The sequence below is a fragment of the Streptomyces sp. NPDC055815 genome, assembly GCF_053616475.1.
Genome location: NZ_JBSHDU010000027.1, coordinates 1 through 101,839, shown reverse-complemented (window position 1 = coordinate 101,839; position 101,839 = coordinate 1). Strand labels below are relative to the sequence as shown.

General features: G+C 73.3%; 90 protein-coding genes and 1 pseudogene. 46 read left to right on the top strand and 45 right to left on the bottom strand.

All coding sequences use genetic code 11. The features are described 5' to 3' along the window. Positions 1 to 52: 52 nt before the first annotated feature. Both ACWGN5_RS19145 and ACWGN5_RS19140 read right to left on the bottom strand, forming a co-directional pair. Positions 53 to 373: a hypothetical protein gene (locus ACWGN5_RS19145; protein ID WP_453516496.1), complete on the bottom strand. Its 321-nt coding sequence runs from the start codon at positions 371 to 373 to the stop codon at positions 53 to 55. 146 nt (positions 374 to 519) lie between these two features. Further along, entirely contained in the window at positions 520 to 1,302 is a 783-nt protein-coding gene (locus tag ACWGN5_RS19140; RefSeq protein ID WP_453516495.1) for a hypothetical protein, read from the bottom strand. A gap of 217 nt (positions 1,303 to 1,519) precedes the next feature. On the opposite strand from ACWGN5_RS19140, the gene ACWGN5_RS19135 reads away from it, so the two are divergent. Next, positions 1,520 to 2,158, top strand: a complete 639-nt coding sequence (locus tag ACWGN5_RS19135) for a LysM peptidoglycan-binding domain-containing protein (RefSeq protein ID WP_453516493.1) — start codon at positions 1,520 to 1,522, stop codon at positions 2,156 to 2,158. Positions 2,159 to 2,218: 60 nt separating this feature from the next. On the opposite strand, the gene ACWGN5_RS19130 is transcribed toward ACWGN5_RS19135, so the two are convergent. The 3 genes from ACWGN5_RS19130 to ACWGN5_RS19120 are packed head-to-tail and all read right to left on the bottom strand — an operon-like array spanning position 2,219 to position 6,014. After that, positions 2,219 to 2,875, bottom strand: coding sequence for an ABC transporter ATP-binding protein (locus ACWGN5_RS19130; RefSeq protein WP_453516491.1), 657 nt, complete (start codon positions 2,873 to 2,875; stop codon positions 2,219 to 2,221). After that, positions 2,872 to 5,628 (bottom strand): ABC transporter permease subunit, encoded by a 2,757-nt coding sequence (locus tag ACWGN5_RS19125; protein WP_453516489.1) that lies wholly within the window; start codon positions 5,626 to 5,628, stop codon positions 2,872 to 2,874. The genes ACWGN5_RS19130 and ACWGN5_RS19125 overlap by 4 nt, the downstream gene beginning before the upstream one ends. Continuing rightward, a complete protein-coding gene (locus ACWGN5_RS19120) occupies positions 5,616 to 6,014 on the bottom strand; it encodes a hypothetical protein (RefSeq protein ID WP_453516487.1) in 399 nt (132 codons plus the stop codon). Before ACWGN5_RS19120 ends, ACWGN5_RS19125 begins: the two co-directional genes overlap by 13 nt. 137 nt (positions 6,015 to 6,151) lie before the next feature. Between ACWGN5_RS19120 and ACWGN5_RS19115 the strand changes: the two genes are divergently transcribed. From ACWGN5_RS19115 to ACWGN5_RS19100, 4 genes are all read left to right on the top strand, one after another. Beyond that, entirely contained in the window at positions 6,152 to 6,658 is a 507-nt protein-coding gene (locus ACWGN5_RS19115; protein WP_453516485.1) for a hypothetical protein, read from the top strand. Next, positions 6,636 to 7,928 (top strand): ABC transporter substrate-binding protein, encoded by a 1,293-nt coding sequence (locus tag ACWGN5_RS19110; RefSeq protein WP_453516484.1) that lies wholly within the window; start codon positions 6,636 to 6,638, stop codon positions 7,926 to 7,928. Before ACWGN5_RS19115 ends, ACWGN5_RS19110 begins: the two co-directional genes overlap by 23 nt. An 81-nt stretch (positions 7,929 to 8,009) precedes the next feature. After that, positions 8,010 to 9,284: a glycosyltransferase family 4 protein gene (locus ACWGN5_RS19105; protein ID WP_453516482.1), complete on the top strand. Its 1,275-nt coding sequence runs from the start codon at positions 8,010 to 8,012 to the stop codon at positions 9,282 to 9,284. Positions 9,285 to 9,662: 378 nt separating this feature from the next. Continuing rightward, positions 9,663 to 10,631 (top strand): helix-turn-helix transcriptional regulator, encoded by a 969-nt coding sequence (locus tag ACWGN5_RS19100; RefSeq protein WP_453516480.1) that lies wholly within the window; start codon positions 9,663 to 9,665, stop codon positions 10,629 to 10,631. Here the strand turns inward: ACWGN5_RS19100 and ctaD are convergent. Further along, the gene (gene ctaD, locus ACWGN5_RS19095) at positions 10,588 to 12,282 is read right to left on the bottom strand and encodes an aa3-type cytochrome oxidase subunit I (RefSeq protein ID WP_453516499.1); all 1,695 of its coding nucleotides are present in this window, start codon (positions 12,280 to 12,282) and stop codon (positions 10,588 to 10,590) included. The genes ACWGN5_RS19100 and ctaD overlap by 44 nt on opposite strands. A 308-nt stretch (positions 12,283 to 12,590) precedes the next feature. Between ctaD and ACWGN5_RS19090 the strand changes: the two genes are divergently transcribed. Beyond that, complete coding sequence (locus ACWGN5_RS19090) at positions 12,591 to 12,806, top strand: I78 family peptidase inhibitor (protein WP_453516478.1); 216 nt, start codon at positions 12,591 to 12,593, stop codon at positions 12,804 to 12,806. A 66-nt stretch (positions 12,807 to 12,872) separates the two neighbouring features. On the opposite strand, the gene ACWGN5_RS19085 is transcribed toward ACWGN5_RS19090, so the two are convergent. Beyond that, the gene (locus ACWGN5_RS19085; RefSeq protein ID WP_453516476.1) at positions 12,873 to 13,742 is read right to left on the bottom strand and encodes a phosphatase PAP2 family protein; all 870 of its coding nucleotides are present in this window, start codon (positions 13,740 to 13,742) and stop codon (positions 12,873 to 12,875) included. Between the two features lie 406 nt (positions 13,743 to 14,148). On the opposite strand from ACWGN5_RS19085, the gene ACWGN5_RS19080 reads away from it, so the two are divergent. After that, entirely contained in the window at positions 14,149 to 15,888 is a 1,740-nt protein-coding gene (locus tag ACWGN5_RS19080; RefSeq protein ID WP_453516474.1) for an MFS transporter, read from the top strand. 43 nt (positions 15,889 to 15,931) lie between these two features. On the opposite strand, the gene ACWGN5_RS19075 is transcribed toward ACWGN5_RS19080, so the two are convergent. Beyond that, a complete protein-coding gene (locus ACWGN5_RS19075; protein ID WP_351190572.1) occupies positions 15,932 to 16,366 on the bottom strand; it encodes a cell division protein SepF in 435 nt (144 codons plus the stop codon). A 325-nt stretch (positions 16,367 to 16,691) separates the two neighbouring features. Between ACWGN5_RS19075 and ACWGN5_RS19070 the strand changes: the two genes are divergently transcribed. Continuing rightward, positions 16,692 to 17,990 (top strand): DUF5685 family protein, encoded by a 1,299-nt coding sequence (locus tag ACWGN5_RS19070; protein WP_453516472.1) that lies wholly within the window; start codon positions 16,692 to 16,694, stop codon positions 17,988 to 17,990. A gap of 26 nt (positions 17,991 to 18,016) precedes the next feature. Here the strand turns inward: ACWGN5_RS19070 and ACWGN5_RS19065 are convergent, their stop codons facing one another. Then, on the bottom strand, positions 18,017 to 18,982 hold the full coding sequence (locus ACWGN5_RS19065) for an ABC transporter substrate-binding protein (protein ID WP_453516470.1): 966 nt from the start codon (positions 18,980 to 18,982) through the stop codon (positions 18,017 to 18,019). Continuing rightward, the gene (locus ACWGN5_RS19060; RefSeq protein WP_453516468.1) at positions 18,979 to 19,458 is read right to left on the bottom strand and encodes a GNAT family N-acetyltransferase; all 480 of its coding nucleotides are present in this window, start codon (positions 19,456 to 19,458) and stop codon (positions 18,979 to 18,981) included. Before ACWGN5_RS19060 ends, ACWGN5_RS19065 begins: the two co-directional genes overlap by 4 nt. Positions 19,459 to 19,891: 433 nt before the next feature. Between ACWGN5_RS19060 and ACWGN5_RS19055 the strand changes: the two genes are divergently transcribed. From ACWGN5_RS19055 to adhE, 11 genes are all read left to right on the top strand, one after another. Next, the gene (locus ACWGN5_RS19055) at positions 19,892 to 20,740 is read left to right on the top strand and encodes an amino acid ABC transporter permease (protein WP_453516466.1); all 849 of its coding nucleotides are present in this window, start codon (positions 19,892 to 19,894) and stop codon (positions 20,738 to 20,740) included. Further along, complete coding sequence (locus ACWGN5_RS19050; protein ID WP_453516464.1) at positions 20,737 to 22,542, top strand: FAD/NAD(P)-binding protein; 1,806 nt, start codon at positions 20,737 to 20,739, stop codon at positions 22,540 to 22,542. The genes ACWGN5_RS19055 and ACWGN5_RS19050 overlap by 4 nt, the downstream gene beginning before the upstream one ends. Before the next feature lie 46 nt (positions 22,543 to 22,588). After that, positions 22,589 to 23,476, top strand: coding sequence for an amino acid ABC transporter permease (locus ACWGN5_RS19045; RefSeq protein WP_453516463.1), 888 nt, complete (start codon positions 22,589 to 22,591; stop codon positions 23,474 to 23,476). Beyond that, positions 23,473 to 24,264 carry an amino acid ABC transporter ATP-binding protein gene (locus ACWGN5_RS19040; protein WP_453516461.1) on the top strand — a complete coding sequence of 264 codons (792 nt, stop codon included), beginning with the start codon at positions 23,473 to 23,475 and terminating at the stop codon, positions 24,262 to 24,264. The genes ACWGN5_RS19045 and ACWGN5_RS19040 overlap by 4 nt, the downstream gene beginning before the upstream one ends. Positions 24,265 to 24,291: 27 nt before the next feature. Beyond that, the gene (locus ACWGN5_RS19035; protein WP_453516459.1) at positions 24,292 to 25,266 is read left to right on the top strand and encodes an ABC transporter substrate-binding protein; all 975 of its coding nucleotides are present in this window, start codon (positions 24,292 to 24,294) and stop codon (positions 25,264 to 25,266) included. Positions 25,267 to 25,312: 46 nt separating this feature from the next. Beyond that, complete coding sequence (locus ACWGN5_RS19030) at positions 25,313 to 26,320, top strand: LLM class flavin-dependent oxidoreductase (protein ID WP_453516457.1); 1,008 nt, start codon at positions 25,313 to 25,315, stop codon at positions 26,318 to 26,320. Continuing rightward, positions 26,317 to 27,618 carry an NtaA/DmoA family FMN-dependent monooxygenase gene (locus ACWGN5_RS19025; RefSeq protein ID WP_453516455.1) on the top strand — a complete coding sequence of 434 codons (1,302 nt, stop codon included), beginning with the start codon at positions 26,317 to 26,319 and terminating at the stop codon, positions 27,616 to 27,618. Before ACWGN5_RS19030 ends, ACWGN5_RS19025 begins: the two co-directional genes overlap by 4 nt. Positions 27,619 to 27,623: 5 nt before the next feature. Beyond that, positions 27,624 to 28,412, top strand: a complete 789-nt coding sequence (locus ACWGN5_RS19020; protein ID WP_453516453.1) for a DUF1684 domain-containing protein — start codon at positions 27,624 to 27,626, stop codon at positions 28,410 to 28,412. 199 nt (positions 28,413 to 28,611) lie between these two features. Beyond that, on the top strand, positions 28,612 to 29,469 hold the full coding sequence (locus tag ACWGN5_RS19015; protein ID WP_453516451.1) for a S1 family peptidase: 858 nt from the start codon (positions 28,612 to 28,614) through the stop codon (positions 29,467 to 29,469). 63 nt (positions 29,470 to 29,532) lie between these two features. Next, complete coding sequence (locus tag ACWGN5_RS19010) at positions 29,533 to 30,414, top strand: S1 family peptidase (RefSeq protein WP_453516450.1); 882 nt, start codon at positions 29,533 to 29,535, stop codon at positions 30,412 to 30,414. A gap of 165 nt (positions 30,415 to 30,579) precedes the next feature. Beyond that, positions 30,580 to 33,174: a bifunctional acetaldehyde-CoA/alcohol dehydrogenase gene (gene adhE, locus ACWGN5_RS19005; protein WP_453516448.1), complete on the top strand. Its 2,595-nt coding sequence runs from the start codon at positions 30,580 to 30,582 to the stop codon at positions 33,172 to 33,174. Between the two features lie 55 nt (positions 33,175 to 33,229). On the opposite strand, the gene ACWGN5_RS19000 is transcribed toward adhE, so the two are convergent. Beyond that, a complete protein-coding gene (locus ACWGN5_RS19000; RefSeq protein ID WP_453516447.1) occupies positions 33,230 to 34,270 on the bottom strand; it encodes a DUF3533 domain-containing protein in 1,041 nt (346 codons plus the stop codon). 149 nt (positions 34,271 to 34,419) lie between these two features. On the opposite strand from ACWGN5_RS19000, the gene ACWGN5_RS18995 reads away from it, so the two are divergent. From ACWGN5_RS18995 to ACWGN5_RS18985, 3 genes are all read left to right on the top strand, one after another. Next, positions 34,420 to 37,875, top strand: coding sequence for a DNA polymerase III subunit alpha (locus tag ACWGN5_RS18995; protein WP_453516445.1), 3,456 nt, complete (start codon positions 34,420 to 34,422; stop codon positions 37,873 to 37,875). Further along, a complete protein-coding gene (locus ACWGN5_RS18990; protein ID WP_453516443.1) occupies positions 37,872 to 38,831 on the top strand; it encodes a DNA polymerase Y family protein in 960 nt (319 codons plus the stop codon). Before ACWGN5_RS18995 ends, ACWGN5_RS18990 begins: the two co-directional genes overlap by 4 nt. A gap of 168 nt (positions 38,832 to 38,999) precedes the next feature. Then, on the top strand, positions 39,000 to 39,869 hold the full coding sequence (locus ACWGN5_RS18985) for an esterase/lipase family protein (protein ID WP_453516441.1): 870 nt from the start codon (positions 39,000 to 39,002) through the stop codon (positions 39,867 to 39,869). Here the strand turns inward: ACWGN5_RS18985 and ACWGN5_RS18980 are convergent. After that, positions 39,866 to 40,864, bottom strand: coding sequence for a lytic polysaccharide monooxygenase auxiliary activity family 9 protein (locus ACWGN5_RS18980; protein ID WP_453516439.1), 999 nt, complete (start codon positions 40,862 to 40,864; stop codon positions 39,866 to 39,868). The two genes, ACWGN5_RS18985 and ACWGN5_RS18980, sit on opposite strands and share 4 nt — an antisense overlap. Positions 40,865 to 41,035: 171 nt before the next feature. Between ACWGN5_RS18980 and ACWGN5_RS18975 the strand changes: the two genes are divergently transcribed. Continuing rightward, on the top strand, positions 41,036 to 41,653 hold the full coding sequence (locus ACWGN5_RS18975) for a hypothetical protein (protein WP_453516437.1): 618 nt from the start codon (positions 41,036 to 41,038) through the stop codon (positions 41,651 to 41,653). Between the two features lie 31 nt (positions 41,654 to 41,684). Here ACWGN5_RS18975 and ACWGN5_RS18970 read toward each other — a convergent pair whose 3' ends face one another. Continuing rightward, the gene (locus ACWGN5_RS18970) at positions 41,685 to 42,353 is read right to left on the bottom strand and encodes a response regulator (protein WP_453516435.1); all 669 of its coding nucleotides are present in this window, start codon (positions 42,351 to 42,353) and stop codon (positions 41,685 to 41,687) included. A 135-nt stretch (positions 42,354 to 42,488) separates the two neighbouring features. Here ACWGN5_RS18970 and ACWGN5_RS18965 point away from each other — a divergent pair, with 135 nt between their 5' ends. The 4 genes from ACWGN5_RS18965 to ACWGN5_RS18950 all read left to right on the top strand — a co-directional run bounded on the left by ACWGN5_RS18965 (position 42,489) and on the right by ACWGN5_RS18950 (position 46,033). Further along, positions 42,489 to 43,472 carry a Bug family tripartite tricarboxylate transporter substrate binding protein gene (locus ACWGN5_RS18965; RefSeq protein ID WP_453516434.1) on the top strand — a complete coding sequence of 328 codons (984 nt, stop codon included), beginning with the start codon at positions 42,489 to 42,491 and terminating at the stop codon, positions 43,470 to 43,472. Further along, positions 43,469 to 44,002 carry a tripartite tricarboxylate transporter TctB family protein gene (locus tag ACWGN5_RS18960; protein WP_453516432.1) on the top strand — a complete coding sequence of 178 codons (534 nt, stop codon included), beginning with the start codon at positions 43,469 to 43,471 and terminating at the stop codon, positions 44,000 to 44,002. Before ACWGN5_RS18965 ends, ACWGN5_RS18960 begins: the two co-directional genes overlap by 4 nt. A gap of 3 nt (positions 44,003 to 44,005) precedes the next feature. Then, positions 44,006 to 45,496, top strand: a complete 1,491-nt coding sequence (locus ACWGN5_RS18955; RefSeq protein WP_453516430.1) for a tripartite tricarboxylate transporter permease — start codon at positions 44,006 to 44,008, stop codon at positions 45,494 to 45,496. Positions 45,497 to 45,622: 126 nt separating this feature from the next. Continuing rightward, complete coding sequence (locus ACWGN5_RS18950; RefSeq protein WP_453516428.1) at positions 45,623 to 46,033, top strand: DUF6299 family protein; 411 nt, start codon at positions 45,623 to 45,625, stop codon at positions 46,031 to 46,033. An 89-nt stretch (positions 46,034 to 46,122) separates the two neighbouring features. On the opposite strand, the gene ACWGN5_RS18945 is transcribed toward ACWGN5_RS18950, so the two are convergent. Together ACWGN5_RS18945 and ACWGN5_RS18940 are read right to left on the bottom strand one after the other, a co-directional pair. Then, positions 46,123 to 46,623: a DUF402 domain-containing protein gene (locus ACWGN5_RS18945; protein ID WP_453516427.1), complete on the bottom strand. Its 501-nt coding sequence runs from the start codon at positions 46,621 to 46,623 to the stop codon at positions 46,123 to 46,125. Then, positions 46,604 to 47,527: an N-acetyltransferase family protein gene (locus ACWGN5_RS18940; RefSeq protein ID WP_453516425.1), complete on the bottom strand. Its 924-nt coding sequence runs from the start codon at positions 47,525 to 47,527 to the stop codon at positions 46,604 to 46,606. The genes ACWGN5_RS18945 and ACWGN5_RS18940 overlap by 20 nt, the downstream gene beginning before the upstream one ends. A 74-nt stretch (positions 47,528 to 47,601) precedes the next feature. Between ACWGN5_RS18940 and ACWGN5_RS18935 the strand changes: the two genes are divergently transcribed. Then, positions 47,602 to 47,976 (top strand): GntR family transcriptional regulator, encoded by a 375-nt coding sequence (locus ACWGN5_RS18935; protein WP_453516423.1) that lies wholly within the window; start codon positions 47,602 to 47,604, stop codon positions 47,974 to 47,976. Positions 47,977 to 47,987: 11 nt separating this feature from the next. On the opposite strand, the gene ACWGN5_RS18930 is transcribed toward ACWGN5_RS18935, so the two are convergent. Continuing rightward, positions 47,988 to 49,118: a DUF5925 domain-containing protein gene (locus tag ACWGN5_RS18930; protein ID WP_453516421.1), complete on the bottom strand. Its 1,131-nt coding sequence runs from the start codon at positions 49,116 to 49,118 to the stop codon at positions 47,988 to 47,990. 180 nt (positions 49,119 to 49,298) lie between these two features. Between ACWGN5_RS18930 and ACWGN5_RS18925 the strand changes: the two genes are divergently transcribed. Next, positions 49,299 to 50,105, top strand: coding sequence for an SGNH/GDSL hydrolase family protein (locus ACWGN5_RS18925; protein ID WP_453516419.1), 807 nt, complete (start codon positions 49,299 to 49,301; stop codon positions 50,103 to 50,105). On the opposite strand, the gene ACWGN5_RS18920 is transcribed toward ACWGN5_RS18925, so the two are convergent. After that, complete coding sequence (locus tag ACWGN5_RS18920; protein WP_453516417.1) at positions 50,089 to 51,027, bottom strand: protein kinase domain-containing protein; 939 nt, start codon at positions 51,025 to 51,027, stop codon at positions 50,089 to 50,091. The two genes, ACWGN5_RS18925 and ACWGN5_RS18920, sit on opposite strands and share 17 nt — an antisense overlap. A 321-nt stretch (positions 51,028 to 51,348) precedes the next feature. Between ACWGN5_RS18920 and ACWGN5_RS18915 the strand changes: the two genes are divergently transcribed. Then, complete coding sequence (locus ACWGN5_RS18915; RefSeq protein WP_351190512.1) at positions 51,349 to 51,621, top strand: hypothetical protein; 273 nt, start codon at positions 51,349 to 51,351, stop codon at positions 51,619 to 51,621. 138 nt (positions 51,622 to 51,759) lie between these two features. On the opposite strand, the gene ACWGN5_RS18910 is transcribed toward ACWGN5_RS18915, so the two are convergent. The 3 genes from ACWGN5_RS18910 to ACWGN5_RS18900 all read right to left on the bottom strand — a co-directional run bounded on the left by ACWGN5_RS18910 (position 51,760) and on the right by ACWGN5_RS18900 (position 54,790). Beyond that, complete coding sequence (locus ACWGN5_RS18910) at positions 51,760 to 52,977, bottom strand: CaiB/BaiF CoA transferase family protein (RefSeq protein ID WP_453516416.1); 1,218 nt, start codon at positions 52,975 to 52,977, stop codon at positions 51,760 to 51,762. 101 nt (positions 52,978 to 53,078) lie between these two features. Continuing rightward, entirely contained in the window at positions 53,079 to 53,855 is a 777-nt protein-coding gene (locus tag ACWGN5_RS18905) for an ABC transporter permease (protein ID WP_453516414.1), read from the bottom strand. Continuing rightward, positions 53,852 to 54,790 (bottom strand): ATP-binding cassette domain-containing protein, encoded by a 939-nt coding sequence (locus ACWGN5_RS18900; protein WP_453516412.1) that lies wholly within the window; start codon positions 54,788 to 54,790, stop codon positions 53,852 to 53,854. The genes ACWGN5_RS18905 and ACWGN5_RS18900 overlap by 4 nt, the downstream gene beginning before the upstream one ends. A gap of 63 nt (positions 54,791 to 54,853) precedes the next feature. On the opposite strand from ACWGN5_RS18900, the gene ACWGN5_RS18895 reads away from it, so the two are divergent. Next, a complete protein-coding gene (locus tag ACWGN5_RS18895; protein WP_453516411.1) occupies positions 54,854 to 55,597 on the top strand; it encodes a TetR/AcrR family transcriptional regulator in 744 nt (247 codons plus the stop codon). On the opposite strand, the gene ACWGN5_RS18890 is transcribed toward ACWGN5_RS18895, so the two are convergent. The 4 genes from ACWGN5_RS18890 to hmgA form a co-directional block, all read right to left on the bottom strand. Further along, the gene (locus ACWGN5_RS18890) at positions 55,584 to 56,846 is read right to left on the bottom strand and encodes a type ISP restriction/modification enzyme (protein WP_453516409.1); all 1,263 of its coding nucleotides are present in this window, start codon (positions 56,844 to 56,846) and stop codon (positions 55,584 to 55,586) included. The genes ACWGN5_RS18895 and ACWGN5_RS18890 overlap by 14 nt on opposite strands. 54 nt (positions 56,847 to 56,900) lie before the next feature. Further along, positions 56,901 to 57,896, bottom strand: a complete 996-nt coding sequence (locus tag ACWGN5_RS18885) for a hypothetical protein (protein ID WP_453516407.1) — start codon at positions 57,894 to 57,896, stop codon at positions 56,901 to 56,903. Between the two features lie 116 nt (positions 57,897 to 58,012). After that, positions 58,013 to 58,762, bottom strand: a complete 750-nt coding sequence (locus ACWGN5_RS18880; protein ID WP_351190500.1) for a GntR family transcriptional regulator — start codon at positions 58,760 to 58,762, stop codon at positions 58,013 to 58,015. Positions 58,763 to 58,802: 40 nt separating this feature from the next. Further along, entirely contained in the window at positions 58,803 to 60,116 is a 1,314-nt protein-coding gene (gene hmgA, locus ACWGN5_RS18875; RefSeq protein ID WP_453516406.1) for a homogentisate 1,2-dioxygenase, read from the bottom strand. A gap of 224 nt (positions 60,117 to 60,340) precedes the next feature. Between hmgA and ACWGN5_RS18870 the strand changes: the two genes are divergently transcribed. From ACWGN5_RS18870 to ACWGN5_RS18835, 8 genes are all read left to right on the top strand, one after another. Continuing rightward, a complete protein-coding gene (locus ACWGN5_RS18870) occupies positions 60,341 to 62,581 on the top strand; it encodes a right-handed parallel beta-helix repeat-containing protein (RefSeq protein ID WP_453516404.1) in 2,241 nt (746 codons plus the stop codon). Then, positions 62,578 to 63,453: a hypothetical protein gene (locus ACWGN5_RS18865; protein ID WP_453516403.1), complete on the top strand. Its 876-nt coding sequence runs from the start codon at positions 62,578 to 62,580 to the stop codon at positions 63,451 to 63,453. Before ACWGN5_RS18870 ends, ACWGN5_RS18865 begins: the two co-directional genes overlap by 4 nt. Beyond that, positions 63,450 to 64,745, top strand: coding sequence for a hypothetical protein (locus ACWGN5_RS18860; protein ID WP_453516401.1), 1,296 nt, complete (start codon positions 63,450 to 63,452; stop codon positions 64,743 to 64,745). The genes ACWGN5_RS18865 and ACWGN5_RS18860 overlap by 4 nt, the downstream gene beginning before the upstream one ends. Positions 64,746 to 64,764: 19 nt before the next feature. Beyond that, the gene (locus tag ACWGN5_RS18855) at positions 64,765 to 65,463 is read left to right on the top strand and encodes a TetR family transcriptional regulator (RefSeq protein ID WP_453516400.1); all 699 of its coding nucleotides are present in this window, start codon (positions 64,765 to 64,767) and stop codon (positions 65,461 to 65,463) included. Between the two features lie 75 nt (positions 65,464 to 65,538). Further along, positions 65,539 to 67,737, top strand: a complete 2,199-nt coding sequence (locus ACWGN5_RS18850) for a molybdopterin-dependent oxidoreductase (protein ID WP_453516398.1) — start codon at positions 65,539 to 65,541, stop codon at positions 67,735 to 67,737. 147 nt (positions 67,738 to 67,884) lie between these two features. Continuing rightward, entirely contained in the window at positions 67,885 to 69,327 is a 1,443-nt protein-coding gene (locus ACWGN5_RS18845) for a CitMHS family transporter (RefSeq protein ID WP_453516396.1), read from the top strand. A 167-nt stretch (positions 69,328 to 69,494) separates the two neighbouring features. Further along, entirely contained in the window at positions 69,495 to 70,217 is a 723-nt protein-coding gene (locus ACWGN5_RS18840; protein ID WP_453516395.1) for a hypothetical protein, read from the top strand. Then, positions 70,204 to 70,971 carry a class F sortase gene (locus tag ACWGN5_RS18835; RefSeq protein ID WP_453516393.1) on the top strand — a complete coding sequence of 256 codons (768 nt, stop codon included), beginning with the start codon at positions 70,204 to 70,206 and terminating at the stop codon, positions 70,969 to 70,971. The genes ACWGN5_RS18840 and ACWGN5_RS18835 overlap by 14 nt, the downstream gene beginning before the upstream one ends. 231 nt (positions 70,972 to 71,202) lie before the next feature. On the opposite strand, the gene ACWGN5_RS18830 is transcribed toward ACWGN5_RS18835, so the two are convergent. The 3 genes from ACWGN5_RS18830 to ACWGN5_RS18820 all read right to left on the bottom strand — a co-directional run bounded on the left by ACWGN5_RS18830 (position 71,203) and on the right by ACWGN5_RS18820 (position 80,093). Next, entirely contained in the window at positions 71,203 to 74,550 is a 3,348-nt protein-coding gene (locus tag ACWGN5_RS18830; RefSeq protein WP_453516392.1) for an ATP-binding protein, read from the bottom strand. 108 nt (positions 74,551 to 74,658) lie between these two features. Then, the gene (locus tag ACWGN5_RS18825; RefSeq protein ID WP_453516390.1) at positions 74,659 to 77,523 is read right to left on the bottom strand and encodes an FG-GAP-like repeat-containing protein; all 2,865 of its coding nucleotides are present in this window, start codon (positions 77,521 to 77,523) and stop codon (positions 74,659 to 74,661) included. Then, positions 77,523 to 80,093: a S8 family serine peptidase gene (locus tag ACWGN5_RS18820; protein WP_453516388.1), complete on the bottom strand. Its 2,571-nt coding sequence runs from the start codon at positions 80,091 to 80,093 to the stop codon at positions 77,523 to 77,525. The genes ACWGN5_RS18825 and ACWGN5_RS18820 overlap by 1 nt, the downstream gene beginning before the upstream one ends. A gap of 539 nt (positions 80,094 to 80,632) precedes the next feature. Here ACWGN5_RS18820 and ACWGN5_RS18815 point away from each other — a divergent pair. Both ACWGN5_RS18815 and ACWGN5_RS18810 read left to right on the top strand, forming a co-directional pair. Beyond that, positions 80,633 to 82,024 carry an aldehyde dehydrogenase family protein gene (locus ACWGN5_RS18815; RefSeq protein WP_453516386.1) on the top strand — a complete coding sequence of 464 codons (1,392 nt, stop codon included), beginning with the start codon at positions 80,633 to 80,635 and terminating at the stop codon, positions 82,022 to 82,024. 16 nt (positions 82,025 to 82,040) lie between these two features. Continuing rightward, a complete protein-coding gene (locus ACWGN5_RS18810; RefSeq protein ID WP_453516385.1) occupies positions 82,041 to 83,123 on the top strand; it encodes a Zn-dependent alcohol dehydrogenase in 1,083 nt (360 codons plus the stop codon). A gap of 49 nt (positions 83,124 to 83,172) precedes the next feature. Here the strand turns inward: ACWGN5_RS18810 and ACWGN5_RS18805 are convergent, their stop codons facing one another. The 10 genes from ACWGN5_RS18805 to ACWGN5_RS18760 form a co-directional block, all read right to left on the bottom strand. After that, on the bottom strand, positions 83,173 to 84,099 hold the full coding sequence (locus tag ACWGN5_RS18805) for a PDR/VanB family oxidoreductase (RefSeq protein WP_453516383.1): 927 nt from the start codon (positions 84,097 to 84,099) through the stop codon (positions 83,173 to 83,175). A 4-nt stretch (positions 84,100 to 84,103) separates the two neighbouring features. Next, the gene (locus tag ACWGN5_RS18800; protein ID WP_453516382.1) at positions 84,104 to 85,555 is read right to left on the bottom strand and encodes a purine-cytosine permease family protein; all 1,452 of its coding nucleotides are present in this window, start codon (positions 85,553 to 85,555) and stop codon (positions 84,104 to 84,106) included. Then, positions 85,552 to 85,863 (bottom strand): Rieske (2Fe-2S) protein, encoded by a 312-nt coding sequence (locus ACWGN5_RS18795; RefSeq protein ID WP_453516380.1) that lies wholly within the window; start codon positions 85,861 to 85,863, stop codon positions 85,552 to 85,554. The genes ACWGN5_RS18800 and ACWGN5_RS18795 overlap by 4 nt, the downstream gene beginning before the upstream one ends. Next, positions 85,860 to 86,741: an iron-containing redox enzyme family protein gene (locus ACWGN5_RS18790; protein WP_453516378.1), complete on the bottom strand. Its 882-nt coding sequence runs from the start codon at positions 86,739 to 86,741 to the stop codon at positions 85,860 to 85,862. The genes ACWGN5_RS18795 and ACWGN5_RS18790 overlap by 4 nt, the downstream gene beginning before the upstream one ends. Next, a complete protein-coding gene (locus tag ACWGN5_RS18785; RefSeq protein WP_453516376.1) occupies positions 86,738 to 87,544 on the bottom strand; it encodes a dihydrodipicolinate synthase family protein in 807 nt (268 codons plus the stop codon). Before ACWGN5_RS18785 ends, ACWGN5_RS18790 begins: the two co-directional genes overlap by 4 nt. A gap of 25 nt (positions 87,545 to 87,569) precedes the next feature. After that, on the bottom strand, positions 87,570 to 88,109 hold the full coding sequence (locus ACWGN5_RS18780) for a DUF6190 family protein (RefSeq protein WP_453516374.1): 540 nt from the start codon (positions 88,107 to 88,109) through the stop codon (positions 87,570 to 87,572). Beyond that, positions 88,099 to 89,277, bottom strand: coding sequence for an aminotransferase class I/II-fold pyridoxal phosphate-dependent enzyme (locus tag ACWGN5_RS18775; RefSeq protein WP_453516372.1), 1,179 nt, complete (start codon positions 89,275 to 89,277; stop codon positions 88,099 to 88,101). The genes ACWGN5_RS18780 and ACWGN5_RS18775 overlap by 11 nt, the downstream gene beginning before the upstream one ends. A 218-nt stretch (positions 89,278 to 89,495) precedes the next feature. Further along, positions 89,496 to 90,197, bottom strand: coding sequence for a DsbA family oxidoreductase (locus ACWGN5_RS18770; RefSeq protein WP_453516371.1), 702 nt, complete (start codon positions 90,195 to 90,197; stop codon positions 89,496 to 89,498). A 36-nt stretch (positions 90,198 to 90,233) separates the two neighbouring features. Further along, entirely contained in the window at positions 90,234 to 91,034 is an 801-nt protein-coding gene (locus ACWGN5_RS18765) for an MBL fold metallo-hydrolase (protein ID WP_453516369.1), read from the bottom strand. Positions 91,035 to 91,110: 76 nt separating this feature from the next. Next, positions 91,111 to 92,049, bottom strand: a complete 939-nt coding sequence (locus ACWGN5_RS18760) for a DMT family transporter (protein ID WP_453516367.1) — start codon at positions 92,047 to 92,049, stop codon at positions 91,111 to 91,113. A gap of 122 nt (positions 92,050 to 92,171) precedes the next feature. Between ACWGN5_RS18760 and ACWGN5_RS18755 the strand changes: the two genes are divergently transcribed. Further along, positions 92,172 to 92,840, top strand: a complete 669-nt coding sequence (locus tag ACWGN5_RS18755; RefSeq protein WP_453516365.1) for a TetR/AcrR family transcriptional regulator — start codon at positions 92,172 to 92,174, stop codon at positions 92,838 to 92,840. Here ACWGN5_RS18755 and ACWGN5_RS18750 read toward each other — a convergent pair. The 4 genes from ACWGN5_RS18750 to ACWGN5_RS18735 form a co-directional block, all read right to left on the bottom strand. Continuing rightward, entirely contained in the window at positions 92,823 to 93,635 is an 813-nt protein-coding gene (locus ACWGN5_RS18750) for a TetR family transcriptional regulator (RefSeq protein WP_453516363.1), read from the bottom strand. The two genes, ACWGN5_RS18755 and ACWGN5_RS18750, sit on opposite strands and share 18 nt — an antisense overlap. 213 nt (positions 93,636 to 93,848) lie before the next feature. After that, complete coding sequence (locus ACWGN5_RS18745; RefSeq protein ID WP_453516361.1) at positions 93,849 to 94,763, bottom strand: DMT family transporter; 915 nt, start codon at positions 94,761 to 94,763, stop codon at positions 93,849 to 93,851. A gap of 65 nt (positions 94,764 to 94,828) precedes the next feature. Continuing rightward, positions 94,829 to 95,524 carry an ArsR/SmtB family transcription factor gene (locus ACWGN5_RS18740; protein WP_453516359.1) on the bottom strand — a complete coding sequence of 232 codons (696 nt, stop codon included), beginning with the start codon at positions 95,522 to 95,524 and terminating at the stop codon, positions 94,829 to 94,831. An 18-nt stretch (positions 95,525 to 95,542) separates the two neighbouring features. Continuing rightward, positions 95,543 to 96,232: a TetR/AcrR family transcriptional regulator gene (locus ACWGN5_RS18735; RefSeq protein ID WP_453516357.1), complete on the bottom strand. Its 690-nt coding sequence runs from the start codon at positions 96,230 to 96,232 to the stop codon at positions 95,543 to 95,545. Positions 96,233 to 96,291: 59 nt separating this feature from the next. Here ACWGN5_RS18735 and ACWGN5_RS18730 point away from each other — a divergent pair, with 59 nt between their 5' ends. The 3 genes from ACWGN5_RS18730 (at position 96,292) to ACWGN5_RS18720 (ending at position 98,498) form a co-directional block, all read left to right on the top strand. Then, on the top strand, positions 96,292 to 97,443 hold the full coding sequence (locus ACWGN5_RS18730) for an acyl-CoA dehydrogenase family protein (RefSeq protein WP_453516355.1): 1,152 nt from the start codon (positions 96,292 to 96,294) through the stop codon (positions 97,441 to 97,443). Between the two features lie 61 nt (positions 97,444 to 97,504). After that, the gene (locus tag ACWGN5_RS18725) at positions 97,505 to 97,795 is read left to right on the top strand and encodes a YiaA/YiaB family inner membrane protein (protein WP_392154396.1); all 291 of its coding nucleotides are present in this window, start codon (positions 97,505 to 97,507) and stop codon (positions 97,793 to 97,795) included. Positions 97,796 to 97,871: 76 nt separating this feature from the next. Then, on the top strand, positions 97,872 to 98,498 hold the full coding sequence (locus ACWGN5_RS18720) for a TetR/AcrR family transcriptional regulator (protein WP_453516353.1): 627 nt from the start codon (positions 97,872 to 97,874) through the stop codon (positions 98,496 to 98,498). Here the strand turns inward: ACWGN5_RS18720 and ACWGN5_RS18715 are convergent. After that, complete coding sequence (locus ACWGN5_RS18715) at positions 98,489 to 98,950, bottom strand: MaoC family dehydratase (RefSeq protein WP_453516351.1); 462 nt, start codon at positions 98,948 to 98,950, stop codon at positions 98,489 to 98,491. The two genes, ACWGN5_RS18720 and ACWGN5_RS18715, sit on opposite strands and share 10 nt — an antisense overlap. 126 nt (positions 98,951 to 99,076) lie before the next feature. Between ACWGN5_RS18715 and soxR the strand changes: the two genes are divergently transcribed. Beyond that, a complete protein-coding gene (soxR, locus tag ACWGN5_RS18710; protein WP_453516349.1) occupies positions 99,077 to 99,556 on the top strand; it encodes a redox-sensitive transcriptional activator SoxR in 480 nt (159 codons plus the stop codon). Here the strand turns inward: soxR and ACWGN5_RS18705 are convergent. From ACWGN5_RS18705 to ACWGN5_RS18695, 3 genes and pseudogenes are all read right to left on the bottom strand, one after another. Next, positions 99,553 to 100,248 (bottom strand): 3-keto-5-aminohexanoate cleavage protein, encoded by a 696-nt coding sequence (locus ACWGN5_RS18705; protein WP_453516498.1) that lies wholly within the window; start codon positions 100,246 to 100,248, stop codon positions 99,553 to 99,555. The genes soxR and ACWGN5_RS18705 overlap by 4 nt on opposite strands. 71 nt (positions 100,249 to 100,319) lie before the next feature. Next, entirely contained in the window at positions 100,320 to 100,934 is a 615-nt protein-coding gene (locus ACWGN5_RS18700; RefSeq protein WP_453516347.1) for a hypothetical protein, read from the bottom strand. A gap of 146 nt (positions 100,935 to 101,080) precedes the next feature. Beyond that, positions 101,081 to 101,839, bottom strand: a pseudogene (locus ACWGN5_RS18695) (serine-threonine protein kinase); the annotation flags it as partial.

Here is a 101,839-nt window from a genome sequence, read left to right as displayed (position 1 = left end):
TTCGAGTCCCGGCCCTCCGCCGTACGGTCTTCCGCCCTGGGAAGCCCCTGCCCTACAGGCCCCTGCGCGGTCCCGGTGGCAGTGCCGCCTGGGCCTGCGGGTGCTGCTGCGCCGACCACGCCGTCGGATACGCGGGCGCCACGTGCCGATGGTGCCCGTACAGGGCCGTGCTCAGGACCGTGCCGAAGGCCCGGAAGCCCAGTTCCTCCTCGCCGCTGCGGTCGCCCGGCAGCGTACGGAACGACCTGCGGTACTCCGAGTACAGGGCGTCGTAGATCGGCGTGGGCGACGGGCCCGCCGTGACGTCCTGCGCGGGGCGCATCGCAGGGATCGGGCTCGGATACGGCTGGAGGAACGGGTCGTATGGGTGCACATAGGTGCCAACGACACCGCCGCCCGTCGGATGCGGGCGGCTCTCCGAAAGGGGAGCGCTCCGGGGACGAGGCACGGTCGGAACACCCGCTCCCGCCCCGACCCCGGGGACTCGCGCCCACCCTATGCCGGGCCGGCGGTCCTCCATCAGGTGCCGGCCAGCGGCATCGCGGCGGCGACCAGGCGGCCGTTCGCGGCGGCCTTCTCCAGGGCGTCGCGCAGCAGGTCCTCGCGCGGCTGCTGGCCGATCGAGCCCACCGGGGCGGCGAAGACCAGGACCGTGTGCGACTTGTTGGCCGCCGCACGCCAGCCCTCGGTGACCTGGAGCGGCTGGTGCGCCTGCCACCAGGCGGCCTGACCGGCACCGCCGGGACCCGGCTGGAGCACGGAGTGCAGCTGGCCCATGGCGACCAGGACCGACCAGCCCGGCAGCACCGCCGGCTTCTCGCCCAGGTCCATGACCGGCTGGAAGCCCTGCTCGGCCAGGAGCGGCAGGAACTCGTCGGTGAGGCCGTCCGAACCCGGACGGGCCACCGGCGCGGTCGGCTCCACGACGAGCGCCGGGTGCAGCTCGCCCTCGATCAGCACGAGACCGCTGGTGACGCCGAGCACGGCCTGCTCGGGGTGGGCGGCGGAGAGCGCGTCGGCGGCGTCGGAGGCCGTGATGGAGGCCACGGCGCCCTGGAGCTGCTCCTCGGCGACCCGGACGACCTGCGACGGGATGCAGCTGGCGTGGGCGAACGCGAGGACCGCGGTCTCCTCGCCGACGAACAGCACCGTGCTGGTGCGCTCCTGCTCGGAGTCCCCCGGCGTGCGGCAGGACGTGCAGTCGTAGCTGCCCGGGGCGTTGTCGCCGGCGAGCAGCCGGTCCGCTTCTTCGTCGCCGATCTCGGCGCGTACGTCCTCGCTGACGTCGAGCATGCGCGGCACGGGGGGCTCCCTGGACTCGGTACGGGGGGACGCCGGGCCGTTCCCGGGCGCCTCATGACGAGTTCAACGGGTCAGCCTCGGCCGGGGTCACGCGCGGAAGCGAGGCAAGTTGCCAGTGGCGTGTGCGAGGGGGTCCGTGACTCCGACCGGGTGGGGTGTGAACAGTGTTCCGCGCGGCACGGGCCGGGGGTGCCGGGGCGCTGCCTAGCCTTCCCCGATGTCGAAGATCCGATTTTGGACGGCCGGTTCCCTCGTGGCGGCGTCCGCGGCCGCGCTCCTGTCGCTGGCCCCCGCGCCGGCGGCGGCCCGGGCCCGGGACGCGGCTCCCGGACCCGGGGACGTGCCCGGGACGGTCGTCGCCCGGGAGGAGGTCTCCGAGGCGCTCCTGGACGTGTCGGACGCGCTCCGGGAGGCCGCCGCCGTGCCCGCGTACGCCTGTGCGCGGGACCAGTGGCCGTGGGGCTGCGTCGCCGAGTGCGAGAGCAGCGGGAACTGGCACATCAACACCGGCAACGGCTTCTACGGCGGGCTCCAGTTCTGGCACCCCACCTGGGTCGAGCACGGCGGACTGAAGTACGCCGCGCGCGCGGACCTGGCGACCCGGCAGCAGCAGATCACCGTCGCCGAGGAGGTGCTGCGCACCCAGGGCTGGGGGGCCTGGCCCGTCTGTTCCAAGCGGTACGGCCTGTCCGGGCGGGTCCACACCGTCCAGCCCGGCGACAGCCTCGCCGCGATCGCCCGCCGCTTCGCGATCAAGGGCGGCTGGAAGGCGCTGTACACGGCGAACCGGAACGTGATCGGGGCCGATCCGAACCGGATCGTCGTCGGCACGATGCTGCGGATCGCCCCGCTCTGAGGCGTCACGCGTACGCGTCCGGCTCTGAGGCGTCACGCGTACGCGTCCGGCTCTGAGGTGTCACCGGTACTCGGCCGGCTCCCCGCTCGACGCGCGGGAGCCGCGCCGCAGCTCGTGCACGAGCGAGCCCGGCGGCAGCCCCTCCGGTACGCGCTGCTCGGCCAGGACCACGGCCGACCCGCGGTCCACGGCGAGCGCGGCGAGCATCCGGTACGTACGGGCCGCGACCGGCGGGGCCATGCCGAGCGACGGCTCGTCGACCAGCACCACGCGCGCGCGTGCGAGCAGCGCGCGGGACAGCGCCAGCATCCGGCGCTCCCCGCCGGAGAGGGTCCCCGCGGTCCTGCGCAGCAGCGGGACGAGTTCGGGGTACGGGGCGGTGGCGTCGGGCGCGGGGACGCCGGGTGCGGCGAGGGCGAGGTTCTCGGCGACGGTCAGGCCCGCGTACACCGCCCGCAGGTCCGGTACGAAGCAGAGCCCGCGGCGCGCCCGCGCGTGGGCCGGCAGCCGGGTCACGTCCGCCCCGCGCCACTCCACCCGGCCGGCCGTCAGGCCCACCGTCCCGGCGAGGGCGCGCAGGGCGGTCGTCCGGCCCGCGCCGTTGCGGCCCAGGAGGACGGTGACCGTCCCGGCCGGTACGGGCAGGTCGAGGCCGTGCAGGGCCTCCAGGGGGCCGTAGCGGACCCGGGCCGCGCGCAGGGCCATCTCGACGCTCATGACAGGATCCGGCCTCCCTCCATGGTGTGCACCGTGTCCGCGATCCCGGCGACCAGATCCGGGTCGTGCTCCACCACCAGGACCGTCAGGCCGTCCGCCGCGAGGGCCGCGAGGATCCGGGCGAGCGCGGCGGTCTCGGCGGCGTCCAGGCCGGCGGCCGGTTCGTCGAGGAGGAGCGTGTGCGGCCGGCCGGCCAGGGCGCGGGCCAGCTCGACGCGGCGCAGGGTGCCGGTGGGCAGGTCCGCCGCCGGCCGGTGCCGTACGGGTCCGGCGAGCCCGAACAGCCGGAGGCTCCGCTCCACGGCGTCCGGGTCCCCGTGCCGGCCCTTCTGCTCCTCGCCGAGGCGGACGTTCTCCTCGACGGTGAGGGACGGGAAGACGGCGAGCCGCTGGAAGGTACGGGCGATGCCGAGGCGGGTCCGGGCGTGCGCGGACCGGGCGGTGATGTCGGTGCCGTCGAGCGTGACCCGGCCCTGGCCCCGGCGGGGCCGGAGGGTCCCGGCGAGACAGTCGAAGAGGGTGCTCTTGCCGGCGCCGTTGGGCCCGACGAGGGCGGTGACGCGGGCGGGGCGCAAGTCGAGGGTGACGTGGGAGAGGGCGGTGACCCCTCCGGGGTAGGTGAGGGTGAGGTCATGGACGTGCAGCCCGGTGCGGGGCGGGGGCGGGCGCGTCGGGTGCGGGGAGGGTGCGGGTCCCGCCCTTGCCAGGGGCCGGGCCGGGCGGGCGGCGGGCGGCGGGCCGTGCGGGAGCGGGGCGCCGTCGGCGGGCGGCGGGCCGTGGGGCTGCGTCCGGCCTTCGGCCGGACCGGGGTTCCCACCCCCACCGCCCGTGCGGGTGGGTGGGGGAAGTGCGGGTCTTCCCTTGGGGGGTGCCGCGCCGTCGGCGGCCGGTGGGCCGTCGGGGTGCGTCCGGCCTTCGGCCGTGACGGCGGCGGGCGTCCTGGCACGGGTGGCGGCGCCCTCGCCGCCCCTGGTGGCCCCCACCGTCGCCCTCCGGGCCTTCGGGAGCAGGTTCGTCAGTGGGGGGATCCGGCCCGCCAGGGTTGCCAGGAGGCCGATCAGGGCCGCCGCCGTGCCCGCCTGGGGGCCCGCGTCCAGGGTCGTCAGGAGGGCCGCCGCGGCCAGCGGGGTCAGGAGGCTGTCCGCGCCCAGGACCAGGACCGCCGCGAACCAGAGCAGGCCGCGTACGGGGTCGTACTGCTCCGGGTCGAAAGCGCGCAGGCCCATGCCCAGGAGTCCGCCGCCCAGGGCCGCCAGGGCCGCGCCCAGGACGAAGGCGAGGAGCTTGAGGCGGGGCACCGGGACGCCCGCCGCCTCGGCGCCCGGTTCGTGGTCGCGGAGGGCGGCGAGCGCGCGGCCCGTGCGGCCCCGGCGGAGGGCCGCCACCAACGCCAGGCAGCCGGCCAGGACGACCAGCTCCAGGGCGTAGTAGGCGCGGTCGTCGGAGAAGCCCGCCGGTCGGCCGAGGGCCACGCCGGCCGTCGCGTACGGCTGGGTCAGGACGAAGCGGCTCACCGCCACCCCCACGGCCAGGGTCGCCAGGGCGAGCGCCAGGCCGTGCCGCCGGATCGCCGGCCGACCCGTCACCAGGCCCGTGACCGCCACCATCGGCACCGCGAGTGCCAGGGCCAGGAGCGTCGGGATGCCCGCTGCCGCCAGGAGCGCCGTGAACAGGGCGCCCAGGCCCGCGTACGCCGCCTGGCCCAGGGCGATCTGCCCGCCCCGGCCCGCCACCACCACGAGGGACAGCAGGATCACGGCGAGCGCCGGGACCTGGACCGCCGTGTGCAGGTCCGAGCCCGCGAGGCCCAGGGGGAGGAGGAGCAGGACGCCCACCACCAGCCACACGGCCGTCGGCACCCGGGTGGCACGCGCGGGCGGCGGCAGCGCGTCGCGGCCCTTGCCGCCGACGCCCGGCAGGACGAGCGCCGCCACCAGGAGCGCCACCACGAACAGGTTCGCCCCGACGGCCTGGAGCAGCGGGCCCGCCCAGCCCTCCGGGTGAAGCCGGGTCAGCTGGGCCTGGGCCACCCCGATCGCGAGCGCCGCCCCCACCGCGACCGGCAGCGACCGCATCCGGGCGATCACCGCGACCGCGATCACCTCGACGACGAGCAGCGGCATCCCGTACGGGTCGAGCCGTACGTACGGGGCGAGCAGGACGCCCGTGAGTCCGGCCGTGAACGAGCCGAACGCCCAGCCCGCCGCCGCGACCCGGTCCGCGTCGATCCCCGCGAGGACGGCCAGCGGCCGGTTGTCGACGACCGCCCTCAGCTCCCGGCCGAACCGGGTCCACCGGGTCACCGCCCCCACCAGGCAGGCCAGCGCCACGACCGCCGCGAGCTGCGCCCAGGGATCGTCGCCGAGCAGCACCGGAGCGTCGTCCCGGGCGCCCGGCCCCCAGAGCAGCACCGCGCCGCCGACCAGGAGCACGAAGACGCCGATCGTCGCCACCAGGGTCTGCGCCGGGTTCGAGCCGCGGAGCGCGAGGGGGCGGAAGACGCCGCGGTCGAGGACCAGACCGAGCGCGGGGGCCACGCCCAGGAGCGTGACGAGGGCCGCCGGGGGGAGCGGCCAGCCCCAGTCGACCACCAACTGGCGGAGCACGTACGCGCAGACCATGGCGACGGCGCCGTGCGCCAGGTTCAGCACCCCCGTCGCGCGGTAGGTGACGACGAGTCCGATGCCGGTGAGCGCGGCGGCGCTGCCGACCGCGAGGCCGGCGAGCGTCAGCTCGTACGTCAGGGAGGCCACGGTTCACACACCGGGCAGGGGGAGAGCTCCGCGTCCCCGGCCTCCACGGCCTCCGCCTTGCCCGCCACCAGCGGGCAGTCCGGGCGGTGCGCGAGCGTCCCCTCGGGGACCCGCAGGAGGGGCCCGTCCGAGGACGGCCGGGGAGTCTCCTCCGGAGGCGGGGGGCTCGGCTCCGGCGGGCGTACGGGAAGCAGCGCGGCCGCCCCCACGAGGACCGCGCCCGCCACCAGGAGCGCCGCCCCCGGCACCGTGCACGAGGCCAGATAGGGCAGCTGGCGCTCCGCGAACCGCTCGCCGGAGATCCCGTACCAGCCGAGCGCACAGAGCACCGCGCCCCCGGCGGCCGCCGCGAGGCCGCTCCACAGCAGGATCCGGGATGTCGGCACCGAGGCCTCCCTCGTCTCCTTCCCCCGGCCGTTCCTTGTTGTCTCTTTCCTTGCACTATGCCCTGATCCGTCTCACCCTGGAAACACCAGCCGCTCCGGACCGGCTCCGGACCGGCGCGACATCCGGTGGTGACCAGATGGCCGTCGTACGACACGGTGGGCGCAGCCGCCTCGCGGTCCTCGGGACCGTCGCCGTCCTCGCCCTGGCGCCCGCCCTCGCGAGCTGCTCCGACGACGACGGCGGGAAGACGGGCGGCACGGCCTCGTCCTCCCCGCCCACGACCGGTCCCGCCGACCCGGTCGCCGCCAAGGCCCAGATCACGAAGAACTGGACGGCGTTCTTCGACCCGAAGACCCCCGTCGCCGAGAAGGTCAAGCTCCTGGAGAACGGGGAGCAGCTGCGGCCCGTGCTCGGCGCCTTCGCCGGCGACAAGAACGCGGCCACGACCTCCGCGAAGGTCACCGGCATCGAGTTCACCTCGGCCACCGGCGCGAACGTCACCTACGACCTGCTGGTCGGCGGGGCCCCGGCCCTGCCCGGCTCGCAGGGCACCTCCGTCCTCCAGAACGACACCTGGAAGGTCTCCGTGAAGACCCTGTGCGGCCTGGTCGAGCTGAGCGGTGTCACCGTCCCGGGCTGCTGAGGCGCTCGCGGCGCTGCTCCTGGCCGTGCTCCTCACCCTCCTCGCGGGATGCGGCAGCCGGCTCCCGGAGCGGGCCTTCGAGACGCGGCCCACCGTCAACCCCTCCGGCGGTGAGCCGCTCCGCGTCGGGATCATCACCAGCACCACCAGCCCCGTCGGCGGGGAGACCTTCACCGGCCCGCGCGACGGAGCCCGCGCCTGGTTCGACGCCCTCAACGCGCGCGGTGGCCTCGACGGACGCCGGATCGAGGTCGAGACCTGCGACGACGGCGGCAGCGGCGTCGGCAACAACGCCTGCGTGCACCGGCTCGTCGACGAGCGCGGTGTCTTCGCCCTCGTCGCCACCACCGCCCTGAACTACGCGGGCGCGCCCCTCGTCGCCCGGGCCGGCGTCCCCGACATCGGCGGCCAGCCCCTCACCCCCGCCTACGACACCTATCCGCACCTCTACGGCATCTACGGCAGCTCCGCCCCGCGCACCGGCCGCGCACCCGGCTGGAACGGCACGCTCTACGGCGGGACCGAGGTCTACCACTGGTTCCGCGAGAAACTGGGCGCCAGGACCGCCGCCGTCGTCTCCTACAACCAGGCCGCGTCCGCCGCCTACGCCCGGCTCGTCGCACGCGGCCTGCGCGCCGAGGGCTACCGGGTCGTCGAGGAACAGGTCGACTTCGCGCTGCCCAACTTCCGCGCGGTCGCCGCCGATCTGCGGGCCGAGCACGTCGACCTCGTCTTCGACGCCATGGACACCCACGGCAACGTGCGGCTGTGCGAGGCCATGGAGACGCTCGGGGTCCGGGTCGCCGCCAAGGTGACGAACGTGCAGAACTGGAACGCGGCCGTCCCCCGCGACTACGCCCGGGCACCCGGCTGCCGGGCCTCGCTGTGGGTGACGGGCTCCAGCCGCAACCATCAGGACACCGGACAGCCGGCCGTCCGCGAGTTCCGGACGGCGATGGGGACCCGGCCCCCGTCCCAGTGGCAGCTGGAGGGCTGGGCGGCCGCCATGTGGTTCACCGACGCCGCCCGCTCCTGCCTCGCCCGGGGCGCGCTCACCCGGGGCTGCGTCGAGGAGTTCATGAACCGCCCCGAGCCGTACACCGCGCGCGGACTGCTCCTCCCCGTACGGTTCGAACGGCTGCCCCGGCCGCCCACGAGCCGCAACACCTGTCTGTCCGTGGCCCGTTGGCAGGACGGCCGGGGCTGGGTGAGCCAGGGAGACATGACCGGGAACTGCGCGAACGTCCCCCAGCTCGGCTACCGCCCGTGAAACGCGGCCCCGGAGCGGCAGTACAGTCGGGCACCGACCGATCGAATGAACACTGACTGACCGGGGGGAACCGGCAGCGCGATGCGTATCTCCTTTCTGCTTCACAACGGCTACCACTACGGCGGCACGATCCGGACCACGTTCACCCTCGCCGAGGAACTGGCGGAACGTCACGAGGTCGAGATCGTCTCGGTGTTCCGTCACCGGGACCGGCCGCACCTCGGCCTCCCGTCGGGGGTGACCCTGCGCCACCTCGTCGACCTGCGCCGGGACAGCCCCGGATACGACGGCGACCACCCCGACTTCCACCGTCCCGCCCAGGTCTTCCCGCGCGGCGACGGCCGCTGGAAGCAGTACAGCGCGCTCACCGACACCCGGATCGGCGAACACCTCCAGGGCGTACAGGCCGACGTCCTCGTCGCCACCCGCCCCGGGCTCAACGTGCACCTCGCCCGGCAGGCCCGCCGGGGGCCCGTCCTCGTCGGCCAGGAGCACCTCATCCTGGACGGCCACAGCTACCGGCTGCGCCGGGACATCGGCCACGAGTACGCCCTCCTCGACGCCGTCACCACGGTCACCGAGGCCGACGCCCGCGCCTACCGGCGGCTCGCCCTGCCCGGCGTCCGCATCGAGGCCGTCCCCAACAGCGTGCCCGCGCCCTCGGTGCCGCCCGCCGACCTCACGGCGCGGACCGTCGTCGCGGCGGGGCGGCTGACCCGGGTCAAGCGGTACGACGTGCTGATCGACGCCTTCGCGGCCGTGGCCGCCGACCATCCCGACTGGAAGCTGCGGATCTACGGCTCCGGCGACGCGGTCCAGGACCTCAAGGCCCCGCTGTCCCGGCAGATCAAGGAGCGCGGCCTGGAGGGGAAGGCCTTCCTCATGGGCTCGGTCACCCCCATGGAACCCGAATGGGCCAAGGGCTCCATCGCCGCCGTGACCTCCGAGCGGGAGTCCTTCGGCATGACGATCGTCGAGGCGATGCGGTGCGGGCTGCCCGTCGTCTCCACCGACTGCCCCAACGGACCGCGCGAGATCATCGAGGACGGGGTCGACGGGCGGCTCGTGCCGGTCGGCGACGTCGCCGCGGTCGCCGCCGCGCTGCGCGAGCTCATCTCGGACGACGAACTGCGGGCCAAGGCCGGGCGGGCGGCGCTCACCGCGTCCGAACGCTTCGACCCGTCGCGGATCGCCGCGCGGCACGAGGCGCTGTGGTCGGAGCTGGTGGCGTCGGAGCGGGTGCATGCGGCGGGGCGGGCTCGGCGGCATCGGGCGGTGGGTCGTCTGATCGACGCGATCTACACGGAGAAGGCCCGAGCAGGCCGCCTCCTCCGCCGCCTCCGCCGCCTCCGCTGACGCGCCCGGCCGCCGTGTGGGGCCCGCGCCCGCGCTGGGCGGTGCCGCGCTGCCGTGTGGGGCCCGCGCCCGCGCTGGGCGGTGCCGCGAGGCTTTGCCTCCGGCTCGTGTGTGCCCGCGCCCGGCTGGGCGATGCCCCCGCCCGCCGCCGTGTGGGCAATCGTCCCGCAGGGCGGGACGGGGAGGCACACGGGACGGCGCCCTTCAGCGGCGCCTCCGCGTTCCGCGCCCTGACCCGCACCACCAGCTCGGTGCACGGGGTGCGGGTTCAGGCTCGGGAGCCTCTGGCGCCGGCAGGGGCGCCGTTCCGTTGTGCCCACCCGTTCCGCCCCTTGCGGAACGCCTGCCCACAACGGGGCGCGTGGGAGACTCGCTCGTATGTTGGAGACGTCCGCGAGGCTGTTGCGGCTGCTGTCCCTGCTTCAGGCCCATCGCGAGTGGTCCGGCGAGGATCTCGCCGAGCGCCTCGGGGTGACCCCGAGGACCGTGCGGCGGGACGTCGGCCGGCTGCGGGAGCTGGGCTATCCCGTGCACGCGAGTCCCGGCACGGGCGGCGGGTACCAGCTGGGGGCCGGCGCCGAGCTGCCGCCGCTGCTCCTGGACGACGAGGAGGCCGTCGCCGTCGCGGTCGGGCTGCGTTCCGCCGCCGGGCAGGGGGTCGAGGGCATCGGCGAGAGTTCCGTACGGGCCTTGGCCAAGTTGGAGCAGGTGCTGCCGGGCCGGCTGCGGCGGCGGATCGGGGCGCTCAATGCCGTCACGGTGCCCCTGCTCCGTACGCCCGGCGAGCGCGTCGACCCCGCCGTCCTCACCGAGCTGGCCAACGCCTGCCGGGACAGCGAGCGGCTCCGCTTCGCCTACCGCGACCACGGCGGCGCGGCGACCCGCAGGACCGTCGAGCCGCACCGGCTGGTGTGCACGGAGCGGCGCTGGTATCTCGTCGCCTGGGACCTGGACCGGGGCGACTGGCGTACGTTCCGGGCCGACCGGATCGAGCCGGCCCCGCCGCACGGTCCCCGTTTCCCGCCCCGCGAGCCGCCCGCCGAGGACCTCGCGGCCTATGTGGCGCAGGGGGTGTCCCGTTCCGCCTACGCGGAGGAGGCGACCGTCCGGCTCTTCGTCCCGCTCGCCGAGGCGGCCGCGGTCGTCGCCCCGCTGGACGGCGTCCTGACGGCGGACGGCGAGCACGCCTGTCTGCTGCGGACGGGGGCGCGCACCCTCGACATGATGGTGTTCCACGTGATGTTCATGGGCTTCGAGTTCGAGGTGGTCGACCCGCCCGAGCTCACCGGGGCCGTACGGGCGCTCAGGGACCGTCTGTCCCGGGCCCTCGACCGCTCGGAGGGCTGATCCGCATCCGTTCGTACGCGGCGAACTCCGGGTGGTGCAGGTCGAAGGCGGGCGACTCGGAGCGGATCCGGGGCACGGACTCGAAGTTGTGCCGGGGCGGCGGGCAGGAGGTCGCCCATTCCAGGGAGCGCCCGAAGCCCCAGGGGTCGTCGACCTCGACCTTCTCCCCGTACCGCCAGGTCCGCCACACGTTGTAGAGGAACGGCAGCGTGGACGCGCCGAGCAGGAAGGAGCCGATGGTGGAGACGGTGTTGAGCGTCGTGAAGCCGTCGGCCTCCAGGTAGTCGGCGTATCGGCGGGGCATGCCCTCGGCGCCCAGCCAGTGCTGCACAAGGAACGTGGTGTGGAAGCCGACGAAGAGGGTCCAGAAGTGGATCTTCCCGAGCCGCTCGTCGAGCATCCGGCCGGTGAACTTGGGCCACCAGAAGTAGAAGCCGGCGAAGGTCGCGAAGACGACCGTGCCGAAGACCGTGTAGTGGAAGTGGGCGACGACGAAGTACGAGTCGGTGACCTGGAAGTCCATCGGCGGCGAGGCGAGGATGACGCCGGTGAGCCCGCCGAAGAGGAAGGACACCAGGAAGCCGACGGACCACAGCATCGGGGTCTCGAAGGAGAGCGAGCCGCGCAGCATCGTCCCGGTCCAGTTGAAGAACTTCACCCCCGTGGGCACCGCGATGAGGAACGACAGCAGCGAGAAGAACGGCAGCAGCACCGCGCCCGTCGCGAACATGTGGTGCGCCCAGACCACCACCGAGAGCCCCGTGATCGTCATGGTGGCGGCGATCAGCGTCACGTACCCGAAGATCGGCTTGCGGGAGAAGACCGGGATGATCTCGCTGACGATCCCGAAGAACGGCAGCGCGATGATGTAGACCTCGGGGTGGCCGAAGAACCAGAAGAGGTGCTGCCAGAGCAGCGCCCCGCCGTTCTCGGGCTGGAAGACGACGGCGCCGAGGCGCCGGTCGGCCTCCAGGACGAGCAGCGCCGCCGCGAGGACGGGGAAGGCGGCGAGCACCAGGATCGTGGTGAAGAGGATGTTCCAGGTGAAGATCGGCATCCGGAACATGGTCATGCCGGGTGCCCGCATGCAGACGATGGTGGCGAGGAAGTTCACCGAGGTGAGGATCGTGCCGAAGCCGGAGAGCGCGAGCCCCATGATCCACAGGTCGACGCCGACGCCCGGTGACCGTTCCAGGCTGTTCAGCGGGGCGTAGGCGGTCCAGCCGAAGGCGGCGGGCCCGGTGGGGGTGAGGAGGGAGCCGAGGACCATCAGGCCGCCGAAGAGGAACAGCCAGTACGAGAACATGTTCAGCCGCGGGAAGGCGACGTCGGGGGAGCCGATCTGCAGCGGCACCAGCTCGTTCGCGAAGCCGGCGAAGGTGGGCGTGGCGAAGAGCAGCAGCATGATCGTGCCGTGCAGGGTGAAGGCCTGGTTGAACACCTGGTTCGAGACGAGCTGGAGTCCCGGGCGGGCCAGCTCGGCCCGCATCACCATCGCCATGAGCCCGGCGGCCAGGAAGAAGAAGAACGAGGTGGCCAGATAGAGGTGGCCGATCTTCTTGTGGTCGGTCGTGGTGAGCCAGTCGATCAGGATGCGGCCGTGCCGTTGCCGGCCCGATTCGACGGTCGCGGTCGCTGTCCCGTTGCCCATCCCTGCCTCCGCCTCGCCGTGGTCCCGGCTCCGCGTCTCCGGGCGTTCGGCCAGCGTAAGCATTGTGTAAGGGAAGAGTGTGTGCCTCGGGTGCGCGTCGCCGAGGCAATTCGGGACGAGCTTGCGGGAAGAGGGAATTGAAGGTGCCTTACCCGCGCTTCCGAACCCTTCGTGCGAACTGATGGATGCCGTTCGGAATTACTGGAGAAACGGCCGGAAACAGCCCTCTGGACGGGCCGCGGACCGGGCGGACTTATGTCGAGAACTTGTGACACAAGCGTGACCGCCGAGGTACTAACGTGAGGTTCATGTCACCCACTTCGCGCACTCCCGAACCGCCCCGCGACGCTCCCGAGTCCTATGTGGGCCTCGACGCCGGAGGGGCCGAGCGGCTCGCCAGGACCCGCGGCTGGAGCGTCGTGCGGTCGCTGCCGCCCGGCTCGATCATCACCATGGAGTACCTCTCCGGGCGCATCAACTTCGAGGTCGAGGACGACACCGTCACCCGCTGCTGGCTCGGCTGAGGAGCCGGCGGGACCGCATGCGGAAGGGCCCCGGCCGATCCGGCCGGGGCCCTTCCGTGCGTGTGGTCAGCCGCGGGTCGCCGGGGCGCGTCGGCCGCCGGCCACCCCCACGGGCTCCCGCACCGGCTCCCGTACGGGCTCGCGGACCGGACGCGGCCCACCGGAGGCCACGGGCAGCGAGGGCACCAGCCGGCGGCGGTCCCGCAGCCGCTCCCGTACCCGGTCGCGCGCGGCCAGGATCCAGGCCTCCGCCACCGCGAGGACCGGCTCGCACCAGGGCAGCGCGAGCAGGACCAGGAGTCCGGCGGCCCAGCCGAGGAGCACGTCGCTCAGCCAGTGCGTGCCCAGGTACACGGTGGTGAGGCCGACCCCGAGCGCGACCACCGCGGAGAGCGCCGACAGATAGCGCCGGGCCCTCGGGGTGGTCGCCAGGTAGGCGAGGATGCCCCAGGTCACGACCGCGTTGGCGGTGTGCCCCGAGGGGAATATGTCTCCGCCCGCGAAGAGCTCGGGCGAGCCGATCTGGGTCGCGTAGTGGGGTCCGAGGCGGCCGAGGCCGAGCTTGACCGCGCCCACCGAGGCGTTGAGCAGCAGGAGGGCGGCGCCGAGGCACAGCAGGGGGCGCAGGGTGTGCTGGCGCCAGGAGCGCCAGCCGAGCCAGGCGGCCACCATGACGGCCGTGGGGCCGCGCTGGCCGAGGACGACGTAGTAGTCGAGGAAACCGTGGATCCCGGGCCACTGCTGGTACGGCCGGAAGAGCATGATCTTCCAGTCGAGGGTCACCAGCCATGTCGACAGCAGGACGGCCACGACGATGGCGAGATAGAACGCCGACGTCCCGCCGAAGAGGGCGAGACGCGTCCGGGTCATCCGCGGGACCTCTATCTTCGGCGGTTCCGGCTCCCGGTCCAGCCGGGCAAAGATGTCGGTACGCACCCAATCGACGTTACAGGGAGTGAGAAGCAGACCCGGTCGTTCCGCTCCCTTCGTGATGATCGTGTGATGTGGAGTGGGTCTCACCGGGTGGTCTATTCCAGACGTCCGTCGGGAAATCCGATGACCTTCAGCCCTATTGCCGGGAGGGTCGATTCCGGAAGGATGTTTGAACGCCGGGGAATTTCCTCAAACAGACGTCCGTGCGGAATTCCATACGACGCGCGGGCCGCGCCGAGTGGCGTACGCCACACCGCGAGCCCCGCCGGGGTGAGAGCTGCACCACGCGCTCGGGCCTTGAACTCGCGTACGCTGACGGCTCACTCGCCCGTCGATGCCGGGCCGCCCCAGGGGTATACGCCCTGGTCGGGGCCCGCCGAGCGCGAGAGCTTCACTGGGAGGTACGTACATGCAGCGGACGAACACGGCCCAAGGGCGACCGCGTGCCACCGTCGGCGCCGGCGCCAACCGCTGGGTCGTCCTCGTCGTCCTCTGCGTCAGCCTTCTCCTGGTCGCCCTCGACGCGACCATCCTCCACGTCGCCGTCCCCTCGCTCACCGAGGACCTGCGCCCCAGCTCCACCGCGCTGCTCTGGATCGTCGACGCCTACCCCCTGGTCTGCGCGTCGCTGCTGATCCTCTTCGGCACCCTCGGCGACCGGGTCGGCAGACGCAGGATCCTCCTCCTCGGCTACGCGCTCTTCGGCATCGCCTCGGCGGTCGCCGCGCTCGCCACCGAGCCGGCGGTGCTCATCGGGGCCCGGGCGCTGCTCGGCGTCGGCGGCGCGATGATCATGCCCGCCACGCTCTCCATCCTCCGGACGGTCTTCCCCGACCGGCGGGAGCGGGCCACCGCGATCGGCATCTGGACCGCGACCGCGGCGATCGGCGCCGCGACCGGACCCGTGCTCGGCGGCTTCCTCGTCGAGAACTACTGGTGGGGCTCCGTCTTCCTCATCAACATCCCGCTGATGGCCCTGATCCTGCCCCTCGGCCGGCGCCTCCTCTCCGAGTCCCGCGGTGCCACCGACGGCCCCTGGGACGTGCTCGGCGCGCTCATGGCCGCGGCCGGGGTGCTCGGCTGCGTCCTCGGCGTGAAGCACATCGGGGCCGGCGCCCCGCCGCTCGCCCCGTCGACCGCCGGGCCGCTGCTGCTCGGCGCGGCGCTCCTCGTCCTCTTCGTGCGGCGGCAGAAGCGGCGCCCGCACCCGCTGATCGACATACGGCTCTTCTCCCGGGCCGCCTTCACCACCTCGGTCGGCTGCATCGTCATCGGCATGCTGGCCCTGGTCGGCCTGGAGCTCATCGCCGTCCAGTACCTCCAGCTGGTCCTCGGCCTCAGCCCCCTGGAGACCGGGCTCCGGCTGCTCCCGCTGACCTTCGCCGCCATGGCCGCCGGCGCCACCGGCTCGTACACCCTGCGCAGGATCGGTCCGCGCCGGATGGTCGGCTGGGGCTTCCTGCTCACCGCCTCCGCGGTGCTGCTGCTCACGTTCATGGGGCAGCACGACCGGCCGCTGCTGCTCACGGTGGGCTTCGTGCTGCTCGGCTTCGGCCTGCAGACCACGCTCTTCTCGGCGTACGAGTCGATGCTCAGCGAGGCGCCGCAGCGGAGCGCGGGCGGCGCGGCCGCGATCGGGGAAACCTCGTACCAGCTCGGCGCGGGCATGGGCATCGCGCTGCTCGGCAGTGTGATGAACGCGGCGTACGCCCCCGGGCTCGCCTCGGTCCCCGGGGTGCCCGAGGAGGCGAGCCGGGCCGCGGCGAACTCGCTCGGCGAGGCGTACAAGGTCGCCGATCAGCTCGGCGGTACGGCCGGTGACGCCCTGCACCAGGCCGCCCGGCACTCCTTCGTGACCGGTCTGCACGTCACGCTCTTCGTGAGCGCCGCGCTGCTGCTCGTCGGCGCGCTGATGGCCCGGCGGCTGCCCCGGATCATGGAGTGCGTGGTGGACCCGGAGGACGCCTTCGACGCGGCCCTGGCCCAGGAGGGGCAGGACCGGGATGGGGAGCCCCGGGACACGGCGGGAGCGCCGGCGAAGGCTTCCGCTCCGTCGGAGCGGCCCGTCTCCCCGGAGGCGGCCGAGCCGCGCGTGCCCGCGACCCGGGAACCGATCGAGCCCGCCGGCTCGGGGCGTCCGGCGCTCTGACCCGAATCCCTCGGGAGGCGCCCGGCCGGGCCGGCGGACTCGCTCAGCTCTGGTTGAAGAAACCGTCCTGCTGACGCCGGCCCGTCTCGCCGCTGACGATCTGGGTGTCGGCGGGGGTCAGCAGGAAGACCCGCGTCGCCACGCGCTCGATCGAGCCGCGCAGACCGAAGGCGAGACCCGCGGCGAAGTCGACCACGCGCTTGGCGTCGTTCGGCTCCATCGCGGTCAGGTTCACGATCACCGGAACCCCGTCCCGGAAGAGCTCGCCGATGCCCCGGGCGTCCCGGAAGCCGTCCGGGGAGACGGTGGCGATCCGGCGGCCCCGCTCCTCGGCGGTGTCCGTGGCCACCCGGACCCGGGGGTCCGTCACCCAGGCGTCGCCGCCCTCGGCACCGTCGGCGTACTCGTCGTCGTAGTAACGCTCGTCGTTGTCCTCGACGAGTCCCAGCCAGGCACTTGCCTTGCGCACCGATCCCATGGACGCCTCCTTTCAGCGCGGTCACTTGTGGTTCCGCAATCCCTATCGTCGTCCATGATGCGGATCGCGCGCCAAGTGGATAGGCGCCGCGCAGGGGATTCGTGACGGTACTGGTGCAGAACGTGAGGGCCGTTTCCTGGCGATTCGTCAGGAAACTTGCGGTATGCGGGGCCTGACGGAGGGCCATGTAGCTGAAAATATGAAAGTCGGGCCACAAGGGTGACGATGGGCGCGTACGGGTGAACAGAGCCGCTCGCTACGATGCCGCGGGGCCGCCCGGCGGACCCTCGCCGCCCGCCACAGCGCACGACTCACGGGGGAGTCCTTGTTCGGAATCGTCAGACCCTGCACGCACCGGCTCACCGACGGACTCAAGACCGCGTGGATGGCCCACCTCTGCGGCCTCTGTCTGGCGCTCCGCGCCGACCACGGGCAGTTCGCCCGCGTCGTCACCAACTACGACGGGCTCATCGTCTCGGTCCTGACGGAGGCTCAGACGGGCGTGACCGAGGCCGGCCGCCGCACGGCCGGACCCTGCGCGCTGCGCGCCATGCGGACCGCCCCCGTCGCCCGCGGCGAGGGCGCCAGGCTCGCCGCCGCCGTCTCCCTCGTCCTCGCCTCCGCGAAGGTACGGGACCACGTCGCCGACCGGGACGGCCTGTTGGCCCGCCGGCCCGTCGCCTTCGCGGCCCGCCGCGTCGCCCGCTCCTGGGACCGGGCCGGGGCCAGGACCGGCCGCTCGCTCGGCTTCGACACCGCCGTCCTCGTCGACGCCGTCGACCGCCAGACCGGCATCGAGGCCCTCGCCGGCCCCGGCACCCCCCTGCTCGCCGTCACCGAGCCGACCGAGACGGCGACCGCGGCCGCCTTCGCGCACACCGCCGTCCTCGCCGGACGGCCGGGCAACGCGGCGCCGCTCGCCGAGGCGGGCCGCCTCTTCGGCCGCCTCGCCCACCTCCTCGACGCCGTCGAGGACCAGGCCGCCGACGCCGAGAGCGGCGCGTGGAACCCGCTCACCGCCACCGGCACCTCCCGCGAGGAGGCCCGCCGGCTCGCCGACGACGCCCTCCACGGCATCCGTCTCGCCCTCAAGGACGCCGAGTTCGCCGACGGCAAGCTCGCCCACGTCCTCCTCGCCCACGAACTCCGCACCTCGGTCGACCGCGCCTTCGGCACGACCAGCTGCTCGCAAGGGGCGCCGGGCGCGGGGCAGGGCGCCCCGCACGGCCACGGGCCGGTGCCGGGGAACCCGTACGCCGCCCCCCACGGTCCGGTGCCCGGCAACCCGTACGCTCCCGGCGGTCCCGGCGGCCCGGGCGGGCCCTACGCCCCCGGACCGGGCGGCCCCGGCGGCCCCGGCGGTCCGCTCCCGCCCGAGCCGCCGAACCGGCGCGGCCTGATAGCCGGCTGCGCCCTCTGGCTCGGCCTCGCCTGCACCTGCCAGATGTGCTGCGGGACCTTCGAGGACCCCTGGAGCCGCCAGCGGCGCGAGGGCCTCTGCCAGCAGTGCGACCCCGGCAATTGCTGCGACTGCTGCGACTGCTGCAGCAACTGCTCCTCCTGCTGCGAAGGGGACGGCTGCTGCGGCGACTGCGGGGGCTGCGACTGCGGCTGCAGCTGCTGACGCTCCCGCGAGAACCCCGGCGACCGCTACTTCGTCGGCGCCGGGATCTCCGGCGGGGAGATCTGCGACTTCTCGATGCCCGAGGCCGTCACCCCCCACTTCTTCAGGATCCGGTCGTACGTCCCGTCGGCCTTCAGACCGTTCACCGCCGCCTCGAAGGCCGGCGCCAGCGGGGTGCCCTTCTTGAAGGCGAAGCCGACGTCGAGGCGCCGGTACTCGTTGAGGAACTTCACGTTCTTCTGCTGCGTCACTGCGTACCGCACGCCGTTGATCGTGTTCATCACGACATCGCTGCGGCCCTGCTGGAGCGACATCCAGATCGCCCCGGGCTCGCTGTAGACGTTCACCTCGTACGCCGGCTTCCCGGCCTTCCCGCACCGGTCCTTGTTCTTCTCCAGGGTCCGCTCGAAGGTGGTGCCCGCGTTCACCGCCACCTTCAGGCCGCACAGCTGGGTGAGGTCGGTCACCGCCTTCAGGGTGCTGTCGGCGCGCGCGGCGAAGCCCTGCCCGTCATTGATGTACGTGACGAAGTCGATGGTCTTGCGCCGCTCCTCGGTCACGCCGAAGTTCCCGGTGCCCACGTCGTACTTGCCGCTGCCGAGCGCCGGCAGGATCGCCTCGAAGCCGACCACCTCGCGCTTCAGCTCCAGACCGAGGGCCTTCGCCACGGCGGCCGAGAAGTCGGCGTCCACCCCGACGACCGTCTTGCCGTCCGGCAGATAGGCGGAGCTGGGCGGGCTCGCCACCGAGGAGGCGATCGTCAGGCTGCCGCGCTGCCGCACCTCGGCGGGGAGCAGCTTCGCCGCCGTCTCGTTCTTCTTGACCGCGGCCACCACGTCCTCGGTCGGCAGCGCGCCCTGCGCTCCCGCGGCCCCGGCCGGGGCGGTCGCGGGCTCGCCGCCCGAGCAGGCGGTGAGGCCGAGCGCGGCCGCGGTGATCAGGGCGAAGGCGAGGGTGGTGCGTGCGGTGCCGGAACTCGTACGCGTTCTCATGGTTTCGGGTTCTCCAGGAATTTCTCGAACGGCAGCGGGCCGATCGACTCGGGATCGGCGGACACGTCGAAGAGCGGGCGGTAGCCGCCGGCCAGATAGAGGCCCTTGGCCTCGGGCTGGCGCGGCCCCGTCGTCAGATAGATACGGGTGTAGCCGCGGGTGGCGGCCTCCCGTTCGAGCACGGTGAGGACACGGCGGGCGAGGCCGCGCCTGCGGTGCGCCGAGTGCGTCCAGATCCGCTTCAGTTCGGCGGTGGTCTCGTCGTAGCGGCGGTAGGCGCCGCCCGCCACGGGCCGGCCCTGTTCCAGGAGGAGCAGGAAGGCGCCGTGCGGAGGGGCGAACTCCTCCGCCGGGTAGCGGTTCAGATCGTGCGCGGAGCCGTACCGGGTCGTGTACTCGTACGCCAGCTCGTCCAGGAGCGGGCGGGCCAGGGGGTCGGTGGTCGTGGTCCGGTGCACGGACAACGCGAAGGTCATGACGGTCCTTCAGGACGAAGGAAGGGAAAGGAAGGAAGGGAAAGGAAGGAAGACGGCAGGGAAGAGCGAGGGGAGGGGAGAGCTCAGGCGCTCACGAGGGGCCTGGGTGTGAAGGCGCCGCGGACTACAGCACGCGGGCAGGGAGAAGCAGAGGGTCGGCTCAACAGGAAGAGGACCACACGCGACCGAAGTCGATGTGGGAGCGCGTGACCAGCTGCTGCGGATGCATGGCCCCAGTGGAACAGGCATCCGTTCCCGCGTCAACCACGGTGAGACGTACGGCTCACAGTGCGGACACCCTTGACAGCGGGGCGTGTTGACCGCATAGCCTCGAAGGGCGGATCGGGCTGAGGGGCCCGGATCCGCGGCTCAGCGCGTGTGAAGGCGCACCCCCGTGTCCGGTCCGCCCTTCTGGCAACCACGGAGCCCTCGCATGTCCGCGACCCTCGTCAAAACCGCCTCCACGGCCCCGCCGGCCGAACCGCCTCCGCGCATCGTCCCGACCCGCCGGGCCGGCCAGTGGACCGCCGCCGGCGTCGTCCTCGTCCTGCTGGCCCTCGCGCTCGTCTCGGTCGTCCGCAACAAGGCCTTCCAGTGGGACGTCGTCGCCGAGTACTTCACCTCCGCGTCCGTCCTGCGCGGCCTCGGCCTCACTTTGTGGCTGACCGCCCTCGTCATGGTCCTCGGCTTCGTCCTCGGCACCCTGCTCGCGGTCCTCAGGCTCTCCGCCAACCCCGTCCTCCGCGCGGTCAGTTGGGGCTACGTCTGGTTCTTCAGGTCCACCCCGATCCTGGTCCAGCTGCTCTTCTGGTTCAACATCGGCGTGCTCTACCCGCAGATCCTCGGCGTGAACACGGTCAACCTCCTCGGCCCCGTCGCCGTCGCCGTCATCGGCCTCACCCTGCACGAGGCCGCCTACGCCGCCGAGGTCGTCCGCGGCGGCATCCTCTCCGTCGACCGGGGCCAGATCGAGGCCGCCGAGTCCCTCGGCCTCGGCCGGTGGCGCCGGCTCACCCGGATCGTGCTGCCGCAGGCCATGCGCGCGATCGTCCCGCCCGCCGGGAACATGCTGATCGGCACCCTCAAGGGCACCTCGATCGTCTCCGTCATCGCCGTCCAGGACCTGCTCTACTCGACCCAGCTCATCTACCACCGCACCTACGAGGTCATCCCGCTGCTCCTCGTCGCCACCCTCTGGTACGTCGCCGTCACCTCGGTCCTCGGCATCGGCCAGTACTACGTCGAGCGGCACTACGCCCGCGGAACGGCCGGTGCGCGATGAGCCCGCGCCCCTCCCTCGTGATCGTGGGCGCCGGGCCGCGGGGGACCGGCTTCCTCGAACGGCTCGCCGCCAACCTGCCCGAGCTGTACGGCGACGAGCCCCTCGACGTCCACCTCGTCGACCCGCACCCGCCCGGCCCCGGCCGGATCTGGCGCACCGCGCAGTCCCCGCTGCTCTGGATGAACTCCCTGGCCGAGGACGTCACGATGTTCACCGACGAGACCGTCGCCCTCGACGGCCCCGTCCGCCCCGGACCCACCCTCGCCGAATGGGCCGGCATCGACGGCCGCACCTTCCCCACCCGCCCCCAGCAGGGCGCCTATCTCCGCTGGGTGTACGAGCGGGCCCGCTCCGCCCTGCCCGCCACCGTCACCGTCCACGAGCACCGCACCACCGTCCTGCGGATCAGCGGCCCCCGCGACGGACGCCAGCGGGTCTGGCTGGAGGGCTCCGCCGTGCCCCTCCTCGCCGACCTCGTCGTCCTCACCGTCGGCCACCTCGACGCCGAACCCGACCGGGAACAGCGGGAGCTCTCCGCCTTCGCCGCCCGCCACCGGCTCGTCCACCTCCCGCCCGACTTCACCGCCGACGCCGACCTCGCCGCCCTGCCCGCCGGCGAACCCGTCCTCGTCCGCGGCTTCGGCCTCGCCTTCGTCGACCTGATGGTGCTGCTCACCGAGGGCCGCGGCGGACGGTACGAGGGCGAGGGCGACGAGCTGGTCTACGTACCCTCCGGCGAGGAGCCGGTGCTGCACGTCGGATCACGCCGTGGCGTCCCGTACCACTCGAAGATCGGCTACGTCCTCGACGGCGAACGGCCCCCGCTGCCCCGGTTCTTCGGCACCGCGCAGACCGACGCCCTGCTCGCCCGCCCCGGGCCCGTCCACTTCCGGCGCGACGTGTGGCCGCTCATCGACAAGGAACTCGGCTGGGCCCACTACCACCGGCTCCTCTCCGCCCACCCCGAGCGCACCACCCTCGCCCCGAGCGACTTCGAGAAGGCCTACGCGGAGGCCCCGCCGCGCTCGGCCGAACTCGCCGCCGTCGTCGCCGCCGCCGTCCCCGACCCCGCCGACCGGCTCGACCTCGACGCCCTCGACCACCCCCTCGACGGCATCCGCTACGACTCCGCGGAAGCCCTGCAACAGGGCCTGCGCGACTACATCACCGCCGACCTGACCCGCCGCCACGACCCCGCCCACAGCCCCGACGCCGCCGTCTTCGCCGCACTGCTCTCCGTCTACGGCCAGCTCCTGCGGCTCGGCAAGCGCCTCGAATCGGACGGCTGGTGGCACGGCTTCTTCAGCTACCTCGCCTCCGGCCCGCCCGGCCCCCGGCTGCGGCAGCTCCTCGCGCTCTCCCGCGCCGGCGTCGTCCGCTTCCTCGGCCCCCGGGTCACCCTGGAGACCGACGAGGAACGCGGCCTCTTCCGGGCCGCCTCCGCCGCCGCGCCGGGGGAGTGGACCGAGGCTCGCGCCCTCGTCGAGGCCCGGATACCCGAACCCACCCTGGAGCTCACAAGCAGCCCGCTGCTCCGCGCCCTGTACGAGGAGGGGACCCGCACCACCACCGACGGGCTCCTCGTCGTCGACCCCGCCGACGGCCGGATCCTGGGACACGACGGACGCCCGCACCCGCGCCGCTTCGCCCTCGGCCCGCACACCACCGCCCGCACCGGCAGCGGCTTCGCCCGGCCCCGTACCGGCGCACCCGCCTTCGGACAGAACGACGCCACCGCGCGGACGGCCCTGGCCTTCCTGCGCGACCGGGAGTGTCGCCTCCCCGCCCCGCTGAGCGCCTGACCGCGCCGCCCCTTCCTTGCCTGCGACCCGTTTCCGAGGAACCGCCATGTCTCTCACCAGCGATCCGCCCGTCACCGACCCCGTGACGAAGGAGCCCGAGCCCACCGCGCCCGAGCTCGTCGTCGTGCCGGTGCGTCACCCCTGGCGCTGGGTGGCCGTCGCCGCCACCGCCGTCCTGCTCGTCCAGTTCGCCCACGGGCTCGTCACCAACCCCGGCTGGGAATGGGACGTCTTCGCCGCCTTCTTCACCACCGAGACGATCCTCAAGGCCGTCTGGGTCACCCTCCAGCTCACCTTCTACGGCACCGCGCTCGGCTTCGCGGTCGGTCTCGTCCTCGCCTTCATGCGCCTCTCCGCCAGCCCGTTCCTGCGGTCGGTCGCCTTCGGCTACATCTGGGCCTTCCGCTCCATCCCGCTCATCGTCCAGCTGCTCTTCTGGTTCAACCTGGCCTACCTCTACAAGGAACTGAGCATCGGCATCCCCTTCGGGCCGAGCTTCCTCTCCTTCGACACGATGGGACTCGTCGGCGAGATGAGCGCCGCCGTCCTCGGACTCGCCCTGCACCAGGCGGCCTACGCGGCGGAGATCGTCCGCGGCGGCGTGCTCGCCGTGGACGAGGGCCAGCTGGAGGCCGCGGCCTCCCTCGGCATCCCCCGGCTCCGGCAGGTGCGGCGGATCGTGCTGCCGCAGGCGATGCGCTCGATCCTGCCCAACGCCGCCAACGAGATCATCTCGCTCTTCAAGGGCACCTCGATCGTCTCCGTCATGGCGATCGGCGAACTCTTCTACCAGGTCCAGGTCGTCTACGGCCGCAACGGCCGGGTCGTCCCGCTGCTCATGGTCGCCACCGCCTGGTACGTCCTGCTCACCACCGCGCTCTCCGTCGTCCAGCACTACGTCGAACGCCACTACGCGAAGGGGAGCGCCCGATGAGCTCCGTCACCGCCCCTGCAGAGCCCACCACCGCCAAGGTCGAGATCCGCGCCGTCCACAAGCGCTTCGGCGCCCTCCACGTGCTCCGCGGCATCGACCTCGACGTCCGGTCCGGCGAGGTCACCGTCGTCCTCGGCCCCTCCGGCTCCGGCAAGTCCACCCTCCTGCGGACCATCAACCACCTGGAGAAGGTCGACAGCGGCACCGTCGGCGTGGACGGCGTCCTCGTCGGCTACCGCCGCTCCGGGAACAAGCTCTACGAGCTGCGCGAGCGCGAGATCCTCAAGCAGCGCACCCGGATCGGCTTCGTGTTCCAGAACTTCCACCTCTTCCCGCACCTGACCGTCCTCGAGAACATCGTCGAGGCGCCGGTCTCCGCCCTGAAGCGGCCCCGCAAGGACGCCGAGGCCACGGCCCTGGCCCTGCTCGAACGCGTCGGCCTCGCCGACAAGGCGGCGGCCTACCCCAAGCAGCTCTCCGGCGGCCAGCAGCAGCGCGTCGCCATCGCCCGCGCGCTCGCCCTGGAGCCGAGCCTGCTCCTCTTCGACGAGCCGACCTCCGCGCTCGACCCCGAACTCGTCGGCGAGGTCCTCGACGTCATCAAGGACCTGGCCGCCTCCGGCACCACCATGATCGTCGTCACCCACGAGATCGGCTTCGCCCGCGAGGTCGCCGACACCGTGGTCTTCATGGACGAGGGCCGGATCGTCGAGCAGGGCTCCCCGGCCGAGGTCCTCGACAGCCCCCGTCACGAGCGGACCCGGGCCTTCCTCTCCAAGGTCCTCTGATTCCCTTTCACCCGTAGGAGCGTTCTCATGAAGACCCGTCGCGCCGTTCTCACCGCCCTCGCCTCGCTCACCGCCCTCGGAGTCCTCACCGCCTGCGGCGCGGGCGACGCCGCCGTCGAGCAGATCAAGCCGGAGGGACAGAAGGACACCGGCATCAACATCGGCCCGAACCAGAACCGGATCCACACCGCCAAGGTCGACGCCATCGCCGGCAAGCTGCCCGAGGCCGTCAGGAAGAGAGGCACCCTGATCCTCGGGGTCTCCGCCAAGAGCAACCCGCCGCTCGCCTTCCGCGCCACCGACGACACGACCCTGATCGGCGTCGAGCTCGACCTCGCCACCCTCGTCGCCGACACCCTCGGCCTGAAGCCCGAGTTCAACCCCGTCTCCTGGGAGAACCTCTTCGTCGGCCTGGACAGCGGCAAGTACGACGGCGTCTTCTCCAACGTCACCGTCACCGAGGAGCGCAAGGACAAGTACGACTTCGCGACCTACCGCCTCGACGACCTCGCCTTCGAGGCGAAGAAGGGGTCCGGCTGGACGGTGAAGGGACCCGAGGACGTGTCCGGCAAGCGGATCGCCGTCGGCAGCGGCACCAACCAGGAGAAGATCCTGGTCGACTGGTCCCGGCAGAACGAGAAGGCCGGCCGCAAGGGCGTCGACATCAAGTACTACGACAACACGACCGACTACTACCTCGCGCTCCAGTCCGGCCGGATCGACGGCTACCTCGGGCCCAACCCCACCGTCGCGTACCACGTGGCCTCCGCCGGACAGACCGAGGCGGTCGGCAAGTTCAGCGGAGCGGGCGCCGGACTCCAGGGCAAGATCGCGGCCACCACGAAGAAGGACAGCGGGCTCGTCGCCGCGTACGCGGCCGCGATCGACCACCTCATCGAGAACGGCACCTACGCGCAGGTCCTCAAGCGGTGGGGGCTGAGCACCGAGGCCGTGCCGAAGTCGGAGATCAACCCGCCCGGCCTGCCCCGCACCAAGAACTGACGCCGTCGTCGCCCTTCGGTCCGTCCTTGTAGTGAGAGAGACCTGTATGACCAGTACCCCACTTCACCTCGCCGCCGAGCTCGGCGGCGGCCCCGGGCCCGCCGACACCGCCTCGCGTACCGTCGCGCTCGCCCGGGTCGCCGAGGCCGCCGCGCTCGACTTCCTCACCCACGACGACTCCTTCGCCGGGCCCGGCCTCGACGCGCTCGCCGTCCTCGCCCGCGTCGCCCCCGAGACCCGCTCCGTCGGGCTCGTGCCGACCGTGACCACCACCCACACCGAGCCCTTCCACGTCCAGGCCGCCGTCGCCACCCTCGACTGGGTGAGCCGGGGCCGGGCGGGCTGGCGGATCGCGGTCTCCCCGACCGGGGCCGAGGCCCGGCTCCTCGGCCGGCGCCCCGCGCCGCCCACCGCCGAGCTCTGGCAGGAGGCCGGCGAGGTCGCCGAGGTCTCCCGGAAGCTGTGGGACAGCTGGGAGGACGACGCCGAGATACGGGACGTGGCCACCGGACGGTTCATCGACCGCCGCAAGCTGCACTACGTGAACTTCCAAGGGGCGACCTTCTCCGTCAAGGGGCCCTCGATCGTGCCCCGGCCCCCGCAGGGCAACCCGGTGACCGTCGTCGACGCCACCCGCCCCGCCGCCCGGGACACCGCGGCCCACCACGCCGACGTCGCCCTGGTCCGGGCCGCCTCGGCGGAGGAGGCCGCCGCCCTCCGCGCGGAACTGCACCGGGCCGCCCGGGCGCACGGCCGGGACCCCGGGCAACTGCGCGTGCTGCTCTCGCTGGTCGTCGATTTCGATGCGTACCAGGGTGGGCCCGGCGCGCTCGCCGAGTTGATCGCCGGCTGGCACGGGGGCGGTGCCGTCGACGGGTTCCATCTCGTGCCGGCCGTGCCCGAGCGGGATCTGGCGCGGTTCGCCGGGGAGACCGTGCCCCGGCTCCGGGAGCGTGGGCTGTTCCGTACGGACTACGAGGGCGTCACCCTCCGCGATCATCTGGGGCTCGTCCGGCCCGTCAGTCAGTACGCGTCGACGGGGGTGGGGGCATGAGCCGGGGCAGGAAGCAGATCCATCTCGCCGCGCACTTTCCCGGCGTCAACTCCACGACCGTCTGGGCCGATCCGCGGTCCGGTTCGCAGATCGACTTCTCCTCGTTCGAGCATCTGGCCAGGACCGCCGAGCGGGGGCTCTTCGACTTCTTCTTCCTCGCCGAGGGGCTGCGGCTGCGGGAGCACGCGGGGCGCGTCCACGACCTGGACGTCGTCGGCCGGCCCGAGTCGATCACCGTCCTGAACGCCCTCGCGGCCGTCACCGAGCGGCTCGGTCTGGCCGCCACGGTCAACGCCACCTTCAACGAGCCGTACGAACTGGCCCGTCGGCTCGCCTCGCTCGACCAGCTGAGCGCCGGCCGGGCCGCCTGGAACGTGGTCACCTCCTCCGACGCCTTCACCGGCGAGAACTTCCGGCGCGGCGGCTATCTGGACCGCGCCGACCGGTACACGCGTGCGGCGGAGTTCCTGGGCACGGTACGGGAGTTGTGGGACTCCTGGACCCCGGACGGGGAGCCGCGGCCCTTCGCGCACAGCGGGCCCCAGTTCCGGATCGAGGGCTCGTTCCCCGTACCGCGCTCTCCGCAGGGGCAGCCGGTCGTCATCCAGGCCGGGGACTCCGGTGAGGGGCGGGAGTTCGCGGCGTCGGCCGCTGACGTGATCTTCACCCGGCACTCGACCCTGGAGGCCGGGCGGGAGTTCTACGCCGACGTCAAGGGGCGGCTCGCCCGGTACGGGAGGGACCCCGGCGATCTGAAGATCATGCCGGGGGTGACGTACGTCCTCGGCGACACCGACGCCGAGGCGCAGGAGCGGGCGACCGGGATCCGCCGGCAGCAGGTCTCCCCGCAGAACGCGATCCTCGCGCTCGAGCAGATCTGGGGGCGCGACCTGTCCGGCTACGACCCCGACGGGCCGCTTCCCGACGTCGACCCCGATCCGGACTCCGCCCTCGTCCAGGGCCGGGTGCGGGTCGCCGACCCGGTCGCGGTCGCCAGGAAGTGGCGGGCGTTGTCCGAGGCCAAGGGCTGGTCGATCCGGCAGACCGTCATCGCGACGACGACCCGCCAGTCCTTCGTCGGTTCCCCGGCGACCGTCGCGGCCGCCCTGGAGGAGTTCGTCGCCACGGACGCCGCCGACGGCTTCATCCTCGTCCCGCACCTCACCCCCGGCGGGCTCGACGACTTCGTCGACCGGGTCGTCCCGCTGCTCCAGGAACGCGGGGTCTTCCGTACGGAGTACGCGGGCACCACGCTGCGGTCGCACCTCGGCCTTCCCGAGCCCGTATGGAAAGGTTGAACACCATGAGCACGGATCCACAGCAGGACTGGCAGCACTGGCACGAGCAGCGCGAGGCGGCGGTCGCCTCCTCGTACGGCCCGCTCTCCCTGACGGGCACCCACTGGCTCGCGGACTTCCCCGAGGGGCGTCTTCCGTCCGTTCCCGGCGAGTGGCGGGAGGACGGTGACGAGGTGGTCCTGACGGCGGGTGCCGAGGACGGGCTCACCGTCGACGGCAAGCCCTTCGCGGGCACGGTCCGGCTCACCGCCGACCACGGCCCGATCCACGAGTCCCGGGTCGAGTCGGCGGGCCGGCGGCTCGTGGTGCTGCGGCGCGAAGGGCTCTGGGCCGTACGGGACTTCGACCCCGGCTCCGAGGCGCGCGGCGCCTTCCGGGGCATCGAGGCCACCCCGTACGACGAGCGCTGGGTGGTGCCCGGCGTCTTCCGTCCGTACGCGGAGACGCGCAGCGTACGGGTGGAGAACGCCGACGGCCGGGAGCGCGGTCTCGGGCTCTCCGGTGAGCTGGTCTTCGAGCTGCACGGCGGCGAGCACGTCCTCCAGGTGGCCGTCGAGGACGACGGGACCCTGTGGGCGGTCTTCGCGGACGCCACGAGCGGCCGGGACAGCTACCGCTTCCGTTTCCTGCGGCCCGAGGCCCCGGCGTCGGACGGCTCGGTGACGGTCGACTTCAACCGTGCGCTGCTGCCGCCGTGCGCCTTCGCGGACCACTTCATCTGCCCGTTCCCGCCGCCCGGGAACACGCTGGACACCGCGGTGGCTGCCGGGGAGCGGCGGCTGAGCGCCGTCTGACCTGGCTTTTTCCGCAGAGGTACGCCCCCGGCCGTCCCGGCCGGGGGCGCCCGTGCGTACGGCGGTCTTGTGCGTCGGCCCCGGGAGGGCCACTATCACTGGCGGTGCATGTCAGGAACACGTCACCTGATGGCGCCTCACGGGCCCGCCATCCACGGGCCCCTCCGCTTTTCCCAGAAGGAGAATTGTGAGGAGCACAGTGAGGAACACCCGCACCCGTCGTCTGCTCGCCGTCGCCGCCGGTCTCGCCGCCGCGACCGCCCTCGGACTGCCCGGCGCCCAGGCCGCCCCCGTGCCCGGACCCGCCGGAGCCGCCCAGCTCGCCCGCGCCGACGCCGCCGTCGAGGCCGCCGGGGTCGGCGGCACCGCCTGGTACGTCGACCAGGCGTCGGGCCGGGTCGTCGTCACCGCCGACTCCACCGTCACCGACGCCGGACTCGCCAAGATCCGCAGAGCGGCCGGCGCCGACGCCTCGGCGCTCCGGGTCCAGCGCACCCCCGGCGTCTTCAAGCCGCTCCTCGGCGCCGGAGACGCCATCTACGGCGGCGGCTACCGCTGTTCGCTCGGCTTCAACGTCCGCAGCGGCTCCACGTACTACTTCCTGACCGCCGGCCACTGCGGCAACGTCGCCAACACCTGGTACACCAACTCGTCGCAGTCGACCCTGATCGGCGCCACCGTCGGCTCCAGCTTCCCGGGCAACGACTACGCCCTGGTCCGCTACGACAACGCCTCGCTCACCCACCCCGGCGGCTTCACCGCGGCCGACGCCTACGTGGGCGAGTCCGTCAAGCGCTCCGGCTCCACCACCGGCACCCGTGGCGGCACCGTCACCGGCCTCAACGCCACCGTCCACTACTCCAGCGGCGGCACCGTGAAGGGCCTCATCCAGACCAACGTCTGCGCCGAGCCCGGCGATTCGGGCGGTGCGATGTACGACGGCACCAAGGCGCTCGGCCTCACCTCCGGCGGCAGCGGCAACTGCTCCACCGGCGGCACCACCTTCTTCCAGCCGGTGCCGGAGGCCCTCGCCAAGTACAACGTCAGCCTCTTCTGATCCCGAGCCTCTTCCGAACCCGCACGGACACCCACTGATCCCCCCACACAGGAGGAACACGAAGTGACCACCCCCACGAAGAAGTTCCGGCTGCTCGCCCTCACCGCCGGCCTCGTCGCCGCCGCCGCGACGCTCGGCGTCCCCACCGCCAGCGCCGACTCCGCGCAGACGTTCAGCGCCACCCAGCTCTCCGCCGCGGGCGACGCCGTCCTCGCCGCCGACGTGGCGGGCACCGCCTGGCGCACGGACGCCGCCACCGGCCAGGTCGTCGTCACCGTCGACTCCACCGTCTCGCCGGCGGAGATCGCCAAGATCAAGCGCCAGGCCGGCGCCAACGCCGGTGCGCTGCGCATCGAGCGCACCCCCGGCACCTTCAACAAGCTGATCTCCGGCGGCGACGCCATCTACGCGAGCAGCTGGCGCTGCTCGCTCGGCTTCAACGTCAGGGACAGCGCGGGGAACTACTACTTCCTCACCGCCGGCCACTGCACCGACGGCGCGGGGACCTGGTGGTCCAACTCCTCGCGCAGCACGGTGCTCGGGAGCACCGCCGGGTCGAGCTTCCCGACCAACGACTACGGCATCGTGCGCTACACCAACACCTCGGTCACCAAGTCCGGCACGGTCGGCAGCGTCGACATCACCAGCGCCGCCAACGCCACCGTCGGCATGTCCGTCACCCGCCGCGGCTCCACCACCGGCACCCACAGCGGCACGGTGACCGGCCTGAACGCCACCGTGAACTACGGCGGCGGCGACATCGTCTACGGCATGATCCAGACCAACGTCTGCGCCGAGCCCGGCGACTCCGGCGGCCCGCTCTACTCGGGCAGCAGGGCGATCGGTCTCACCTCCGGCGGCAGCGGCAACTGCTCCTCGGGCGGCACGACCTTCTTCCAGCCCGTGACGGAGGCGCTCAGCGCCTACGGGGTCAGCGTCTACTGATCCCCCCTGGTGACGCGGTCCCTCCGGCGGCCTCGCGGCGGCGGGAGGGACCGCTCCTTCCAGGACCTTCGGCCCTCCCTCCGAGGCCTTTCCCCGGCCCCGTCGCTCCTCCGGCGGGTGTCGACTGGGAGAGGAGAGAAAAGGGACGTGCGAAGGAGGCCCGCGATGGACGCGACGCGGATGGTGGACGGACTCGTCGAAAGGGCCCTCGCGGCGCTCGACCGCTTCGAGGCCCTCGACCAGGAGCAGGTCGACCACATCGTCAAGAAGGCCTCGCTCGCCGCGCTGGGCGCGCACGGCGAGCTGGCGCGGCTCGCCGTCGAGGAGACCGGCCGCGGCCTCTTCGAGGACAAGGCGGTGAAGAACCTCTTCGCCTGCGAGCACGTCACCCACTCGATGGCCGGTCTCAGGACCGTCGGGGTCGTCCGCCGCGACGAGCTGAACGGCATCACCGAGATCGCCGAGCCCGTCGGCGTGATCTGCGCGATGACCCCCGTCACCAACCCCACCTCGACGACCGTCTTCAAGGCGCTGATCGCGCTGAAGACCCGTAACCCCGTCGTCTTCGCCTTCCACCCGTCCGCGCAGAAGTGCTCGGCCGAGGCCGCCCGGACCGTCCGCGACGCCGCCGTCGCCGCCGGCGCGCCCGAGGGGTGCGTGCAGTGGATCGAGGAGCCCTCGATGGAGGCCACCGGCCTCCTCATGCACCACGAGGGCGTCTCCACCATCCTCGCCACCGGCGGGAACGCGATGGTCGAGGCCGCCTACTCGTGCGGCAAGCCCGCCCTCGGCGTCGGCGCGGGCAACGTCCCCGCGTACGTCGCCAAGGACGCGAGGCTGCAGCGCGCGATCCACGACATCGTGCTCTCCAAGGCCTTCGACCACGGCATGATCTGCGCCTCCGAGCAGGCCGTCATCCTCGACGCCGAGGTGTACGAGGAGGGCATCGCCGAGTTCGAGCGGCTCGGCGCCCACGTCGTCACCGCCGCCGAGAAGACCAAGCTGGAGGAGTACGTCTTCGGCACCACCGCCTACGCCACGAACTGCGGCGGCGCGAAGCTCAACGCGGACGTCGTCGGCAGGTCCCCGGTGTGGATCGCCGAGCAGGCCGGCTTCGAGGTCCCCGAAGACACCTCGATCCTGCTCGTCGAGTGCGCCGAGGTCGGCGAGAACGAGCCGCTCACCCGCGAGAAGCTCTCCCCGGTCCTGGCCGCTCTGCGGGCCGACTCCACCGAGCACGGCCTCGACCTCTCGGCCCGCATGGTCGCCTTCCACGGCCTCGGCCACAGCGCCGCGATCCACACCGAGGACGAGGAGCTCGCCGAGGAGTTCGGCAAGCGGGTCCAGGCGATCCGGGTCATCGTCAACGCCCCCTCCACCTTCGGCGGCATCGGCGACGTCTACAACGCCTTCCTGCCCTCGCTCACCCTCGGCTGCGGCTCGTACGGACACAACTCCGTCTCGAACAACGTCACCGCGGTCAACCTGCTCAACATCAAGCGGATCGGACGGCGCACCACCAACATGCAGTGGTACAAGGTCCCGCCGAAGATCTACTTCGAGCGGAACGCCATCCGCTACCTCGGCGAGATGGAGGGCCTGGAGCGGGTCACGATCGTCACCGACCGGACGATGAGCGACCTCGGCTTCGTACGGAAGGTCACCGACATCCTCGACGGCCGCGAGGAACCGGTCACGATCCAGGTCATCGACTCCGTCGAGCCCAACCCGGAGCTCGCCACCGTCCGCGCCGGCGCCGCCGCCCTGCGGGACTTCCGGCCCGACACGATCATCGCCCTCGGCGGCGGCTCCCCGATGGACGCGGCGAAGATCATGTGGCTGATGTACGAGCGGCCCGAGGTCGAGTTCGCGGACACCAAGGAGAAGTTCTTCGACATCCGCAAGCGCGCCTACCGCTTCCCCGGGCTCGGCGAGAAGGCGAAGCTCGTCGCGATCCCCACCACCTCGGGCACCGGCAGCGAGGTCACCCCCTTCGCGGTCATCTCCGACCCCGAGGCCGCGCAGAAGTACCCCCTCGCCGACTACGCCCTCACCCCGAACGTCGCCATCGTCGACCCGGTCCTCCCGCTCAACCTCCCGGCCACGGTCACCGCCGACTCCGGCTTCGACGCCCTGACCCACGCCACCGAGGCGTACGTCTCGGCCTACGCCAACGACTTCACCGACGGCCAGTGCCTCCAGGCGATCAGGCTGATCTTCGAGAACCTGGAGACCTGTGTGACGCGGGGCGCGAAGGCGCCCGAGGCCCGCGAGAAGATGCACAACGCGTCCACCATCGCCGGCATGGCCTTCGCCAACGCCTTCCTCGGCCTGGTCCACGCCATGGCCCACACCCTCGGCAACACCTTCCACGTCGCCCACGGCCGCACCAACGCGCTGCTGCTCCCGCACGTCATCCGGCACAACGGCACCGTCACCCACAAGGCCGTGCCGTGGCCGAAGGCCGAGGTCTACCGGGCCCCGGAGCGCTACCAGGAGATCGCCCGGACGCTCGGCCTGCCGGCCGCGACCCCGGAGGAGGGCGTGGAGTCCTACGCCCGCGCGGTCGAGGAGCTGCGCACCCGGTGCGGCATCCCGGCCTCCTTCCGGGAGGAGGGCGTCGACGAGGCGGCCTTCCTGGCGGCCCTGCCGCAGCAGGCGATGAACGCCTACGCCGACCAGTGCGCGCCGGCCAACCCGAGGATGCCGATGATCGACGAGATGAAGGAGCTGATGACCCGGGCGTACTACGGCGAGTAGTCCCGGGCACGGAGAAGGCCCCCGCCGGTGCGGGGGGGGCCTTCTCGTCGCCCGGCTAGGCCTTGACCTCGCCCAGCTCCGCGGCGATCGGCTCCGCCGTCTCCGGCTTCCGCTTCAGCGAGGACATCACGAGGGTGACCGCGGCGCCGACGACCGCCCAGGCCGAGAGGACCAGCATCGAGGCGGTCATGTCGTTGCCCTTGAAGTACGCGATCGAGCGCGCCGCCCAGGTGCCCGCGCCCGGCGGCAGGGCGGGGCCGATCGCCCGCCAGAACGGGGGCAGCATCGGCGCCGGGAAGGCGCCGCCCGCGCTCGGGTTGCCGGCGACGACGATCAGCAGGATCGCGAGGCCGATGCCGACGATCCCGAAGACGGACTGGAGGGCGAGGGTGGCGGCGCCGACGGCGAAGACCACCAGGGTGCCCAGGCCCCACAGGGCGGCGACGCTGCCGGGCAGGGCGCCGAGGATCGGGCCGACGATGATCGCGCCGCCGAGACCGCCGAGGACCGAGTAGAGCGCGAGCACCCCGAGCCGGATGATCGCCCGGTGCGGGTTGGCCGGTCGTGAGCCCGCGCTGATCGCCAGGATCGCGGCGCAGATGTAGCCGCCGACGCACCAGCCGACGACCAGGTAGAAGGCCGAGAGTCCGTCGAAGTCCTCCGGCGAGGCGGGGGCCACGTCGACGGTCCTCACCGTGCGCCCCTGGGTCGCTTCCAGCTTCGTGATCATCGACTGCAGGGTGGAGGAGAGCACGGTGCCGCCGCCGGAGGCGACGAGCAGGGTGTCGGTGCGGCCCCGCGGGTCGACGATCAGGGCCCCGTCGATGTCCCGGTTCAGGATCTGGTCCCGCGCCTCGGCCTCGTCCGCGACCGTCCGCGGGTCGAGGGGATCGCCCGGCAGCTTCTCCAGCCGGTCCGCCAGGACGTTCGCCGCCTGTCCGGGGGCGACCGCGCCGAAGGGGACGTCCGTGGGTTTCGGATCGTGCAGGGCCCCGACGTACGAGGCGATGAACAGGAGCTGGAGGGCGAAGACGCCGACGACGAGCAGGGCGGCTCGGGGGGTGACGGCGCTTTTCAGTTCATCGACGAAACTCATGCCCCCACGCTCCGGGGCGGTGGGTGTTCCCGCAGGTGGGACAGGTCCGAACGGGTTATCGTACGGATGTTCGAAGATGAGCTACGCTGGGTTCAGGGGGATGGGAACGTACGTACGAATCAATGCGGAGCGCGGGAGGTGCACCGGCCATGCCAGGCTTCACGCATCTGCACACCGCCTCGGGCTACTCCCTGCGCTACGGCGCCTCGCACCCCGAGCGCCTCGCCGCCCGCGCCGCCGAGCGGGGCATGGACGCCCTCGCCCTGACCGACCGCGACACCCTCTCCGGCACCGTCCGCTTCGCCAAGGCGTGCGAGAAGGAGGGGGTCCGGCCGCTGTTCGGCGTGGACCTCGCGTACGAGGCCGCCGTCCCCGAGCACGACCCCGCCGACCGCGGCTCCGCCCGCCGGGTCCCCGTCCGGGGCGGGGCCTTCGTCGACGAGTCCGCGCCCCGCGCCCTCTTCCTCGCCCGCTCCCGCACCGGCTGGGCCGCCCTCTGCGCGATGGTCACCGCCGCCCACGCCGGGGGAACGGAACACCCCCTGCTGCCCAGGACCGCCCTGGCCGGCGAGGGTCTGTACGTCCTGCTCGGGCCCGCCTCCGACGTCGGCCGCGCCCTCGCCGCCGGCCGCCCCGACCGGGCCGCCCGGCTGCTCGCCCCCTGGCGCGAGCGGTACGGCGACGCGCTCCGCCTGGAGGCCGTCCACCACGGGCGCACCGGCACCGGGCCCGGCTCCCTGCGGCTCGCCGCCCGTACCGTCGGCTTCGCCGCCGAACAGGGCGTGCGGCCCGTCCTCAGCAACGCCGTCCGGTACGCCGACCCCGGCCAGGGCCCGGTCGCCGACGTCCTCGACTCCGCCCGCCGCCTCGTCCCCGTCGACCCCCGCAAGGAGCTCGACAGCGGAGAGGCCTGGCTCAAGGGCGCCGAAGGACCCGACGGCATGACGGCCGCCGCCGAGCGGATCGTCGAGGCGGCGGGCTTCCGCCCGGACGCCGCCCGCCGGCTCCTCGACCGGACCGCGGAACTCGCCGCCGGGTGCCTGGTCGACCCCGAGGACGACCTCGGCATCGGCTCCGCGCACTTCCCGGAGCCGTACCTCGTCGGCGCGGAGCACCGCACCGCCCAGCGCGTCCTCACCTCCCGGGCCGCCGCCGGCATGGTCCTGAAGGGGTACGAGAAGCGGCGCGACTACTGGGACCGGATGCACCGCGAGCTGGACGTCATCGCCCACCACGGCTTCGCCACCTACTTCCTGACGGTCGCCCAGGTCGTCGACGACGTCCGGTCCATGGGGATCCGGGTCGCCGCCCGCGGCTCCGGCGCCGGCTCCCTCGTCAACCACCTCCTCGGCATCGCCCACGCCGACCCGGTCGAGCACGGCCTGCTGATGGAACGGTTCCTCTCCAAACGCCGCACCGCCCTGCCCGACATCGACATCGACGTGGAGTCCGCCCGCCGCCTGGAGGTCTACCGGGCGATCATCGACCGCTTCGGCACCGAACGGGTCGCCACCGTCTCCATGCCCGAGACCTACCGGGTCCGCCACGCGGTACGGGACGTGGGCGCCGCCCTCTCCCTGGACCCGGCCGAGACCGACCGGATCGCCAAGGCCTTCCCGCACATCCGCGCCCGGGACGCGCTCGCCGCCCTCGACGAACTGCCCGAACTGCGCGAACTGGCAGGGGAGTCGCGACGGGAAGGGGCGAAGTTCGGCCGCTTCTGGGAGCTGGTCGAGGCGCTCGACGCGCTGCCGCGCGGGATCGCCATGCACCCCTGCGGGGTGCTGCTCTCGGACGCCTCGCTGCTCACCCGTACCCCCGTGGTCCCCACCAGCGGCGAGGGCTTCCCCATGTCCCAGTTCGACAAGGAGGACGTGGAGGACCTCGGACTGCTCAAGCTCGACGTCCTCGGCGTGCGCATGCAGTCCGCGATGGCCCACGCCGTCACCGAGGTCGAGCGCGCCACCGGCACCCGGCCCGACATCGACGCGGTCCCGGAGGGCGACCCCGAGACGTACCGGCTGATCCGCTCCACCGAGACCCTCGGCTGCTTCCAGATCGAGTCCCCGGGCCAGCGCGACCTGGTCGGCCGGCTCCAGCCCGCGACCTTCCACGACCTCGTCGTCGACATCTCGCTCTTCCGGCCGGGACCCGTCGCCGCCGACATGGTCCGCCCCTTCATCGAGGCCCGGCACGGCCGCGCCCCCGTCCGCTACCCGCACCCCGACCTGGAGGAGACCCTGAAGGAGACGTACGGCGTGGTCGTCTTCCACGAGCAGATCATCGAGATCGTACGGATCATGACCGGCTGCGACCGGGCCGAGGCCGACCAGGTCCGGCGCGGGCTCTCGCACCCCGAGTCGCAGGGCCGGATCGAGGCCTGGTTCGCCCAGCGGGCCTCGGCGCGCGGATACGCCCCCGAGGTCGTCGCCCGCACCTGGGAGATCGTCGAGGCCTTCGGCTCGTACGGCTTCTGCAAGGCGCACGCGGTGGCCTTCGCCGTGCCGACCTACCAGTCGGCCTGGCTCAAGGCGCACCACCCGGCCGCCTTCTACGCGGGGCTGCTCACCCACGACCCCGGCATGTACCCCAAGCGGCTGCTGCTCGCGGACGCCCGGCGGCGCGGGGTGCCGGTGCTGCCGCTGGACGTGAACCACTCGGCGGCCGCCCACCGTATCGAACTGGTGTCCGAGAACCCTGTGGTGTGGGGACTCCGGCTCGGCCTCGCCGACGTCCACGGCATCAGCGAGACCGAGAGCGCCCGCATCGAGGACGGACAGCCCTACGCCTCCCTGCTCGACTTCTGGGAACGGGCCCGCCCGCGCACCCCCGTCGCCGAACGCCTCGCCCAGGTCGGCGCCCTCGACGCCTTCGGCGCCAACCGCCGCGACCTGCTGCTCCACCTCACCGAACTCCGCCGCATCCACCGCGGAGCCGCCTCCCACGGCGGCCAGCTCCCGCTCGCCCAGGGCGGGAAGACCGCCCCCATCGGCCTGCCCGACCTCGACGAGACCGAACGCCTCAGCGCCGAGCTGGGCATCCTCGGCATGGACGCCTCCCGCCACCTCATGAGCGACCACCACGCCTTCCTCCGCGAACTCGGCGTCGTCTCCGCCCAGCGGCTGCGCTCCGCCGCCCACGGACAGACCGTCCTCGTCGCGGGCGCCAAGGCCGCCACCCAGACCCCGCCCATCCGCTCCGGGAAACGCGTCATCTTCAGCACCCTCGACGACGGCACCGGCCTGGTCGACCTCGCCTTCTTCGACGACGCCCACGAGGCCTGCGCCCGCACCGTCTTCCACTCCTGGCTGCTGCTCGTCCGGGGCGTGGTGCAGCGGCGCGGCCCGCGCAGCCTCAGCGTCGTCGGCTCCGCCGCCTGGAACCTCGCCGAACTGGTCGAACTGCGGGCCACCGGCGGCCTGGACGCGGTGGGGGAGCGGCTCGCCGCGACGGCGCCCGCCGGCGAGAGCGCCGACAGCGGCCGCCGGATCACGATGTCCACCGGTTACGAGATGAACCCCTGGGCCGACCTCCGGCCGGCCGGGGAAGGCACCGCGACGCCGTCGCGGAAGCTGTGGCACAGCAGCCCGGGGAGCGCGGGATGATCCTCTGCGTACGTTTCCGCCTGGAGTCGACGGACGAGGCGGTCCTGCCCCGACTGGTCGACCTGCTCCGCGAGTTCACCCCCGTCGTCGAGGCCGCCCCGCCCTGCGAGGCGCTCGCCGACGTGCGCGGCGCGCTGCGCTACTTCGGCCGGAGCCCCGCCGAACTCGCCTCGGTCATCCGGGTCCGCGCGCTCGCCCTGCACGGCGTCGACTGCGTCATCGGCGCCGGCCCCAACCCGATGCTGGCCCGGCTCGCGGCCCGCGACGCCCGGCCCGGCGTCACCCTGGTCGTCGAGGACCCGGCGGCCTTCCTGCGCGACCGGCCGGTCGTCGACCTCGACGGCGTCGGCCGCGCCACCGCCCGTACCCTCTGCGGCTACGGACTCGACTCCGCGGGCCGCGTCGCCGACGCGCCGCTCGCCGTGCTCCAGCGGCTCGTCGGCGCGAAGGCCGGCCGCGAGCTGTGGGAGAAGGCCCAGGGCATCGACCGCACCCCCGTCGTCCCGAACGCGGCCTCCCGGTCGATCGCCGCCGAGCGCGCCTTCCCGCACGACGAGACCGACCGGACCGAACAGCGCAGGGCCCTCCTCTCCCTGGCCACGGAACTGGGCGCCCGGCTGCGGACCGAGGACCAGGTCTGCCGGGGACTCGCGGTCACCGTGCGGTACGCCGACCGCAGCACCACGACCCGCAGCCGCACCCTGCCCGAACGGACCGCCCACTCGGCGGCGCTCACCGCGCTCGCGTACACGATCCACGACTCCTTCGGCCTCCAGCGGGCCCGGGTACGGGGCATCGCCCTGCGCGCCGAGGGCCTCGCCCCCGCCGAACACGCCACCCACCAGCTGACCTTCGACCCGACCGACGAGAAGGCCCGGCGGATCGAGGCGGTGGCGGACCGGGCGCGGGCGAAGTACGGCCCGCGAGCGATCGTCCCGGGCTCCCTGGCGGCCTGAACCCGCCCCCGTCGGCGCCCCGGTGACGACACACCACTTTTTACCGACGCGTAACTTCCCAGTCGAGGCTACCCGTGCGTAGCTTGGCTGGAGAGCATCCCCACTTGTGGTCCGGACCGCAGGGCACAGCACCCCCACCTTCCCCTTGAGCCGCAAGGAGATCGCCCGATGCTGTCCGCGAAGTCCTGGAAGCGCACGGTCAGAGCCCTGTCCGTCCTGCTCCTCACCGCCGCCGCCACCCTCGCCCCCACCGCCGCCGCCCACGCCGACACCGCCCCCAGCCGCGGCTGGAACGACTTCTCCTGCAAGCCGTCCGCCGCGCACCCGCGGCCCGTCGTCCTCGTCCACGGCACCTTCGGCAACTCCGTCGACAACTGGCTGGCCCTCGCCCCCTACCTGGTCAACCGGGGCTACTGCGTCTTCTCCCTCGACTACGGCCAGCTGCCGGGCGTCCCCTTCTTCAACGGGCTCGGACCCATCGCCGCCTCCGCCGGACAGCTCGACACCTACGTCGACCGGGTCCTCGCCGCCACCGGCGCCCCCGAGGCCGACCTCGTCGGACACTCGCAGGGCGGCATGATGCCCCGCTGGTACCTCAAGTTCCTCGGCGGGGCCGAGAAGGTGAACACGCTCGTCGGCATCGCCCCCGACAACCACGGCACCACCCTGCTCGGCCTCACCAAGCTCCTGCCGTACTTCCCCGGCGCCGAGGACCTCATCAGCTCCACGACCCCGGGCCTCGCCGACCAGATCGCCGGCTCGGCCTTCATCACCAAGCTCAACGAGGGCGGCGACACCGTGCCCGGGGTCCGCTACCACGTCATCGCGAGCCAGTACGACGAGGTCGTCACCCCGTACCGCTCCCAGTTCCTGACCGGCCCGAACGTCACCAACGTCCTCATCCAGGACAAGTGCGCGCTCGACCTGTCCGAGCACGTGGCCATCGGCACGGTGGACCGGGTCACCTTCCACGAGGTCGCCAACGCCCTCGACCCGGCCCACGCGACGGAGACCACCTGCCTCTCGGTGATCGGCTAGCCGCGGGTCCGGCGCCGCCGGCCCGTCCCGAAGAGCACCGCCGCACCGAGCGCGAGCACGGCGGCGCCACCGACCGCGAGATACGGCGTGGTGGCGTCGCCGCCCGTCTCGGCGAGCTCCGTACCGGAACCCGAACCGGCGGCGGGGGCGGGGGCGTTGGGGGACGGCGTCCGGGCCGGGGCCGTGCTCGCCGCCGCCTCACCGGCGCCACCCCCATGGCCCCCGTGCCCGCCGTGCTCGACCGAGGACTGGCCCTCGCCGGCCTCGATCTGCTCGTCGGTGGGCGCGGAGGCGCTCGGCGCCGGCTCCGTACCGCCACTGCCCTGACCGCCCTCGTCCTGACCGCCGTCGTCCTGACCGCCGTTGTCCTGCCCGAACACCACGTCCGAGCAGGTGTAGAACGCCTCGGGGGAGTCGGAGCGCTGCCAGATCGAGTAGATGAGATGACGCCCCGACTTCTTCGGCACGGTCCCCTGGAACACGTAGTCGCCGTTCTGCATCCCCGGGTCGGTCACCGTCACGAACGGCCGCTCCTCCAGGTCCGACCACTTCAGCGGCTTCGACGGGTCGTACCCGTCCTTCGTCACGTACAGCGCGAACGAACCCCTGTGCGGGGCGGTCCCCTTGTACCGGAAGGTGTGCGCGCCGGCCTTCATGCCGCTGGCCGGCCAGTCGGCCCGCGCCAGGTCGAGCCCCCGGTACTTGTCGTTGCCCGCGCTGCACAGCCTGCCGTCCGGGATCAGCCGCCGGTGCTGACCCGCCGCGTTCGCGATGTTCACCGCGTTCCAGTCGTAGAACGCCTGAGTCCCGCTCGCCGCCACCGCCGCCTTGCACGCCGCCGACCTCGGCGCCTCGGGCCCCTCCGCGTAACAGGCCGAGACCCGGCTCACCGGGTCGGTCATCGACCCGTGCGCGGAGGCACCGGGGGCGACGGCGAGCCCGGACAGGACCAGAGCGGCGGTGGCGGCGGCCGTTGCCGTGCGACGAGAGGTCATGGGGACAGCTCCTGACGTGAGGGCGGGGGGTGGGGACGACCGGCACGCTAGCCGCCACCGGCTGCGGAAAAGCCGGTGGAGAAGGGGAGACGGGGATTCTTAGGATGGCTTTAAGGCACAGGTAAGAGGCGGCTGAGGAACAGCGCCCGGGACCGCCGAGAAGGAGGCCGGATGACCGACGACACCCCCGTCTTCCCCGAGGGCCTGCGGGCGCTCCCGAGGAGCTGGGGCCACTGGCCCGACGAGGAGACCCCCGAGCGGTGGGCGCTCGTCCGCGGCGTCCTGGAGGCCGGCCTGCCGCCCGCCCGGCTGGACGCGCCGGAGCCGCGCGACTACCCGGACCTCAAGTTCTTCTCCGACGACGAGGATCCGCCGGACGACTGGTTCTGCCACGAGATCCTGCGCGAGAGGGTGAAGGACCTGCCCCGCCTCACCGTCGGGCAGCTGGCCGAGGTCGAGGCCGCCTGTGTCGCGGACGGCCTGGACACCACCGACTTCCGCGAGGGCCGCTGGGTGTGGCGGATCGCCGGATTCGTCGTCGAACCGGCCCTGTACTGGTGCGGCATCGCCGACGACCTCGACGCCCTCGACCCCTGGTTCCCCGAGCTGGCCGCGCTCTACATCCGGCGGCGGATGGCCGTCGAACGGGCCACCCTGGCACTCGTCTGCGTCCGCGCCCTCCCCTCCGCCCGTGCCGCCCTCGTCTCCCTGGCCGAGGACGAGTCCATCGACCAGGACGCCCGCGACGCGATCCGCAGGGCCCTCCACGAGGACGCGGCCGGTTCCTGAGCGGGGCCGTCCGGCGGCCCGCCGCCCGCTCCTACCCCAGCCGTCGGTACCGGCGTTCCGGGCGGCCCGTGCCGCCGTAGCGGAGGGTGACCTCCGCGCGGCCCGTCTCCGCGAAGTACTCCAGGTAGCGGCGGGCGCTCACGCGGGAGAGGGAGCCCGCTTCGGCGCATTCCGTGGCCGAGAGGCCCTCCGGGTGGGCGCGCAGGACCGAGTCGACCAGGTCGGCCGTGTGCGGGGCGAGGCCCTTCGGCAGTTCGCGGGAGCCGCGCGGGCGGGTGCCGAAGATCTGGTCGACGTCCTCCTGGCGGGCCTCGTCGAGTTCGTCGAGGCGGCTGCGGAGGGAGGCCACGTGCCGCAGCTGCTCGTGCAGGGCGGCCTGGGTGAACGGCTTGATCAGGTAGTGCAGGGCCCCGGCGCGGAGGGCCGAGCGGATCGTGCCGACGTCACGGGCGGCGGTGATGAAGAGCGCGTCCATGCCCAGACCCGCCGCGCGCAGCTCCCGCAGCACCCGGACCCCGTCCATGTCGGGCAGGAAGACGTCGAGCAGGACCAGGTCGGGGCGGAGCCGCTCGGCCGCGTGGAGAGCCTCCGCGCCGCTGTGCGCGACCCCGGCCACGGTGAAGCCCGCCACCGCCGACACGTAGCGGCAGTGCAGCTTGGCGACCATGAAGTCGTCGTCCACGACCAGCACCTTCGTCACGCCGACCCACGCTAGGTCCCGACCACAACGACCACAACGTCCGTTGATTGCGGAAGAGAGACAGCTTCTTAACGCGAGGGCAACATGTGGGCCACCTCACACCCCCATTTCCCTCCTACTTGAGAGGCGGCACACGTGCGGTTGCGCACCCCCTTCGCCCTCCTCGGGGCGGCTCTCCTGGTGCTCGTGGGCCCGCCGCTGCTCAGCCCGGGCACCGGCTCCGACACCGGCACCGCGATACCCGGCCTGCGCTTCATGGTCCCCAACACCCCGGGCGGCGGATACGACATCACCGCCCGCACCGCCGCGAAGAACGTCGAGGAGGCCGGACTCACCGGCGACGTCGAGGTCTTCAACCTGCCCGGCGCGGGCGGCACCGTCGGCCTCACCCGGCTCGTCGGCGAGCGCGGCAACGGCCGGCTCGCCATGTCCATGGGCCTCGGTGTCGTCGGCGCCGTCCACACCAACAAGACGCCCAGGACCCTCGCCGACACCACCCCGATCGCCCGGCTCACCGAGGAGCAGGACATCGTCGTGGTCGGCAAGGACTCCCCGTACAAGACGATCCAGGACCTCCTCTCCGCCTGGAAGAAGGACCCCGGCAAGCTGCCCGTCGGCGGCGGCTCCTCGCCCGGCGGCCCCGACCACCTCGCCCCCATGCTGATGGCCCAGGCCGCCGGGATCGCACCGAAGGACGTCAACTACGTCCCCTTCGACGGCGGCGGCGAGCTCCTCGCCTCCATCCTCGGCAACAAGGTCGGCTTCGGCGTCTCCGGCGTCGGCGAGTACCTCGACCAGATCAAGGCGGGGGAGCTGCGCCTCCTCGCCGTCACCGGCCCGAAGCGGGTCCCCGGTCTCGACGCCCCCACCCTCCGCGAGGCCGGCCTCGACACCGAGTTCACCAACTGGCGCGGCATCGTCGCCCCGCCCGGCCTCTCCGACGCCGAGCGCGACAAGCTCGTCGCGCTCGTGACCGGGCTGCACGGCTCCCCGCAGTGGCGCGAGTCGCTGAAGACCCACGGCTGGAACGACGCCTTCCTGCCCGGCGCGGAGTTCGGTGACTTCCTCACCGAGCAGGACCGGCGGGTCGGCTCCGTCCTCAAGGAGCTCGGACTGTGACCACCACCGAGAAGACCCCTGTGACGACCCCGGCGAAGAAGACCCTGCTGCGCGGGAGGTCCGAACTCGGCGTCGGCGCCCTCCTCTTCCTCCTCGGCGTCCTCGTCCTCACCGACGCCCTCACCCTCGACGCCGACGTCGCGGGCCGCGGCCCCGTCGGCGCCGCGACCGTCCCCCTCGTCGTCGGCTGCGGCCTCCTCGCCGTCGCCGTCCTCCTCACCGTCGACGTGCTGCGCGGCGGCCGGGGCGAGGCCGAGGGCGGCGAGGACATCGACCTGACCGAACCCGCCGACTGGCGCACCGTCCTGCTCCTCACCGGCGTGTTCCTCGCCTTCGCCGTCCTCATCGGCCCCCTCGGCTTCCCCGTCGCCGGCGCCCTCCTCTTCTGGGGCGCGGCCTACGCCCTCGGCAGCCGCCACCCGCACCGCGACCCGCTGATCGCGGCCGCCCTCTCGCTCCTCACCTACGCCGTCTTCGACCAGCTGCTCGGCGTCCCGCTGCCCGGCGGCCCGCTGATGGGAGTGATCTGACCCATGGATTCCCTGAACTCCCTCATCGACGGCTTCGGCACCGCCCTCACCCCGATGAACCTGCTGTGGGCGGCCATCGGCGTGCTCCTCGGCACCGCCATCGGCGTCCTGCCCGGCATCGGCCCCGCCATGGCCGTCGCCCTGCTGCTCCCGGTGACCTACGGGCTCGAACCGACCGGCGCGTTCATCATGTTCGCCGGCATCTACTACGGCGCCATGTTCGGCGGCTCCACCACCTCGATCCTCCTCAACACCCCCGGTGAGAGCGCCGCCCTCGTCGCCGCCATCGAGGGCAATCCGATGGCCAAGGCCGGGCGCGGCGCGCAGGCCCTCGCGGCCGCCGCCGTCGGGCACTTCGCCGGCGGCATGATCGGCACGATCCTGCTCGTCGTCCTCGCCCCGACCGTCGCCGCGCTCGCCGTCGACATCGGCGCCCCCGACTACCTCGCCCTCATGGTCCTCGCCTTCATCGCGGTGACCTCGGTCCTCGGCTCCTCCCGCATCCGCGGCCTCGCCTCGCTGCTCATCGGGCTCACGATCGGCCTGGTCGGACTCGACCAGATGACCGGGCAGCAGCGCCTCACCTTCGGTTCGCTCCAGCTCGCCGACGGCATCGACGTCGTCATCGTCGCGGTCGGCCTCTTCGCGATCGGCGAGGCCCTCTGGGTCGCCGCGCACCTGCGCCGCACCTCGGGGGAGGCCATCCCGGTCGGCCGCCCCTGGCTCGGCAGGGACGACGTACGGCGCACCTGGAAGTCCTGGCTGCGCGGTCCCCTCATCGGTTTCCCGTTCGGCGCGATCCCGGCCGGCGGCGCGGAGATCCCGACCTTCCTCTCGTACGTCACGGAGAAGCGTCTCTCGCGGCACAGGGACCAGTTCGGCAAGGGCGCCATCGAGGGCGTCGCCGGCCCCGAGTCCGCGGCCTCGGCCTCCGCCGCCGGCACGCTCGTCTCCATGCTGACCCTCGGGCTGCCCACGACGGCCGTCGCCGCCGTGATGCTGGCCGCCTTCCAGCAGTACGGGATCCAGCCGGGCCCGCTGCTCTTCGAGCGGGAACCCGAGCTGGTGTGGGGCCTCATCGCCTCGCTGTTCGTCGGCATGGTGCTGCTGCTCGCGCTCAACCTGCCGCTCGCGCCCGTCTGGGCCAAGCTGCTCCGCATCCCGCGCCCGTACCTGTACGCCGGCATCCTCTTCTTCGCCGCCGTCGGGGCGTACGCGGTGGGCGGCGAGGCGTTCGACCTGATCGTGCTGCTCGTCATCGGTCTGATCGGCCTCGGGATGCGGCGCTACGGCCTTCCGGTGCTGCCGGCGGTCATCGGCGTCATCCTCGGCCCGGCCGCCGAGCAGCAGCTGCGCCGCGCCCTCCAGATCAGCGACGGCTCCCTGACGGGCCTGGTGAACACCCCGTTCTCGGTCGCGGTCTACACGGTCGTGCTCGTCCTGCTCGCCTGGCCGCTGGTGCGGAAGGCGACCGCCGGGCGCGCCGCGCACTGACCGTACGACGGTATGCGTACCGGCCGTCAACTCGCCCCCGATGGGGTGAGATTCGGACCGTCGGCGGCCGGATCGGGTATCCCTGGCGGGCAGCGTCTTCCCCCCACCCCCGAAGGGACCCCGCCCATGCGCGTCCGCCTCGTCCTCGCCGCCGCGGCCCTGCTCACCGCCGCCGTCGCCCCTCTCGCCCACGCGGGAGGGGCCGACGGCCTCACCGTCGACGCGTACGGGACCCTCGCCGCCGACGCGACGGTCACCGTCTCCGGCACGTACCGCTGCCTCGACGACAGCGAGGGGCCCGTCTTCGTCAGCTCCACCCTCAAGCAGGGGAGCCGTTCCACCGGCATCGGCGGGACCCGCGCCGTCTGCGACGGGCACCTCCACACCTGGGCCAACAGCGCCGTCGTGAAGGAGCCCGCCTACCAGCCGGGCGCCGCCCGGGTGGAGGCCACCCTGATGCAGCTCACGGCCGGCGCGTCGGGCCTGCCGCTGCCCGGCTTCCTCGCCGCCGAGCAGGCGGACGTCGAACTGCGCTGACCGAGCAGCTCGATCAGCCGGACGTCGAACCGCGCCGACCGGGCAGCTCGATCAGCCGGACGTCGAACCGCGCCGACCGAGCAGCTCGATCAGCCGGACGTCGAACCGCGCCGACCGAGCAGCTCGATCAGGCCCTCCCGGCCGAGCACCTCCAGCTCGTCGAGGGCCTCCACGGCACGGGCCGCCGCCTCCGGGTCGGAGGCGGCGAGACCGCTCGCCGTGAACTCGTCCTCGTCGAGCCGCAGCACCTCGCTGCCGTCCGCCGACACCCAGAGGTCCAGGTCCAGGTCCTCGATCACCACTCCGGAGCCGTCGATCACGGCCGGCCGGGTGATGTCGCAGTACCAGCCCTTCAGGGCGCCGTCGGCCGACCACACCTCCTTGACCGTGAACCAGCGGTCGCGCCAGTAGTGCTCCACGAACACGTCACCCGGCTCGAACCGCACGAAGCCGAAGTCCCGCACCCCCTCGGCCGCCCACGGGGCGCGCACCGACAGCCGGGCACCCTCCTCCGTGAGCACCTCGGCCGGGTACCGGATCTTCGTCCGGCCCGCCTTCGTCAGGGTGATCTCAACCGATCGTCCGGACATACCGCACCTCCGTAGCACCGATCTCGTAACCGAACCACTTGTTGATCGCCAGCATCGGGCCGTTCCCCGCGTCGTTCCCGGTGAAGGCCTCCACACAGCCCGCGGCCCTGGCCCGGTGCAGCGAGGCGTTCTTGGCGAGCTTCGCCAGCCCGCGGCCGCGGAACGCCGGCGCGGTGCCGGTCATCCCCGAGGAGTACCGGCCGAGGCCGTCCGTCTGCGCCGCGCTGAACGCCGCCGGCACCCCGTCCACCACCGCGACCGTCGTCAGCGCCCGGTCGAGCAGCGGATGCTCCCAGGTGGTCCTGAGCCAGTGCGCGTAGTCCGCCAGCTCGGTGCCCACGTCGCCCGGCTCGTCCGCGGTCGTCACGGCGTCCAGCTCGAACAGCGGCCGCGGGTCGGCCGCGAAGTCCTCGGCCGTGCGCAGCTCGACGCCGGCCGGCGGGTCCTGGAGCGGCGGCAGTCCGGCCGTCGTCAGGTCGAGCCGGAGGAAGTGCGCGGAACGGCTGGAGGAGTAGCCCCGCCGCTCGGCCCAGGCGTGGTTCGCCGGCTCGTCCAGGGCCCAGCTGTACACGGTCCGCGCGCCCCGCTCGGCGAGGTACTCCTCGGCGGCGCGCAGCAGCAGCGTCCCCGCGCCGAGCCCCTGGTGCGCGGGGTCGACGTACACGTTGGCGTAGCCGATGCCGGGCCGCGGCGCGTCGTGCGCGATGCCCACCTGCGCGGTCCCGATGATCGCGCCGTCCTCGGTCACGGCGACCAGCGGCCGGTAGTGGCTGTCGGGGTGGGCGTGCGCCCAGTCGAAGGCGAGCTGCTCGGCGGTCGCGAGCATGAAGGGCACGGCTGCCCGGCGGACCCGGGCGAAGCCCTCGGCGTCCTCGGGCCGTACATCACGGACGATCACAGTCATGTGGTGGCACGCTACGGGCGCCGGACGCACCGCCGCCTCCCATTTACCGGTGGGGTGGGGGCAGAATCGGCGGGGTGACACTCACCATCGCCGTGGACCACGGATCCACCACCGCTCCCTACGAACAACTGCGAGCCCAGATCTCGGAGCGGGCCCGGTCGGGCAGACTGCCGGTCGGATACAAGCTGCCGACGGTACGGGGGCTCGCGGAGCAGCTGGGCCTCGCCGCGAACACGGTCGCCAAGGCGTACAAGGCCCTGGAGGCGGACGGAGTCATCGAGACGCGGGGGCGCCACGGCACCTTCGTCGCCGCCGCGGGTGACGCGGCGAGCCGCCGGGCCGCCTCCGCCGCCGCCCAGTTCGCGGAGGAGGCCCGCCGGCTCGGCCTCAGCCGCGAGGCCGCGGAGGCCGCGCTGAACGAGGCCCTGCGGGCGGCGTACGACAACTGACGGCCCCTCCGTCAGAGATAGAGGCCCGCCCCTGAGGTACGGGGCTCCGGGAGGTCCGCCGAGGGCGTGCCGCGGCGCAGCGCGAACAGCTCCGCCAGCGTCGCGCCCTCGCGCGGCACGTCCTCCTCGCGGCCCAGCCACTCCACGGACTCGGCCCGGGTCAGCGGCCCGACCTCGATGCGGGCCAGGCAGCGGCCCGGCCGGACCACCGCCGGGTGCAGCCGCTCCAGGTCCTCGTTGGTGGTGACGCCGACCAGGACGTTGCGCCCCTGGCCGAGCAGCCCGTCCGTCAGGTTGAGCAGTCGTGACAGGGCCTGCCCCGCGGTGTGCTTCGCCCCGCCGCGGATCAGTTCGTCGCAGTCCTCGAGGAGCAGCAGCCGCCAGCGTTCCTTCGCGGTGCCGTCGTCCTCGCCGATGGCGATGTCCATCAGATAGCCGATGTCGTTGAAGAGCCGCTCCGGGTCGAGCACGCAGTCGACCTGGCACCAGTCCTGCCACGCCCGGGCCAGGGTCCGCAGCGCCGAGGTCTTGCCGGTGCCCGGCGGGCCGTGGAGGAGCAGGAGCCGGCCGGCGATGTCCTCGGGAGTGACCTTCATCAGCCGGTCCATGGCATCGGCCACCGGTGCCGAGTAGTTGGGCCGGACCTCCTCCCAGGTCCCGGCGCTGATCCGGCGGGTCATCCGGCGCGGTCCGCGCTGCGGAGCCACGTACCAGAAGCCCATCGTCACGTCCTCGGGCTCCGGTTCGGGCTCGTCCTTCGCCCCGTCCGTGGCCTCGGCGAGGATTCGTTTCGCCAGCTCCGGGTCGGTGGCGGTGACGGTCACGTCCGCGCGCCGGTTCCAGCGGGAGGAGAGGATCGTCCAGCCCTCGCCCTCGGCGAGCACCGAGCTGCGGTCGTCGTCCTTCGCGGCCCGCAGGACCCTGGCCCCCTCGGGGAGCAGGGTCGCGTCGGGCTTCGCCCGGTCCAGGGTGGTGCTGTGCGCGTGCGGCTGCTCCCCGGTGGCGAACCGGTCGAGGAACAGCGCGTCCAGGACGTCCCCGGGGGAGTCGCTGTCGTCGAGGTTGACGATGACGGGCAGCGAGGCGGTCGTCGGCTGTCGTGGGGTGGACGGTACGGCGGGGGTGTCGGACATGACGCCCATGATCGGGCAAGCGCCCGGGTGGCGCACCGGTTTTTGCGCCTGCTCCGATTGGCCTGATCTCGACGGTCCCTGACGGAGGATCAGCCGGTGTTCACTCCCAGTTTTGACATGAACACTTCCGGCTCGGCGGATCCGATGCTACTACCTGGTAGCGCAGAGATCCTGCTACAGGGAGGTTCCATGAGACTGTCCCGTTTTGCCGCCGTTTCCTCCTCGCTCCTCCTCGGTGCCGTCCTCGCCCTCACCGGGGCGGGCGCCGCCCAGGCCGCCGAGACCGCCGCACTCGACTACGTGGCCCTGGGGGACTCGTACTCCTCCGGTGTGGGCTCCGGGAGTTACGACAGCGCCAGCGGCGACTGCAAGCGCTCAACGAAGGCGTACCCGGTCCTCTGGAAGAACGCGAACGCACCCTCCTCGTTCGCCTTCACCGCCTGCTCGGGCGCCCGAACGGGTGATGTGACCGCCAATCAGCTCGGACCCCTCTCGGCCGCCACCGACCTGGTCTCGATCACGATCGGGGGAAATGACGCCGGTTTCGCCGACGTCATGACGACCTGCGTGCTCCAGTCCGAGGCCACCTGTATCAACCGAGTGAATCAGGCCAAGGCCTACGTGGACTCCACGCTCCCCGGCAAGCTCGACTCCGTCTACAACGCCATCAGCGGCAAGGCGCCGTCCGCCCATGTCGTCGTCCTCGGCTACCCGCGCTTCTACCAGCTCGGCGGCAGCTGCATCGCCGGCCTGAGCGAGAACGAGCGCAGCGCCATCAACAACGCCTCCGACTACCTCAACGCGGCCACCGCCAAGCGCGCGGCCGACCACGGCTTCACCTTCGCCAGCGTCGTCCCCGCGTTCACCGGGCACGAGATCTGCTCGGGCTCCGCCTGGCTGCACAGCGTCAACTGGCTCAACATCGGCGAGTCCTACCACCCGACGGCGGCCGGACAGTCCGGCGGCTACCTGCCCTCGTTCAACGGGGCGCTGTAGCCGACCCGCCGGGCTCCGCCGGAGCGGTGCTCGTGACTCCGCCCGGCTCCGGCCCGGAGCCCGGTCCGTCGTCCCGTACCGCCTGATACGTCAACACACCCGCGATCAGCAGCGCCCCGACGAGCCCGGCCACCAGGACGGGACCCCGGCGGGGCGCTGTCCGCGCGGGCGCCGACCGCGGGGAGGGCGCGGGCGACGTCCCGGTGCCGGTGTCGTCGCCCCCGTCCGTACGGGGCGGGACCGAGGCCTCCACCGCCTCCCCGGTCCTCGGCGTACCGCCCGCCGCCACCCGGCGCAGCTCCCGCTCCGCCTGATCGGCCGTCACGGCGAGATCCTCGCCCGTCAGCTCGTCGACCACGGCCCCCAGGGGACCTGACCGGTCGTCCGCCGCCGCCTCCAGGAGCGCCCCGACGGAGCGCAGCTCCGCCTCCGGGCCCGCGTCGTCGTCCGGCGCGCCGCCGAAGCCGGTGACCACGACCCGCCCGTCGTTCGCGAGCAGCACCCGCCCCGGCGTCACGCCCCGGTGCGGCACGCCCGCCTCCCGTGCGGCCCGCAGACCGGCGAGGACCTCGGCGCCGACGCGCGCGGCCTCCCGCGCCGGCAGCGGTCCGGCCGCGTCCAGGGTCTCGGCGAGGGTGAGCCCGCGGACCAGCTCCGTCACCACCCAGGGCCGGCCGTCCTCCGTGACCACGCCGAGGACCCGTACGACGGAGGGGTGGGAGATCCGCGCGGCGGCCCGCGCCTCCCGCTCCCGCCGCGCGTGGAACAGGGGCACCTCGTCCGCCGGCAGTCCGGCCGGGGCGCGGAGCTCCTTGAGGGCCACCTCGTGCCGGTCCGTCTCGTCCAGGGCGCGCCAGACGGTGCCCGTCGCCCCCTCGGCGAGGACGTCGAGAAGCCGGTAACGACCCGCGATCACCGTCATGGATCCACGGTAGCCGAGGGGCGTCCGCGGGGCTCCGGTCCTGCGCGGGTCCCTCTCGTGAAGGTCCGGACGATCTTGGTGTCGGAGATCACACCCGCCCTCGTGTCCGTGGATGACGGTCCGGGGTGCAGGATGGTTCGTGATGGTTCGGCAGGTGTTCGAGTGCTGTCCAACTCGCCCTGGAATCAGATGTATTCGGACAGTCACCGTCAACCCCCGTACGAGTGCGGTGAATCCCGCCGCCGGGATACACGGGTGTCACGATGGAGCGATAGGGTTAACCTGCCCGGGCCGGGTGCCCTTGTACGGGTGGGGAGTGACATGGAACAGATAGCAATGCGCAGCAGGCCGCGAGTGCCTGCCATCACCTGCGGGAGCAGCGCGACCAGTTCGCGACTCGACCGCCATCTCGCGGTGCTCGGCGGCCCCGCCGTGCCGCAGCGCGACGTGGCCGAGGCGACGCTGCTCATGCGGGAACTGACGACGCGTACGCACGAGGCGCCGGTGCACGGTCACCGCAGCCGCAGCGCGCGGGTCTCGCTCTTCGCCCCGCTCCGCCGGCTGCGCCGCTCGCTCTTCGGCACGCGCCGCTAGCGGACTCCTCGGCCGCCCGTACGGCCCCGACCACGACCCCGCCGGACGTGTCCCCGCCCGTCCGGCGCTCCGTCGTACCCGGAGGCGTACCCCGAGGTGTACCCGGAGGCGCACCCGGGGGTCGTCCACCCCTCCCCGTCAGGCGATCACCCCCGCGCTCCGCAGCTCCTTCACCTCCGCCTCCGGCACCCCGAGCTCGGCGAGCACCTCGTCCGTGTCCTGGCCGAGCGCGGGGATCCGGTCCATCCGCGGCTCCGGTGCGTCCGGGAACACGATCGGCGGCAGCAGGGAGCGCAGCGGCCCCACCGGCGACTCCACCTCCCGCCAGCGGTCACGCGCCGTCAGCTGCGGATGGTCCGCCAGCTCCGCCACCGAGTTGAGCCGGGCGCAGGCGATGCCCGCCGCGTCCAGCCGGGCCAGCGCCTCGTCCGCCGTCAGCGGGGCGAGCGCCGCCGCGACCACCGCGTCCGTCGCCCCGCGCCCCGCCACCCGTGCCGTGTTCGTCGCGAACTCCGGGGCCTCGGCGAGCTCGGGCCGGCCGAGGACCCGCTCGGCGAGCCGCCGCCACTCCCGGTCGTTCTGCACGGAGAGCAGGACCAGACCGCCGTCCGCCGTCGGATAGGCGTCGTACGGGGCGATCACCGCGTGCGCGAGCCCCGTGCGCGCCGGGGGAGTGCCCCCGTGCATCCCGTGGTGCAGCGGATGCCCCATCCACTCGGCCAGCGAGTCGAGCAGGGAGACCTCCACCGGGCCGCCCCTGCCGGTCGTGCCGCGCCGGACGAGGGCCGCGAGGACACCGGAGAAGGCGTACATCCCGGCCGCGATGTCGGCGGCCGGGATCCCCGACTTGACGGGCTGCTCGGGCGTGCCGGTCACCGACACGAGACCCGCCTCGCACTGGACGAGCATGTCGTAGGCCCGCTTGTGCGCGTACGGCCCCTCCGCGCCGTACCCCGAGACGTCCACCGCGATCAGCCACGGGTGCGCGGCGCACAGGGTGGCGGCGTCGAGGCCGAGGCGGGCCGCCGCGCCCTGCGCCAGGTTCTGCACGAAGACGTCGGCGCCGGCCACCATCTTCCGGACGAGCGCCAGGCCCCGTGGGTCCTTGAGATCGACGGCCACCGACTCCTTGCCGCGGTTGCACCACACGAAGTGGGAGGCGAGGCCCCGGGCGGCGGTGTCGTAACCGCGGGCGAAGTCCCCGCCGTCGGGACGCTCGATCTTGACGACGCGGGCGCCGAGGTCGGCGAGCTGCCGGGTGGCGAAGGGGGCGGCGACGGCCTGCTCGACGGCGACGACGGTGACCCCGGCGAGGGGGAGGGGCTGAGTGCCGTGGGGGAGGGGCTGAGTGCTCATGACCGTTCTGCCTACCGTGCCGGGCCGCCCGTTGTCACCAGGGCCTTCGTCACGCGGGTCACCCAGGCGGCCGGGGCCGGCTCCGCGCGCCCGGCCCTTCGTCACCCCCGCGCGTACCTGCGCACCGCGAGCGGGGCGAAGACGGCGATGAGACCGAGGGACCAGAGCAGCGCGCCCGCGACCGGGTGGGCCACCGGCCAGGCCGCGTCCGCCGGGACCGGCGCGTTGCCGAAGAGTTCGCGGACGGCCGTGGTGACCGCCGAGAGGGGATTCCACTCGGCGACCGTCCGCAGCCAGCCGGGCATGCCGTCGGTGGGGATGTACGCGTTGGACAGCAGCGGCAGCATGAACGTGGCGCTGCCGAGCTGCCCGGCCGCCTCCTCGCTCTTCGAGGCCAGGCCGAGCAGGATCCCGATCCAGGTCGTCGCGAAGCGGAAGAGCAGCAGCAGGCCGAAGGCGCCCAGGGCCTCGGGGAGCGTGCCCTCGATCCGCCAGCCCATGGCGAGGCCGACGAGGAGCAGCGGGACCGTGCCGACGGCGCTCGCGAGGAGATCGGCGAGGGCCTGTCCGAGGGGGACGGCGGCCCGGCTCACCGGCAGGGTGCGGAAGCGGTCCATGACGCCCCGGTGCGCGTCCTGCGCGGCCTGGAACATGCCCGTCATCAGGCCGCCCGACGCCGTCGCCACGAGCATGCCGGGCACCAGGAAGGCCCGGTACTCGGCGCCGGGCGCCGCGAGCGCGCTGCCGAAGACGTATCCGAAGAACAGCAGGAAGACGATCGGCATCGTCTGCGTCATGACGGTGATCGCGGGCGCGTGCCGGATCCGCTGGAGGTGGCGGCCGAGGACGGCGGTCCCGTCGTGCACGAGGGCGCTCACGCGACGAGCTCCTTCCGGTCGGTGAGGCGCAGGAACACCTCGTCGAGGGTGGGCGGACGCAGGGAGGCGTCGACGATGTGGACCCCGGCCGCGTCGATCTCGCGGACGATCCGGGGGAGGGTGAGCGTGGTGTCGGTGGTCACCGCGCCGACCGTGCGCCGTTCGGCGTCCAGGACGGGCGCCGAACCGGTCAGCTGGTCGAGGACGGCCGCGGCCGCCGCCAGGGCGGACGGGTCGGCGACGACGACCTCGGCGTAGCTGCCGACGAGCGCCTTGAGTTCGGCCGGGGTGCCGCGCTGCGCGGCCCGCCCCTCGTCGACGAGCACGATGTCGTCGGCGAGCTGGTCGGCCTCCTCCAGGTACTGGGTGGTGAGCAGCACGGTCGTGCCGTCGGCCGCCAACTCCCGTACGGCGTCCCAGATCTCGTTCCGGCTGTGCGGGTCGAGCCCGGTCGTGGGCTCGTCGAGGAAGAGCACCCGCGGCGGCACGAGCAGGCTCGCGGCCAGGTCGAGGCGGCGCCGCATGCCGCCGGAGTAGGTGCGGGCGGGCCGTCCGGCGGCCGCGGTCAGGCCGAAGCGCTCCAGGAGTTCGTCGGCGCGGGAGCGCGGGGCGCGCAGGAGCCGGGCGAAGAGCCGCAGGTTCTCGGCGCCGGTGAGGTCGCCGTCGACGGAGGCGTACTGCCCGGTGACCGCGATCCGCTTCCGTACCCCCGCCGGGTCGCGCACCACGTCGTGGCCCGCGACGAGCGCGCTGCCCGCGTCGGGCGCGACCAGGGTGGTGAGGACGCGGACGGCGGTGGTCTTGCCGGCGCCGTTGGGGCCGAGGACGCCGCAGACCGTGCCCTCGGGAACGGCGAGGTCGAGGCCGCGGAGGGCATGGACGTCGCCGTAACGCTTCCGCAGGCCTTCACTAAGTACAGCGTACGTAGTCGTCATGGCGCGACCATACCCCACTACGTACGGCGTACGTAACTACGATGGTGAGCGAGGTGATGATCCATGGCGGGCCGAGCGGCCGAACCGGAAGTGATCTGGGCGCGGCCCGAGCGCGCGGGCCGCGGCCCGAAACCGGCCTACAGCCGGCGGGACATCGTGGCCGCGGCCGTCCGCATCGCCGACGCAGACGGCATCGACGCGGTCTCCATGCGCCGCGTCGCCGCCGAACTCGGCTGCGGCACCATGTCGCTCTACAACTACGTCCCCCGCAAGGAGGACCTGTACGAGCTGATGGTCGACGCGGTCAGCGGCGAGTACGAACTCCCCGAGGAGCCGAGCGGCGACTGGCGCGCCGACATGACCGCGATCGCCCACCAGAGCCGCGCGATCATGTACCGCCACCCCTGGCTGGCCCGGGTGATGACCACCGCCTACGGCTTCAGCCCCAACGCCCTGCGCTTCCTTGAGTGGTGCCTCGGCTGCCTCGCCCCCCTGAACCAGCCCGCCGGGCTCAAGATGCAGCTGATCGCCATGGTCAACGGCACGGTCATGGCGACCGTCGCCAACGAGCAGGCCATCGCCGAACGCGCCCGCGGACTGCCCTGGTCCGAGGCGGAGGAGCAGGCCGTGCGCGGCGCCTACCTCATGGGGCAGGTCGCGACCGGCGCGTACCCGCACCTCGCCGCACTGCTCGCCGAGGCCCCCGCCGCCCCCGTCGACGCCGACGAGATCTTCGCGATGACCATCGCCCGGCTCCTCGACTCCTTCGACCCCGCGGCCCCGGGAGCGCCGGTCACAGGAGCATGAACTGGCCCTCCGGGCCCTCCTCCTGATGGTCCAGTACGGAGGCGGGGCGGCGCGACCAGGACGGTACGGGAAGAATTCCGGCCGCTTCGAGGGCCGCCCTGCCGAGGCCTCCCGTTTCCGCTTCGAGCGCCGCGCGCTCCGCCTCCCGCGCACCCAGCAGCGCCAGCACCGTGACCAGCTCCAGCAGCTCCGAGGTCCACTCCTGCGGCCAGGCGGCCGGCCCGATCGCCTCCAGCGAGCCCGGCTCCGCCGGGGCCGTCCGGTGCGCGAACCACTGCTCCAGGACCCGCACCCCACCGACCCGGTACTCCCAGGCCTCCGCCGGTACGGGGGAGACCAGGCCCCCGCCGACGTCGAGCACCTCGCCCTCGGAGTCGTACGTCATCGTCGTCGGCCGCGCCGGGACCGCCGCACGCACATAGGGACGGCGCCCGCCCGGCAGCCGGGGCCTCGTCCCGCTCAGGGCGCCGCGCACCTGCACATCGGCGAGCTCCCGGCCCAGCGCCACGCCCGCCGCCCACACCTCTGGGTCGGCCGGCAGCGGGACACGGCAGCCGGCGGGGGAGGGGAGGGCGGCCGCCACCGTCCACGCCAGCCAGTCACGGGCGTCGACCTCGCCCCCGTACCGCTTCCCGAGGAAGTCGAGCAGACCGGGCGCCAGATTGGGCTCCCGGCCGCCGGGGCGCCGGAACAGCGGCCGGATGCGGCCCGGCCGGCCCGCCGGGGAGCGGCCCTCCGGCAGCGCCGCCGACACCAGGAGCGCGGGTCCCGCCGCCCCCGGCACGTACCCCTGCTCGACGGCGAAGAGCTGCGGCTCCCCGGCGACCCGCCACAGCTCCGGGCGGGCCGTGTCGATCAGCCGGTGGTCCGGCAGCAGCCACTGCTCGTCGAACGGCCCGTGCGCCACCCGCACCGGGTCCGGGCACGGCCCCGCCTCGCGCGCGAACCGCGCGGTGCCGGTCCGCTGCCCGGGCAGCGCGCCCACCGCGCTCGCCTGGGTCCGCGCCCGGCTCGGCCGGAACAGCGCCTCCCGCTCGGCGCCCTCCGCGGCCACCAGCCGGTCCCAGCGGATGCGCAGGGTGCGGGCGTCCGGGGCGACGATCCAGGACCGCCCGAACCGCAGCGGGGCCACCGACCACGGCATCAGCTCGTCGAGGAGAGGCGCGGGGGCTTCCGGTCCGGGGGCTTCCGTTCGGCGGGCCTCTGTTCGGTGGGCTTCCGTTCTGGGGGCTTCCGTCACGCCCCGCATGCTAACGAGCGCCGTCCGTACGGGGCCAGCGCCGGCCGCACCGGGGCCGACCCGTCAGGGGAGCCGACGGCGGCCTCGTGGAGGTTCCGCCCGGGCCGCCGGTTCGAGCTGAGCGAGGCCCTCAAGGAGCCTGCGGTACGCCTCGGGGTCCCGCGCGAAGTCCGCCCCGGCCGCGAGGGCGGCCCGGTCGGCGTCCTGCCCCCTGAGCAGGTCGACCGAGGTCTGCGCGAACCGCTCCCGCAGGCCCTGCCGTTCGGCGTCGGCCAGCAGCCGGCGCAGCTCGGCGACCGCGGCCGCCGCCTCGGCGCGGGCCGTCGGTCCGGCCTGGAGCCTGTTGCCGAGACCGGCGGCGGGGGCCGCCTGCTCGAGCAGCGGGCGCAGCCGGTCCGCGAGCTCCCGGGCGGCGGCCGCCGCCGCGTCCGCCTGCGGTCCGGCCTCCCGCAGCACCCACAGGGCACGGAGCAGCTCGGGGTCCGGCGCCTCGCCGAGCTCCCCCCGCCGCCCGGCGTCCCGCACCGCGTCCACCGCCCGCGCGTAGTCCTCGGACGCCCACCCGGCGGCCTCGGCCAGCCGGACCGCGCGGCGCACGAGCCGCGCCTCCACGCCGAGGACCCGGGGGAGGGCGCGGAGGTTCTCGCCGACCAGCCCGGTCAGCATCAGCAGCACGCCCAGCAGCAGGAGCGCGTCCGGGGTGGAGAGGTCCTCCTCCGCCGGGCCTTCGACGTCGTACAGGTCTCCCCGGTCCGGCCCTTCCGTGTACATGAACCCGGACGCCCAGCCGTAGCCCCGGCTGTCCCCGTAGTTCGGCGCCTTGAGCAGCTCGCTCCGGCCGGCGTCGCAGTGGTAGGGCCCCTCCCGCGTCTTCTTCTCGTACGGATCGCTCCACCGGACCCGGCAGGTGCCGTCGGCCTCCTCGTGGACCACCGCCAGGTCGATCTGGCGCGTCGCGGGCACCCCCGCGTCCGGCTCGATCGCGTACAGCCCCACCGAGCACGCGAAGACCGTGACACCGGCCGTCAGGACCCAGCGGAAGAAAGGTACGTGCCTCATGTGATCATCCCCCGCCGTCACCCTGGCACGGGGCGGGGCCGAGGTCGAGGGGACGGCTCCGGCAGCGTGTCGCCCGCCGTCCCTGCCGGGGCCCGGCAGGAACCGCCGCGCCTGCGTCAGTGCGCCTCGACCGTGACCGTGAAGGAGAAGCGGTCGCCCCGGTAGCGGATCCGGGCCACGTCGACGACCCGGCCGTCCTCGTCGTAGGTCACACCGGTGTAGTGGAGGATCGGGGAGAGCAGCGGGACCTGGAGCAGTCCCGCCGTCTCCGGGTCCGCCAGGCGGGCCTCGACCGTGTCCGTGATGCGGCTGATCCGCACCCCGACCACGTCCCGCAGCACCTTCGTCATCGGCCAGCGCTCCAGATCGGCCGGGTCGATCGCGGCGGCGAGCTCGGGCCGTACCGCGTTCTCCGCCCAGTTCGTCGGCTCGCCGCTCTCCCCGTCGCTGCGCAGCCGCCGGTACGCCACGACCTCCGGCACATCGGGGAAGTACTCCGCGAGCTCCCCCGGCACCGGCTCCGTGCCGTGCCCGAGGACCGTGGTCCGCTCGCCGGACTGCTGGGCCACGATCGCGTCGATCGAGCCGAGCAGCCGGCGCGGGGTGGACCGTCGCGCGCCCGGCTCGATGAAGGTCCCGCGCCGCCGGTGCCTGCTGATCAGGCCCTCCTCCTCCAGTTCCTTGAGGGCCTGGCGCATGGTCAGCACGCTCACGCCGTAGTGCGCGGCGAGCTGCTCCTCGGTGGGCAGCCGCAGCGAGGCGTCGGGCGTGCGGCCCAGTATCGAGGCGCGCAACGACTGCGAGACCTGATACCAGAGCGGCAGCTTGCGGTTCAGGACCAGCGAGTCGGGAGCGAAGGCGGTCACGGGTTCTCCGTACGAAGACTACGGGCTTACGGCCGAGACACTACGGCCGGAAGTGGCGCTCAAGACCCTGCCATACGTCGTCGTACCCCTTCTGCAGATGGTCGGCGGTCGCGGCCTGCGGGGTCGCGGTCACCGGCCAGCGGGTCTCGAACATGAAGGCCAGACCGTCGTCGATCTTCTGCGGCTTCAGCTCGGCGGCGCTCGCCCGGTCGAAGGTCTCCCGGTCGGGGCCGTGCGCCGACATCATGTTGTGCAGCGAGCCGCCGCCGGGCACGAAGCCTTCGGCCTTGGCGTCGTAGGCGCCCTCGATGAGGCCCATGTACTCGCTCATCACGTTCCGGTGGAAGTACGGCGGGCGGAAGGTGTCCTCGCCGACCAGCCAGCGCGGGGCGAAGACCACGAAGTCGACGCCGGCGAGCCCCGGGGTGTCCGAGGGCGAGGTGAGGACCGTGAAGATCGACGGGTCCGGGTGGTCGTACGAGATGGTGCCGATGACGTTGAAACGGCGCAGGTCGTAGACGTACGGGGTGTGGTTGCCGTGCCAGGCGACGACGTCGAGCGGCGAGTGGCCGTACGTCGCCGACCAGAGGTTGCCGCAGTACTTGTTGACCACCTCGACCGGGCCCTCGACGTCCTCGTAGGCGGCGACCGGGGCGCGGAAGTCACGGGCGTTGGCGAGGCCGTTCGCGCCGATCGGGCCGAGGTCGGGCAGCTGGAACGGGGCGCCGTAGTTCTCGCAGACGTAACCGCGGGCCGTCTCGTCCAGGAGCTCGACGCGGAAGCGGACGCCGCGCGGGATCAGCGCCACCTCGCCCGGGTGGGCGGCCAGCAGGCCCAGCTCGGTGCGGAGGAGGAGGCCGCCGCGCTCCGGGACGATCAGCAGCTCGCCGTCGGCGTCGCCGAAGACCCGCTCCATGGAGGCGTTCGCGTGGTAGAGGTGCACGGCCATGCCCGTGCGCTGCGTCGCGTCGCCGTTGCCGCCCAGGGTCCACAGTCCGGCCAGCCAGTCGGTGCCGGGCGCCGGCTCGGGCAGCGGGTTCCAGCGCAGCCGGTTGGGGTCGGGCACCGTCTCGGTGAACGGGGCGCCGGCGAGGGCGCCGTTGTCGATCCGGGTGAACGGCGGGTGCGCGGCCGAGGGGCGGATCCGGTAGAGCCAGGAGCGGCGGTTGTGGGCCCGCGGCTCGGTGAAGGCGCTGCCGCTGAGCTGCTCGGCGTAGAGGCCGAGGGGGGCGCGCTGCGGCGAGTTCCGGCCGTCCGGCAGTGCGCCGGGGACCGCCTCCGAGCTGTGCTCGTTGCCGAAACCGGTGCTGTAGGTGAGCGCCTCGGCCGTCTTCCTGGCCTGCTCCGTGGTCATCGACCGCTCCTGTCCTGAGCCCGCAAGGGAATCCTATGGATGACCGTAGGATTCCGCGCGGCCTACGTCAACGGGGCGCCGGTCTCCGATGGCCGTTCGGTCCGCGCGCGAGGGGTCCGTGCATGAGGGGTCCGTGCGCGGGGGGTTCGTGCGCAGGGGTCCGTGCACGTTGGGTCCGTGCACGAGGGGTCCAAAAAGATGAACATTCCTCTACTCTCACGCGCATGTCGTGGACCTCGTGGACCCGAAGATTCGTCTCCGTGCTCTCGGTCGTGCTCGTGGCGCTCGCCGCGGCCCTGTTCACCGCTCCTCTCGCCCAGGCCCACGAGGAACGGCCCGTCACCCTCCCCGACGGAACCGGCACCGTGCCGACACTCCGCACCGGCGAACCCGACCTCCTCGTCTGCAAGACCGACCGGGCCGACTTCGAACGCCGGATCTCCGGCTTCCCCGCCGCCCTCAAGGCCCGCAACCTCGCCCTCTTCGCGCGCTGCGCCACCAACGGCCACCGCCACCTCCAGCAGGCCGTCGACGCCGTCGACCGGCCCGGCATGACCATCGCGATCCTCCCCGGCCTCTACGAGGAGGAGCCCTCCCTGCCGCCGCCCACCGGCGCCTGCGCCACCCTCAAGGCCCCGAAGTCCGGGCTCGGCTACCAGATCCTCAGCTACGCGCAGCAGCTCCAGTGCCCGCACAACCAGAACCTGGTCGCGATCCTCGGCAAGAAGAACCTCCAGATCGAAGGCACCGGCGCCTCCCGCCTCGACGTCGTCGTCGACGCCAAGTACCAGAAGCTCAACGCGATCCGTGCCGACGGCTCCGACGGCGTCTACTTCCGCAACTTCACCGCCCAGCGCACCACCTTCAACTCCCTGTACGTCCTCGCCGCCGACGGCTTCGTCATCGACGACGTCCTCACCCGCTGGAACGACGAGTACGGCTTCCTGACCTTCGCCTCCGACCACGGCCTCTACAAGAACTGCGAGTCCTACGGGAACGGCGACTCCGGCATCTACCCCGGCTCGGCCTCGAACATCAACGACGGCCACGGCTACGACGTCCCCCGCTACGCCATCGAGATCACCGGCTGCCGCAGCCACCACAACATGGTCGGCTACAGCGGCACCGCCGGAGACTCCGTCTACGTCCACGACAACGAGTTCGACCACAACATGGGCGGCGCCTCCATGGACTCCGCCTTCCCCGGCCACCCCGGACTCCCGCAGAACCACGCCCACTTCGCGCGCAACCTGATCCACGACAACAACCAGAACTACTACCCGTACGTCGCCGACGGCACCTGCGCCAAGCCGCCCGTCGACCGCGGCTACGAACAGGGCGTCGTCTGCCCCCAGATCTCCATGCCGCCCGGCACCGGCATCATCACCGCCGGCGGCAACTGGAACCTCTACGAGGACAACTGGGTCTACGGCCACCAGCGCGCCGCCTTCTTCCTCAGCGCCGTCCCCGCCTTCATCCGCGGCGAGTCCACCTGGGGCAAGCAGACCGACACCTCCCACCACAACCGCTACGCCGGCAACCATCTCGGCGTCGACAGGGCCGGCCACGCCCGCCCCAACCGCAGCGACGTCTGGTGGGACGGCCAGGGCGACGGCAACTGCTGGCAGTCCGACGCCGGCGCCGCCACCCCCGGCGCCCCGCCCGCCTGCGGAGCCCGCCGCGGAGAGGTCTCCGGCAACACCGACCGGCTCGTCGGCGAACCCGTCAAACTCGCCCAGCTCCTCGTCTGCGCCGACTACAACGTCCAGGCCCGCCGCCTCCCGGCCGGCTGCGACTGGTACGGCGCCCGGGGCCTCCAGCGCGTCGAGACCCAGCTCGCCCTCGGCACCGCCCTCGTCCTGGCCCTCGCCGGCGGCGCCCTCTGGTGGCGCCGACTGCGCGGCCACCGCCTCGCCACCGCGGCCACCCTCCTCGGCCTCCTGGGCCTCGCCCTCGACGTCGCCGGCTCGACCCTCGCCCTCACCCCCACCGCCCTCCCCGCCGTCGCGCTCCTCCTCATGGGCACCTGGTGGACCCTCATCGGCCTCGCCCTGCGCCCCACCCGCCCCGCCCTCGCCTGGACCACGGCGGCCCTCGGCGCCCTCACCCTCCTCGACGCCTTCGACAAGGCGGTCCTCATGCTCCCCGGCATCCCCGTGAGCCCCGCCTGGCTCCGCCTCCTGCTCGGCGTGGTCTGGGTGCTGTGGGCAGTCATCGCATCCGGAGCCAGACCCACCCCCACCCACGGCACCGTCCGCACCAACGGCACCAGCCGCACCGACGAAACCGTCCGTACCGCCAGCCGTGCCGGCACCACCCCCACCGACGGCACCACCCCCACCGACGGCGCCACCCCCACCGAAGGCGCCACCCCCACCGACGGCACCACCGAGGCGCCGGCCGCGCCCCCGGTGGACGGCCCGCCCGAGCCCCCGGCCACCGGCCCGGAACCGGTGACGACATGAGGCCGCCGCGCGCCACGGCTCCTCGGTCCGCCTCCCTGCGGGTGACCGCAGGCCCGGCTGCCGCGCGCCCGGCCTCCGCCCGCACGGTCACCGCCCCTCTCGTCGCCCTCGTGACCGCCGTCGCGTTCCTCCTCGCAGGCTGCGGCGGCCGGCCCACCACCCACCACAAGCCCGGCACCAGCCATCAGGAGGCCACCGGCGCCAGCGGCACCCTGCTCGCCGCCCGGGACGAGGGCGGACACCGGCTCCGGGAGCTCCCCGCGGCGGACGCGCCCACCGTCAGGGCCGAGGCCCGCCCCGACTCCGAGGGCGGCTGGAACGTCCACCTCACGGTGGAGAGGTTCCGCTTCACCCCGGAGAGCACCGGCGGCGCGGCCCTCCCGGGCCGGGGCCACGCCCGCCTCCTCGTCGACGGCCGGGAGACCGCCCGCCTGTACGGTCCCTGGGGCTATGTGCCGCCCGGTGGCCACACCCTGACCGTCCGGCTCCACGCGGACGACCACACCGTCTGGGCCGTCGACGGCGCCCCCGTCCAAGCCACCGTCCGCCTCGGCGGCGCCCCCGCCACCACCTCCCCTTCCGTGCCACTCAGCCCCCGGGCCACCGACCCCGGCCGCACCGTCACCCTCACCATCGCCGGAACGACCGTCCAGCCACCTCCCTCCCGCATCGAGTTGAAGAAGGGCGAGCGCCTCACCCTCCGCGTCCCCAGCGACCGCGCCGACACCCTCCACGTGCACGGCTACGACCGCGAACTCCCCCTCTCTCCCGGCAGGCCCGCGACCCTCACCCTCACCGCGGACCGCACCGGCCTCTTCGAGGTCGAGACCCACGAGTCCGGACTCGTGCTGACCCAACTCGTCGTCCGATGAGCCCCGTCCCCGCCACCGCAGAGTTTTTCGGGACCCCGCTCGCCCACGGCGTGGGCTCCCGGCACGACCTCCCCCTCTCTCCCTTCTACGCCTACGCCGGCGCCTTCACCGCCCTCCTCGTCTCCTTCCTCGCCCTCGGCCTGCTCTGGTCCTCCTCCCGCTTCCGCGGCGACCTCTCCGGCCGCCCGCTCCCCGCCGTCCTCCAGCGGGTGGCCGACGCCCCGGCCACCCGGACCGCCCTCCGCCTCCTCGGCACCGCCACCGCCCTCGTCTTCCTCCTCCACCTCCTCCTCGGCCCCGACGACCCCGACCGCAACCCCGCGCCCGGCGCCCTCTACGTCCTCCTCTGGGTCGGACTCGTCCCCGCCTCCCTCCTCCTCGGCCCCGTCTGGCGCCTCCTCAACCCCCTGCGCGCCCTCCACGCCCTCCGCCCGCCCAGGAACCCGCGCCCCCTGCCCGCCGCCCTCGGCATCCGGCCCGCCGCCGCGGGACTCCTCCTCTTCACCTGGCTGGAGCTCGTCGCCCCCGACAACACCTCCACCACCACCCTCCTGACCGCCCTCGCCACCCACACCGGCGTCCAACTCCTGGGCGCCGCCCGCTACGGCGACCGGTGGTTCGCCCACGCCGACCCCTTCGAGGTCTACTCCTCCCTTCTCGCCCGGCTCTCACCCCTTGGCCGCCGCGCCGACGGCCGTCTTGTCCTGCGCTCCCCCTTCCACGGCCTCGACTCCACCCCCCAGACCCCAGGTCTCGTCGCCACCGTCTGCGTCCTCCTCGGCTCCACCGCCTACGACGGCCTCTCCGACAACCCCCGATGGATCACCACCCTCCAGACCTCCTCCCTCGGCCCCGTCCCCACCGCCACGCTCGGCCTCCTCGCATCCGTCGCCCTCGCCGCCGCCTGCTACGGCCTCTGCGCCGGCGCCCTGCGCCTGATGAACCCCGGACTCACCACTCCGCTCACCTCCTTCGCCCACTCGCTCCTGCCCATCGCCCTCGGCTATCTCGTGGCCCACTACTTCTCGCTTTTCGTGACCGAAGGGCCACGGACAGTCATCATGGCAGGGGGCACTGACAACGCCCCCTCACCCGCTCCACCACTGGGCCCCGGGGGCCTCGCCGCCCTCCAGGTCGCCGCGATCGTCACCGGTCACGTCCTCGGTGTCGTCGCCGCGCACGACCGGTCCGTGCGCCTCTTCCCGCCCGCCCGGGCCGTCGCCGGCCAACTCCCGCTGTTCGCGCTGATGATCGCGTACACCCTCGGCGGCATCGGCCTGCTGATCGCCTGAACCGGACCGGAGCGGCATCATGGACCCCGTGCCCCAGACCCGTCCCCGAACCCAGCCCGCCCTCCGCCGCGCCCCCGTGCAGCAGCGGAGCGCCGAGCGGCTGACCCGGATCCTCGACGCCTGTGCCGTACTCCTCGACGAGACCGGGTACGAGCAGTTGAGCACCCGCTCCGTCGCGGCCCGCGCCGGCGTCCCTATCGGCTCCGTGTACCGCTTCTTCGGCAACAAGCGGGCGATGGTCGCCGCCCTCGCCCACCGGAACCTCGACCGGTACGCCGAGCGGGTCTCGGACCGCCTCGCCGGGGCGGCCGTCCTCGACGCGCACGGCGCCATCGACGGCGTCCTCGACGAGTTCATCGAGATGAAGCGGACCGTCCCCGGCTTCGCGCTCGTCGACTTCGGCGTCCCCGCCGCCGCACCCGGAGAGGCCGCGGCGGACGGCCCGGCGGACGGCACGGCCGAGGGCCCGGACGGCGGCTCGTCCGACGCCGCCGCGGAGGACCCCAACCGGCTCGTCGCCGAACGCATCTGCGCCCTCCTCGCCACCCACCTGGGCCGCGCCGCCGACGAGGAGCTGCACCGGAAGGTCCTCGTCGGCGTCGAGACCGCCGACGCCCTCGTCCGGCTCGCCTTCCGCGCGGACCCCGCCGGAGACCCGGCGCTCGTCGCCGAGACGCGGTGCCTGCTCCACGCCTACCTGGCGCCCTCGCTCTCGTGACCTTCCGCAGGCCCCTCCCGCCCGTGCCTACCGGTCGGTAGGCTCGGCGTCACCCGACGCACCCAGGGAGACGCCATGCCCACCGCCCTGCGCATCTGCCCCCTCTGCGAAGCGACCTGCGGACTCACCCTGACGCTCGACGGAAGCCGCGTCACCGGGGCTCGCGGCGACCGCGAGGACGTCTTCAGCAAGGGGTTCATCTGCCCCAAAGGGGCCTCCTTCCCCGAGATAGACGCCGACCCGGACCGGCTCCGCACCCCGCTGGTCCGCAAGGACGGCAGACTCCAGGAGGCCACCTGGGCCGAGGCGTTCGACACGATCGCCGCCCGAATCCGCCCGCTCATCGAGGAGTACGGGCCGGACGCGGTGGGTATCGTCCTGGGCAACCCCAACGCGCACACCATCGCCGGCGCCCTCTACCCGCCCCTGCTGATCGGCGCGCTGCGCACCAGGAACCTCTTCACCGCCTCCACGCTCGACCAGATGCCCAAGCACGTCTCCAGTGGGCTGCTCTTCGGGGACCCCTTCGCCGTCCCCGTGCCGGACCTGGACCGCACCGACCACCTGCTGATCCTCGGCGCCAACCCCCTGGACTCCAACGGCAGCCTGTGCACCGCCCCCGACTTCCCGGGCAGGCTCAAGGCACTGCGCCGGCGCGGCGGCACCCTCACCGTCGTCGACCCCCGGCGCACCCGCACCGCCCGCCTCGCCGACCGGCACGTCGCGATCCGCCCCGGCGCCGACGCGCTGCTCCTCGCGGCCCTCGTCCACACGCTCTACGACGAGGAGCTCACCGACCTCGGCCCGCTCGCCGCCCACGTGGAGGGCGTCGAGGAGGTACGGGCCGCGGTGCGGGAGTTCAGCCCCGAAGCGGTCGCCGCCGCCTGCGACGTGGACGCGGACACCATCCGCGCCCTCGCCCGGGAGCTCGCCGCCGCGCCCACCGCCGCCGTCTACGGGCGGATGGGCAGCTCCACCGTGGCGTACGGCAGCCTCGCCAACTGGCTCGTCGACGTGCTCAACGTCCTCACCGGCAACCTCGACCGGCCCGGCGGCGCGCTCTTCCCGCTCTCCGCCACCGCCCCCGCCCCGCGCCCCGCAGGACCCGGCAGAGGCTTCGCCCTCGGCCGCCGGCACAGCCGCGTCTCCCACCACCCCGAGACCAAGGGCGAGTTGCCGCTCGTCGCCCTCGCCGAGGAGATCGAGACGCCGGGGGAGGGGCGCATCCGCGCGCTGATCACCGTCGCCGCCAACCCGGTCCTCTCCGCGCCCGACGGGGACCGCCTCGACGCGGCCCTCGGCTCCCTCGACTTGATGGTCGCCGTCGACCCGTACCTCAACGAGACCACCCGGCACGCCGACGTCCTGCTGCCCCCGCCGCCACCCTCGCGCAGCGCCCACTTCGACTTCGCCTTCAACGCCTTCGCCGTCCGCGACCAGGCCCGCTACACACCGGCGGCCGTCCCCCTGGAAGCGGACCGCATGGACGAGTGCGAGATCCACGCCCGGCTGATCCTCGCCGTGTCCGGGATGCACGGCGCGCCGCCGTCCGCCGTCGACGACCTCGCCGTCGACACCACCCTCGCCAAGGCCGTGACGCAGGAGCACTCGCCGGCGTACGGCGCGGATCCCAAGGAGTTCGCCGCCCGGCTCACCGGGGCCACCGGGGCCGAGCGGCGACTCGACCTGATGCTGCGGCTCGGCCCGTACGGACTCACGCTCGACGAACTGAAGGCGCACCCCCACGGCATCGACCTCGGGCCGCTGAAGCCGCGCCTGCCGGGGCTCCTCAAGACCCGCAGCGGACGGATCGAACTGTTCCCGGCACCGCTCGCCGCCGACCTGCCCCGGCTGCGCGCCGCCCTCGACGCCGTACCCGAGCCGGGGACCCTCCAGCTCGTCGGGCGCAGGCACCTGCGGTCGAACAACAGCTGGCTGCACAACACGCCCGCCCTCGGCGGGGGGACGAACCGCTGCACCCTCCAGGTGCACCCCGAGGACGCGGAGCGGCTGCGGCTGGTCGATGGCGGGCCGGCCAGGGTCAAGGGCGAGGGCGGTGAGCTGGAGGTGCCGGTGGAGGTCACCGACGGCGTGCGGCCGGGGGTCGTGAGCCTCCCGCACGGCTGGGGCCACGACCGGCCCGGCACCCGGCTCGCCGTCGCGTCCGAGCGCCCCGGCGTCAACGTCAACCAGCTGCTCGACGGCTCCCGGATCGACCCCCTCTCCGGCACCGCCGTCCTCAACGGATTCCCGGTGGAGGTGTCGCCGCTGTAGTCGGCCCCACCCGTCACCACGGCCGTGACCTGGGGTTTTGCTCGTATTGCTCACGCGTCAACATCTTGTTAACGGCGGAAGAGGGCACCTACCGTCATCCGCACCGCCGCTCGGCGGCAGTTCAAGGGTGAACGTGAGGTGTCCTCCATGCTGACCGTCCTCGGCTTCGCCATGATCGCGACCTTCCTGGTCCTGATCATGCTGAAAAAGATGTCGCCGATCGCGGCGCTCGTACTGATTCCCGCGCTGTTCTGCGTCGCGGTCGGGCAGGGGGCCCAGCTCGGCGACTACGTCATCGAAGGCGTCGGCAAGCTGGCGCCGACCGCCGCGATGCTGATGTTCGCGATCGTCTACTTCGGCGTCATGATCGACGTCGGTCTCTTCGATCCGATCGTCCGGGGCATCCTGCGCTTCTGCAAGGCCGACCCCGTGCGGGTCGTCGTGGGTACGGCGGTGCTCGCCGCGATCGTCTCCCTGGACGGTGACGGTTCCACCACCTTCATGATCACGGTCTCGGCGCTGTATCCGCTCTACAAGCGGCTCAAGATGAGCCTGGTGGTCATGACGGGTGTTGCCGCCACCGCCAACGGCGTCATGAACACCCTGCCGTGGGGCGGCCCCACCGCCCGCGCCGCGACCGCGCTCAAGCTGGACGCCGGCGACATCTTCGTGCCGATGATCCCCGCGCTCGGCGTGGGCCTGCTCTTCGTCTTCGCCCTGGCGTACGTGCTGGGTCGCCGCGAGCGCAAGCGGATCGGCTACCTCACCCTCGACGAGGCCCTGGTTCCGGAGACCGAGGCGGTGCTGGTCACGGCGGGCGGCGGTAAGGGCAAGAGCGGCAAGAGCAAGGGAAAGAGCGGCAAGGGCACGGGCGCGGCCGGGGCCGGTCAGGCCTCGGGCGCCACGGGCGGCACGGACTCGGGAGCCGACGACCACGCCGGTGACGGGTTCCAGGGGCTCGACCCGAACCGTACGACGCTCCGGCCCAGGCTGTACTGGTTCAACGCCGGGCTCACGGTCGCGCTGCTCACCGCGATGATCCTCGAACTGCTGCCGATCCCGGTGCTGTTCCTCCTCGGCGCCGCCCTCGCGCTCACCGTCAACTACCCGAAGATGGCCGAGCAGAAGGAGCGCATCGCCGCCCACGCGGACAACGTCCTCAACGTCACCGGCATGGTCTTCGCCGCCGCCGTCTTCACCGGCGTCCTCACCGGCACGGGCATGGTCAAGCACATGGCCGACTGGCTCGTCGGCGCCATCCCGGCGGGCATGGGCCCGCACATGGCCCTGGTCACCGGTGTACTGAGCATCCCGCTCACGTACTTCATGTCGAACGACGGCTTCTACTTCGGCGTGCTGCCGGTCCTCGCGGAGGCGGGCGCGGCGCACGGCGTGTCGCCCCTGGAGATCGCCCGGGCCTCGCTGGTCGGCCAGGCGCTGCACATGTCGAGCCCGCTGGTGCCCGCCGTGTACGTGCTCGTCGGCATGGCCAAGGTGGAGTTCGGCGACCACACCAGGTTCACGGTGAAGTGGGCCGCGCTGACCTCGCTGGTCGTGCTCGCGGCCGGGATCCTCTTCGGGATCATCTGACCCCGGACCGGCCCACGCCCCGGTCGTGTGCGGCGGCGGGAGTGAGCCGGACGGGTGGAAGTCGGAGGGTGGTGCGACGGGTCGCCACCCTCCGTGTCCATGTTGTGACAGATAGTCGGATTATCGCAGTAAGCGTCCGATGTGCTCACGACTGGAGGACCTCCACGATGACGACACCCCCCACCCGTACCCTGCTCCGCACGGTGCTCGCCACCATGGCACTCAGCGCCGTCACCCTCGGGGGTGCCCAGGCGGCCTTCGCCGCGCCGGGCGACGACGGCGACGTCAAGGTGCACCAGTCGACGACGGCCGACACCAGCCCGGTGAACGAGCCCCGAGTCGACTGCCCCTTCCGCCTCGCCGCCCTCAACTTCGACGGACTCCCGAGCATCGACTACGCGATCTACCCGCAGCCCGGCCCGCCCGGAAACAACCAGGGCAGCACCCCGCTGAGGTCCGGCACCGTCCCGCTCAACGCCAACGGTGACGGGGCCGCCGGACCGATCTCCCTGCCGATCGGCATGTACAAGGTCGAATGGACCTGGGAGGGCAAGCTCGGCGCCCCGAAGTCGAAGGTCTTCAACGTCATCAGCAACTGCCAGAACGGCGGCAACGGCGGCAACGGCAACGGAGGCAACGGGAACGGCGGCAACGGGAACGGGGGCAACGGCAACGGCGGTAACGGCAACGGCGGAAACGGCGGCCACGGCCACGGCCACGGCAAGCCCCCGCACGGCCCGGTCGGCGCGGGCGGCGGCGGCAGCGCGCAGCTCGCCGCCGAGGACTCCTCCGCCTTCGGCGTCGGGGCGGCCGTCGCCGCCGGCCTCGCCGGCACGGCCGGACTGGTCCTGATCCGCCGCTCGCGCCGCCGCGACAATGGCGCCGCGTAGGTCCCGCTTCACGCGCAGGCAGCGACGCCTGATCCGGCTCACCAGGACCGTGGCCGTGACCACCGTCCTGGTGACCGGGGGCGTCTGGTGGGCCGGCGACGAGGAACCGGCGGACCCGCCGCTCGCCGCAGGCCCGGCCACCCCCGGCCCCGCCGCCCACGGCCCCGCCGCCCACGGCCGGGCCGGGGCGACGGCCGGGGCACCCGCCGCCCTGGACCACAAGGCGAAGAACAGGGCGCTGCCCAAGGCCAGACCCACACCGCGGCCGTCGCCCCCGCCCGCGCCACTGGCCCGTTCGCGCCCCGTCACCGTCGCCGTCCCGGCCATCACCATCGAGGCCCCCGTCATCGAACTCGGCCTCGACGCCACCGGCCGGCTCGGCACACCGCCCGTCGACGACCCCCGCGTCGTCGGCTGGTACGCCAGGGGGTCCACGCCCGGCGAACGCGGGACCGCCGTCGTCGTCGGCCACCGCGACACCCGCACCGGGCCCGCCGTCTTCCTCAACCTCAACTCGCTCAGCCCCGGCAACACCGTCCGGGTCGCCCGCGCCGACGGCAAGGTCGCCGTCTTCACGGTCGACCGGGTCCGGACGTACGCCAAGAGCGACTTCCCCGACAAGGAGGTGTACGGAGACACCGGGCGGCCCGAACTGCGGCTGCTCACCTGCGGCGGGACCTTCGACCGCGGCAAGGGGTACGAGGCGAACATCGTCGTCTTCGCCCACCTCACCGAGATCGCCCAGAAGATCTGACCGAGGCCCACGGACCGCACACCCGGCCCACGGACCGAACCCCCCGGCCCACGGACTGGAGACCCGGCCCACGGATCGGAGACCCGGCCCACGGACGCGAACACCCGGCCCACGGACCGAACCCCCGGGCCCCGGACCGAACTCCCGGCCCCCGGACCGAACATCCCGCCCACGAACCCACGCCCCGGCCGACGGAATCCAGCCGCTCCGTCGGCCGGGGCGTGTGCGGGGTCAGACCATCCCGGGTGCCCCGTCCGTCCACCTCACCCCACGGGCCCACGCCACCCGCCGCGCCCCCGCCGGATACGGCAGGGCCTCCGCCAGGGCCGTCGCCCGGTCGAAACCGGCCACCGCCTCCCGCTCCCGGCCGAGCGCCGCGAGGGCGGCGGCGTGCGCCGTACGGGCCTCCGTCTCCGCGAGCCGCTCCCCGGCCCGCTCCGCGCGCTCCACCTCGCCGACCGCCGTCCCGGCGGCCTCCGCGGCCCGGCCGCAGGCGAGGAGCGCCCAGGCCGTCAGATGCGCGGCACCGGTCTCCCGGCAGTCCGCGAGCAGCCGCAGCGCCTCCTCGGGCCTGCCCTCCCGCACGGCGAGTTCGGCGCGCGCGGACCGCACCTCGTACCCGGCCTGGTGGTCCCCCTGGGCCAGGGCCGTCCGCTCGGCCGGATCGAGCAGGTCGCCGCCGCCCGGCTCGGCCGCCCGCATCCGTACCCGGGCGAGCGCCACCAGGGCGTACGGCGCGCACCACCCGGCGTGCGAACCGGTGTCCCGCACCGCCGTCTCGGCCAGCTCGCGCGCCTCCTCCACCTCCTCGACGAGGAGGTGGAGTTCCGCGAGGTTCGCCCGCTCGAAGACCGTCGCCGTCGCATCGCCCGAACGCTCCGCGAGCGCGAGCGCCCGGCGGCCCGTGTCGATCGCCTCCCGCAGCCGCCCCGCCCGCCGGGCCGTCTCGCGCAGCACCGAGAGCACCGAGGCGAGCAGCTGCGGATCTCCGTACGCCTCCGCGTGCGGCAGCGCCCGGTCCGCGACCGGCCCCGCCTGCCCGAAGCGGCCCGCCAGACCCAGCGAGGTCGCCCGCGCCGCGAGGGCCCTGGCGAGCAGCCCGCGCCGCTCCGGTCCCGTCACCGCCTGCGCCGCGTCCTCCGCGGCCCGCGCGGCGGCGACCCCCTCCTCGTACCGGCCCGCGACGAAGCACAGCACCCCGCGGGACAGATGGTGGGCGCTCGCCACCGCGGCCGGGGTGTCCGGACCGGGCGGGCAGGAGTCGAGCAGCCGGAAGCCGTCCTCCGTGCCCCGTGTCTTCGGCATGAGCTCCGCGAGCCGCGCCGCGGCCAGGACGCGGCCGTCCGCGTCCCCGCGCCGGCCCAGCTCCTCCAGCGCCTCGCCGAGCAGCCGCGCCGCCTCCTCGAACCGGCCGAGCCGGCGCAGCACGGCGCTGCGGTCGATCCGGGCCCGCGCGGAGTCGGCGGCCAGGGCGTCGAGCCGGTCGGTGAGTTCGGCGTAGTAGCGGTCGGCCGTGTCGTTGGCGTAGAGCGCGGCCGCCCGCTCGGCGGCCTGCCGCAGATAGCCGGTGGCACGCGGGTCGTCCGCCCGGGTCAGATGGGCGGCCAGTGTGTCCACGGCCTCCGGGCGGCGGCGGAGCACGGCCTCCGCGTACGCCGAGTGCAGCAGCCGGCGCCGGGCCGCCGACAGGCCCTCGTAGCAGGTGAGCCGCACCAGCGGGTGACGGAAGGCGAGTCCGGCGACCGGCCGGCCCTCGGAGACCACCTGCCGCTCCTCGACCACGGAGGCGGCGACGGCCGCCTCCACGCCCTCCGTGGCCTCGGCGGCCGAGAGGCGCGGATGCCCGCCGCGCCGGGCCACGTCGAGGACCTCGGTCAGGGCCGCGTCCTGACCGGCGACCGCGACCGCGTCGACCACCCGTCGGGCCGCGGGGGCGAGCCGGGCGAGGCGCTCGGCCACCAGCTGGCGCACGCCCTCGGGGGCACCGGCCCGGCCGTCTCCGTCCCGGACCGCACGCGCCAGTTCGAGCGCGAACAGCGGGTTGCCGAGGGACAGTTCCCACACCCGCTCGGGGGCGGGGCCTCCGGTGCCCAGGGCGTCGGCCGTCAGGGCCAGACAGGCCTCGCGGGAGAGCCGGGGGAGTTCGACCGCGCCCGCGAGCGACTGGCGGACCAGCAGGTCGAGGACCTGGCGGCGCGGGTCGGCGGCGGGAAGTTCCTCGGGACGCACAGTGGCGAGAAATCGCCAAGCCCTTCCGGACTCCCGGGCCCGGCGGGCAAGATGGCCGAGGAGCTGGAACGAGCCCGCGTCCCCCGCGTGAAGGTCGTCCAGCACCACCATCACGGGCCGCTCCGCCGCCAGTTCACCGAGCAGCCCCGCCGTCGCCCGGAACAGCCGGTCCCGCTCCTCCTCGGGACTGCGCCCACTCCCGGCGGGCACCCGCCCCAAGGACGGCAGGAGCGCCGCCAGTTCGGGATACTCCGCCCCCGTCCTGGCCCGCTCCGCCGTCGGCCGGCCGGCAAGCCAGCCGTCCAGCGCCTCGGCGAACGGGCCGTACGGCGTGTGGCCCTCCGCGTCATGGCCCGCCCCCCACAGCACGGCCGTACCCTCGGCGGCCGCCCGCCGGGCCACCTCCCCGGCCAGCCGTGTCTTGCCGAGCCCGGCCTCCCCGGTGAGCAGGAGCACGGGCGGGGAGCCGGTGGAGAGCAGCCGGGCGAGGAGCTCGTCCCGGCCGCGCAGCGGAGTGCCGGGCGGGCGGCGCACCACGGCCGGCAGCGTGGGCCCCACCGACCGGGAGGCCGGCGGGGCGGTGGCGAGCGCCGCCCGGTGCAGCCGCTCGGTCTCCGGACCGGGCCGCACACCGAACTCCGCGTCCAGCGCCTCCCGGCACAGGTGGTACTGGGCGACCGCCCGGCGGCGCAGCCCCTGCCGGACGTACGCCTCGATCAGGAGCCGGTGCGCCTCCTCCTCGGCGGGGGCCGCCACCAGGACCTGCTCGGCCGCCGCCACCGCCTCCTCGGGGCAGTCGGCCGCCAGGTGGGCGGCGGCGAGGGCGACCAGGGTGCGTTCCCGCAGGGCGGCCAGCCGCTCGCGGCGGGCCTCCGCCCAGGGCGCGTACCGGTCCTCGGGCAGCAGGTCGCCCGTGAACGCCTCCACGGCGGCCGCGAGTCCGGCGCGCTCGCCGTCGGCGAGCGCCGCCTCCGCGCGGGCCTCGGCCTCGTCGGCGTCTATCCGTACCGTCCGCGGATCGAGGCGGAGCAGCGCGCCCTCGCCCGTCAGATAGGAGGACGCCGCCCGGGGTGCCAGCTCGGGTTCGATCGCCCGGCGGGCCGCGTGGAGCGCCACCCGCAGACTGCCCAGCGCGGCCTGCGGGTCCGCGTCCGGCCAGCAGATCTCCAGCGCCTGCTCACGGTGGAGACTGTGCCCGGGGGAGACCGCGAGCAGTTTCACCAGGGTCCGGGCGCTCGGGCGCGGCCAGCGCTCGGAGAGCGGCGGCCCGCCGTCCCGGTCCACCCGGAACCCGCCGAGGAGATGCACCCGCAGCACGGGAGGTGCGCCCGCTGGTATGTCTGCGCCCATGAGGGCGCCCACTGTAATGGGTGCCCCCTGAAACGGAATGCTGCGGTCCAGAGAAGCCGGAGACCCCCGGCCGGCGGTCCGGGCGGGGGTCTCGGGGCGGTGCGCGGGTTACTGGGCGGTCAGGCGGCCCGTCAGCATGCCGTGCATCGAGTCGTCCGACAGCAGATAGCGTCCGCCGGACAGTTCGATCGTCCGGTCGAAGCCCGTGTCGTCCTTGCCCAGGGCGACGATCTCGTCCACCCCGTCGCCGTCGAGGTCCGCGACGACCAGGTTCTGCGTCGCGTACCCGTTCAGCCTGGTCAGCTGGTCGGGGTAGTTGCGGCCTGCGGTGAGCACCGCCGGGTCCCACACATAGGCCGCGCCCTCGGTGCCGCCGACGATCAGCCGCCGGCCGCCGGGGCCGGTCGCGAACTCCGCCCGGTGCAGGACCGGCAGGGTGTAGATCCCGTAGTCCTGGCCGTCCTTGGCGAAGGTCCGCAGCGAGGCCGTACCGGCGAGGACGAGGCCCTCGTCGCCGGTGAACCAGTTGCCGAGCGTCCACGCGCCGCCGCCCGTCGCGGTGTGCACGACCTTGCCGGTGCGGAGGTCACGGAACTCGAAGTACGTCGTCCAGTAGGCTCCCTGCCGCACGATCCAGGAGTACACGACCGCGTGCCCGTCGGCGTACGGGACGCCGGGCGAGGCGTACACCCCGTGGTAGAGCTGCGCCGCGTACGCCGTGGTGTCCGGGTCGCCGGTCCACGTCGGGTCCGCCGACCAGAGGACCTTGCCCGTACGGGCGTCGAGCGCCGTCCCGCCGACCACGCCGGTCCCGTCGAGCACCCCGCGCGTCTGGTACGAGCCGAGGACCTTGCCCTCGGCGACGGCGAGGTCGGAGAAGACCAGGCCGTACGCGGGCGCGTACTCCCACAGCTGGTGTCCGTCGCCGGCGTAGGCGTGGACCGCGTTCGTCGGCACGAGGATCTCGTCGTCGCCGTCCCCGTCGAGGTCCCCGACCGTCACCGAGCGGACGAACTGCCCCTCGCCGTCGATGGTCCTGCGGACCCGGCCGGTGGCGGAGTCGACGACCACGGCCGCCGTGTCGGCCGCGACGACGAGCTCGTCGCGCCGGCCGTCGCCGTCGGTGTCCGCGATCCGGATGTCGCCCTGCACGGAGCCCGGCAGGGTCGCCCGCCACAGCATCCGGGGCTTCCCGGAGGCGAGCGACGGGCCGTCGTAGGCCCACAGGCCCTGGGACTGGCCGCCGACGATCACGTCCTTGCGTCCGTCGCCGTTCACATCGGCCGCGAGGCCGGTGGACAGGTTCGCCTGGAGCGGGGTGACGGAGGTCTGCCGGCCGCTGCCGAGCCCGTACGAGCGGATGTTCTGCTCGTTGTCGACGGTCCGGACCCGCCACTCGTCGCCCTCGCGGTACGGCTGGGCGTAGATCGGGGAGGCGTCCGCGCCCTTGTGCTGCCAGCGCACCTCCCCGTCCCGGCCGTTGAGCGCGGTCAGGGTGCCGAAGCGGCTGCCGCCCGGGTTGGCCGCGGTGTCCTTGCCCTCGGTGGTGAAGTACGAGGCGAGGACCTTGCCGTCGACGATCTTCAGACCGAGCGCGGAGTCGCCGTCCTTGCCGTCGCCCTCGCCGCGCTTCACCGTGCGGGACCACAGTTCGGCCGCGTCGCCGCCGTCCAGGGCGCGGACGGTCGCGGTGTTGACGTACAGGTACTCGTCGAGGGTCGACTCGCTGATCGCGTACTCCGGCGCCTCGTCCCCGCGCAGCTGGCCGATCCGCAGCCCGATACCCAGCGCGTTGACCCGGGTGTCGAGGGTCGTGCGGGTGCCGTCGGCCGGGTCGTAGCCGGCGAGTTCGTACCGTACACCGTCCCGGTAGTCCGCCTGCTCCAGGGCGAGCAGACGACGGCGGGCCGGGTCGTAGGCCAGCTGGCGGGAGTACAGGTCGTTGTCCGTCCGCCACACGACCGAGCCGTCGGCCGTGTCGAGGACCAGGGTGCGGCCCGCGGCGGGGGCCGTCGCCGTCTTCTTCACGTACCAGGAGACCGCGACACGACCGTCCCCGAGCGGCAGGGTGGAGCCCCACCGGCCGTTGCGCTGCCCCGTCTCGTACGTCCAGGCCGCCGTCGCGGAGAGCCTCGTGCCGTCGTACGAGAAGCGCAAGGCCTGGAGCGACGCGGTGGCGTCCTTCGCGGCGTTCAGGTTGGTCGAGGGCTGGTCGCCGACGAGCAGGGTGCCGCCGACGAGGGTGACCTGCTGGGCGTCGGCGAAGAGCTTCGACCACAGCGTCCGGCCGGTGGCGCCGTCGAGGACGGTGACGAAGGTGCCCGTGGTGAGCGGCGAGCCGGGGGAGGTGAAGGGGCGGTACGGGCTGGTGCCGACGTCGGCGGTGAAGACGACGTCCGCGACGCCGTCGCCGGTGAGGTCGCCCTGCGCCCAGCCCCGGTCGGAGCTGTCCGCGAAGGGGCTGTTGGCGTGGAAGCCGGTGGTGATCCGCGCCGGATACGGCTCGGACTGCCAGGGGCGGATGTTCTTGACCTGCCAGTCGGCGTAGAGCGAGGCGTTGTCCCGCTTCCAGACCGTGCGGCCGTCCGCGGCGAGCCGGGTGACGGTGCCGAGGCTGTGCACGGCGAGGAAGTCGCCGTGCCCGCCGCCGAGCTGGGCCGTGTCCGCCTGGCCGCGGTAGGTCTCCAGGGCGGAGGCCTGGGTGACGCTCACCCCGGAGGCCGCCGTGTCCTGGGTCTCGGCCGTCAGGGAGGCGGCGGGCCGCTCGTTCTGCGGGGTGACGTCCAGGGTCCGCGGGGCCTCGGCGCGCTGCTCCAGGGCGTCGGCCTGGGCGTCGGTGAGGATGCGGGCGCCGTCGGGGGCGACGGGTCCGTCGGCCGCGTGGGCGGCGGTCGCGGGGAGCGCGGTGAGGGCGAGGCCCGCCGCGACGAGGGCGGAGGCGAGGCGTACGCCGCGCCGGGAACGGTGGGTCATCACGCCGCCTCGGGGAAGATACGGAGGGCCGAACGGTCCTTCAGGACCGGTTCGTCGAAGGAGTACTGCAGGGCGTCGGTCCCGGCCTGGTTCTCGATGCCGACGGTCGCGCTGCCGCCGGCTTCCCGGGCGTCGGCGCCGATCGACTGGTACTGGAGGACGATCGCGCCGGTCGCCTCCTCGAAGACGGCCTCGAAGGTGACGCGCCTGGAGGTGTCGGAGGCGAAGGCGGCGTTCTCCCAGAGGATCGTGAACCTGCGCTGCCCGGCGGTCCCGCTGGTCCCGGTCCTGACCGCCGACTTGGCGTCGAGGGTCAGGTCGTCCCAGTACGCGGCGAGGATGCCGTTCGGCTGGCCCGGGGACGGCAGGGCGGTGTTGGCGTAGTCGCCGAGGCGCGGGGCCAGGAAGTTGACCAGGCCGTTGGTGGTGACGCTCGCCTGGTGGTACGTGACGCCGTAGAAGGAGACGGGGAACGGCAGGGCGATCGTCTTGGCGTTCTCGTCGCCGGAGAGCGCGAGCTTCGTCGACGCGGTGGTCCAGGCGTACGAGGCGGGCAGGCAGCCGTTTCCGGACGCGTCGGTACGGGCGGGCAGGGCGGCCGTCACGTTCTCGTCGCCGTCCACCGCGAGGACGGCCTGGTAGGCGCCGTTGCACAGGACGGGCGCGGCCGGGGTCGCGGTGAGGGTGAAGGAGCCCTCGGCGACGGCCGGGAAGCGGAAGGCGCCGGAGGCGTCGGTGACGACCGGGGTGAGCGGCGCGTCCGTGAAGCGGACGGTGGCGCCCTTCAGGGGCTTTCCGGTGACGTCGAGGACGGTGCCGGTGACGGCGTGCGCGGGGACGGCGTCCAGGGCGAGGGAGTGGGAGAGGGCCTGGCCGGTGGTGACGGTGAGGCCGTTCTCGGTGAGGTCCCGGTAGCCGTAGCCGCCGGCGGTGAGGGTGTACGTGCCGGCGGGCAGCGTCAGCCGGTAGGCGCCGGTCGCGTCGGTGGTCACGGTGCGACGGGTCCCGTCGCCGGAGGCCGAGGCGCCGGCGGCCGTGACGGTGACGTGGGCGAGCGGGGCGCCGGTGGCGCGGTCGGTGACCGTGCCGGTGACGGTGGCCGCGGTGTGCGGGGCGCGGTCCACGGCGGCGAGGACGTCCAGCTTGCCCTCGCCCCACACGTTGTTGGCGGCCGCGGTGCCGCCGCAGTGGGTGTCGTCGACGTCACGCGCGGAGCCGTTCAGGGCGGCCCGGGTGGCCTCGATGTCCCCGATGAGGGAGGGCGCCGAGGACCAGAGCAGGGCGACGGCGCCGGCGACGTGCGGGGTCGCCATCGACGTACCCGAGATCGCGCGGTAGAGGCCGCCGGGCCAGGAGGAGCGGACGTCGACGCCCGGGGCCGAGATGTTCGGCTTCATCGAGCCGTCGACGAGGGAGGGGCCGAAGCCGGAGAAGGCGGCGATCTTCCCGTTCACGTCGTAGGCGCCGACGCCGTAGGCCGGGGCCTGGGCGCCGGGGGCCTCGGTGGTGGAGCAGCTGACGCCGTTGCCGGAGTTGCCGGCCGCGAAGGCCTCGAAGATCCCGGCGGCGTTCCAGGAGGTGATGATGTCCTGGTAGAAGGTGGTGTTCCCGCCGCCCCAGGAGTTGTTGACGATGTCCGGGGCGAGGTCGGGGCGCGGGTTCTGCCCGGTGCGGTCGGTCGGCGCGAGGATCCACTGGCCCGACTTGAGGAGCGAGGAGTCGGAGCAGCTGCGGGCCTCGCAGCCCTTGGCGGCGATCCACTTCGCCCCGGGGGCGACGCCGATGCCGCCCGCGCCGGCGATGGTGCCCATGGTGTGGGTGCCGTGGCCGTTGTTGTCGCAGGGCGTGCCGCCGGTGCACTGGCCGGTCGGGTCGTACCAGTTGTAGTCGTGGCTGAAGGTGCCGTCGCCGAGGTTGCCCCGGTAGGTGCCCTTCAGGGCGGGGTGGTCGAACTGCACGCCCGAGTCGATGTTCGCGACGACGATTCCCTCGCCGCGGTTGTCGTACTGCGACCAGACCTGGTCGGCCTTGATGTCCTTGACGCCCCACTCGGGGGTCACGGCCTCCTCGGCGGCGGTCGCGGTCTCCTCGACGGTGTCGAGGGCGTAGTGCCGCTCCTGGCGGAGGGCCGCCACGTCGGGGCGGGCGGCGAGCTGCTCGACCAGGGCCTTGCCGCCGGTGACCTTGACGGCGTTGGCGATCCAGTACGACTCGTAGCCGACCTTGGCGCGGTCGAGGAAGCGGGTGAGGGAGGCCTGGCTGCGGCCGGCCTCGGCGCGCAGGGCGTCGAAGGCCGCCCGGGCCTTCTGCTCGTGACCGCGCTGGGTACGGGCCCGGGAGAGGTCGGCGCGCTCGGCGAGGACCACGAAGAACGTCGCCTCGCGGCCGGCGTCGACGGTCGCGGTGACGCCGGGATCGACGGTGGCGTGCGGGGCGTGCGGGGCGTGCGGGGCTTGTGCGGAGGTCGGTGCCGCCGTCGCGGCGGGCGCCGCGAGCAGGGCCGCGGCGGTGGCGGCGGCCGCGGCCCAGGCGGTGGTTCCGCGCCGGAGGGGTGAGCGGGGCGGGTGCATGTGGGTGGCTCCTCCATCGCTGGTACGGGGGAAGCCGGCGCCCCGCCACCCCCAGGGCCCGGGGGCGGCGGGGCGGGCTCGAGGGGGGACGCTAGGGGGGTGGCGTTACTGACGAATTACTGGGCCGAGCCCCGCCCGTCGTGGGCCTGCGCCCCGCCCGTTGTGGGCATGCGTTCCGCCGGGGCGGTGCCCACCCCGTTGTGGGCAGGCGTTCCGCAAGGGGCGTGGGGGTCCCCCCTGCTCGAGCGAAGCCGAGAGCTTGGGGGAGGGTGGGCACACGGAACGGCGCCCCTCGCCGGGCCTAGGCTCCCGCGCCTGAACCCGCACCACGTCGTGCGCCGCGCAAGGTGGTGCGGGCCAGGGCGCGGAACGCGGAGGCGCCGCGGAAGGGCGCCGTCCCGTGTGCCCACCCGTCCCGCCCTGCGGGACGATTGCCCACACGGGGGGTGACCGGACGCACTGCGGTGGGCCCTGGCGTCTGAAAACTAACAGCGCTAGTTTGGGGTCGACGACGAAGCGGTCACGTGAGGAGACACCGGATGAAGGCCCACGACGCGATGTACATCGGCGGGGAGTGGCGCCCCGCCTCCTCCACCGACACCATCCCGGTGGTCAACCCGGCGGACGAGCAGGTCATCGGCCACGTCCCGGCCGGCACCGCCGAGGACGTCGACGCCGCCGTCCGTGCCGCCCGCGCCGCGCTCCCCGCCTGGGCCGCCACCCCGCCCGCCGAGCGCGGAGCCCGTATCGCCGCGCTCCGCGACGCGCTCGCCGCCCGCGCGGAGGAGATCGCCGCCACCGTCACCGCCGAGCTCGGCGCCCCGCCGCAGCTCGCCGCCGCCGTCCACGCGGGACTGCCGATCGCCGTCGCCGGCTCGTACGCCGAACTCGCCGCCGTCCACCCCTTCGAGGAGAAGGTCGGCAATTCCACGGTCTACAGCGAGCCGGTCGGCGTCGTCGCAGCGATCACCCCGTGGAACTACCCGCTCCACCAGATCGTCGCCAAGGTCGCCCCGGCCCTCGCCGCCGGCTGCACCACCGTCCTCAAGCCCGCCGAGGACACCCCGCTCACCGCGCAGCTGTTCGCGGAGGCCGTCCACGAGGCGGGCCTGCCCGCGGGCGTCTTCAACCTGGTCACCGGCCTCGGCCCGGTCGCAGGCCAGGCGCTCGCCGAGCACCCGGACGTGGACCTCGTCTCCTTCACCGGCTCCACCGCCGTGGGCAAGAGGATCGGCGCCCTCGCGGGCGGCGCCGTCAAGCGGGTCGCCCTCGAACTCGGCGGCAAGTCCGCCAACGTGATCCTGCCGAGCGCCGACCTCCCCAAGGCCGTCGCCGTCGGCATCGCCAACGTCATGTCCAACTCCGGCCAGACGTGCAGCGCCTGGACCCGGATGCTGATCCCGGCCGACCGGTACGAGGAGGCGGTGGCGCTGGCCGCCGAGGCCGTCGCCAAGTACGTCCCCGGCGAGCGCGTCGGCCCCCTCGTCAACGCCAAGCAGCAGCAGCGCGTCCGCGGCTACATCGAGAAGGGCATCGAGGAGGGCGCCCGGCTCGTCGCCGGCGGCCCCGAGGCCCCGCGCGAGACCGGCTACTACGTCTCCCCGACCGTCTTCGCCGACGTCACCCCCGACATGACCATCGCGCAGGAGGAGATCTTCGGCCCGGTCGTCTCGCTCCTGCGGTACGAGGACGAGGACGAGGCCCTCGCGATCGCCAACGGCACCGTCTACGGCCTTGCCGGAGCCGTCTGGGGCGAGCAGGCCGAGGCCGTCGCCTTCGCCCGCCGCATGGACACCGGCCAGGTCGACATCAACGGCGGCCGCTTCAACCCGCTGGCCCCCTTCGGCGGGTACAAGCAGTCCGGCGTCGGCCGGGAGCTCGGCGTGCACGGACTCGCCGAGTACCTCCAGACCAAGTCCCTGCAGTTCTAGGAAGCGAGGAGACAGCGTGATCCGCGCCGCCGTCCTGCCCGCCGTCGGCTCTCCGCTGGAGATCACCGGCATCGAACTCCCCGAGCCCGGACCCGGCCAGGTCCGGGTCCGGCTCGCCGCCGCCGGGGTCTGCCACTCCGACCTCTCCCTGTCGAACGGCACCATGCGCGTGCCGGTCCCCGCCGTCCTCGGCCACGAGGGCGCGGGCACCGTCGTCTCGGTCGGCGAGGGCGTCACGCACGTCGCCCCCGGCGACGGTGTCGTCCTCAACTGGGCGCCGTCCTGCGGCAGCTGCCACCCCTGCTCGCTCGGCGAGGTCTGGCTCTGCGCGAACGCCCTGACCGGCGCCGCGAACATCCACGCCCGCACCGAGGACGGCACCGAGCTCCACCCCGGACTCAACGTCGCCGCGTTCGCCGAGGAGACGGTCGTCGCCGCGAACTGCGTCCTGCCCGTCCCCGACGGCGTGCCGCTCACGGATGCCGCGCTGCTCGGCTGCGCCGTCCTCACCGGCTGGGGCGCGGTCCACCACTCGGCCCGGGTCCGGGAGGGCGAGACCGTCGCCGTCTTCGGCGTGGGCGGGGTGGGCCTCGCGACGCTCCAGGCCGCCCGGATCGCGGGCGCCTCGACGATCGTGGCCGTGGACGTCTCCCCGGAGAAGGAGGCGCTCGCGAGGGCGGCGGGCGCCACCGAGTACGTCGTGGCCTCCGAGACGACGGCCAAGGACATCCGGAAGCTGACCGGGGGCCAGGGCGTCGACGTGGCCGTCGAGTGCGTCGGCCGCGCGGTCACCATCCGCACCGCCTGGGAGTCCACCCGGCGCGGCGGCCGCACCACGGTCGTCGGCATCGGCGGCAAGGACCAGCAGGTCACCTTCAACGCCCTGGAGATCTTCCACTGGGGCCGCACCCTGGCCGGCTGCGTCTACGGCAACTCGAACCCGGCCGAGGACCTGCCGGTGCTCGCCGGGCACATCCGGGCCGGCCGGCTCGACCTCGGCGCGCTCGTCACCGAGCGGATCACCCTGGACGGCATCCCGGGCGCCTTCGAGAACATGCTCGCGGGCAAGGGCGGCCGGGCGTTGGTGATCTTCCCCTGACCGAACGCGGAAGCCCGTACCGGCATCGACCGGTACGGGCTTCCGCGCGTCAGAGGTCCAGGACGAGACGCTCGCCCCGCGAGCGCCCCACGCAGATCATCATCGTCGTCCCCGAGGCCTTCTCGTCCTCGCCGAGGACGGAGTCGTGGTGCTCGGGGGTCCCGGCGAGCACCTTCGTCTCACAGGTGCCGCACCAGCCCTCCTCGCAGGAGTACGCGACACCCGGCACCACCTCCCGCACGGTGTCGAGAAGGGTCCGTCCGGGCTCCACGCGCAGCGTCCGCCCGGTCCGCCGGAGCTCGACCTCGAACCCGCCCTCGCCGGAGGCCCGCTCCGCCGGGGCGGCTCCGAACCGCTCCGTGTGCAGCGGACCCGGCCACTGCTCCTCCACCGCCCGCAGCAGCCCCTCCGGGCCGCAGCAGTACACGGCCGTCCCGTCGGGTTGGCCGGCCAGGACCGCGTCCAGGTCGGGCAGCCCATGGGTGTCCTGCGGGACGAGGGTGACCCCGGGGAGTGCGGAGAGCTCCTCGCGGTACGCCATGGAGGCCAGACTCCGGCCGCCGTAGAGCAGCGACCACGAGCCCGGCGGCAGGGAGCGGATCATCGGGAGCAGCGGGGTGATGCCGATGCCGCCCGCGACGAAGAGGTACCGCTCGGCCGGCAGCAGCGGGAACCGGTTGAACGGGCCCCGCACGTCGAGGACCGTGCCCTCGCCGACGGCCGTGTGGAGCTCCTCGGAGCCTCCCCGGCCCGCCGGCTCGCGCAGCACCCCGATCCGGTACGTGCTCCGGTCCGCCGGGTCGCCGCAGAGCGAGTAGTGCCGGACCGTCCCGGACGGCAGCGTCACCTCCAGGTGCGCGCCGGGCTCCCAGGGAGCGAGTGCGGCGCCGGTGGGATCGGCCAGGATCAGCCCCCGTACGCCCTCCGCCTCCTCGACGACCGACCGGACCGTCAGACGACCCGTTGGCACAGACATGGCATCACCTCGACGTTCGTGACGGTGGAAGCAGCGGCTCCGGCCACACCTGGCACAGCGCCCCGTACAGCACGGCGGCGACCACGAAGGACGCCGGCAGGCTCAGGTCCACCCCGCCCGTGAGGCCTGTCAACGGGCCGGTGTACAGGGGGTTGTTGACCCACAGGACGCCCACGGCGGAGCCGATCGCGAAGGCCGTGACCGCTCTCGGGTTGACCCCGGCCGTGTACCAGTACCGTCCGCCGCCGCCCGTGGCGAACGCCCGCAGCGCCTCCGCGTCGTACCGGCCCCGGTGGAACACGTACCCGACGGAGAGCACGGCCGCCCAGGGGGCCACGACGGTGAGCAGCAGCGTCACGAACGCCGACATGGCGTCCATGGCGTCGTACACCACCGCCCCGAGGTACAGCACGGCCACCGCGAGGAGCGCGACGACGGTGGTCACGGCGGCCCGCGAGGAGCGCCAGAACACCGAGTTGGCGGAGAGCCCCGCCGCGTACAAGCAGAGTCCGGCCTGCGGGAGGGTGCCCGCGAAGCCGAAGACGACCACCGCCACCGCGAACCAGCCCGGCACCGCGTCCGTGAGGCCCTGCAGCCACGGCTCGTCGGGCACGGGGAACAGCGTCGTCACGTACGCGCCGGTGAGCAGCGCCGCGAGACTGCTGAGGAACATCGAGATCCCGCTCGCCCGCACCACCCGGCCGGTGGGGGTGGTGGCCGGCATGTAGCGGGTGTAGTCGCCCTGGAAGGTGGCGTACGACAGGGGCACGGTCGCGGACGCGGTCGCCGCGAGCAGCCAGGTGTGCAGGGTGCTGTCGAGCGCCAGGGGCCCACCGGCGTACCCCGCGTCGAACTTCGGGGCGAGCACGAGGGCGGTGCCGAGCAGGACCGCCCCGCCGGTGACCGCCGTGATCCGGTACGTGCGGACCAGCGTCTCGTGGCCCCGCACGGCGACGAGCGCGACCGCCGCCGCCGTCACGAACATCGCGACGGTCAGCGCGCCCGGACCCGTCGGCGTGGACAGCAGCCGGTGCCCCGCGACCATCACGGCCGTGCCGCCGGTCCACACGGCGATCGCGAAGAAGCCGAGCGCCGTCACCACCGTGATGAGGTTGCCGACGACCCTGCCCCGCACGCCGAAGTGCGCCCCGCTCGCCACTGGGTCGTTGGTGCCGGTGCGGACCCCGAACCGGGCGAGCGGCGCGAGCAGCGCCGTCCCGACGGCCACGCCGGCCGCGATCGCGCTCGCCGAGGCCCACCAGCCCAGACCGAAGACCACGGGCAGCGCGCCGAGCACCACCGTGCCGAACGAGAACTGCGCGGAGGGCCAGATCCAGCCGAAGTCGCCCGGCGAGGAGGTGCGCTCCTCCTCGGGCACCGGAGCGATCCCGTCGTGGTCGACCGCCGCACGGGGCGGCGTCACGGTGGACGCCGCCCCGGTCGGTGTGGTGGTCATGAGGCGCCCCCGGCGAGGTCCTCGGGACGGTCCTGTCCGGGCAGCACGTCGACCACCCGGAGGGCGGCGCAGGCCGCCCCCGAGAGGCGCTCTCCGCTGGTCAGGTCGAAGGTCGTGTGGTGCAGGGGGCAGGTGATCCGCAGCCTGTCCCCGTCGACCCTGCCGTACTTGAGCCGGCCCCCGCGGTGGGGGCAGACGGCGGCCGCGAGCACCTTGCGGCCGCCGACCTCGACGAGGACCAGGTCCTCGGTCACCTGGCGGACGGTGGGCTCGCCGGAGCCCCGCCGCCCGGCGGGCACGGCCGTCATGCGACGGTCTCCCGCGCCCGCGCGATCGCCGTCTCCGTGGCCACGCCGACGATGTCGGACGCCAGCCGCACGCCCGCCCAGATCTTGCCGAAGTCCGGCTCGTCGAGCGCGCGGATCGCCGTCCGCATGTGGTTGCTGTGGTACGAGTCGATGTACAGGTGCTCGGTGTAGTAGGCGTCGTGGACGATCCCGAGGCGCCGCGCCGCGCGGGCGAAGCTCTGGAAGGCGTACAGGACGCTCGTCTCGAAGTAGGCGTACGCCCCGAGGAAGTACTGCGGGGACGGCGCCCGGCTCGCCAGCCAGTGGAACATGTTGACGTACGCGTAGCACTCCGGCGACGTGTCGTCGAGGTAGTCGTCGAGCTCCAGGCTCATGCCGAGCTCGGTGAGCAGGTCCCGGTAGAGCTGGGAGTGCGCCTGCTCCTCGTTGCCGCAGCCGAGTTCGTCGATGAGGACCCGGAAGACCGCCATCGCGGAGCGGTACGGCAGCCGGGGGACGACCGGGAGCAGCGACTCGGACTCGGTGAGCCCGTCGAGCGCGAACTCCCGCACGACCACCTTGAACTGGTCGAGCGTGGCGTGCTCGGCGAGGAAGGTCGCGCTCTCGGGGAGCGCGGCCTCCTCCTCGGCGAGGAACTCCTTGAGCGCCTGGAGCAGTTCGCCGGCCGAGCCGAAGCTCGGCGCGGAGGCCTCGTAGGCGCGTGCCTTCGGCAGGATCCACCGCTCCTCGATCGCGGTCATCGAGCCGTAGTCGCCGAGGTTGGGCACCCGCCGGTAGAGGGCGTGGAGTTCGCGCTGGGCGGTCGCGGCCGGGGCCGCGATCGAGTGCGCGGCCACCGGGACGGAGGAGGCGGTGGGGGAGGCGGGGGTGGTGCTCATGCCGCCTCGACCTCCTCGTGGGTGGTGGGGGAGCTGATCACGCCGCGCTCGTGGAGTTCCTTCTTGACCCAGCGGTACCAGTCGTCCTTGAAGACGCCGTACTTCTCGCAGACGGTGTTGATCTCGGCCTGGCGGTCCGGAGTCGGGTCGACCAGCATCGCGTTGCACAGACCCGGTTCGAGGTTGGCCAGCGGGCCGATGAAGCCCTGGATGCCGCGGGCGTCGACGAGGAGGTTCTCCCAGCCCTCGAAGACCGGGATGCCGGTGCCGGCCTCGGCCATCCGGCGGGTGAAGGCGGCGTCGCCGCTGGACTCCTTGATGCCGACGATCCCCGGGATCTCCTTGCAGATCCGGATCAGGGTCTCGAACTCGATCCGGTTGCCCGACAGCGCCTCCTCGTTGTAGAGGAAGATCGGTATGTCGAGGGCCGCGCGGATCGCCCGGTAGTGGTCGACGATCTGGTCCTGCGTCACGTCGGCGCCGAAGGGCGTGGTGACGACGACGGCGTCGGCGCCGATCTCGGCGGCCGTGCGGGCCCGGTCGACCACCGAGGCGGTGTCGGGGAGCTGGATCCCGGCGAGCACCGGCAGGCCGCCGGCGTGCTTGACGGTGTACGTGACGACGTCCTGCCACTGCCGGGCGTCGAGCTTCCAGCCCTCGCCGGAGGTCAGGGCCGGCATGAGGCCCGTGACCTCCGTCCGGATGTGGTCGAGGAGCCGGACGACGCTCTGCTCGTCGACGGTGCCGTGCTCGTCGAGGGGGGTGATCAGCGGGACGACGGTCCCGGAGTAGGTGTCAGGCATGAGTGGGGTGCCCTTCGGAATGTGTTCAGAGGGTGTCGGAGTCGACCTTCAGCACCAGCGAGCGCCGGTAGAGGTCCTCCAGGTACGCGGGGAACGAGGGCTCCGCGCCGGCTTCGAGCGGCATGACGGGCAGGCCGTCGGCCGCCTTGAGCAGCCGGGGGCTCGCGGTGTGCAGCACGCCCCCTCGGCCGATGACCTGGGCGAGCAGCAGGCGCTCGTGCACGGGCAGTCCGTCGAGCGCGGGGGTGGTGAAGGCCCGCCGGAGGTCGTCCTCGTCGTACGGGACCCGGTCGATGGCCAGGTCGGTGTGGAGGACGTCCATGAACGGGTAGTAGTCGTCCTGGACGCCCCGCTCGTAGCCCCACACCAGGTCGTCGCAGCGGCCGACCTGCTCCCAGTTCATGACGACCCGGCCGGCCTCACCGGCGGCGAGGCGCGCCGCGAAGAAGGACGTGGCGGCGGCGCGGACGGTGTCGTCCTCGCTGTGCATGCCCATGAAGAGGGTGGCGTCGATGAACACCGTGGGGGCGTGCCCGTCGGCCTCGGGGGTGACGTCAGCCGGCATAGCGCTCGAGCACCTTCCGCATCCGCTCCATCGCGCCGGCGAACACCTCGGGCTCGCGGGCCAGGGCCAGGCGGACGAAGCGCTCGCCCTTCTCCTTGGTGTTCCAGTAGAAGAAGGTGCCCGGCAGGACGTACACCTCCTCGTCGAAGAGGACGGCCTGCAGCTGGGTGGCGGTCAGGTCCTCGGCGGTGATGCGGAACCAGGCGACGCTGGTGCCGACGACGGGCTCCTGGAACTCCAGGACGGTGCCGGCGAGGGCGGCGCGGGCGGCGTCGCCGTTGGTCTTGATGATGTCGCGGACCGAGGCGAAGCCGTCCTCGATGGAGTCCTCGATGTACTGGGTGACCATGTTGAGGACGAAGGGCGACACGTTCAGGAGGACGCTGGTGTGGAGGTTGTAGACCTCCTCCTGGATGTTCCGGCTGGCGGTGATCATGGCGCACTTGGCGTCCTGGATCGGCCAGGTCTTGCCGGTGTCCTCCATGACCATGTAGGTGACGCCGGACTCCTCCAGGAGCTTGTAGATGTCGACGCGGCCGATGCCCTCGTCGCACAGCGCGAAGGAGGCGAAGCAGAAGTCCATCACCAGGACCTTGTCGTGGTCGACGCAGTAGCGCACGACCTCGGCGAAGCCCTCCAGCTTCTCGGCGAGCAGGGTGAACCCGGTCGGGTTGTTCGGGTCGACCAGGTAGATCGCGTCCGCGTCGATCGACTCGACCAGGCGCTCGTAGATGGAGTCCTTGTCGTGCAGCACCGACTCGTCGACGGGCCCGAGCGGCACCTGCATGTTGCGCAGCAGGTCGACCAGGTTGTCGAAGCAGGGCTCCACCAGCTGCACGGACATCCCGCGCTGCTTGAGGAACATGCCGGCCACCATCGTGGAGACGCTGGCGGAGTACGAAAGGAGCGTGCGGTCCATCGCCCGGGCGGTGGGCTGCTGGTGCAGGCGGAAGAAGGCGTCGACGAACTGGCGCTCGAAGTGGGCCTGCTGCTTCGACTCGGACTCGTGCCAGAGCTCGGGAAGCCGCGAGACGATCCGCTCCTGCGAGGCGGACTGACGCTGGTGGGTGTGCGCGTCGGCCAGGTTGAACCGGGTCTTCAGGGCCTCGATCTCGTGCTGGGTGAGGTCGACGAAGGTGCTGACGTCTGCCTTGTCGGTCAACGACATGAAGAACTCCTGATGTCGATACGAAACCCGTCCGGAATTCCGGCGGCGTAAACGACTGTAGGAGGTTCGAGCGGCCTTGCGAATAACGGCCGGGTCACGCAATTAATAATCACCGCGATGTTCTGCGGAAGTAAAAAAGGAACGACGGCCAGGCATTCCTCGAATAGGAATGCCTGACCGTCGTTCGCTTTATTCGGCCGCCTCGGCGGCTTGTTCTGTTATTCGGTGGCGGCCCGCAGCAGGATGTCCTCGAACACCTTCGGGTCGTCCGAGGCGATGACCGGCCAGCCGATGCCGTACGCGCCCTCCCAGCCCACGTCGATGCCGGGGTTGGCGTGGTCGGTGCCGTCGGGCAGGAACAGGTGGGGGCTGCAGTTCACGCGGTCGCTCTTGGACAGGGCCGCCTGGTCGGACAGGGCGCGGCGGGCGCGGCCGTCGTCCAGCGCCTCGGTGAGGGCGTCGACGTCGACGGCGCCCGTCTCCGCGGCCACGTCCAGGATCACCTTGCGGTGGCTGATGCAGCGCGACTCGGCCCAGAAGGCCCGGCGGAGCCCCAGGTCGAGCTGCTCGGAGGCGTTCAGGCTCTGCTCCTTCGCGGCGAGCACCGCCTCCAGGGCCGGCAGCGTCGTCGAGGGGTACAGCCAGTCCTTGGCCTGCCACAGCTGCCAGCCGGCGGCCGGCTCCAGGCTGGCCATCCGGGCGACCTCGCTGTCCGTGCCGGGGCGCGGGCTCGGGGCGTCGTTCAGGAGCTCCAGGGGGAAGGCGCGCAGGTCGAAGGAGACCTGCTCCTCCAGGCCGAGGCGGGCCCGGGCGGTGTGCAGCCGGTGGATGGCGATGTGCGCGAAGGAACACCAGATGTCGGAGAAGACGGTGACGACTCCGCGCGGCGGGGTCAGATCGGCGGTGGTCGGGTCGGACATGGTTCTCCTCGGTTCGGGGCGCGGGCGGAGCGGGGCTCAGCCGGCCGTGGACTCGTGGGCGTCCAGCGCCGCCTCGAGGTCGAGGTCGGCGTCGGGCAGCCAGGCGGGCAGGGACGGGATGCGGGCCATCGCGTCGAAGAGGCGGGGTACGGCGGCCTCCTCGACGGTCGGCCCGTGGGCGCTGAGCAGCCGTGCGGGGCGCAGTGCGGCCAGCTCGTGCACGGGGCGGAGGAACTTGGCCTCGTCGACAAGGGCGGTCCACGGGGCTATAGCACGGTTCAGGACCTCGAAGCCGTGGAAGAATTCCTCCTCGGAAAGCTCGGTGAAGTCCTGGCGAATTTCTTCGACGACGGTGCCGAAGCTGTCCGAGCTGTAGAGCGTGCCATCGGAATGGTCGAACACGGCGAGGGTGCCGGGTGAATCGAAAGTGGGCGGCCGGTGAAAACTCAGTTCGCGATCACCGACTTTCACTCGACTTCCCGGGTTCGCGGTTACTACCCGATCCTGCGGAATGCTGAACTCTTCCGATATTCGCGTCACTGATATCGCGTTGGCGAGCACCTTCGCGTGCGGCGCCTCCGCCAGGATCCGGGCGAGGGCGCCGGTGTGGTCGCGGTCGTCATGGGTGACGACGACCCAGCGCAGGTCGGCCGGGTCGATCAGCGACCAGAGGGAGTCCAGGAAGCCCTCCCGGTCGACGGGCATGCCGGTGTCCACGAGGAGCGGCTGGCCGGACCGGAGGAGGAAGGCGTTCACCGGCTGGTCGCCGAGACCGGGGATGGGCAGGGCCGAGGGGAGGACGTGGATGTCCGGCCCGGCGGTGTACGACGTCTTCATGATCAGCCTTTCATGAGGCACCGAGCGGGCCGGGGGTCCCCCCGGGCGCAGGGCCCGGGGGAGGCGCCGGCCTCGGTCAGACGAGCTGGATGGTCAGGGAGCCGGCGATCAGCAGGGCGAGGCCCAGGGCGCGCGGCTTGGTCAGGGAGCGCTGCGGGAGCTTGAACAGGCCCTTGTGGTCGATCAGCGCCGAGGTCAGCTGCTGGCCGGTCACGGTCAGGGCGATGGTCACGGCCGCGCCGATGGTGGGGATGAGCAGGAAGGTGCCGGTGACGTACGCGGCGGCGCAGGCGCCACCGAGCCAGCCCCACCAGGGCATCTTCTTCAGCGGGGCGATCTTGGGCTTCGGGGTCTTGCGGGTCGCGTAGAGCACGAGCAGGACCACGGCGATGGTGAAGGTCGCCACGGCGAAGCTGATCACGGCGACGGTGATGGGCTCCTTGAGCTGGGCGCGCAGCTGGGCGTTGACGGCGCCCTGCACCGGCAGCACACCGCCGGCGACGATGCCGAGGGCGAGCCAGCCGACGCGGCCGGCGGCGGACATCTTCGGGGCGCCGGGAGGGGCGGCGGCCTTCATGCCCCGGATGATCACGACGATGCCCGCGAGGACGGCGAGGGCGCCGAGGACGATGCCGACACTCAGGTCCTTCTGCTTCAGGCCGAGGAGGCCGAAGAGGTCGAGGGCGAGCGAGGAGAACATCTGGCCGGTGACGAAGAGTCCGACGGCGGCGAGGGCGCCGAGCCGTGGGAACAACAGGATGCCGCTGGTGATGTAGAGGGGGCTGGCGAGGCCGCCGAGCAGCTGCCACCACTCCACGTCGGGCAGCTTGCCGAGCGCGCCGAGCGCGCCGGCGGCCACGGCGAGCACGACGAGCAGCGTGGTGGCCACGCCGAGCTGGATGGTCGAGGCGCCGTACGGGGTGCCGACGGCCGAGTTGAGCTGGAGGTTCACCGAGGCCTGGACGGCGAGGAGGCAGCCGACCAGCAGGGCCGCGGCGAGGAGCGCGGTGTGCATCTGGATCTCCCTGGGGCGGGATGGCGAGCGGGTAAGTGGACGCTGAGTCCGTTTAGCATGCCACGCAACATGGCAAACGGACAAGGTGTCCACTTAGCCCCGGGGGAAGTAAGGTCTGATCCATGAGCGAGGAAGAGCAGCGAGGTCGGGGAGCCGCCCCCGTGCACCGGGTCGGCGGTCTCCTCGGTGATCTTCAGGCCGCGGACGAGCAGCCCGTCGCCCCGCGCAGACGCGCGGACGCGGAGCGCAACCGCGCCCAGATCCTGACGGCGGCCGAGCGGCTCTTCGCCGAGCAGGACCCGCGGTCGGTCACCATGGACCGCATCGCCAAGGCCGCGGGCGTGGGCCGCGCCACGCTCTACCGGAGCTTCCCCGATCCGTCCTCGGTCGCCGTGGCGCTGCTCGACGAGCACGAGCGCCGGCTGCAGGGGCAGCTCATCTACGGGCCTCCGCCGCTCGGCCCCGGCGCACCGGCGGGGGAGCGGCTCGCCGCGTTCTACCTGGCGATGCTCGATCTGCTCGAACGGCATCTGCCGCTGGCCCTGGGGGCGGAGACGGGCCCCGCGCGGTTCCGGACGGGCGCGTACGGCTTCTGGCGCGTCCACGTCCGGACCCTGTTGGTCGACCACGGGGTCGAGGACCCCGACCCCCTGATCGACATCGCGCTCAGTCCGCTGTCGCCCGAGCTCTTCCAGTTCCAGCGGCATCAACTCGGGCTGTCGGCCGAGCGCATCGGACGTTCACTGACGGCCTTCGCGCGTCAGCTCCTCCAGTCAGGAAGCGGTCGCTGACCTGCCCTGGGCCGCCGTCTGGGTCGGCTGCGCGGACGGGTGGACGAGTCCGGGCAGGATCAACTCCCAGATGCGGCGCAGCCGTTCCTCCGCCGGATGGTGCAGGGCGGCCGGGTTGTGCGGGCCTGCCGGGTTGTGCGGGCCGCCGGGGTTGTGCGTGCCTGCCGGGTTGTGCGGCGCGGCCGGGTTGTGCGGCGCGGCCGGGTTGTGCGGCGCGGCCGGGTTGTGCGGCGCGGTGCTCTCCGCGGGCCAGAGTTCGTCGGCCGGCGCGCTCGGGACACGCATCTCCAGCTCGACGCCGGTGATCACGTAGCCGATCAGCGCCGCCACGGCCGTCGCGTCCACGCCCGGCCGCAGGGCCTTCTCCGCCGCCGCGAACCGCGCGAGCCGGCCCACCTCGCGCCGCCAGGGGCAGTCCTGCCCGGGCCCGGGGTCCGTCGACTGCAGCTCGCGGGCGAGGCGTTCACCGGCGCGCGCCATGTGGTCGGTCTCGAAGAGCCGGATCAGGGCGTGGGTGGTGATGACGAGCTTGTCGATCGAGGTGCCGCCCACGCCCTCGGTGGATAAGCAGGCCGACTCGACCGTGATCCGGGTGACCGCGCGGGCCCGCCCGCGCACCGCCGTCGCCAGGTCCGCCTTGGTCGCGAAGTGGAAGACCAGGGCGCCGGTCGTCACCCGCGCCTCGCCGGCGATCCGTGCCAGGGAAGCCCGCTCGTAACCCACTCTGTCGAACACCCGCGCGGCCGAGGAGAGGATCTCCTGCCTTGTGCGTTCCGCCCGCTGCTGAATCGCCATGAGCTCCCCCGTGAACTCGCGAGAAGGGCCGGAGCGTTATGTTCCGGCCCGCGCCTGTGACCGACTCGAAACTATCCGGCCGGGGAGCGGCGAAACGTGGCTTTTCGTCCGCCCGGCCGGAACTGGGGGTTGACGCGCCTCCTTCTCCCAGGTCGCGGGCGCCCGCCCCGCGCGGGCCGCCCGCGAACTGACCGGAACCGGGGGTATGCCCTGTCAGGTGGATTCAGCCGTTCCGGCGGATACGGAAGCCCGCGCCCGGGAGCGGGATACGGCCACGCCCGCGAGGCACAGCGCACCCCCGGCGAGCGTCAGCAGGCCCGGCAGTTCACCCAGGAACACCCACGCGAGGACCACGACGAGGGCGGGCACGGCGTACGTCGTGGCGCCCATCCGGCCCGCGGTCGTGCGGGCCAGGGCGTAGGCCCAGGTCGTGAACGCGAGCGCCGTCGGGAACACGCCCAGGTAGACCATGTTCAGGGTCGCCGACAGCGGCGCCCGGCCCGCCTCCTCGACCAGCCGGCCCGCGAACGGCAGACAGGCCGCCGTCCCCACCAGGCACCCGAAGGTCGTCACCTGGAGCGCGCTGCCGTGCGCGAGCGCCGGCTTCTGGGCGACGACCCCGCCCGCGTACGCCATCGCCGCGAGCAGGCAGAGGACCACCCCGAGCACGGAGGCGTGCCCGCCGGAGCCGCCGCCGGACATCGACAGGCCGACGGTCACCGCGCCCGCGAAGGAGACCGCCATGCCCGCGAGCAGCCGGGGCGGCAGGGACTCCTTGAGGAACCGCGCGCCGAGCAGGGCGATCAGGATCGGCCCTATGTTCACGACCATCGCCGCCGTGCCCGCGTCGACCTCCTGCTCGCCCCAGTTCAGGACCACCATGTACACCCCGAACCAGAGCAGACCCGAGACCAGGATCCCCGGCCAGGCCGCCCGGGGCGGCAGCCCCTCGCGCCGCACCAGGAGCACGGCCCCGAGGACCAGCGACCCGGCGAGCAGCCGGCCGAGCGCGAGCGCACCGGGGGAGTAGGCGGCCCCGGCGCTGCGGATGGAGACGAAGGCGGAGGCCCACAGGACGACGGTGACACCGGCGGCGGCGAGCGCGAGCCGGGAGGATTGCTTCTGCATGCCCCGACCGTAGGGCGCGAACCCTTCGGCGCTCACCGCAATATCGCGCGGGAGGGCGCGGGGTCTCACCGCAGGGCGGCCGCCGCGATGCCCAGGCCCGCCGCCAGGGCCGTCTCGCCCTCCGGCGTCACCTTCACCGCCCGCTCCGACCCGATCCGTACGCACCATCCGGCGTCGAGCGCGTGCCGGCACAGCGCGGCGCCCGCGATCCCCGCGAGGTGCGGGCGGCGCTCGGTCCAGTCGAGGCAGCCGCGTGCGACGGGCCGCCGCCCCTTCCGTACGAGGGCGATGCCCTGCTCGTCGAACCAGGCGAGGCCCCGGTCCGTGAGGGCGAACCCGGTGTCCTGGCGCAGCAGTCCGCGGTCCGTCATCGCCTCGGTGATCGCGATGCCGAGCCGTCCCGCGAGGTGGTCGTAGCAGGTCCGGCCGCGTGCCATCGCCTGCCCGGCGCTCGCGGCCCGCAGCGAGCGCGGCGCCGCGGGCACCGCGGGCTCGGACCGGGTGGCGAGGTCCTCGACGAGGTGCGCGATCCCGGGGTCGGCGAGGCGTACGTACCGGTGTCTGCCCTGCCGTTCCTCGGCGAGCACCCCGCCCGCGACGAGCTTCCCGAGGTGCTCGCTCGCGGTGGACGGCGCCACCCCGGCGTGCCGGGCGAGCTCCCCGGCGGTCCAGGCCCGTCCGTCGAGGAGGGCGAGCAGGAACGCGGCGCGGCTCTCGTCCGCGAAGAGTGCCGCGAGCGCGGCGAGATCACTGGCTGCCATACGGCAAGCCTGCCCCACTCACGCTTCGGCGGTGGCCGAACCGTGCGGTGCCCCGGGGCGGGTCGGGATCGCCTCGTACTGGAGCCGCAGCCCGTCGAGCAGGGCCCGCAGGCCCGTCTCGAAGGCCCCCTCGTCGACCTTCTGGCGGTGTTCCGCGAGGAGGTGGGCCTGGCCGAGGTGGGGGTAGTCGGCCGGGTCGTAGGCCGTCTCGTCGTCGACGAAGCCGCGGGCGAAGGAGCCGAGGGCGGAGCCGGTGATGAAGTACCGCATCAGCGCGCCGATGGAGGTGGCCTGGGCCGGTGGCCAGCCCGCGCGGACCATCGCGCCGAAGACCGCGTCGGCGACCTTCAGGCCCTCCGGGCGGCGGCCGGGACCCTGGGCGAGGACCGGGACGATGTGCGGGTGGTCGGCGAGGGCGGCGCGGTAGGAGACGGCCCAGTCGTGCAGCGCGGTCCGCCAGTCCCGGCCGTCGTCCGCCGCGAACATCGACAGGTCGATCTTCGCGCTGACCGCGTCCGCGATCGCGTCGAGGATCTCGTCCTTCGTCCGGAAGTGGTTGTAGAGCGAGGGCCCGCTCACCCCGAGTTCGGCGGCGAGCCGCCGGGTGGAGAGCGCGGCCAGGCCCTCCGCGTCCACGAGCGCGCCCGCCGTCTCGACGATGCGTTCTCGGCTGAGCAGGGGCTTGCGCGGTCGGGCCATGGCGCACATAGTAGGCCCGCGCAGCAAAAACTAGCAGTGGTAATTAAACGGCCGAGTGGGGTGGCAGCATGAATCTGGAGCTGAGCGAGGAGCAGGAGGCCGTACGGCGGCTCGCCGAGGACTTCGTCGCCCGCGAGGTCACCCCGCACGCGACCGCGTGGGACCGCGCCGAGGAGGTCGACCGGGGCATCGTCAAGAAGCTCGGCGCCGTCGGCTTCCTCGGGCTCACGATCCCGGAGGAGTACGGCGGTTCGGGCGGCGACCACCTCGCGTACTGCCTCGTCACCGAGGAGCTGGGCCGCGGCGACTCCTCCGTGCGCGGCATCGTCTCCGTCTCCCTCGGCCTGGTCGCCAAGACCATCGCCTCCTGGGGCGGCGAGGAGCAGAAGCGGGCGTGGCTGCCCCGGCTCGCCTCCGGCGAGGCGCTCGGCTGCTTCGGCCTCACCGAGCCCGGCACCGGCTCCGACGCCGGGAACCTCGCCACCCGCGCCGTACGGGACGGCGACGCGTACGTCGTCAACGGCAGCAAGATGTTCATCACCAACGGCACCTGGGCCGACGTCGTGCTCCTCTTCGCCCGCACGAACGACACCCCCGGCCACAAGGGCGTCTCCGCCTTCCTCGTCCCCACCGACACCCCCGGCCTCACCCGCCGCCCCGTCCACGGCAAGCTCGGCCTGCGCGGCCAGGCCACCGCGGAACTGGTCCTGGAGGACGTCCGCGTCCCCGCCGCCGCCATGCTCGGCCCCGAGGGCAAGGGCTTCACCGTCGCCATGTCCGCCCTCGCCAAGGGGCGCATGTCGGTCGCCGCCGGCTGCGTCGGCATCGCCCAGGCCGCCCTCGACGCCGCCGTGCGGTACGCGGGGGAGCGCGAGCAGTTCGGAAAGCCCATCGCCTCCTACCAGCTGGTCCAGGAACTCCTGAGCGACATCGCCGTCGACGTGGACGCCGCCCGGCTGCTCACCTGGCGGGTCGCCGACCTGATCGACCGAGGCCAGGACTTCGCCACCGCCGCCTCCCAGGCCAAGCTGTACGCCTCCGAGGCCGCCGTCCGCGCCGCGAACAACGCCCTCCAGGTCTTCGGCGGCTACGGCTACATCGACGAGTACCCGGTCGGGAAGCTGGTCCGCGACGCCCGCGTCATGACCCTGTACGAGGGCACCAGCCAGATCCAGAAGCTCATCATCGGCCGGGCGCTGACGGGGATCTCGGCCTTCTGAGTACCTCGCTGAGTACGCGGACGGATGTGGCGCCGCCCACATCCGTCCGATGCTGTCCGGCATGAGCGACACACCGGTCAAGCAGCAGAACACCGCCGCCTACTACATGCAGGCCGTCATCTCCTTCGGGATCGCGATCGCCGCCGTGGGCATCGGCATCTTCCAGCTCGATGCCAGCGCCTGGGTGCGTGCCTTCCTCGCCATCTCGGTCCTCTACCTCACGACCTCGGCCTTCACCCTCGCCAAGGTCGTCCGCGACCGCCAGGAGGCCGGCCAGATCGTCAGCCGGGTCGACCAGGCCCGCCTGGAGAAGCTCCTCGCCGAGCACGACCCCTTCCAGAAGCTGGGATGAGCCCCCGAGGATCTAAGCGCTTGCTCACCCTCGTTGTATGGTGTTCGTCCTGACGGGGTCCGAGAAGGAGTGTGGGATGAGCGCGGCGGAGGAGACGCCCGGGGCCGAGGACATGCCCTGGGGCGAGGTCACGCCCGAGGCGGCCCGGCGGCTGCTCGTGGCCGCCGTCGAGGCGTTCGCCGAGCGCGGCTACCACGCCACCACCACCCGTGACATCGCGGGCCGCGCCGGGATGAGCCCCGCCGCGCTCTACATCCACTACAAGACCAAGGAAGAGCTGCTCCACCGGATCAGCCGCATCGGCCACGACAAGGCCCTGGAGATCCTCCGGGCCGCCGCCGACGGCGACGGCAGCGCCGCCGAGCGCCTCGCCGACGCCGTACGCTCCTTCGTCCGCTGGCACGCCGAGCGCCACACGACCGCGCGCGTCGTCCAGTACGAACTGGACGCCCTCGGCCCCGAGCACCGCGCCGAGATCATCGAGCTGCGCCGCGAGTCCGACGCGACCGTGCGCCGGATGCTCGAAGAGGGCGCGGCCGCGGGCGAGTTCGACGTGCTCGACGTGTCCGGCACCGCGGTCGCCGTGCTCTCCCTCTGCATCGACGTCTCGCGCTGGTTCAACACCCAGGGCCGCCGGACGGCCGACGAGATCGGCGTGCTCTACGCCGACCTCGTCCTCCGGATGGTCGGCGCTCAGAAGTAGTAGCGGGAGACCGACTCGGCCACGCAGACCGGCTTCTCGGAGCCCTCGCGCTCCACGGTCACCGCCGCCGTCACCTGCACGCCACCGCCCGCCTCCTCGACCTTCGTGAGGACGGCGGTCGCGCGCAGCCGTGAGCCCACCGGGACCGGGGCGGGGAAACGCACCTTCTCCGTCCCGTAGTTGAGGCCCATCTTCATGCCCTCGACCCGCAGCACCTGCGGGACGAACAGCGGCAGCAGCGACAGCGTCAGATAGCCGTGCGCGATCGTCGAACCGAACGGGCCGGCCGCGGCGCGCTCCGGGTCCACATGGATCCACTGGTGGTCCCCGGTCGCCTCCGCGAAGAGGTCGATCCGCTTCTGGTCGATCTCCACCCAGTCGCTGTGCCCCAGCTGCTCGCCGACCCCCGCGCGCAGCTCATCGGCGGAGGTGAAGATCCTCGGCTCGGCCATGTTCCTCGTCCCTTCTGGTACGGCATACGGCATACCCAATGGTCGGTATCCAAGCGCTTGCTCAGCATGTGGGGTGCGGGGGCCGCTGTCAACGGCCGCAGACGAGGGACCAGTAGGGTTCGACGAGTGCCGCAGATTCCAGAGAAGATCCACGAACTCACCGTCGGCCAGCTCTCCGCCCGCAGCGGGGCCGCGGTCTCCGCCCTGCACTTCTACGAGGCGAAGGGGCTCATCAGCAGCCGCCGCACCAGCGGCAACCAGCGCCGCTACGGCCGCGACACGCTCCGCCGCGTCGCCTTCGTCCGCGCCGCGCAGCGGGTCGGCATCCCCCTGGCCACCATCCGGGAGGCACTGGCCCAGCTCCCCGAGGAGCGCACCCCCACCAACGAGGACTGGGCCCGGCTCTCCGGGGCCTGGCGCACCGAACTCGACGAGCGCATCAAGCAGCTCGGCCGGCTCCGCGACCACCTGACGGACTGCATCGGCTGCGGCTGTCTCTCCCTGGAGACCTGCGTCCTGTCCAACCCCGACGACCGCTTCGGCGAGCAGATGGCGGGCTCCCGTCTCCTCCCCGTACGCCGCCCCGTCGAGAAGACCTCCGACTAGTACGCGAGCGCCGCCGCGACCAGTTCGGCGTTGGAGCGCGCCCGGGTGCCGTCCGGCAGGAACAAGGTGTCCTCCAGGCCGATCCGGGCATCGGCGCCCAGGCGGCGGGCGAGCCGCAGCACCGGCCAGACGCCCTCGTCCACGCCGTGCAGCAGCACCGGAACCCCGGCCGGGACGGCGAGCCCCGGGAGCAGGACGCGGGCGGCGGGACGGCCGCTCCGCGCGTGGAGCCCGGGGTCCGTGACGTGGGCGGCCGTCGCCTTCGTGAGGGCGTCGAGGGCGGTGACCCTCGCGAGGACCCGCTCCACCCGCGACGCCAGGGGCGAGCTCGCGAACCGGGCCGGGCCGTCCGTGCCGGTCCACAGCGCGGCCTCGACCGCGATCCCGCGCTCCAGGAGGGCCGTCGCCGCCTCCTCGGCGCCCGGTTCGTGCCAGTCGACCGACACCAGACCGGGAAGCACCGTCCAGGAGCGGATCCGCTCCGCACGACGGCCCGGGTCGGGCTCGGCGGACGCCGTCGTCGTGACCCGCACCGTCGTTCCGACCGCAGCCCCGATCGCCGTCAGGACCGGCCCGAGCACCCGGGGCGACAGCGACGTGCCGCCGCACGGAGTGCGGGGATGCACCCGCACCTCCCGGGCTCCCGCCGCCACCGACCGCGCCGCGGACTCCGCCAGGGACTCCGGCGTCATGGGGACCGCCGCCGAGTCCCCGGGCCCCCGTGACCCGTTGAGACAGACCTGCAGCACCGCGCGTGCGACGCTCACGCCGCCGAGGCCAGCGGCCGGCGCCGGTCCCCGCGCGCCCGGGCCAGCGCCCCCGTGGTCAGCACCGCCCGCGGGACGCCCACCCCGCAGTCCCCGCACACCGGGCCGAGCCACGGCTCATAGGGATCACCCGGCCCCGCCCACTCGATCCGCGGCCCCGCGCACACCGGGCACGCCTCGCCCGGCCCCCGCTCCAGGGCGCTGATCAGCCGCCGCAGCACCTCCGGCAGCGGGTCCGAGGGGTGCACCGCCGGGTCGCCGCAGCGGACCACGCCGTTGCCGCCCCAGACCCGGCGGTGCCAGTCGTCGAGCGCGCCGAGCCCGCGCAGACCCTCGCTCTTCTCGCGCCGCCGCCGGGCGGCGAACCGCTCCTCGTACGCGAGCCACACGGCCCGCGCCTCCTCCAGCTCGTCGAGCGCCGCCACGAGGCGCTCCGGGTCGAGCTCCCGGTCCTCGGGACCGAACCTGTGCCGGCGGCACAGATGGTCCCAGGTCGCGCGGTGCCCGTAGGGCGCGAACCTCTCCAGGCACTTGCGCAGTGAGTATCTGCGCAGCGCCGTGTCGCACCCCGGATCGCGCACCTGTCTCGCGAGACTCCGGAAACCGGCCATACCTCGCCACCTCCGCCGCTGGTCCTTCCGCGCTATCAGAGGGACGAACGGGAGCCCCGTCGTGTTCCATCGAAATTCCGATGGCAGCCATCAACGGGGTGGAAGAGACCCCTGTCACCCGGCGGAACCAGCGCGTCCGGTGGGTTCTACCGGCCCGCCCGGGCCGCCGAGACCACGACCTCGGCCAGCCCGGGACGGCAGATGTCGCTGTGCGAGAGGACGACCTCGGCCGCGTCCACGCTCACGCACCCGGAGCCCGGCACCCCGTCGCGCAGGGCCTCCGCCAGGCTCAGCCGCACGGCCCCCGGCACGGCCTGCACGCCGTCGTGCCCGATCGCGCCCCAGCGCGGGTCGTCCGCGCCGAGCAGCCCCGCCGTCGGGCCGGTCAGCGACGCGGAGTCGTTCGCGAGCCGGGACGCCAGCGGGTACATCACCCCGAGCGCCGAGTCGTGCCGCGAGTAGCAGGCCACCACCGGCCCCCGGACCCGCCGCTGGAGGTCCCGCAGCGAACCGGACCGCCCCGCGTCGTGCGGCAGCCGCGCCGCGAACGCGTAGTGCGAGAAGGCACCCTGGAGGAGCGTCACGGAGGCGACCGGGCGGGCCCCGCCCGGCAGCCCCCGCAGCGCGTACGCGACCAGCCGGGCGCCCATGCTGTGGCCCACGAGGTGGACGCGGAGCCCGGGGGCGGAGCGCGCGACCTCGCCGAGCAGCGGTCCGAGCCCGTGCTCGCCGACCTGCCCGGCCCGCTTCTTCATCACGTAGTACGTGGCCTGCCGCAGCGCTTCCTTGGCGCCCTTCCAGTACTTCTTCAGCCCCACGCCGAAGCCCGCGCCAGCGCCCGCGCCAGCGCCCGCGCCAGCGCCCGCGCCGAAGCCCGCGCCAGCGCCCGCGCCGGCGTCCAAGCC

Bases quoted from the DNA above. Each gene is read 5' to 3' on its own strand.
- ACWGN5_RS19080 (WP_453516474.1), top strand. From the start codon at position 14,149: ATGCAGCGGACGAACACGGCCCAAGGGCGACCGCGTGCCACCGTCGGC.
- ACWGN5_RS19050 (WP_453516464.1), top strand. From the start codon at position 20,737: ATGAGCCCGCGCCCCTCCCTCGTGATCGTGGGCGCCGGGCCGCGGGGG.
- ACWGN5_RS19065 (WP_453516470.1), bottom strand. From the start codon at position 18,982: ATGAGAACGCGTACGAGTTCCGGCACCGCACGCACCACCCTCGCCTTC.
- ACWGN5_RS18785 (WP_453516376.1), bottom strand. From the start codon at position 87,544: ATGCCTGACACCTACTCCGGGACCGTCGTCCCGCTGATCACCCCCCTC.
- ACWGN5_RS18995 (WP_453516445.1), top strand. From the start codon at position 34,420: ATGCCAGGCTTCACGCATCTGCACACCGCCTCGGGCTACTCCCTGCGC.
- ACWGN5_RS18795 (WP_453516380.1), bottom strand. From the start codon at position 85,863: ATGACGGCCGTGCCCGCCGGGCGGCGGGGCTCCGGCGAGCCCACCGTC.
- ACWGN5_RS18900 (WP_453516412.1), bottom strand. From the start codon at position 54,790: ATGACGACTACGTACGCTGTACTTAGTGAAGGCCTGCGGAAGCGTTAC.
- ACWGN5_RS19135 (WP_453516493.1), top strand. From the start codon at position 1,520: ATGTCGAAGATCCGATTTTGGACGGCCGGTTCCCTCGTGGCGGCGTCC.
- ACWGN5_RS18865 (WP_453516403.1), top strand. From the start codon at position 62,578: ATGAGGCCGCCGCGCGCCACGGCTCCTCGGTCCGCCTCCCTGCGGGTG.
- hmgA (WP_453516406.1), bottom strand. From the start codon at position 60,116: ATGACCACGGAGCAGGCCAGGAAGACGGCCGAGGCGCTCACCTACAGC.
- ACWGN5_RS18930 (WP_453516421.1), bottom strand. From the start codon at position 49,118: ATGGGCGTCATGTCCGACACCCCCGCCGTACCGTCCACCCCACGACAG.
- ACWGN5_RS18975 (WP_453516437.1), top strand. From the start codon at position 41,036: ATGACCGACGACACCCCCGTCTTCCCCGAGGGCCTGCGGGCGCTCCCG.
- ACWGN5_RS18815 (WP_453516386.1), top strand. From the start codon at position 80,633: ATGAAGGCCCACGACGCGATGTACATCGGCGGGGAGTGGCGCCCCGCC.
- ACWGN5_RS18790 (WP_453516378.1), bottom strand. From the start codon at position 86,741: ATGAGCACCACCCCCGCCTCCCCCACCGCCTCCTCCGTCCCGGTGGCC.
- ACWGN5_RS19060 (WP_453516468.1), bottom strand. From the start codon at position 19,458: ATGACCTTCGCGTTGTCCGTGCACCGGACCACGACCACCGACCCCCTG.
- ACWGN5_RS18830 (WP_453516392.1), bottom strand. From the start codon at position 74,550: ATGGGCGCAGACATACCAGCGGGCGCACCTCCCGTGCTGCGGGTGCAT.
- ACWGN5_RS18745 (WP_453516361.1), bottom strand. From the start codon at position 94,763: ATGCAGAAGCAATCCTCCCGGCTCGCGCTCGCCGCCGCCGGTGTCACC.
- ACWGN5_RS19090 (WP_453516478.1), top strand. From the start codon at position 12,591: ATGTCACCCACTTCGCGCACTCCCGAACCGCCCCGCGACGCTCCCGAG.
- ACWGN5_RS18915 (WP_351190512.1), top strand. From the start codon at position 51,349: ATGGAACAGATAGCAATGCGCAGCAGGCCGCGAGTGCCTGCCATCACC.
- ACWGN5_RS19105 (WP_453516482.1), top strand. From the start codon at position 8,010: ATGCGTATCTCCTTTCTGCTTCACAACGGCTACCACTACGGCGGCACG.
- ACWGN5_RS18775 (WP_453516372.1), bottom strand. From the start codon at position 89,277: ATGTCGTTGACCGACAAGGCAGACGTCAGCACCTTCGTCGACCTCACC.
- ACWGN5_RS18705 (WP_453516498.1), bottom strand. From the start codon at position 100,248: ATGACGCCGGAGTCCCTGGCGGAGTCCGCGGCGCGGTCGGTGGCGGCG.
- ACWGN5_RS18840 (WP_453516395.1), top strand. From the start codon at position 69,495: ATGACGACACCCCCCACCCGTACCCTGCTCCGCACGGTGCTCGCCACC.
- ACWGN5_RS19030 (WP_453516457.1), top strand. From the start codon at position 25,313: ATGACCAGTACCCCACTTCACCTCGCCGCCGAGCTCGGCGGCGGCCCC.
- ACWGN5_RS18740 (WP_453516359.1), bottom strand. From the start codon at position 95,524: ATGGCAGCCAGTGATCTCGCCGCGCTCGCGGCACTCTTCGCGGACGAG.
- ACWGN5_RS19045 (WP_453516463.1), top strand. From the start codon at position 22,589: ATGTCTCTCACCAGCGATCCGCCCGTCACCGACCCCGTGACGAAGGAG.
- ACWGN5_RS18950 (WP_453516428.1), top strand. From the start codon at position 45,623: ATGCGCGTCCGCCTCGTCCTCGCCGCCGCGGCCCTGCTCACCGCCGCC.
- ACWGN5_RS18985 (WP_453516441.1), top strand. From the start codon at position 39,000: ATGCTGTCCGCGAAGTCCTGGAAGCGCACGGTCAGAGCCCTGTCCGTC.
- ACWGN5_RS18895 (WP_453516411.1), top strand. From the start codon at position 54,854: ATGGCGGGCCGAGCGGCCGAACCGGAAGTGATCTGGGCGCGGCCCGAG.
- ACWGN5_RS18980 (WP_453516439.1), bottom strand. From the start codon at position 40,864: ATGACCTCTCGTCGCACGGCAACGGCCGCCGCCACCGCCGCTCTGGTC.
- ACWGN5_RS18720 (WP_453516353.1), top strand. From the start codon at position 97,872: ATGAGCGCGGCGGAGGAGACGCCCGGGGCCGAGGACATGCCCTGGGGC.
- ACWGN5_RS18750 (WP_453516363.1), bottom strand. From the start codon at position 93,635: ATGGCGATTCAGCAGCGGGCGGAACGCACAAGGCAGGAGATCCTCTCC.
- ctaD (WP_453516499.1), bottom strand. From the start codon at position 12,282: ATGGGCAACGGGACAGCGACCGCGACCGTCGAATCGGGCCGGCAACGG.
- ACWGN5_RS18990 (WP_453516443.1), top strand. From the start codon at position 37,872: ATGATCCTCTGCGTACGTTTCCGCCTGGAGTCGACGGACGAGGCGGTC.
- ACWGN5_RS18700 (WP_453516347.1), bottom strand. From the start codon at position 100,934: ATGGCCGGTTTCCGGAGTCTCGCGAGACAGGTGCGCGATCCGGGGTGC.
- ACWGN5_RS18885 (WP_453516407.1), bottom strand. From the start codon at position 57,896: ATGAGGCACGTACCTTTCTTCCGCTGGGTCCTGACGGCCGGTGTCACG.
- ACWGN5_RS18735 (WP_453516357.1), bottom strand. From the start codon at position 96,232: ATGTGCGCCATGGCCCGACCGCGCAAGCCCCTGCTCAGCCGAGAACGC.
- ACWGN5_RS18800 (WP_453516382.1), bottom strand. From the start codon at position 85,555: ATGACCACCACACCGACCGGGGCGGCGTCCACCGTGACGCCGCCCCGT.
- ACWGN5_RS19020 (WP_453516453.1), top strand. From the start codon at position 27,624: ATGAGCACGGATCCACAGCAGGACTGGCAGCACTGGCACGAGCAGCGC.
- adhE (WP_453516448.1), top strand. From the start codon at position 30,580: ATGGACGCGACGCGGATGGTGGACGGACTCGTCGAAAGGGCCCTCGCG.
- ACWGN5_RS18955 (WP_453516430.1), top strand. From the start codon at position 44,006: ATGGATTCCCTGAACTCCCTCATCGACGGCTTCGGCACCGCCCTCACC.
- ACWGN5_RS18835 (WP_453516393.1), top strand. From the start codon at position 70,204: ATGGCGCCGCGTAGGTCCCGCTTCACGCGCAGGCAGCGACGCCTGATC.
- ACWGN5_RS19100 (WP_453516480.1), top strand. From the start codon at position 9,663: ATGTTGGAGACGTCCGCGAGGCTGTTGCGGCTGCTGTCCCTGCTTCAG.
- ACWGN5_RS18910 (WP_453516416.1), bottom strand. From the start codon at position 52,977: ATGAGCACTCAGCCCCTCCCCCACGGCACTCAGCCCCTCCCCCTCGCC.
- ACWGN5_RS18780 (WP_453516374.1), bottom strand. From the start codon at position 88,109: ATGCCGGCTGACGTCACCCCCGAGGCCGACGGGCACGCCCCCACGGTG.
- ACWGN5_RS19000 (WP_453516447.1), bottom strand. From the start codon at position 34,270: ATGAGTTTCGTCGATGAACTGAAAAGCGCCGTCACCCCCCGAGCCGCC.
- ACWGN5_RS19130 (WP_453516491.1), bottom strand. From the start codon at position 2,875: ATGAGCGTCGAGATGGCCCTGCGCGCGGCCCGGGTCCGCTACGGCCCC.
- ACWGN5_RS18730 (WP_453516355.1), top strand. From the start codon at position 96,292: ATGAATCTGGAGCTGAGCGAGGAGCAGGAGGCCGTACGGCGGCTCGCC.
- ACWGN5_RS18820 (WP_453516388.1), bottom strand. From the start codon at position 80,093: ATGCACCCGCCCCGCTCACCCCTCCGGCGCGGAACCACCGCCTGGGCC.
- ACWGN5_RS19075 (WP_351190572.1), bottom strand. From the start codon at position 16,366: ATGGGATCGGTGCGCAAGGCAAGTGCCTGGCTGGGACTCGTCGAGGAC.
- ACWGN5_RS19025 (WP_453516455.1), top strand. From the start codon at position 26,317: ATGAGCCGGGGCAGGAAGCAGATCCATCTCGCCGCGCACTTTCCCGGC.
- ACWGN5_RS18920 (WP_453516417.1), bottom strand. From the start codon at position 51,027: ATGACGGTGATCGCGGGTCGTTACCGGCTTCTCGACGTCCTCGCCGAG.
- ACWGN5_RS18805 (WP_453516383.1), bottom strand. From the start codon at position 84,099: ATGTCTGTGCCAACGGGTCGTCTGACGGTCCGGTCGGTCGTCGAGGAG.
- ACWGN5_RS18755 (WP_453516365.1), top strand. From the start codon at position 92,172: ATGAGCGAGGAAGAGCAGCGAGGTCGGGGAGCCGCCCCCGTGCACCGG.
- ACWGN5_RS18925 (WP_453516419.1), top strand. From the start codon at position 49,299: ATGAGACTGTCCCGTTTTGCCGCCGTTTCCTCCTCGCTCCTCCTCGGT.
- ACWGN5_RS19040 (WP_453516461.1), top strand. From the start codon at position 23,473: ATGAGCTCCGTCACCGCCCCTGCAGAGCCCACCACCGCCAAGGTCGAG.
- ACWGN5_RS19055 (WP_453516466.1), top strand. From the start codon at position 19,892: ATGTCCGCGACCCTCGTCAAAACCGCCTCCACGGCCCCGCCGGCCGAA.
- ACWGN5_RS18940 (WP_453516425.1), bottom strand. From the start codon at position 47,527: ATGACTGTGATCGTCCGTGATGTACGGCCCGAGGACGCCGAGGGCTTC.
- ACWGN5_RS19035 (WP_453516459.1), top strand. From the start codon at position 24,292: ATGAAGACCCGTCGCGCCGTTCTCACCGCCCTCGCCTCGCTCACCGCC.
- ACWGN5_RS18725 (WP_392154396.1), top strand. From the start codon at position 97,505: ATGAGCGACACACCGGTCAAGCAGCAGAACACCGCCGCCTACTACATG.
- ACWGN5_RS18715 (WP_453516351.1), bottom strand. From the start codon at position 98,950: ATGGCCGAGCCGAGGATCTTCACCTCCGCCGATGAGCTGCGCGCGGGG.
- ACWGN5_RS18765 (WP_453516369.1), bottom strand. From the start codon at position 91,034: ATGAAGACGTCGTACACCGCCGGGCCGGACATCCACGTCCTCCCCTCG.
- ACWGN5_RS18870 (WP_453516404.1), top strand. From the start codon at position 60,341: ATGTCGTGGACCTCGTGGACCCGAAGATTCGTCTCCGTGCTCTCGGTC.
- ACWGN5_RS18760 (WP_453516367.1), bottom strand. From the start codon at position 92,049: ATGCACACCGCGCTCCTCGCCGCGGCCCTGCTGGTCGGCTGCCTCCTC.
- ACWGN5_RS18945 (WP_453516427.1), bottom strand. From the start codon at position 46,623: ATGTCCGGACGATCGGTTGAGATCACCCTGACGAAGGCGGGCCGGACG.
- ACWGN5_RS18770 (WP_453516371.1), bottom strand. From the start codon at position 90,197: ATGTCCGACCCGACCACCGCCGATCTGACCCCGCCGCGCGGAGTCGTC.
- ACWGN5_RS18845 (WP_453516396.1), top strand. From the start codon at position 67,885: ATGCTGACCGTCCTCGGCTTCGCCATGATCGCGACCTTCCTGGTCCTG.
- ACWGN5_RS19115 (WP_453516485.1), top strand. From the start codon at position 6,152: ATGGCCGTCGTACGACACGGTGGGCGCAGCCGCCTCGCGGTCCTCGGG.
- ACWGN5_RS18860 (WP_453516401.1), top strand. From the start codon at position 63,450: ATGAGCCCCGTCCCCGCCACCGCAGAGTTTTTCGGGACCCCGCTCGCC.
- ACWGN5_RS18890 (WP_453516409.1), bottom strand. From the start codon at position 56,846: ATGCGGGGCGTGACGGAAGCCCCCAGAACGGAAGCCCACCGAACAGAG.
- ACWGN5_RS18825 (WP_453516390.1), bottom strand. From the start codon at position 77,523: ATGACCCACCGTTCCCGGCGCGGCGTACGCCTCGCCTCCGCCCTCGTC.
- ACWGN5_RS18855 (WP_453516400.1), top strand. From the start codon at position 64,765: ATGGACCCCGTGCCCCAGACCCGTCCCCGAACCCAGCCCGCCCTCCGC.
- ACWGN5_RS18850 (WP_453516398.1), top strand. From the start codon at position 65,539: ATGCCCACCGCCCTGCGCATCTGCCCCCTCTGCGAAGCGACCTGCGGA.